102 protein-coding genes (1 of these 102 running past the window's edge) are annotated in these 112,919 nt (G+C 61.8%); 50 read left to right on the top strand and 52 right to left on the bottom strand.

Annotation, left to right across the window (positions count from 1 at the left end):
• Window positions 1-685: the beginning of a cyanophycin synthetase gene (locus ACFIQF_RS03815; protein WP_393940221.1), read on the bottom strand. The gene continues 1,496 nt to the left of window position 1, outside the view; the window shows 685 of its 2,181 coding nt (coding positions 1-685); it begins with the start codon at window positions 683-685; its stop codon lies off the left edge, out of view.
• Window positions 686-911: 226 nt separating this feature from the next.
• Here ACFIQF_RS03815 and ACFIQF_RS03810 point away from each other — a divergent pair, with 226 nt between their 5' ends.
• The 4 genes from ACFIQF_RS03810 to ACFIQF_RS03795 all read left to right on the top strand — a co-directional run bounded on the left by ACFIQF_RS03810 (window position 912) and on the right by ACFIQF_RS03795 (window position 6,593).
• Window positions 912-3,260, top strand: a complete 2,349-nt coding sequence (locus ACFIQF_RS03810) for a cyanophycin metabolism-associated ABC transporter (RefSeq protein WP_393940218.1) — start codon at window positions 912-914, stop codon at window positions 3,258-3,260.
• A 31-nt stretch (window positions 3,261-3,291) separates the two neighbouring features.
• The gene (locus tag ACFIQF_RS03805) at window positions 3,292-3,789 is read left to right on the top strand and encodes a cyanophycin metabolism-associated DUF1854 family protein (RefSeq protein WP_393940216.1); all 498 of its coding nucleotides are present in this window, start codon (window positions 3,292-3,294) and stop codon (window positions 3,787-3,789) included.
• Between the two features lie 139 nt (window positions 3,790-3,928).
• A complete protein-coding gene (locus tag ACFIQF_RS03800) occupies window positions 3,929-4,348 on the top strand; it encodes a hypothetical protein (RefSeq protein WP_393940213.1) in 420 nt (139 codons plus the stop codon).
• 133 nt (window positions 4,349-4,481) lie between these two features.
• On the top strand, window positions 4,482-6,593 hold the full coding sequence (locus tag ACFIQF_RS03795; protein WP_393940210.1) for a TonB-dependent receptor domain-containing protein: 2,112 nt from the start codon (window positions 4,482-4,484) through the stop codon (window positions 6,591-6,593).
• Window positions 6,594-6,898: 305 nt separating this feature from the next.
• On the opposite strand, the gene ACFIQF_RS03790 is transcribed toward ACFIQF_RS03795, so the two are convergent.
• Window positions 6,899-7,798: a 5'-nucleotidase gene (locus tag ACFIQF_RS03790; protein WP_393940207.1), complete on the bottom strand. Its 900-nt coding sequence runs from the start codon at window positions 7,796-7,798 to the stop codon at window positions 6,899-6,901.
• Between the two features lie 46 nt (window positions 7,799-7,844).
• On the bottom strand, window positions 7,845-8,567 hold the full coding sequence (locus tag ACFIQF_RS03785; protein ID WP_393940205.1) for a FadR/GntR family transcriptional regulator: 723 nt from the start codon (window positions 8,565-8,567) through the stop codon (window positions 7,845-7,847).
• A 212-nt stretch (window positions 8,568-8,779) separates the two neighbouring features.
• Here ACFIQF_RS03785 and uxuA point away from each other — a divergent pair, with 212 nt between their 5' ends.
• Window positions 8,780-9,844, top strand: a complete 1,065-nt coding sequence (uxuA, locus tag ACFIQF_RS03780) for a mannonate dehydratase (protein ID WP_393940203.1) — start codon at window positions 8,780-8,782, stop codon at window positions 9,842-9,844.
• Window positions 9,845-9,867: 23 nt separating this feature from the next.
• Complete coding sequence (locus tag ACFIQF_RS03775; RefSeq protein WP_393940201.1) at window positions 9,868-10,878, top strand: Bug family tripartite tricarboxylate transporter substrate binding protein; 1,011 nt, start codon at window positions 9,868-9,870, stop codon at window positions 10,876-10,878.
• 263 nt (window positions 10,879-11,141) lie between these two features.
• Here ACFIQF_RS03775 and gspF read toward each other — a convergent pair whose 3' ends face one another.
• From gspF to ACFIQF_RS03705, 14 genes are all read right to left on the bottom strand, one after another.
• Window positions 11,142-12,359: a type II secretion system inner membrane protein GspF gene (gene gspF / locus ACFIQF_RS03770; protein ID WP_393940198.1), complete on the bottom strand. Its 1,218-nt coding sequence runs from the start codon at window positions 12,357-12,359 to the stop codon at window positions 11,142-11,144.
• A 113-nt stretch (window positions 12,360-12,472) separates the two neighbouring features.
• Entirely contained in the window at window positions 12,473-13,057 is a 585-nt protein-coding gene (locus ACFIQF_RS03765) for a glutathione S-transferase family protein (protein WP_393940681.1), read from the bottom strand.
• Between the two features lie 163 nt (window positions 13,058-13,220).
• Window positions 13,221-13,910 carry a helix-turn-helix transcriptional regulator gene (locus tag ACFIQF_RS03760; protein ID WP_393940195.1) on the bottom strand — a complete coding sequence of 230 codons (690 nt, stop codon included), beginning with the start codon at window positions 13,908-13,910 and terminating at the stop codon, window positions 13,221-13,223.
• A 16-nt stretch (window positions 13,911-13,926) separates the two neighbouring features.
• Window positions 13,927-14,505 (bottom strand): hypothetical protein, encoded by a 579-nt coding sequence (locus ACFIQF_RS03755; protein ID WP_393940192.1) that lies wholly within the window; start codon window positions 14,503-14,505, stop codon window positions 13,927-13,929.
• A gap of 97 nt (window positions 14,506-14,602) precedes the next feature.
• The gene (locus tag ACFIQF_RS03750; RefSeq protein ID WP_393940190.1) at window positions 14,603-14,899 is read right to left on the bottom strand and encodes a hypothetical protein; all 297 of its coding nucleotides are present in this window, start codon (window positions 14,897-14,899) and stop codon (window positions 14,603-14,605) included.
• A gap of 137 nt (window positions 14,900-15,036) precedes the next feature.
• Window positions 15,037-16,050 (bottom strand): LLM class flavin-dependent oxidoreductase, encoded by a 1,014-nt coding sequence (locus ACFIQF_RS03745; protein WP_393940187.1) that lies wholly within the window; start codon window positions 16,048-16,050, stop codon window positions 15,037-15,039.
• Window positions 16,051-16,115: 65 nt separating this feature from the next.
• A complete protein-coding gene (locus ACFIQF_RS03740; protein ID WP_393940185.1) occupies window positions 16,116-17,303 on the bottom strand; it encodes an acetyl-CoA C-acyltransferase family protein in 1,188 nt (395 codons plus the stop codon).
• A gap of 30 nt (window positions 17,304-17,333) precedes the next feature.
• Complete coding sequence (locus tag ACFIQF_RS03735) at window positions 17,334-18,116, bottom strand: enoyl-CoA hydratase/isomerase family protein (protein ID WP_393940182.1); 783 nt, start codon at window positions 18,114-18,116, stop codon at window positions 17,334-17,336.
• 72 nt (window positions 18,117-18,188) lie between these two features.
• Window positions 18,189-20,006, bottom strand: coding sequence for an AMP-dependent synthetase/ligase (locus ACFIQF_RS03730; RefSeq protein ID WP_393940179.1), 1,818 nt, complete (start codon window positions 20,004-20,006; stop codon window positions 18,189-18,191).
• Entirely contained in the window at window positions 20,003-20,824 is an 822-nt protein-coding gene (locus ACFIQF_RS03725; RefSeq protein WP_393940176.1) for an ABC transporter ATP-binding protein, read from the bottom strand. Before ACFIQF_RS03725 ends, ACFIQF_RS03730 begins: the two co-directional genes overlap by 4 nt.
• Before the next feature lie 143 nt (window positions 20,825-20,967).
• Entirely contained in the window at window positions 20,968-22,155 is a 1,188-nt protein-coding gene (locus ACFIQF_RS03720; protein WP_393940174.1) for an ABC transporter substrate-binding protein, read from the bottom strand.
• 49 nt (window positions 22,156-22,204) lie between these two features.
• On the bottom strand, window positions 22,205-23,242 hold the full coding sequence (locus ACFIQF_RS03715; RefSeq protein ID WP_393940171.1) for a branched-chain amino acid ABC transporter permease: 1,038 nt from the start codon (window positions 23,240-23,242) through the stop codon (window positions 22,205-22,207).
• Between the two features lie 12 nt (window positions 23,243-23,254).
• Window positions 23,255-24,136, bottom strand: a complete 882-nt coding sequence (locus tag ACFIQF_RS03710; protein WP_393940169.1) for a branched-chain amino acid ABC transporter permease — start codon at window positions 24,134-24,136, stop codon at window positions 23,255-23,257.
• Window positions 24,133-25,008 carry an ABC transporter ATP-binding protein gene (locus tag ACFIQF_RS03705; RefSeq protein WP_393940166.1) on the bottom strand — a complete coding sequence of 292 codons (876 nt, stop codon included), beginning with the start codon at window positions 25,006-25,008 and terminating at the stop codon, window positions 24,133-24,135. The genes ACFIQF_RS03710 and ACFIQF_RS03705 overlap by 4 nt, the downstream gene beginning before the upstream one ends.
• 126 nt (window positions 25,009-25,134) lie before the next feature.
• Here ACFIQF_RS03705 and ACFIQF_RS03700 point away from each other — a divergent pair, with 126 nt between their 5' ends.
• The gene (locus ACFIQF_RS03700; protein ID WP_393940679.1) at window positions 25,135-25,920 is read left to right on the top strand and encodes a TetR/AcrR family transcriptional regulator; all 786 of its coding nucleotides are present in this window, start codon (window positions 25,135-25,137) and stop codon (window positions 25,918-25,920) included.
• 5 nt (window positions 25,921-25,925) lie between these two features.
• Here ACFIQF_RS03700 and ACFIQF_RS03695 read toward each other — a convergent pair whose 3' ends face one another.
• The 11 genes from ACFIQF_RS03695 to gspG form a co-directional block, all read right to left on the bottom strand.
• The gene (locus ACFIQF_RS03695) at window positions 25,926-26,210 is read right to left on the bottom strand and encodes a hypothetical protein (protein WP_393940163.1); all 285 of its coding nucleotides are present in this window, start codon (window positions 26,208-26,210) and stop codon (window positions 25,926-25,928) included.
• 931 nt (window positions 26,211-27,141) lie between these two features.
• Entirely contained in the window at window positions 27,142-28,503 is a 1,362-nt protein-coding gene (locus tag ACFIQF_RS03690) for a GspE/PulE family protein (RefSeq protein WP_393940160.1), read from the bottom strand.
• Window positions 28,504-28,507: 4 nt separating this feature from the next.
• The gene (gspD, locus tag ACFIQF_RS03685; protein ID WP_393940157.1) at window positions 28,508-30,808 is read right to left on the bottom strand and encodes a type II secretion system secretin GspD; all 2,301 of its coding nucleotides are present in this window, start codon (window positions 30,806-30,808) and stop codon (window positions 28,508-28,510) included.
• Between the two features lie 132 nt (window positions 30,809-30,940).
• On the bottom strand, window positions 30,941-31,744 hold the full coding sequence (gspN, locus tag ACFIQF_RS03680) for a type II secretion system protein N (RefSeq protein ID WP_393940154.1): 804 nt from the start codon (window positions 31,742-31,744) through the stop codon (window positions 30,941-30,943).
• 10 nt (window positions 31,745-31,754) lie between these two features.
• Window positions 31,755-32,297, bottom strand: coding sequence for a type II secretion system protein M (locus ACFIQF_RS03675; protein WP_393940151.1), 543 nt, complete (start codon window positions 32,295-32,297; stop codon window positions 31,755-31,757).
• Window positions 32,294-33,541, bottom strand: coding sequence for a type II secretion system protein GspL (gene gspL / locus ACFIQF_RS03670; protein ID WP_393940148.1), 1,248 nt, complete (start codon window positions 33,539-33,541; stop codon window positions 32,294-32,296). The genes ACFIQF_RS03675 and gspL overlap by 4 nt, the downstream gene beginning before the upstream one ends.
• 72 nt (window positions 33,542-33,613) lie before the next feature.
• Window positions 33,614-34,636: a type II secretion system minor pseudopilin GspK gene (gene gspK / locus ACFIQF_RS03665; RefSeq protein ID WP_393940145.1), complete on the bottom strand. Its 1,023-nt coding sequence runs from the start codon at window positions 34,634-34,636 to the stop codon at window positions 33,614-33,616.
• Entirely contained in the window at window positions 34,633-35,316 is a 684-nt protein-coding gene (locus tag ACFIQF_RS03660; RefSeq protein ID WP_393940142.1) for a prepilin-type N-terminal cleavage/methylation domain-containing protein, read from the bottom strand. Before ACFIQF_RS03660 ends, gspK begins: the two co-directional genes overlap by 4 nt.
• A 2-nt stretch (window positions 35,317-35,318) precedes the next feature.
• The gene (gspI, locus tag ACFIQF_RS03655; RefSeq protein WP_393940140.1) at window positions 35,319-35,702 is read right to left on the bottom strand and encodes a type II secretion system minor pseudopilin GspI; all 384 of its coding nucleotides are present in this window, start codon (window positions 35,700-35,702) and stop codon (window positions 35,319-35,321) included.
• Window positions 35,703-35,707: 5 nt separating this feature from the next.
• The gene (locus tag ACFIQF_RS03650; RefSeq protein ID WP_393940137.1) at window positions 35,708-36,157 is read right to left on the bottom strand and encodes a prepilin-type N-terminal cleavage/methylation domain-containing protein; all 450 of its coding nucleotides are present in this window, start codon (window positions 36,155-36,157) and stop codon (window positions 35,708-35,710) included.
• Between the two features lie 50 nt (window positions 36,158-36,207).
• Window positions 36,208-36,663: a type II secretion system major pseudopilin GspG gene (gspG, locus tag ACFIQF_RS03645; RefSeq protein WP_393940134.1), complete on the bottom strand. Its 456-nt coding sequence runs from the start codon at window positions 36,661-36,663 to the stop codon at window positions 36,208-36,210.
• Window positions 36,664-36,718: 55 nt separating this feature from the next.
• On the opposite strand from gspG, the gene ACFIQF_RS03640 reads away from it, so the two are divergent.
• Entirely contained in the window at window positions 36,719-37,321 is a 603-nt protein-coding gene (locus ACFIQF_RS03640; RefSeq protein WP_393940131.1) for a type II secretion system protein N, read from the top strand.
• A 19-nt stretch (window positions 37,322-37,340) separates the two neighbouring features.
• On the opposite strand, the gene ACFIQF_RS03635 is transcribed toward ACFIQF_RS03640, so the two are convergent.
• From ACFIQF_RS03635 to ilvA, 3 genes are all read right to left on the bottom strand, one after another.
• Window positions 37,341-37,916, bottom strand: coding sequence for a histidine phosphatase family protein (locus ACFIQF_RS03635; RefSeq protein WP_393940129.1), 576 nt, complete (start codon window positions 37,914-37,916; stop codon window positions 37,341-37,343).
• On the bottom strand, window positions 37,913-38,749 hold the full coding sequence (locus ACFIQF_RS03630) for an adenosylcobinamide-GDP ribazoletransferase (RefSeq protein ID WP_393940127.1): 837 nt from the start codon (window positions 38,747-38,749) through the stop codon (window positions 37,913-37,915). Before ACFIQF_RS03630 ends, ACFIQF_RS03635 begins: the two co-directional genes overlap by 4 nt.
• 83 nt (window positions 38,750-38,832) lie before the next feature.
• Complete coding sequence (ilvA, locus tag ACFIQF_RS03625) at window positions 38,833-40,407, bottom strand: threonine ammonia-lyase, biosynthetic (RefSeq protein WP_393940126.1); 1,575 nt, start codon at window positions 40,405-40,407, stop codon at window positions 38,833-38,835.
• Between the two features lie 464 nt (window positions 40,408-40,871).
• On the opposite strand from ilvA, the gene ACFIQF_RS03620 reads away from it, so the two are divergent.
• Window positions 40,872-41,321, top strand: a complete 450-nt coding sequence (locus ACFIQF_RS03620; protein ID WP_393940124.1) for an OsmC family protein — start codon at window positions 40,872-40,874, stop codon at window positions 41,319-41,321.
• 118 nt (window positions 41,322-41,439) lie between these two features.
• Here ACFIQF_RS03620 and coq7 read toward each other — a convergent pair whose 3' ends face one another.
• Window positions 41,440-42,060: a 2-polyprenyl-3-methyl-6-methoxy-1,4-benzoquinone monooxygenase gene (coq7, locus tag ACFIQF_RS03615; RefSeq protein ID WP_393940123.1), complete on the bottom strand. Its 621-nt coding sequence runs from the start codon at window positions 42,058-42,060 to the stop codon at window positions 41,440-41,442.
• A 322-nt stretch (window positions 42,061-42,382) separates the two neighbouring features.
• On the opposite strand from coq7, the gene ACFIQF_RS03610 reads away from it, so the two are divergent.
• Window positions 42,383-43,441: a porin gene (locus ACFIQF_RS03610; protein ID WP_393940122.1), complete on the top strand. Its 1,059-nt coding sequence runs from the start codon at window positions 42,383-42,385 to the stop codon at window positions 43,439-43,441.
• 152 nt (window positions 43,442-43,593) lie between these two features.
• Here the strand turns inward: ACFIQF_RS03610 and ACFIQF_RS03605 are convergent, their stop codons facing one another.
• Window positions 43,594-43,857, bottom strand: a complete 264-nt coding sequence (locus ACFIQF_RS03605) for a hypothetical protein (protein WP_393940120.1) — start codon at window positions 43,855-43,857, stop codon at window positions 43,594-43,596.
• An 88-nt stretch (window positions 43,858-43,945) separates the two neighbouring features.
• Here ACFIQF_RS03605 and ACFIQF_RS03600 point away from each other — a divergent pair, with 88 nt between their 5' ends.
• From ACFIQF_RS03600 to ACFIQF_RS03565, 8 genes are all read left to right on the top strand, one after another.
• Window positions 43,946-45,526, top strand: coding sequence for an ABC transporter substrate-binding protein (locus ACFIQF_RS03600; RefSeq protein WP_393940118.1), 1,581 nt, complete (start codon window positions 43,946-43,948; stop codon window positions 45,524-45,526).
• A 126-nt stretch (window positions 45,527-45,652) separates the two neighbouring features.
• Window positions 45,653-46,633, top strand: a complete 981-nt coding sequence (locus tag ACFIQF_RS03595) for an ABC transporter permease (RefSeq protein ID WP_393940117.1) — start codon at window positions 45,653-45,655, stop codon at window positions 46,631-46,633.
• Window position 46,634: 1 nt separating this feature from the next.
• Complete coding sequence (locus ACFIQF_RS03590; protein ID WP_393940115.1) at window positions 46,635-47,852, top strand: M20 aminoacylase family protein; 1,218 nt, start codon at window positions 46,635-46,637, stop codon at window positions 47,850-47,852.
• 67 nt (window positions 47,853-47,919) lie between these two features.
• Window positions 47,920-49,482: an ABC transporter substrate-binding protein gene (locus tag ACFIQF_RS03585; protein ID WP_393940113.1), complete on the top strand. Its 1,563-nt coding sequence runs from the start codon at window positions 47,920-47,922 to the stop codon at window positions 49,480-49,482.
• 64 nt (window positions 49,483-49,546) lie between these two features.
• The gene (locus ACFIQF_RS03580) at window positions 49,547-50,458 is read left to right on the top strand and encodes an ABC transporter permease (protein ID WP_393940112.1); all 912 of its coding nucleotides are present in this window, start codon (window positions 49,547-49,549) and stop codon (window positions 50,456-50,458) included.
• 35 nt (window positions 50,459-50,493) lie between these two features.
• Window positions 50,494-51,489, top strand: coding sequence for an ABC transporter ATP-binding protein (locus ACFIQF_RS03575; RefSeq protein ID WP_393940110.1), 996 nt, complete (start codon window positions 50,494-50,496; stop codon window positions 51,487-51,489).
• A 5-nt stretch (window positions 51,490-51,494) separates the two neighbouring features.
• Window positions 51,495-52,544 (top strand): ABC transporter ATP-binding protein, encoded by a 1,050-nt coding sequence (locus ACFIQF_RS03570; protein WP_393940678.1) that lies wholly within the window; start codon window positions 51,495-51,497, stop codon window positions 52,542-52,544.
• A gap of 189 nt (window positions 52,545-52,733) precedes the next feature.
• Window positions 52,734-54,635, top strand: coding sequence for a bifunctional metallophosphatase/5'-nucleotidase (locus tag ACFIQF_RS03565; RefSeq protein WP_393940108.1), 1,902 nt, complete (start codon window positions 52,734-52,736; stop codon window positions 54,633-54,635).
• A gap of 21 nt (window positions 54,636-54,656) precedes the next feature.
• Here ACFIQF_RS03565 and ACFIQF_RS03560 read toward each other — a convergent pair whose 3' ends face one another.
• Together ACFIQF_RS03560 and zwf are read right to left on the bottom strand one after the other, a co-directional pair.
• The gene (locus tag ACFIQF_RS03560; protein ID WP_393940107.1) at window positions 54,657-55,502 is read right to left on the bottom strand and encodes a MurR/RpiR family transcriptional regulator; all 846 of its coding nucleotides are present in this window, start codon (window positions 55,500-55,502) and stop codon (window positions 54,657-54,659) included.
• A gap of 2 nt (window positions 55,503-55,504) precedes the next feature.
• Complete coding sequence (gene zwf / locus ACFIQF_RS03555) at window positions 55,505-56,974, bottom strand: glucose-6-phosphate dehydrogenase (protein ID WP_393940105.1); 1,470 nt, start codon at window positions 56,972-56,974, stop codon at window positions 55,505-55,507.
• 166 nt (window positions 56,975-57,140) lie between these two features.
• Here zwf and ACFIQF_RS03550 point away from each other — a divergent pair, with 166 nt between their 5' ends.
• The 9 genes from ACFIQF_RS03550 (at window position 57,141) to ACFIQF_RS03510 (ending at window position 69,917) form a co-directional block, all read left to right on the top strand.
• Entirely contained in the window at window positions 57,141-58,151 is a 1,011-nt protein-coding gene (locus ACFIQF_RS03550) for an ABC transporter substrate-binding protein (protein ID WP_393940104.1), read from the top strand.
• A 57-nt stretch (window positions 58,152-58,208) separates the two neighbouring features.
• Entirely contained in the window at window positions 58,209-60,443 is a 2,235-nt protein-coding gene (locus ACFIQF_RS03545; protein ID WP_393940676.1) for an ABC transporter permease, read from the top strand.
• A 1-nt stretch (window position 60,444) separates the two neighbouring features.
• On the top strand, window positions 60,445-61,488 hold the full coding sequence (locus ACFIQF_RS03540) for an ABC transporter ATP-binding protein (protein ID WP_393940102.1): 1,044 nt from the start codon (window positions 60,445-60,447) through the stop codon (window positions 61,486-61,488).
• A gap of 56 nt (window positions 61,489-61,544) precedes the next feature.
• The gene (gene tal, locus ACFIQF_RS03535) at window positions 61,545-62,492 is read left to right on the top strand and encodes a transaldolase (RefSeq protein ID WP_393940101.1); all 948 of its coding nucleotides are present in this window, start codon (window positions 61,545-61,547) and stop codon (window positions 62,490-62,492) included.
• 55 nt (window positions 62,493-62,547) lie between these two features.
• Window positions 62,548-64,158, top strand: a complete 1,611-nt coding sequence (gene pgi / locus ACFIQF_RS03530) for a glucose-6-phosphate isomerase (RefSeq protein ID WP_393940099.1) — start codon at window positions 62,548-62,550, stop codon at window positions 64,156-64,158.
• A 259-nt stretch (window positions 64,159-64,417) separates the two neighbouring features.
• Complete coding sequence (locus tag ACFIQF_RS03525) at window positions 64,418-65,308, top strand: transporter substrate-binding domain-containing protein (protein ID WP_393940097.1); 891 nt, start codon at window positions 64,418-64,420, stop codon at window positions 65,306-65,308.
• Window positions 65,309-65,853: 545 nt separating this feature from the next.
• Window positions 65,854-67,236, top strand: a complete 1,383-nt coding sequence (hglS, locus tag ACFIQF_RS03520) for a 2-oxoadipate dioxygenase/decarboxylase HglS (RefSeq protein ID WP_393940095.1) — start codon at window positions 65,854-65,856, stop codon at window positions 67,234-67,236.
• 3 nt (window positions 67,237-67,239) lie between these two features.
• On the top strand, window positions 67,240-68,679 hold the full coding sequence (locus ACFIQF_RS03515; protein ID WP_393940093.1) for an FAD-binding oxidoreductase: 1,440 nt from the start codon (window positions 67,240-67,242) through the stop codon (window positions 68,677-68,679).
• Window positions 68,680-68,708: 29 nt separating this feature from the next.
• Complete coding sequence (locus tag ACFIQF_RS03510; RefSeq protein ID WP_393940091.1) at window positions 68,709-69,917, top strand: aminotransferase-like domain-containing protein; 1,209 nt, start codon at window positions 68,709-68,711, stop codon at window positions 69,915-69,917.
• Between the two features lie 175 nt (window positions 69,918-70,092).
• Here ACFIQF_RS03510 and ACFIQF_RS03505 read toward each other — a convergent pair whose 3' ends face one another.
• The 11 genes from ACFIQF_RS03505 to ACFIQF_RS03455 form a co-directional block, all read right to left on the bottom strand.
• Window positions 70,093-70,410: a hypothetical protein gene (locus tag ACFIQF_RS03505; protein WP_393940089.1), complete on the bottom strand. Its 318-nt coding sequence runs from the start codon at window positions 70,408-70,410 to the stop codon at window positions 70,093-70,095.
• A gap of 23 nt (window positions 70,411-70,433) precedes the next feature.
• On the bottom strand, window positions 70,434-71,606 hold the full coding sequence (locus ACFIQF_RS03500) for a hypothetical protein (protein ID WP_393940088.1): 1,173 nt from the start codon (window positions 71,604-71,606) through the stop codon (window positions 70,434-70,436).
• A gap of 250 nt (window positions 71,607-71,856) precedes the next feature.
• Window positions 71,857-73,500, bottom strand: a complete 1,644-nt coding sequence (gene groL / locus ACFIQF_RS03495) for a chaperonin GroEL (RefSeq protein ID WP_393940087.1) — start codon at window positions 73,498-73,500, stop codon at window positions 71,857-71,859.
• A 176-nt stretch (window positions 73,501-73,676) separates the two neighbouring features.
• Entirely contained in the window at window positions 73,677-73,967 is a 291-nt protein-coding gene (groES, locus tag ACFIQF_RS03490) for a co-chaperone GroES (protein ID WP_393940085.1), read from the bottom strand.
• A 266-nt stretch (window positions 73,968-74,233) separates the two neighbouring features.
• The gene (locus tag ACFIQF_RS03485; RefSeq protein ID WP_393940084.1) at window positions 74,234-74,917 is read right to left on the bottom strand and encodes a TetR family transcriptional regulator C-terminal domain-containing protein; all 684 of its coding nucleotides are present in this window, start codon (window positions 74,915-74,917) and stop codon (window positions 74,234-74,236) included.
• A 135-nt stretch (window positions 74,918-75,052) separates the two neighbouring features.
• Entirely contained in the window at window positions 75,053-75,541 is a 489-nt protein-coding gene (locus ACFIQF_RS03480; RefSeq protein WP_393940082.1) for a GNAT family N-acetyltransferase, read from the bottom strand.
• 57 nt (window positions 75,542-75,598) lie between these two features.
• A complete protein-coding gene (locus ACFIQF_RS03475) occupies window positions 75,599-76,594 on the bottom strand; it encodes a phytanoyl-CoA dioxygenase family protein (RefSeq protein ID WP_393940081.1) in 996 nt (331 codons plus the stop codon).
• Window positions 76,595-76,639: 45 nt separating this feature from the next.
• On the bottom strand, window positions 76,640-77,707 hold the full coding sequence (locus tag ACFIQF_RS03470) for a bifunctional nicotinamide-nucleotide adenylyltransferase/Nudix hydroxylase (protein WP_393940079.1): 1,068 nt from the start codon (window positions 77,705-77,707) through the stop codon (window positions 76,640-76,642).
• Between the two features lie 54 nt (window positions 77,708-77,761).
• Window positions 77,762-79,462 carry an NAD+ synthase gene (locus ACFIQF_RS03465; protein ID WP_393940077.1) on the bottom strand — a complete coding sequence of 567 codons (1,701 nt, stop codon included), beginning with the start codon at window positions 79,460-79,462 and terminating at the stop codon, window positions 77,762-77,764.
• A gap of 23 nt (window positions 79,463-79,485) precedes the next feature.
• Window positions 79,486-80,673 carry a nicotinate phosphoribosyltransferase gene (gene pncB / locus ACFIQF_RS03460; protein ID WP_393940075.1) on the bottom strand — a complete coding sequence of 396 codons (1,188 nt, stop codon included), beginning with the start codon at window positions 80,671-80,673 and terminating at the stop codon, window positions 79,486-79,488.
• A gap of 71 nt (window positions 80,674-80,744) precedes the next feature.
• The gene (locus ACFIQF_RS03455) at window positions 80,745-81,617 is read right to left on the bottom strand and encodes a cysteine hydrolase family protein (protein ID WP_393940074.1); all 873 of its coding nucleotides are present in this window, start codon (window positions 81,615-81,617) and stop codon (window positions 80,745-80,747) included.
• A gap of 123 nt (window positions 81,618-81,740) precedes the next feature.
• On the opposite strand from ACFIQF_RS03455, the gene ACFIQF_RS03450 reads away from it, so the two are divergent.
• On the top strand, window positions 81,741-82,424 hold the full coding sequence (locus tag ACFIQF_RS03450) for an NUDIX hydrolase (protein ID WP_393940072.1): 684 nt from the start codon (window positions 81,741-81,743) through the stop codon (window positions 82,422-82,424).
• 49 nt (window positions 82,425-82,473) lie between these two features.
• Here the strand turns inward: ACFIQF_RS03450 and metK are convergent, their stop codons facing one another.
• Entirely contained in the window at window positions 82,474-83,661 is a 1,188-nt protein-coding gene (gene metK / locus ACFIQF_RS03445) for a methionine adenosyltransferase (RefSeq protein ID WP_393940070.1), read from the bottom strand.
• 132 nt (window positions 83,662-83,793) lie between these two features.
• On the opposite strand from metK, the gene ACFIQF_RS03440 reads away from it, so the two are divergent.
• Together ACFIQF_RS03440 and ACFIQF_RS03435 are read left to right on the top strand one after the other, a co-directional pair.
• Window positions 83,794-84,654 (top strand): lysophospholipid acyltransferase family protein, encoded by an 861-nt coding sequence (locus tag ACFIQF_RS03440; protein WP_393940068.1) that lies wholly within the window; start codon window positions 83,794-83,796, stop codon window positions 84,652-84,654.
• Window positions 84,647-85,516, top strand: coding sequence for a lysophospholipid acyltransferase family protein (locus tag ACFIQF_RS03435; RefSeq protein WP_393940066.1), 870 nt, complete (start codon window positions 84,647-84,649; stop codon window positions 85,514-85,516). The genes ACFIQF_RS03440 and ACFIQF_RS03435 overlap by 8 nt, the downstream gene beginning before the upstream one ends.
• Window positions 85,517-85,648: 132 nt before the next feature.
• On the opposite strand, the gene yihA is transcribed toward ACFIQF_RS03435, so the two are convergent.
• Window positions 85,649-86,362, bottom strand: coding sequence for a ribosome biogenesis GTP-binding protein YihA/YsxC (yihA, locus tag ACFIQF_RS03430; protein WP_393940064.1), 714 nt, complete (start codon window positions 86,360-86,362; stop codon window positions 85,649-85,651).
• An 83-nt stretch (window positions 86,363-86,445) separates the two neighbouring features.
• Here yihA and ACFIQF_RS03425 point away from each other — a divergent pair, with 83 nt between their 5' ends.
• From ACFIQF_RS03425 to msrQ, 5 genes are all read left to right on the top strand, one after another.
• Window positions 86,446-87,078, top strand: a complete 633-nt coding sequence (locus ACFIQF_RS03425; RefSeq protein WP_393940062.1) for a c-type cytochrome — start codon at window positions 86,446-86,448, stop codon at window positions 87,076-87,078.
• Between the two features lie 193 nt (window positions 87,079-87,271).
• Window positions 87,272-89,392, top strand: coding sequence for a cytochrome c biogenesis protein ResB (locus tag ACFIQF_RS03420; RefSeq protein ID WP_393940060.1), 2,121 nt, complete (start codon window positions 87,272-87,274; stop codon window positions 89,390-89,392).
• Window positions 89,392-90,765, top strand: a complete 1,374-nt coding sequence (ccsB, locus tag ACFIQF_RS03415) for a c-type cytochrome biogenesis protein CcsB (RefSeq protein WP_393940059.1) — start codon at window positions 89,392-89,394, stop codon at window positions 90,763-90,765. Before ACFIQF_RS03420 ends, ccsB begins: the two co-directional genes overlap by 1 nt.
• A 119-nt stretch (window positions 90,766-90,884) precedes the next feature.
• On the top strand, window positions 90,885-91,868 hold the full coding sequence (gene msrP, locus ACFIQF_RS03410) for a protein-methionine-sulfoxide reductase catalytic subunit MsrP (protein ID WP_393940057.1): 984 nt from the start codon (window positions 90,885-90,887) through the stop codon (window positions 91,866-91,868).
• Between the two features lie 41 nt (window positions 91,869-91,909).
• The gene (msrQ, locus tag ACFIQF_RS03405) at window positions 91,910-92,554 is read left to right on the top strand and encodes a protein-methionine-sulfoxide reductase heme-binding subunit MsrQ (protein WP_393940055.1); all 645 of its coding nucleotides are present in this window, start codon (window positions 91,910-91,912) and stop codon (window positions 92,552-92,554) included.
• Here the strand turns inward: msrQ and ACFIQF_RS03400 are convergent.
• Both ACFIQF_RS03400 and lptM read right to left on the bottom strand, forming a co-directional pair.
• The gene (locus tag ACFIQF_RS03400) at window positions 92,544-93,350 is read right to left on the bottom strand and encodes an oxygen-binding di-iron domain-containing protein (protein ID WP_393940054.1); all 807 of its coding nucleotides are present in this window, start codon (window positions 93,348-93,350) and stop codon (window positions 92,544-92,546) included. The genes msrQ and ACFIQF_RS03400 overlap by 11 nt on opposite strands.
• Before the next feature lie 127 nt (window positions 93,351-93,477).
• The gene (gene lptM / locus ACFIQF_RS03395; protein WP_393940052.1) at window positions 93,478-93,690 is read right to left on the bottom strand and encodes an LPS translocon maturation chaperone LptM; all 213 of its coding nucleotides are present in this window, start codon (window positions 93,688-93,690) and stop codon (window positions 93,478-93,480) included.
• Window positions 93,691-93,702: 12 nt separating this feature from the next.
• Here lptM and cyaY point away from each other — a divergent pair, with 12 nt between their 5' ends.
• Complete coding sequence (gene cyaY / locus ACFIQF_RS03390) at window positions 93,703-94,032, top strand: iron donor protein CyaY (protein WP_393940051.1); 330 nt, start codon at window positions 93,703-93,705, stop codon at window positions 94,030-94,032.
• Between the two features lie 95 nt (window positions 94,033-94,127).
• Here cyaY and ACFIQF_RS03385 read toward each other — a convergent pair whose 3' ends face one another.
• A complete protein-coding gene (locus ACFIQF_RS03385; protein ID WP_393940674.1) occupies window positions 94,128-96,413 on the bottom strand; it encodes a penicillin-binding protein 1A in 2,286 nt (761 codons plus the stop codon).
• 360 nt (window positions 96,414-96,773) lie between these two features.
• On the opposite strand from ACFIQF_RS03385, the gene ACFIQF_RS03380 reads away from it, so the two are divergent.
• The 11 genes from ACFIQF_RS03380 to ACFIQF_RS03330 all read left to right on the top strand — a co-directional run bounded on the left by ACFIQF_RS03380 (window position 96,774) and on the right by ACFIQF_RS03330 (window position 108,284).
• On the top strand, window positions 96,774-97,853 hold the full coding sequence (locus ACFIQF_RS03380) for a pilus assembly protein PilM (protein WP_393940049.1): 1,080 nt from the start codon (window positions 96,774-96,776) through the stop codon (window positions 97,851-97,853).
• The gene (locus tag ACFIQF_RS03375; protein WP_393940048.1) at window positions 97,850-98,449 is read left to right on the top strand and encodes a PilN domain-containing protein; all 600 of its coding nucleotides are present in this window, start codon (window positions 97,850-97,852) and stop codon (window positions 98,447-98,449) included. Before ACFIQF_RS03380 ends, ACFIQF_RS03375 begins: the two co-directional genes overlap by 4 nt.
• 8 nt (window positions 98,450-98,457) lie before the next feature.
• The gene (locus ACFIQF_RS03370; RefSeq protein WP_393940046.1) at window positions 98,458-99,123 is read left to right on the top strand and encodes a type IV pilus inner membrane component PilO; all 666 of its coding nucleotides are present in this window, start codon (window positions 98,458-98,460) and stop codon (window positions 99,121-99,123) included.
• A gap of 9 nt (window positions 99,124-99,132) precedes the next feature.
• Window positions 99,133-99,678, top strand: coding sequence for a pilus assembly protein PilP (locus ACFIQF_RS03365; protein ID WP_393940044.1), 546 nt, complete (start codon window positions 99,133-99,135; stop codon window positions 99,676-99,678).
• The gene (locus ACFIQF_RS03360) at window positions 99,675-101,798 is read left to right on the top strand and encodes a type IV pilus secretin PilQ (RefSeq protein ID WP_393940042.1); all 2,124 of its coding nucleotides are present in this window, start codon (window positions 99,675-99,677) and stop codon (window positions 101,796-101,798) included. Before ACFIQF_RS03365 ends, ACFIQF_RS03360 begins: the two co-directional genes overlap by 4 nt.
• Before the next feature lie 13 nt (window positions 101,799-101,811).
• A complete protein-coding gene (locus ACFIQF_RS03355) occupies window positions 101,812-103,479 on the top strand; it encodes an Ig-like domain-containing protein (protein ID WP_393940040.1) in 1,668 nt (555 codons plus the stop codon).
• Window positions 103,480-103,569: 90 nt separating this feature from the next.
• Window positions 103,570-104,127: a shikimate kinase gene (locus ACFIQF_RS03350; RefSeq protein ID WP_393940038.1), complete on the top strand. Its 558-nt coding sequence runs from the start codon at window positions 103,570-103,572 to the stop codon at window positions 104,125-104,127.
• A gap of 46 nt (window positions 104,128-104,173) precedes the next feature.
• On the top strand, window positions 104,174-105,271 hold the full coding sequence (aroB, locus tag ACFIQF_RS03345) for a 3-dehydroquinate synthase (RefSeq protein ID WP_393940037.1): 1,098 nt from the start codon (window positions 104,174-104,176) through the stop codon (window positions 105,269-105,271).
• 26 nt (window positions 105,272-105,297) lie between these two features.
• The gene (locus tag ACFIQF_RS03340; protein ID WP_393940035.1) at window positions 105,298-106,497 is read left to right on the top strand and encodes a deoxyguanosinetriphosphate triphosphohydrolase; all 1,200 of its coding nucleotides are present in this window, start codon (window positions 105,298-105,300) and stop codon (window positions 106,495-106,497) included.
• Between the two features lie 243 nt (window positions 106,498-106,740).
• Window positions 106,741-107,367, top strand: coding sequence for a DUF1415 domain-containing protein (locus tag ACFIQF_RS03335; protein ID WP_393940034.1), 627 nt, complete (start codon window positions 106,741-106,743; stop codon window positions 107,365-107,367).
• Complete coding sequence (locus tag ACFIQF_RS03330) at window positions 107,367-108,284, top strand: class I SAM-dependent methyltransferase (RefSeq protein WP_393940033.1); 918 nt, start codon at window positions 107,367-107,369, stop codon at window positions 108,282-108,284. The genes ACFIQF_RS03335 and ACFIQF_RS03330 overlap by 1 nt, the downstream gene beginning before the upstream one ends.
• Before the next feature lie 66 nt (window positions 108,285-108,350).
• On the opposite strand, the gene ACFIQF_RS03325 is transcribed toward ACFIQF_RS03330, so the two are convergent.
• Window positions 108,351-108,977 carry a LysE family translocator gene (locus ACFIQF_RS03325; RefSeq protein ID WP_393940031.1) on the bottom strand — a complete coding sequence of 209 codons (627 nt, stop codon included), beginning with the start codon at window positions 108,975-108,977 and terminating at the stop codon, window positions 108,351-108,353.
• 96 nt (window positions 108,978-109,073) lie between these two features.
• On the opposite strand from ACFIQF_RS03325, the gene ACFIQF_RS03320 reads away from it, so the two are divergent.
• The 3 genes from ACFIQF_RS03320 to ACFIQF_RS03310 all read left to right on the top strand — a co-directional run.
• A complete protein-coding gene (locus tag ACFIQF_RS03320) occupies window positions 109,074-110,012 on the top strand; it encodes a LysR substrate-binding domain-containing protein (protein WP_393940029.1) in 939 nt (312 codons plus the stop codon).
• A 111-nt stretch (window positions 110,013-110,123) separates the two neighbouring features.
• Entirely contained in the window at window positions 110,124-112,148 is a 2,025-nt protein-coding gene (locus tag ACFIQF_RS03315; RefSeq protein ID WP_393940028.1) for a PhoX family protein, read from the top strand.
• Window positions 112,149-112,533: 385 nt separating this feature from the next.
• Window positions 112,534-112,919, top strand: a 386-nt coding sequence (locus tag ACFIQF_RS03310) for a helix-turn-helix domain-containing protein (RefSeq protein ID WP_393940027.1), incomplete at its 3' end; no start/stop codon positions are given.

Genomic DNA, 112,919 nt, shown 5'->3' with positions numbered 1-112,919 from the left:
TCAGCAGGCGCTTGGTGAAATCTTTGTCTTGGGCAATGCCTTCTGCAATGGCGCTGGTCTGGTCGGATTCGGCCGTCCAGATGCGGCGCTGCGCGGCGCCATAACCCAGTTGCACCAGGTTGCCGTCGTTCAGGCGGATATGGGGAATGCGGCGCTCGCTGGCGGCATCGACGATGCAGCCGGTCGAGGGGCCCAGGTAACGGTCGTTGATGGCCGTCTTGATGGCGTGGATGGCGGGCTTGAGCTCGAACGGCTCGTCATTGATGGCCGCCATCAGCAGTTGGTAGCCTTGCTCCAGCGCCACGCGGGCCACTGCCTCTTCGGGGCAGCGGAACACCATGCGGTAGACGCCGGGCTTGGAGATTTCGCGGGTTTGGCCAAATTCGGCTGGCATGCCGGCCAGGTTCAGCAGCTCGATGATCACGTGTTCCAGCACATGGCCCATCCAGGTACCGCCTTCGAGGCGCTGAATGAAACCGCCGCGCTCGCCGATGCCGCAGGTGTGCTCGACCAGATCGGGCAGCCAGCTCGTCAGGCGCTCGTTGAGGCCGGGAATCTTGTTGGACGGAAAGTCTTCCAGCTCTCCCAGATCCAGCCAGACCTCGAGCACCGGACGGTAGGTCCAGACGCTGGGGCCACGCAGAAAAGTTGTGCGCAAGAGTTGGATGTTGTTGAATTTCGCCATAGCAATCAGCGGATAAACATTGGTAACAATTCGAGACCGAATTGCCGTGTGATGGGGATGCATTGTGCGCCCAAATGGGCCGCACTGGTGGGCTGTCAGCCCATTTGCGGGGTCATGCGTTAGTAGGAGAATGCCGCGGGCTGTGCCACGCACCGTATCACCGCAATAATGGGCGGCTTATTCGAAAAATAGCCGCGACCGCCTTGTGCGGAGAAAACAACGCAATATGCAACACCAACAAAACGTGGACGCTTCAGCATTCTTTGCTGGCCCGCTGGGGGCCCAACTGCGAGCTCAGCTCAATGCACAAGAAAACGTCTTAGCCGTCGCTCCCGTTGACCTGCGCTCCGATTTGCGTTTTGGCAACGGCCTGGTCGCCCTGACCTCGGAGCGGGTATTGGCCCTGGATCCCGACTCGCAACAGTGGACTGAGTGGGTACTGACTTCTGATCTCAAGATTCGCTTTTACGACCATGGCGGCATAGGCAACCTGGAACTGCATGACAGCGCCCGCCGCCTGGGCCTGTGGCGCATGACCTTGTCGCACCAGGCCGCCGTGCTGGCGCTGGTGCAAAAGTTTGAACACCAGCACGAGCGCCTGCTGCGCGGCGAGGCTTACCAGCATGTGGAAGACGAGCGCGCGCACTGCCAGGTCTGCGGCTCGCTGCTGCCGCCCGACAGCGAAGAATGCCCGGCCTGCGCCCGGCAGAACAACGCGCCCACCTCCAGCTGGGTGCTGCTGCGCCTGTGGCGCTTTGCCGAACCTTACAAAATGCAATTGCTGTTGGGTTTTGTGCTGACCTTGCTCACCACGGCCGCGCAGCTGGTGGCGCCGTACCTGACGATCCCGCTGATGGACAAGATCCTGATTCCGTTCCAGAACGGCGAAAAGATCGACCGCGACTTGGTGCTGTTCTACCTGGGCGCGTTGCTGCTCTCGGCCCTGGTGGCCTGGGTGCTGGGCTGGGCGCGCACCTTTGTGCTGGCCCGCGTCTCCGAGCGCATTGGTGCCAACCTGCGCACCACCACCTACAACCACCTGCTCAAGCTGTCGCTCGATTTTTACGGCAGCAAGCGCACTGGCGATTTGATGGCCCGCATCGGTACCGAAACCGACCGCATCAACCTGTTTTTGTCGCTCAACGCGCTCGATTTTGCGACCGATGTGCTGATGATCCTGATGACCTCGGCCATCCTGTTCTCCATCAATCCCTGGCTGGCCCTGGTGACTTTGGTGCCGTTGCCCTTTATCGCCTGGATGATCCACACCGTGCGCGACAAGCTGCGCACCGGTTTTGAAAAGATCGACCGCGTCTGGTCCGAGGTGACCAATGTGCTGGCCGACACCATCCCCGGCATCCGCGTGGTCAAGGCCTTTGCGCAAGAGCAGCGCGAGGCTGACCGTTTTGCCGCTGCCAACCAGACCAACCTGGAAGCCAATGACCGCGTCAACAAAACCTGGTCGCTGTTCACGCCAACCGTCACGCTGCTGACCGAAATCGGCCTGCTGATTGTCTGGGGTTTTGGCATCTATCTGGTGGCCGGTGGCTCGATCACGGTCGGTGTGCTCACCGCCTTTATCGCCTACATCGGCCGCTTCTACACGCGCCTCGATTCGATGAGCCGCATTGTCTCGGTCACGCAAAAGGCGGCCGCTGGCGCCAAGCGCATTTTTGACATTCTGGACCACGTCAGCAACGTGCCCGACCCGGCCAACCCGGTCAAGATCGCCAAGGTGCAAGGCGCGATCACCATGGAAAACGTGGGCTTCCGCTACGGCAGCCGCACCGTCATCAAAGACCTGAACCTGCAGATCAAACCCGGCGAGATGATCGGCCTGGTCGGCCACAGCGGCTCGGGCAAGAGCACCCTGGTCAACCTGATCAGCCGCTTCTACGATGTGACTGATGGCTCGATCCAGCTCGACGGCGTGGACGTACGCCGCATCGCCGTGTCCGACTACCGCAGCAACATCGGCCTGGTGCTGCAAGAGCCGTTCCTGTTCTTCGGCACGATTGCCGAGAACATTGCCTACGGCAAGCCCGACGCCACGCGCGAAGAAATCGTGGCCGCTGCCCGTGCTGCCCACGCGCACGAATTCATTCTGCGCCTGCCGCATGGCTATGACTCGCTGGTGGGCGAGCGCGGCCAAGGCCTGTCGGGCGGCGAGCGCCAACGCATCTCGATCGCCCGTGCGCTGCTGATCGACCCGCGCATCCTGATTCTGGACGAAGCCACCTCGGCGGTGGACACCGAGACGGAAAAGGAAATCCAGCGCGCGCTGGACAACCTGGTGCAAGGCCGCACCACCATTGCCATTGCGCACCGGCTGTCGACCTTGCGCAAGGCCGACCGCCTGGTGGTGATGGACCGCGGCGAGATTGTCGAAGTGGGCCCGCACGACGAGCTGATGGCCAAGGAAGGCGCTTACTGGCGCCTGTACATGGCACAAGCGCGCCGCGCCGAAGAGGATGCCGAAGCCGCAGGCGTGGTAACTGCCCGCGCAGCCGGCGTGACTTACGACGTGCAAGCCATCCCCAAAACCAATGCAGATTCGCTGCACGACAACGCCTGACGGGCCACGCGCCGCAACTGAAAGCCCAACCATGAATTTGCCCAACTCCCCGGCTGCAGTGGATTTCTCGCAACCTCTGCCGCTGTCGCGCAACTCCTTTGGCCGCCTGGTACTGCAAAAGGACGGCAGCGGCCATGTCGTCAACCCGGTGCGCGCCTTCCCGCTGAGCGCACCGCTGCAAGGCGTATCGCTGATTGGCGAAGACGGCAAGGAAGCGCTGTGGATCAGCGACCTGAACGCGGTCGATGCCGCCGCCCGCCGCCTGCTCGACGAAGACCTGGCCGCACGCGAGTTCCAGCCGCTGATCGAGCGCATCGTCAGCGTCTCCACCTTCTCCGTGCCCAGCGTCTGGTCGCTGGAAACCGACCGTGGCGCCGTGAACATGACGCTGAAAGCCGAAGAAGACATTCGCAAGCTCAACGGCCGGCAAAACCTGTTGATCACCTCGGCCGACGGCGTGCACTACAAGCTGCCCGACACCACCAAGCTCGACAAAGCCTCGCGCAAGCTGCTGGAGCGTTTTCTCTAAGCGCTGCTGCAAAACCGCTCTCACCGCAATCCAAGGCCTGCACTGCAGGCCTTGTTCGTTTCTGCCAGCGGTGGCGAGGCGGCCCGAGATTTTGGGTAATAATGCAACGCTGTTGCGTTATTCTTGTTGCGCTTTGCCCATGCAAATTTTGACTCGCTTGTGGTTCACCGTGGTTCGCAAGAGCCAGGGCGGCTTGCGCGCGGGCGTGGCGCGTTGGCTGCTGGTGCTGTGCGCTTTGCAGGCGGCCATGGCCTTGCTGGGGCAAATGCACCAGATTGCGCACGCGCCGGTGCCGCTGGCAGTGCTGGCCAGCACTGCCGCCACCAACAGCGACAACGACATCGAAAAAGCCGCCTCCAACGACAGCTGGTACGGTGCCCATACGGCTGGCGACTGCCAGCTGTTTCAGCATCACGCCCTGGGCTGGGGCGGGATTTTGCTCTGCAGCGTTTTGCTGGCTTGCAGCTACGCGCCGTTGCGCAATGCACGGCTGGGCTCCGTGCTGCTGCGGCAAAGCCCGGCGCTGTTTTTTGCCCGCGGCCCACCGGCCACCCTGTAGCACTTTCTTCGAGCGTTGCTGCTGCTTGCTGAGCAAGCGCTGGCAACGTATTGCATGGTTTCGATGAAAGCTGCACGCACGGCCTCGCCTGGCTCTTGGGGTACGGCGGCGCGTGCGCAGCTGCAGGGTATTTATGTCTCTCCACTTTTCCTTTTCCGGCGCACAGCAGCGCCAGGCGCTGGCCGCTGCAGTGGCTGCGGCGCTGTCTCTTCTCTCGGCTTCGGGCGTGCGCGCCCAGGCTCCGGCTAACACCGCAACCGAGGCGGAAACTGAGCAGGAATCCAACGAGCCCACCTTGGGCCAGGTCACGGTGCAAGCCGATGGTCTGGCGCGCACCATAGACGCGCTGAGCCAGCCCGTCACCGTGCTCGAAGGCGATGCTTTGCTGCAGCAGCGCAGCGCCACCTTGGGCGAAACCTTGGCCCGGCAACCGGGCATCCAGTCCAGCCACTTTGGCGCGGGCGCGAGCCGGCCCATCATCCGTGGCATGGATGGCGCGCGCGTCAAAGTGCTCAGCGACGGCGCGGTGATCCAGGACGCCTCCACCATCAGCCCCGACCACGCGGTGGTGAGCGAGCCCATGCTGGCGCAGCAGATCGAGGTGCTGCGCGGCCCTTCGGCGCTGATCTATGGCGCGGGCGCCATCGGCGGTGTGGTGAACGTGCTGGACAACAAAATTCCCACCCGCGTGCCCGACAAAGGCTACGAAGGCCAGGTCGAGCTGCGAGCCGGATCGGGGGCACGCGAGAGCGCGGGCGCTGTCTCGCTCACCGGCGGCTCCGGCCCCTTTGCCCTGCATGTGGAAGGCGTGGCGCGCAACGCTGGCGATTACGGCGTGGGTAGCGGCTGGGGTTTGGGCGACAAAGTGGAGGGCAGCCGTGCGCGCAATGGCGGCGGCAGCGTGGGCCTGTCGTGGATTGGCGAGCAAGGCTATGTTGGCCTGGCTTACACGCGCAACCAGGCGCGCTATGGCTTGCCCGGCCACAGCCACAGCTACGAAGGCTGCCATCTGCACGGCTTGCACTTGCATTGCGGCGGCCACGACGATCACGAGGGCCACGACCACGGCGATGAACACGATGAGCACGGCGTGCCCGTGGTGGCCATGCGCAGCGAGCGCTACGACCTGCGTTCGGAATGGCGGCAACCGATGGCCGGTGTGGATGCCATCCGCGTGCGCGGCGGCGTCACCCGCTACAGCCACGACGAGATCGAGGGCGAAGCAGTCTCCACCACCTTCAAAAACCGCGCCCACGATTTGCGCGTAGATGTGCTGCACACGCCCATAGCTGGTTGGAGCGGCGTGCTGGGCGCAGAGAGCTCGCAGCGCCGCTTCAGCGCCGTGGGCGAAGAAGCCTATGTGCAACCCACGCGCACGCAAAGCCAGGGCCTGTTCTTGCTGGAGGAAAAGCGCTTTGGCAACTTTGGCGTGGAAGCCGCAGCGCGCCACGATTGGCAAAGCGTGTACGCGCACGACGATGCGCTGGTGCGCAAGCACCGTGGCAACTCGCTCTCGCTGGGCGGCAGCTGGCGTTTTGCGTCCGGTTATCGCTTGAGTGCGCACGTCACTTCGGCTGCTCGTTTGCCTAGCGCCGAGGAGTTGTACGCGCGCGGCCTGCACATGGCCACGGCAACCTACGAGCTGGGCAATGCCGATCTGCGCAAGGAGAGATCACGCAATATTGACATCGGCCTGGCGCGCACCGCGGGCGACACGACCTTCTCCGTCAACCTGTACCGCAACCGTATCAGCAACTACATTTACGGCCGCACTTTGGACGAGCACGATGGCTTGCAGCTGCTGCAATACGCGCAGCAAGATGCGACGTTTACCGGCTTGGAAGGGCAGGTGGAGCAGCGCATCAACGCTACCTGGACGGCGGGCATCAGCGGCGATCTGGTGCACGCCAAACTGAACGACGGCAGCAAGGTGCCGCGCCTGGCACCGGCCCGCATCGGCTTGCGTTTGGCAGGCCGCTGGGAGCATTGGCGCACCGAGGCGAGCTGGCAACTGGTCAAGCGCCAGAACCGGGTGGCCGAGTACGAAAGCGCCACCCCGGGTTACGGCATGCTGAACTGGCGCCTGAGCTACCACCAGCGCGCCAGCGACGGCACACCTTGGCAGATCTATTTGAAGGTGGACAACCTGACGAACCAGCTCGCCTTCGCGCACACCTCGTTCATCAAAGACGCGGCGCCCTTGCGCGGCCGGGCGGTGACGCTGGGCGTGGTGAAACAGTTCTGACAGCTCTCAGAACGTGTTTACGATCTCCTCGCGCCGCGACAGCGGCTTTGCGAGACAACGGGCTTCTTGCAAATTCTGCCTGTGCACTGCTCACGGGCCTCTCTTACAGCCGTGCTTGTGCATCGCAAAGCCACTGTCCACAAGGGTTGCACCGAAATCGGCCGATTTCACAGCGCTGCGCCTTGAATGCACATGGGTGCATTCTGCGACCCATCACAGCGAACTCGGACTCGATTGCGGCACAACGCGACTGCGTAGAGATCGTAAACACGTTCTGAAGGCTGCCTGCGCAGGCGCTTGCCGGGTCAGCTGTTGGCAATACCGCTGCTCACATGGCCGGCCGGCACATGTTGGGCAGCGCTGTTGACGTGGCCGGTCTGGTCGTCAAAGAAAAAGTCGGGCTCGAACTCGCGCAGAAATTCGCCCTTGGCGAGGCCGCCCAAAAACATGGCTTCGTCCACGCCGATGTTCCAATCCATCAAGGTGCGGATGGCGCGCTCGTGCGCGGGTGCGCTGCGTGCGGTGACCAGCGCGGTGCGGATGCGCATCTGGCTTTGCGTGTCTTTCTGCAGGCGGTGCAGCGCGGCGAGCAGCGGCTTGAAGGGGCCGTCGGGCAGCGGGTGCGTGGCGTTCTCGGTTTCGTGGCGCTGGAAAGCATCCAGCCCTTCGTTTTGGTAAACGCGCTCGGCCTCGTCGGAGAAAAGCACGGCATCGCCGTCGAAAGCAATGCGCACCTCGTGCGGATTGCTGTCTTGCGCTTGTACCGATTCTGTCAGCACGCGCGCAGCCGGAAAACCCAGCTGCAGCGCTTGCTGCACATCGACCGCATTGGCCGACAAAAACAGGTGCGCGCCTAGCGGCTTCAAATAGCTGAACGGGTTGCGCCCTTGCGTGAACACGCCACGCTGAATGGAATCGAGCCCATGCGCCTTGCATGAGCGAAACACGCGCATGCCGCTGACCGGGTCGTTGCGCGAGAGCAGTACCACTTCCACTTTCTGTTCGCTATCTGTGTTGAAGGCCAGCAGCTTGCGCACCAGCGAAAAAGCTACGCCCGGAGGTGCCGGCACTTCGAGCCGCTGCAGTTGCAGATCGACATAGGCACGGTCGTTGCCCTGCTCGAAGATGCGGTTCTCTTCTTCAAAATCAAAAAGCGCACGCGAGGAGATCGCGACCACCAGTTTGTCGTTGAGCGTGACGGGCATGGAGTGTCCTTGAAGATGGCCTATTGTGCGCGAGGCCTGCAGCGCCTCAGCGCCAGGCCTGGCTGAATTCCTGGATGACACGCCCCAGGTGTTGCTGCATGGCTGCACGGGCGCCATCGCTGTCCCGCTCCGAGATGGCGGCAAAGATGGCCTGGTGGTCTTGCAGGCTGGTCTCGCGCAGAGCTTGCGAATGGAAGTGCTGCTCGATCTTGTCCCAGCGTGGGTCGCTGCGGGCGTTGTCCCACATGGCTTGCACCATGTGCTGCAACACGCGGTTGCCAGCGGCCTCGGCAATCGCCAGGTGGAACTGGCGGTCGGCCTCGTCATACGGGCCTTTGTCGGCCAGGTGGCTGCGCATGGCGGCCAGCGCTTCAAACAGACGGTCCAAGTCGCCGTCGCGGCGTTCGCGGGCGGCGAGGCCGGCGATTTCTGATTCGATCAGCGCGCGGGCGCGCAAGGTCTCGATCGGGCCGGGGCCAGCCGGAATCTCAAACCCGTGAGCCGCCTGCTGGCCCGGTGCCAGCACATAAATGCCCGAGCCCACTTTGACCTCGACCAGGCCCTGCACTTCGAGCGCAATGATGGCTTCGCGCACGGCGGTGCGGCTGACGCCGAACATGTCGGCCAGCGTGCGCTCGGACGGCAGGCGCGCATCGGCAGCGCCGTCACCGTGGCTCAGCTCGATGATTTTGCGGGCCAGATCCTGGTAGGAGCGCTCGCTGGTGGCGCGCGACGGGTCGTCCGCAGGCGCGGCGGGCTTGGAGGGCATAGGGCTTCACTCGGGCAAGAAACGGAGGCCGGTGGCCACAAGTGGTCGACCAGCACTGGGACTCTAGTCTATCCCGTACACAGTGCACTCAGAGTCAAGTTCGGTGCATTCTGGTAAACCACTATCTAAAATGGTCTATCCATTTTATATTATTGGTCTAACCAGATTGTGGCCAGGTTGTGGTGCCTGCGGGCGCAGAGAAAGGTGGGTTCATGAAAATGTCGTTTCGCTGGTTCGGTCGCACCGATCCGGTTCCGTTGGCGTTCATTCGGCAGATACCGGGCATGACGCATATCGTCTCGGCCGTGTACGACGAGCCGGTGGGGGAGGTCTGGCCGGTGGCCAAGATCGTCGAGCTGCAGCAGCAGATTGAGGCGGCAGGCCTGGCCTTTGAAGTGGTGGAATCGGTGCCGGTGCACGAGGACATCAAGCTGGGCAAGCCCAGCCGTGACCGCCTGATTGCCAATTACCAGCAGACCTTGCGCAACTTGGCCAGCGTGGGTGTGAAGGTGGTCTGCTACAACTTCATGCCGGTGTTCGACTGGACGCGCACCGAGCTGGCCAAGCAGCTCGACGACGGCTCCACCTGCCTGGCCTTCGACACGCAAAAAGTGGCCGCCATCGATGCCGAACAAGGCATTTCGCTGCCCGGCTGGGACAGCAGCTACCGCCGCGAAGAGCTGCAGGCCTTGCTGCAGGATTACCGCAGCGTGGATGCCGAGCGCTTGTGGCAGCACCTGGAGTATTTTTTGCAAGCGGTGATCCCGGTGGCCGAGGAATGCGGCATCAAGATGGCCATCCACCCGGACGACCCGCCGCGCCCGATTTTTGGCCTGCCGCGCATTGTCAAAGACCGCGACGATCTGGCCCGCATTCTGGACGCGGTGGACAGCCCGGCCAATGGCCTGACGCTGTGCTCGGGCTCGCTGGGCGCGGGGCCGCAAAACAATGTCGAGGCGCTGGTGCGCGAGTTCGGTGGTCGGGGGCGCATCCATTTTGCGCATATCCGCAACGTCAAGGTCTCGGCGGATGGCGATTTTGAAGAAACCGCCCACCTCTCGTCCTGCGGTTCACTCGATGTGGCAGCGATTGTCAAGGCCTATCACGATGTGGGTTTTGACGGATATGTGCGCCCCGACCATGGCCGCATGATCTGGGGCGAGACCGGCAAACCTGGCTACGGGCTCTACGACCGGGCTCTGGGCGCGGTCTACATCAACGGTTTGTGGGAGGCGGTAGGCAAGTTCGCCGAGCCGGCCACTACCAGCAGCAGCTGATTTCAACCCAAGGAGACACGAGAATGCAGAACAAAACCATTGCATCGATGGGACGCCGCCAGCTGACGCTGGGTCTGGCGGCCATGGGCCTGGCCAGCCTGGCAGGCCCGGCCATGGCGCAGGCCGCCTGGCCCAGCAAGCCGGTGACCTTGCTGGTGGGTTTTCCGCCCGGCGGGCAAACCGACTTTGCCGCGCGCGTGATCAGCAACAGCCTGGCCGCCTCGCTGGGCCAGGGCGTGGTGATCGAGAACAAGGCTGGCGTGAACGGCAACCTGGGCTCGGTGGACATCATGCGCAGCGCGCCCGATGGCTACCGCCTGCTGGTCGGTAATGGCTCGATGACGGTCACGCCCCACGTCTTCCCGACGATTGGCATCGTGGACCCGACCAAGTTCGTGCCCATCGGCATCTTGCTGCAATCGCCGCTGGTGCTGGTGGTGCCCACTTCGTCGCCGGTCAAGAACTTCGAGCAGTTTGTGGCCATGGTCAAAGAGCGCGCCAAATCGGGCAAGACGGTGGACTACGCCACGCCCGGCGCCGGCTCGCTGGTGCACGTGACCACCGAGCTGATGCGCGAGCGCATCGGCAGCCCGGCGATGAACCAGGTGCCCTACAAAGGCAGCGGCCCGGCCGTGATCGACCTGATGGCCGGCCGCGTGGAGGCCATGTTCGATGCGACTTCGGTGTTCGATCCCTACATCAAATCCGGCAAAGTGCGCCCGATTCTGGTGACCAGCAGCACGCGCGCCGCTTCGCTGCCCGATGTGCCCACGCCTGCCGAAGTGGGCTTGAAGGATTTTGAGATCATCTCCTTCATCGGCATGTACGGCCCGCCGGGCACGCCGGCCGAGGTGGTCAAGAAGATGAACGCCAGCATCAACGCCGTGCTCAAGGAGCCGGCTGTGATCAAGAGCTTCCAGGAGCGCGGCGATCAGCCGGGCGGTGGCACGCCAGAGCAGCTCAATGCGATGACGCGCGCGCAGTACAAGCTGTGGGGCGAAGTGGTCAAAGCGAACAAAATCACCGCTGAATAGGCGGTACTCAATGGTTCACCAGGGATTTCCGCAGGAGCGCTAGTGCAGTGTCAAAGCGTGCTGCAGCGCTTGTGTCGGGAGTTTTCGTTTGGGGATGGCGATATGAACCCGTATGCTTTGTTGCTGGGCCTTGCCGTACACATGTACTGTCTGCGCCCCAGACGCCTAGCCTACGGGTCCATCTCACCATTGTGGTGAGTGATTCCAGCGCCCGCTCCACTGCGGAGTCATGCTGCTCGAATACCGAGGGATGGCTTGCAGCGCTACCTGACAAACTGGTTGAGCTGAATGATCGGCATCAGCACCGCCATGACGATGATGCCGACGACGATGCCCATGCCGACGATGAGCAGCGGCTCCAAGATCGTGGCCAGGCGCATGGAGCGGCGTTTGACTTCGCCAGCCAGCTGGTTGGCCACGCGCTGGAGCATTTGCGGCAGCTCGCCGGTCTGCTCGCCCAGGCGCGCAAACATCGACAGCAGCGCCGGGTAGCGCTTTTTCTGCGCCAGGGCCGATGCGAGCGGCGCGCCTTCGCGCACCATGTCGAGCGCGTCCAAAGCGTCTTGGCGCATGGCCTGGTTGCTCACGGTTTCGGCGGCGGCTTGCAGGGCTTTCAAAATGGGCACGCCGGCATTGCTGAGCATGGCCAGGGTGGAGGCAAAACGCGCAGCGTTGTAGTTGCGCGAGAGCTTGCCGATCACAGGCAGTTGCAGCCAGCCCGCGTCAAAGCGGCGGCGGAAATCTGCCTGGCGCAGCGACAGGCGCAGCATCACCATGCCCACCACAGCCACTGCTGCAGCCAGCCACCACCAGTGGCGGATGAGCGCGCTGAAACCCAGCATCACGCGGGTGAGCAGCGGCAGCGCATGCTTGGTGCCGGCAAACACCTCGGCCACCTGTGGCACCACGTAGCTCATCAGCACCATCACCACCACAAAGGCAAAGCAGGTGACGATGGCCGGGTAGAGCGCGGCGCCGATCAGGCTGTTTTTGAGCTGCTCGCGCTCTTCCAGATCGTCGGCCAGGCGTTCGAGCACGCGGTCGAGGTGGCCGCTGTGTTCGCCCGCATCGATGACGGCGCGGTAGATGTGCGAAAAATCCTTGGGGTAGAGCGCCAGCGCCTTGGCGAAGGTGGAGCCGCCATTGACCTCGGCGCGCAGACTGGCCACCATTTGGCGCTGTGGCTCGTTGTCGATTTCTTCCATCAGCGCGGTCAGTGCGCGCTCCAGCGGCAGGCCGGAGCTGATGAGCCCGGCGAGCTGGCGCGTCCACACCGCGAGCCCGGCGGTGTTGAAGACGGTGCGGCGGCTGCGCGCTGCGCCCGGCTTGCTGTCGTCGCCATCGGCCACCGGCTCTACCGCCAGCGGCACCATGGCCTGGGCGCGCAACTGGTTGCGCGCGGCCTTGGCGCTGTCGGCCTCGATCATGCCCTTGCGGGTCTGGCCCTGGGCGTCTAGAACTTCGTAGGAAAAAGCAGGCATTGGCGGCTGGTTGGAACAAGGTGGCGCAGCGGCCACCGCCGGCTATTGTGCCTGATCCTGGTGGCATGGCTGTGGCAGCGCCGCCAGCAGCCCGATCACCAGCAGCCCGCGCTTCAGGCGCCTGCGCTGGCGTGGCTTTCTTCCATCGGGCCGTCCAGCGTGTCGCCGCGCTGCGAGGCCGGGCGCTGCAGCAGCGGCAGGGCATAGGCTTCAAATGCTGGCAACTTGGGCATGGTGCCGCTCATCATGCTCCAGCCGATATAGCTGGCCAGGTAGAGGTCGGCGGCCGTGAAGTGGTTGCCGCAGACATAGCGTTTGCCGCTGACGGCCAGCTCCAGCGTGCGCACCACATCGTCAAAACGGCCAAAACCAGCGGTCAGCGCTTGCTGGGTGGTTTGCTGCGCGAGCCAGCCTTCTTCTTTGGCGGTAGAGACCGCTTCTACCGGACCGGCGACAAAGAACAGCCAGCGGTAGTAGCTGCCACGCTCGGGGCTGCCCACGGGCGGTGCCAAACGCTTTTCGGGATACAGATCGGCCAGGTAAGCCAGGATGGCAGCCGTTTCGGTGATGACGGTCTCGCCGTGTTGCAGCGCTGGCACCTTGCCCATGGGGTTGATGGCCAGATAGGCGGGCGCTTTCATCGTGGTGCCGAATTCGAGCTGCTCGGTGTCGTACTGGGCGCCGCATTCTTCGAGCATCCAGCGCACGATGCGGGCGCGTGATTGCGGGTGGAAGAAAAAGCGCAGCGGCGATGGGCTGGAAGCAGATACGGATGCGTTCACGGTGTTCTCCTGTTAGTCATGGCGAAAAGGCCATGCAGGCACTGTAGAAAGCCGGGGTGACAGTTTTTGTCAGCAGTGTTCAGTCCAGCGAATAGCCGGTCTCGGCCAGCCAACGGGTGATGAGTTGCTGGCGCGTGTCGGGGTAGCGCAGGCCCAGGTCTTGCAGGTCTTGTACGCGGTCGGCGCGGAAATGGCGAAAGCCCTGGCGCAGCTCGCACCAGGCCGAGAGCACACGCGCCCGCTCGAAGTAGGCCATGGCAAATGGCCAGACAGTGCGCTGCGTCAACTGGCCGTGCTGGTCTTCGTAGTGCAGCACCACTTTGTGCTCGGCGCGGATGGCGCGGCGCAAAGCGGCCTGCCAGGTTTCTGGCTGCGGCGGGCCTTCGTGCGAAGGCACCAGCAGGCCGCTGGTATCGACCGCAATGCGCAGCTCCAGCGGCAAGGCGGTACAGATGCGCTCCATCGCGGCCTGGGCAGCGCTGGCCAGCTGCGGGTCGGCCTGGCGGCTGGCCCATTGCGCGCCCAGCAGCAGGGCTTCCAGCTCGTCGGCGTTGAACATCAGCGGTGGCAGCAAAAAGCCCGGCCGCATCTCGAAGCCGAGGCCGGGGTCGCCCAGAATGTCGGCACCTTGGCCGCGCAAGGTGGCAATGTCGCGGTAGAGCGTGCGCAGGCTGATGCCCAGGTCTTGGGCGAGCTGCGGGCCCGTTTGCGGCTGGCGCGCGCGGCGCAGCGTGTCGAGCAATTGCAGCAGTCGGGCGGAGCGGCTCATGGCGGAATGCCGCGGCTCAGCTTTGCGGCGGCGTGCGGTTGCCCCAGTCGGTGTAGAAAACGCCGTCCGTGCCTTTGCGGATATAGGCGTAGGCCGGGCCGCTGTGCGTGTCGCCATGGGCTTGGGCCTTGTCGGGGATGCGCCAGTAATACACCGTGCCATCGGGCTCGGGGAAGCTGCCCATGTACTGCAGGTCTTGCGCCTGCACGGCATTGGCGTCTTTGAGCGATTGGCCCAGCTCCATGCGCACATAGCGCGGCATGCTGCGCTCTTGCTCATCGCTCAAACCGGTTTGGCCCAGCCAGGGGGCTTCTTCGCGCACCAGGGCTTCTGCCTGCAGTTGCTCTTGCTTGGTGCGGTACTCACGCCGGAACTCGGGCGTTTGCATGTGCTTGGCCAGCTCCGGGTCTTCGTTGCGTGCCGCCTGGGCCGGCGCAGCGCTGAGCGGTTTTTCCGCTGGCGCTGCTGCAGAAGGCGCTGGCTCGGGTGCCTGGCTTTGCGCGGGCGGGTCTTCTGGCGGCTGCTGGATGCAGGCCGCCAGCAGCGCGGCAGTGGCCAGCGCTGCGCTCAAGGGGAGTCGGTGAAGGGCAGACATGGCGCAAGCATAGCCTGCCTGCGCCAAGCCAAACTGTGCTTTAGGTGAAAAGCTGTGCGAATTCCGGGCCCTGCCATGCCGCCATGGGGGCACTGGCTCAGACCGGGCAGGCCATGTCGGTATGGATGCCCTGCAGCTCGGCCTTGCTGCGTGCGCGCAGTTCGCGCTCGAACTGGATGATCTTGGCGTTGGGCGTGCTGCGGCACAGCAGCATCATCACCTTGGCCGGGTTGAGGCGCAGCACCTCGTTGACGGCCGGCGTGGCCAGCTCAGATTTCAGCTCGCCCACCTGGTAGGAGTTGGGCGCAATCCGCACCTCCACCGTATGGGTAGCCGCGCAGCCCAGCAGGGCGCAAGCCGCAGCTGTCGTCAGCGCAGCGCTGGCAATTCGCATCTTGACCTCCGGGTTGGTGGAAAAGGTCTTTATAACTGCCTTCAGCCGTTGCTGTACAGGCCCGGACGGGCGAATTGAAACAGCCCGTAGTTCCAACGGGCTGCATGGGTGGCGCGAATCCGCGTGGTCGCCGGCGCTTATTGGCCCCGCAAACCCATGGCATGCGCGGCGATTTCGAGCGAGCGCAGGCGCAGGTCGCCGTCGTAGATGTCGCTGACCAGCATCAGCTCGTCGGCGCCGGTGGAGTCGGCCAGCTGTTGCATGCGCTGCTGCACGCGCTCGGGGCCGCCGATGGAGGCGACGGCGAGGAAGCCTTCAATCGCTTGTTGCTCGGCCTCGTTCAGGCTGTCCATGAAGCCTTCGACCGGGCGGGGCAGCAGGCCGCGCTGGCCGGTGAGGATGCCGAGCACGCGCTGGTAGGTGCTGCTGGCCAGGTATTGCGCTTCGGCATCGCTGGGCGCGGCGATCACTGGTGCGCCGACGATGACGTAGGGCTTGCTCAGCACGGCGGAGGGCTTGAACAGATCGCGGTAAATCTGCACGGCCTGGTGCAGCATGCGCGGCGCGAAGTGCGAGGCAAAGGCATAAGGCAGGCCCAGATGCGCGGCCAGCTGGGCCGAGAACAGACTGCTGCCCAGCAGCCAGATGGGCACATTGGTGCCGGCGCCGGGTGTGGCCACCAGTTTTTGGCCAGGTTGTGCGGGTGCCAGCAGGCGCTGCAGCTCCATCACGTCGCGCGGAAAATCTTCTTCGGTCTCGACGCGGTCGCGGCGCAGCGCACGCATGGTCATGCCATCGGTGCCGGGCGCGCGGCCCAGACCCAGGTCGATACGGCCGGGGTAGAGCTCGGCTAGGGTGCCGAAGGCTTCGGCCACCACCAGCGGCGCGTGGTTGGGCAGCATGATGCCGCCCGAGCCGACACGGATATTTTGCGTGGCGCCGGCAATATGGCCTATCAGCACAGCCGTGGACGAGCTGGCAATGCCGGGCATGTTGTGGTGCTCGGCCAGCCAGTAGCGCGTAAAGCCCAGCGCTTCCACATGCTGCGCGGTGCGCACTGCCAGTTGCAAAGCCTGGGCAACCGTGCCGCCTTCGCGCACGGCTACCAGGTCCAACATCGAGAGGGCGGGTTTTTTGCTTGTCTCAGTCATGCAGCAGATTCTTGCCTAGGCAAATATCCTTTGCAGACTGTGGGCATCCGGCCGCTTGACCGGCGTCAAACGCGCTCGAAAATCGCCGCAATGCCTTGGCCGCCGCCAATGCACATGGTCACCAGCGCGTAGCGGCCGCCCGTGCGGTGCAGTTCGTAAATGGCCTTGGTGGTGATGATGGCGCCGGTCGCGCCTACCGGGTGGCCCAGCGAGATGCCCGAGCCGTTGGGGTTGACCTTGGCCGGGTCCATGCCCAGCTCCTGGATCACCGCGCAGGCTTGCGCGGCAAAGGCCTCGTTGGCCTCGATCACGTCAATATCAGCCAGGCGCAAGCCGGTGCGTTGCAGCACCTTTTGCGTGGCTGGCACCGGGCCGATGCCCATGTAGGCCGGCTCCACGCCCGCATGCGCCCAGCCCACCAGGCGGGCCAGCGGTTTGACGCCCAGTGCTGCCACGCGGTCACCCGCCACCAAGGTAATGGCGGCTGCGCCATCGTTGATACCCGAGGCATTGCCTGCGGTGACAGTGCCGCCTTCTTTTTTGAAGGCGGGCTTCATTGCGGCCAGCACTTCGGCGGTGGTGTTGCCGCGTACATGTTCGTCGGTGGCGAAAACGGTGGTGCCTTTGCGCGTTTCGATATGCACGGGCACGATCTGTTCGTTGAAGCGGCCTGCCGCAATGGCAGCGGCAGCGCGCTGCTGGCTAGTGGCGGCCAGTTCGTCTTGCATGGCGCGGCTGATGCGGTAGCGCTCGGCCACGTTTTCGGCGGTGATGCCCATGTGCATTTTCTGCCAGGGATCGTGCAGGATGCCGAGCATGTAGTCGATGCTTTTGGCATCGCCCATGCGCTGGCCCCAGCGGGCGGCCTGGTCGAAGTAAGGGCCACGGCTCATGGCTTCGGAGCCGCCGGCCACGGCCACATCGCAGTCGCCATAGCCAATGGCCTGCGCGGCCGAGACGATGGCTTGCAGGCCCGAGCCGCAGAGGCGGTTGACGTTCATCGCCGGGGTTTCGATGGGGCAGCCTGCGTCGATGGCGGCCACGCGCGCCAGATAGGCGTCTTTGGTGTCGGTGGGGATGACGTTGCCCATAACCACATGGCCTACCGCATCGGGCGCAATGCCGGCGCGCTCGATCGCGGCTTTGGTGACGATGGTGGCCAACTGGCTGTTGGGCACGTCTTTGAGGCTGCCGCCAAAGGTGCCGATGGCCGTGCGGGCGCAGCTGGTGACAAAGATTTCGCGGTGCGACATGGGGTTCTCCAAAAGATGGGTAGAGCGGGTTCAGCGGCCAACAAACTGCGGCTGGCGTTTGGCGAAAAAGGCGTCAATGCCTTCGCGCAGATCCTGGGTTTGCGCGCAGTGCAAAAAGGCCGAGCCTTCGGCGAGCAGTTGCGCCGACAGATCGCGGTCAAAGCTGCTGCGCATCAGGCGCCGCATTTGCGCATAGGCTTGGGTGGGGCCATTGGCCAGGCGCTGGGCCAACGCAGCGGTGGCGGCGGGCAGTTCTGCCGCCGGCAAGACCTGGTTGACGAGGCCCAGGCGCAGTGCTTCGTCAGCATCAAAATTGTTGCCGAGCATGGCTATTTCCAAAGCGCGGCGCATGCCTACTTGGCGCGGCAAAGCCCACGATGCACCAATGTCGCAGCTGGCGCCGATGTTGATGTACGCCAGGTTCATGCGCGTGCCTTGCGCGGCCAGAACAAAGTCGCACAACATCATGAGCGACAAGCCGGCACCGGCCACCGCACCATGCACTTGCGCCACGATGGGCGCGTGCAACTGGTTCATCAAGGTGGCGGCCTCGATCAGCGGGCCGAGCAAATCCTTGGCGCCTTGCGTGGGGTTGGCTTGCAGCGTAGCCAGGTCGCCGCCCGCCACAAAGGCTTTGCCCGCGCCTTTGAGCACCAGGGCGCGCAGGCTTTTGTCGGCGCTCAGCTCGCGCATGGCCGCCACAAAGGCCTGGGCCAGTGCGGCGTCGAGCGCATTGAAAGCCTCGGGCCGGTTGAACTGCAGCGTGGCGATGGCGCCTTCGCGCTCCAGCAGCAAAGGGGATGTGTTGGACATGTTGGTTCTCCCATGGGTAGCCGCTGGCGCGGCTCAGCGCTGCGCCAGCTGCAGGCTTTTCAAACGGCAAACCTATTGGTAGAGCGCCTCGATCTCTTGCGCATAGGTTTTGTAGATGCTGGCGCGGCGCACCTTCATGGTGGCGGTGACTTCGCCGTCGTCGTGGTCTAGCTCTTTGCTGAGCAGGTGGAATTTGCGAATCTGCGAGACCTGCGCCAGGCGGCTGTTGCCCTGGCTGATTTCGGCGTCGATCAGGCTGCGCACCTGCGGCGTCTCGACCAGCGAGCGAAAATGCGTGAAAGGTATGCGCTGCGCCTCAGCCCACTTGCCAACGGTGTCGTAATCGATCTGCACCAGCGCGCCCACGAACTTGCGGCCTTCGGCCACGATGATGCATTCCTTGATGTAGGGGCTGCCCTTCATCGTGTTCTCGATCTCGGACGGTGTCAGGTTCTTGCCGCCGGCGGTGATCATGATGTCTTTGAGCCGGTCGACGATCTTGAGCTGGCCTTGCACTTCGCGCACCACATCGCCGGTGTGCAACCAGCCGTTCTGGATGGTTTGCGCCGTGGCTTCGGCGTTTTTGTAGTAGCCGGCGAAGACCATGTCGCCTTGGATCTGCAGCTCGCCATTGCCGTCTTCGTCGGTATGGCCCAGGCGGTATTGCACGCCTTGCGTTACCGGGCCAACGGTGCCGACCACCACGTGGTCGAGCTTGTGGCCGGTGATCATGCCGGTAGATTCGGTCAGGCCGTAGACCTCGACCAGGGGCACGCCCAGCACGCGGAAATAGCGCACCACATCGGGCGGTATGGGCGCGGCGCCGGTGAGTGCCACGTGCACTTCGCGCAGGCCGATAAAGTTTTGCAGAGCGCGGAACACCAGCCAGTAACTGGCCGCAAAGCGCAGCTTGTCGCCCAGCGTCCAGCTGGCACGCGGCTTTTCGGCCAGCGGTGCGCAAGCGGCATAGGCTTTGTCGTAGAGCTTGCGGCGCAGGCTGCCGGTTTCCATCATCTTGATGGTGATGGCGGCATGCAGTTTTTCCCAGATGCGCGGCACGCCCAAAAACATGCTGGGCGCTACCTCGCGCAGGTCTTCCTGCACGGTGCGGATCGATTCGCCAAAGTTCACCTGCGAGCCCAGGTAGATGGGGCAGAAGGTGGTGAGCATCTGCTCGGCCACGTGGCACAGCGGCAGGTAAGACAAATGCGTGGTGGCCGCGTTCAGCTCCAGCCGCTCGATGATGCCGGGCGCCACGCCGCGCATATTGCGCCACGAGATCATCGCGCCCTTGGGCTTGCCGGTGGAGCCCGAGGTGTAGATCATCAGCCCGATGTCGTCCAGCGTCTGCGCGGTCAGCGCCTGCTCAATGAGCTGCTGCTGGCGGTTGGCGGCGCCGAGTTTTTCCACCTCGGCAAAGCTGGTGATCAGGGCGCGCACCTCGGGCGCAAAGCTGCGCAGGCCCTTGGTTTCCATGACGATGATCTTGCGCAGGCGCGGCAGCTGCGCGCGTGCTTCGAGCACCTTGTCGGTTTGCTCCTGGTCTTCGCAGACCATGATTTCGATGTCGGCATGCTCGACCACATAGGCCACCTCGGCCGTCGGGCTGGTGGGGTAGACGCCCACGGTGATGGCGCCGATGAGCCCGGCGCCCATCTGTGCCAGCACCCATTCAATGCGGTTCTCGGCAATCACGCCCACATGGCCGCGGCTGGTCAAACCCAGTGCTGCCAGGCCCAGGCCGAAGTGGCAGGCGCGCTCGTGGTATTGCGCCCAGGTGATGGGCTTCCAGATGCCGAAATCTTTTTGCCGTATGGCCACCCGCGTGGCATCGGTGTGCGCGCGGGCGCGCAGCATCTGCGGCAGGGTGAGTTCAGGAAGTGTGCTCATGACAACCAGCGCTTGCGACGCTTGTAATGCTTGATCTCTTTGAAGCTTTTGGCCTCACCGCCGCCGCCCATGCCGAGGTAGAACTCGCGCACATCCGGGTCGTTGGCCAGGCGCGTGGCGCTGCCGTCGATCACGATCTTGCCGTTCTCCATGATGTAGCCGCTGTGCGCCACGGCCAGGGCCACGGTGGCGTTCTGCTCGACCAGCAGCATGCTGGTGCCGCGCTCGGCGTTGATGCGGGCGATGATGCCGAAGATGTCTTCGGTGAGTTTGGGGCTGAGGCCGAGCGAGGGCTCGTCCAGCAAGATCAGCTCGGGCTGCGCGATCAGGGCGCGGCCAATGGCGAGCATCTGCTGCTCGCCGCCGGAGAGGTAGCCGGCCAGGCCTTTGCGGCGCTCGTGCAGGCGCGGAAAGTAGTTGTAGACCAGGTCGAAATCGGGCTTGCTGGCATTGCTGCGGCCGGTGAGTGCGTAGGTGGAGGCGACCAGGTTTTCTTCGACCGTCAGGTCTTCAAATACGCGCCGCCCTTCCATCACATGCGACAGGCCCTGGCGCACCAGTTGCTGGGGCGCGGCACCGGCCGTGTCTTGGCCGTTGAAGCGCACGCTGCCCGATTCCAGCTCGCCGTTCTCCAGCGCCAAGAGGCCGGACACGGCTTTGAGCGTGGTGCTTTTGCCCGCGCCATTGCTGCCGAGCAGGGCCACGATCTGGCCGCGCGGCACGGCCAGCGACAGGCCGCGCAAGGCTTGCACGACCTTGTTGTAGATGACCTCGATGTTGTTCACCTCAAGGACGTTCGATGTGGCGTTTTGATTCATGTTCACGGTTCATCTAAAGCACTGCTGAAGCCCATTGCGAAGCCACGAGTACGCAAGACAATTCCCTCACCGCTGCCCTCTCCCGCAAGCGGGGGAGGGTGAAAGAAAGCCATCGCCCAAGGTGCAACGGCTCAACGGGCTGATCACAGTTTTATCCAGTCAGAGGCGGCCACCATCTTCTGCGTCTTCATGTCGGCCTGGTAGACGCGGCCCACCGGGATGGAGTTGCCGCTGATGGTGATGGGCACGCCGATCAGGCCGCCGGTGTCGAAGTCCTTGAGGCTGTTGAGCGCAGCTTTCAGGTTGGGTCCGCTCAAGGGCTTGCCGGCATCGAGGCAGCGCTTGGCCGATTCCAAAAAGAGCATGGCGGCCAGAAAGCCCTGGATGTAGGCGGTGCTCTGGTAGTCGCTGCGCATGCTGCGGATTTTCTCCAGCATGGGCGCTTTCTCGGTGTCGTAGTAGTAGCGGAACGGCATCACGCCCATGAAGCCGTCGGCAGCCTCGCCCATCTTCATGACGGTGGAGCTGTCCATGGTCCAGAACGTGCCCATCCATTTGCTCTTCATGCCTTGCTGCTTGCCCTGGTTGATGAACTCGGGGATGGGCGCGAGGATGTAGCCGTGGAAGATGGTGTAGTCGGGCGCAGCGCGGCGCAGCTTGATGACTTCGGTCGACACATCCACGCTGCCAGCTGGCGTCATGATCTTGATGGGCACCGACAGGCCCAGCTGCTTGGCAGCGGCCTCGCTTTTCTCGATGGGATCGCGGCCGAACTCGGAATCGGAGTAGACGAAGGCCACCTTGGCACCGGGCTTTTCTTTGGCAATGTGCTTGAGCAGAATGCCGAACATCTCGGTGTAATCCGGGCCCACCAGAAACTGGTTGGGGAATTTCTTCGGGTCGTTCAGCTCGGAGGCGAAGGAGGCGCCGGCCATCAGGATCTGGCCGTTGCGATCGAGCTCGGGGTTGATGGTTTTGGCAAAGCCGGTGCTGTCGCCGTAGTAGAGGTTGATCTTGTTCTGGCTGGTGAGCTTTTTGAAGGTGGCCACCGAGACGTCAACCTTGTAGCCCGTGTCCTCGGGCACATACTTGACCTTGCGGCCTTTGATGCCGCCCGCGTCGTTGATGATCTTGACGTAATCCTGCATGCCGGCGTTGATGCCCACGCCGGCAAAGGCGAACACGCCGGTCATCGGGATGGAGCCGCCGATGACGATTTCTTCATTGCTTTGCGCCAGCACGCTGAACGGTTGCGTCAGCGCAGCGGCGCCAGCGGCGGCCGCGCCCAGCATGAGCTTGCGGCGTTGGGGCGAAATGTTTTGAGCTTTCATGCTTGTCTCCTTGGGTCTTGTTGCAGTGGGAAAAGGTGGCCGAAGAAACTCAGTTGCGGAAGGGCCACAGGTGGAAGAACCGGCGCACGCGGCGCCACATTTCTGCGAGCCCCAGCGGCTCGAACACCAGAAAAGCGATGATCAGCCCGCCGAAGATGATCAGGCGCACGGGCGAGAGAAAGACGGTGAGCTCGGCGCCGCCGGGCAGCAGATCGACCACCAGCTTGAGCAGCTCGGGCACCATGGTCATGAACACCGCGCCCAGAATGCCGCCGAGGATGGAGCCCATGCCGCCGACGATGATGGCCGCCAGAAAGAAGATCGACATGGTGAGCGGAAAGCTCTCGGGCGTGACAACACGGAAGAAGTAGGCCCACAGGCCTCCCGCCACGCCGGCATAAAACGACGACAGGCCGAACGACAGCAGCTTGTAGCGCAAGAGCGGAATGCCCAGCACTTCGGCAGAAATATCGCGGTCGCGGATGGCGATGAAGGCCCGGCCGATGCGGGTGCGGAACAGGTTGGCCGCGCCCAGCAGCATCAGCAGCATGACGGGCACGATCAGCCAGTACAGGCGGAACGAGGTGTCCAGATCCAGCCCAAAGAAACGCGCTGGCTGCATGGAGATGCCGGCCGTGCCGCCCGTGAGTTTGAGGTTGGCAAACAGAAAGTGCGCGATGAAGGAAGCGGCAATCGTGGCAATCGCCAAATACAGGCCTTTGACGCGCAGCGATGGAATGCCGACGATGATGCCGCCCACCATGGCCACCACGCCGCCCACCACCAGGTTCAGCGCAAACGGTGTGCCCCAGCGGGTTTGCATGATGGCTACGGTGTATGCGCCCAGGCCCATGAAAGCCGCTTGGCCCATGCTGACCAGGCCGGTGTAGCCGGTGAGGATGTTGAGGCCGGTGGCACTGGCCACATTGATGGCGACCAGGCAGGCCAGGTAGAGCCAGTAATCGCTGGCCATAAACGGGAAGAGCACCAGCAGCGCGGCCGCAATGCCCAGCCAGATTTTTTGTGTGCGCGAATCGAACAGCGCCGCGTCCGCCACATAGCTTTCCTTGAGGGTTCCAATACGCATGGTGTTCAGCCCTTACAGACGTTCGATCTCGTGCGTGCCAAACAGGCCATAGGGCCGGATCATCAGGATCACGACCAGCACGACAAAGGTGGCCAGCAGCTTGTACTCGCCGCCCAGGTAGGCACCGGCCAGGGCTTCGACCAGGCCGATGATCAGGCCGCCGATCAGTGCGCCGAGCACGCTGTCGAGCCCGCCCACAATCACCACCACCAGCACCGACAGGCCGAACACGCCCATGCTCGACGAGATGCCGCCGATGGAGCCGACGATGATGCCGGAGATGGCCGCCAGCATGGCAGATACCACCCAGGCCAGCGAGAAGACGCGCGGCACATTGATGCCGACCGAGTAGGCGGCGGCCTGGTCGCTGGCGGTGGCGCGCAGGGCCACGCCGCCGCGCCAGAAACGGAAGATCAGCAGCACGGCTGCAATGAACACGGCTGCAATCACTGCGCCCCAGAAAACCTTGGGCGCTAGGAAAGCCTCGCCGATCATGATGGGCTCGGTGGGCATGAACTCGGGCAGGCGGCGCTGGTCGGCCGTCCAGATCATCTCGACCAGGCCGATCAGCACCGACGACAGGCCGACCGTGACCATGAACACCGAGATCGGTGGCTCGCCCAGCAGCGGGCGGATCATGGTGCGCTCGATCACCGCGCCCAGCAGACCGCAGGCCAGCACCGCCGCCGGAATGGCCAGCCACAAAGGCATGGCCCACATGGCGGCAAAGGTGAAGAACAGGTAGCCGCCGGCCATGAGCATTTCGCCAATGGCAATGTTCACCACCCGCGTGGCTTTGTAGACCATGACAAAGGCCAGCGCGGCCAGCGCGTACAAGCCGCCGCTGGCCAGGCCCGTGAGGCTGATTTCAAACAGATAGGCCCAATCCATCATGCGGCTCCTGCGCTGGCGGGCGCCTGGCTGGTTTGCGCAGCAGCTTGCAGTTTGCGGCGCAGCTCGCCTACATCTCCCGAGCCGAGGTAGGCGCGGCCCACTTCCGGATCGGCCTGCACCACGGCAGGCGTGCCCTGGGCGATGACCTGGCCGAAGTTGAGCACCACCACGTGGTCGCTCAAATCCATGACCATGCCCATGTCGTGCTCGACCATCAGCACCGTCACGCCCCATTCGGCGCGCACGTCGAGGATGAAGCGCGCCATGTCTTCGGTCTCTTCGCGGTTCATGCCGGCGACGGGTTCGTCGAGCATCAGAATCTGCGGCTGCATGGCCAGAGCTCGCGCCATTTCCACGCGCTTTTGCAGCCCGTAAGAGAGCGCGGCTACGGGCGCGTGGCGGATGTGGTCGATCTCGAGAAAATCGATGATGCGCTCTTCAATGTCGCGGCGCAGCTCGGCTTCTTCCTTGCGGGCGCGGCCTAGGTAGAACAGTGCATCGAACACATTGGTTTTGAGGTGCGCGTGGCGGCCGAGCTTGATGTTGTCGAGCACCGTCATGCCGCGAAACAGCGCAATGTTCTGAAAGCTGCGGCCCAGGCCCAGCTTGGCGCGCTGCGGTGCGGGAATGCGCGTGATGTCCTGCCCCTGGAAGCGGATGCTGCCGCTGGTGGGGCGGTAAAAACCCGAGATGGTGTTGAACAGCGAGGTTTTGCCCGCGCCATTGGGGCCGATGACGGCCGTGATCGAGCCCGGCTGCACGCCAAAGCCCACGCCGGACAGCGCCTTGACGCCGCCAAAGGCGAGCGTGACGCCATCCACCTGCAACAAAGGAGGCGGCGCGCTGGCGCCGCCCGGGTGCGTTGTCTCCATCGGTTTCCTCTACGGGTATGCTCGGAACGCGGGGTGATCTACTTTTGCGTAGACTCTTTACTCGTGAGTAGATTTTGAAGATGATGGATGGATACGGCATCGGTACTTTCCCCTGCCGACGAGGAGATGGCGATGGCAGCAACCGGGGCTACAACTGACAAACAAGCGCGCAAAGCGCCCGTGCGGCGCAAAGCCGTTGCCGCGCCTGCGCCCGCCCGCGAATCGCCCTGGCCGGCAGCTGCCAGCCGCGAAGAACAGCGCGAAGCCAAGCGCCAGGCGGTGCTGACCACGGCGGCGCAGCTGTTCAATGAGCGCGGCTTTCAGGCGACCTCGCTTGACGATATTGCGGCGCGCCTGAACGTGAGCAAGCCGACGCTGTACTACTACGTCAAAAACAAGGACGAGATCTTGCTGGAATGCGTGCGCCAGGGCCTGCACATGACGCTGGACGGCATTGAGGCATCGCGCCAGGCGGGCGGCAATGCGCTGGACCAGTTGCAGGCCTGCATGCGGGTGTACGCCAGCATCGTGATCCAGCCGTTTGGCACCTGCCTGATTCGCGTGGGCGACGAGCAAGTGCCCGCTGAGAGCCGCAAGGAACTGCGGCGCATGAAATCGGCCATCGACCAAGAGTTTCGCAAACTCGTGGCGCTGGGCATGGAGCAAGGCCTGCTGCGCCCCTGCGACCCGAAGATGGCCGCCTTTGTGATTGCCGGCGCGCTCAGCTGGCTGGGCCGCTGGTACCAGGAAGGAGGCGAGTACACCGCCGACGAGGTGATTGACCAGTGCATCGACCAGTTGCTGGCCGGCGTGTTGTTGCCCGCGCCTGCCGCAGTTGCAGCACCTGCCAGGCGGGTTGCGGCGCGTAAGACTGCTGCTGCGCCGCGCCAAGCATCCTCAAAAAAAGCCTGATGCAGTCAGCGGCGGCGAGCAATCTCGCGCGCGCAGACAATCGCCATCAGAATGCCCCACAGCAGCACCATCAACGCTGTCGCCAGGTACTGCTCGCCTTTCTGCATGGCCACCCACGAGCCCGCCAGCGCCGCTAATGCAACCACGCGCATGACACGGCGCAACTGGGTAGGTTGCAGCCGTTCTTTGAGCTGCCACAACACGCCCAGCGACACCACGGCCAGCGCAGTAAAGAGCAGAAAAAGCGAGCCGCCGTAGGGCGCGGCAAATTGGGTGAGCGATTCAATCATGGGCGGGATTGTCGCAAAGCGGCGGTGGGCGCTTTGTGGGGGAAATACGGGAATTGGGGTTTTGGCCTGCCTGGCGGCAGGGGTGAGTGCGTGGTGAGCATTCGTGGCCACTGCGGAGAGGTCTGCGCTTTGCGCAGATTTGGTAGGCAGTTTTCTAACTGTCTTTCGTGGGCATTGCATGCAGCTGCTGGCCGGGGTGGTGGTGGATGTGTAGTGGTGCGCGCCCGTTTTCTCTGCGAAGACGTCTGCGCTTCGCGCAGATGCCGGGATGTGCGCCCGGCGGCGCAGTCACTTTCATTGCGCCGCCAATGAAAGTAACCAAAGCAAGGCGGCCCCTGCTGCCTGCGTCCCTTTGAATTTCGCTTTGGCGAAATTCAAGAGGGCAACCTGCGAGTGCTCGGGCGTGGCCTGCACCGTGAAACTCACTGCGAGCCAAAGGCTCTCCGTTCAAACAGACACGGTGAGTCAGAGCACGAAGCAGTTGCACTCTGCGGTGCAACTGCCAGCCCACGCCCTGTGCTCCTCGGCGCATGCAAAAGGGGTGGGGGCGGGATAGCTTCTTGGATGAACGGGTGTCGTTAACGATGGCTGGTAGTTTCAGCTCCCTCCTGCGGGAGAAGGGGTAAAACCGCGCAGCTCTAGCAGGCTGTTGGCTGTTCCTCCACCCCTTCGAGCGCAGGTTGCCGCGAAAGATTCGCTTTGCGAAGCTTTCGGGGACGCTGGATGTAGGGCACGTTTCTTTGCCTTCTTTCTTCTGGGCCGGCACACCGGACGTGCAGCAAGAAAGAAGGTCGCCCGCCGGGGCGAAATCCCGGCATCTGCGCAAAGCGCAGAAGTCCCGAGCAAAGGGCGCAAAAGCTCGCCACTACGCACCCGAAGCATCAAGCGCAGCACGCGACAACGTGCCCGAAGCGGCACGCCACCGCTTCCCTCAATCGCGTGTAACCCGCATCACCTCTTCCGCGCTGGTCACACCTTCGCGGACCAGTCGCTCGCCGTCCTCGCGCATCAAATGCATGCCGGCTGCCAGCGCGGTGTTGCGGATCTCCGCTTCTGGCGCTTGGGCGTGGATTTGGGCGCGGATGGATTCGTCCACCACCAGCAGCTCGAAGATGCCGGTGCGGCCGCGGTAGCCGCTGGGTTCGCTGTCGTCGAGGCGGCGTACCAGGCGCTGGGCTAGCACGCCGAGCAGCGACGATGACAGCAGGAAGGGCTCTACGCCCATGTCGGTGAGGCGGGTGATGGCGCTGGTGGCGTCGTTGGTGTGCAGGGTGGCGAGCACCAGGTGGCCGGTGAGCGAGGCCTGGATGGCGATTTGCGCGGTTTCGAAATCGCGGATTTCGCCGATCATGATGATGTCCGGGTCTTGGCGCAGGATGGCGCGCAAGGCCTTGGCGAAGCTCAGGTCGATCTTGGGGTTGACCTGGGTTTGGCCGATGCCGGGCAGCTCGTACTCGATCGGGTCCTCCACCGTCATGATGTTGCCCTGGCTGGCGTCGAGCTGGCTCAGCGCCGCGTACAAGGTGGTGGTTTTGCCCGAGCCGGTGGGGCCGGTGACCAGCACGATGCCATGTGGCTGCGCAATCAGGTTTTCGAAGCGGCGCAGGGTTTCGCCTTGCATGCCGACCGAGGCCAGGCTGAGCTTGGATTCGCTCTTGTCGAGCAGGCGCAGCACGGCGCGCTCGCCGTGGGCGCTAGGCAAGGTGGAGACACGCACGTCGATGGCGCGGGTGCCCAGGCGCAGGCTGATGCGGCCGTCTTGCGGCAGGCGCTTTTCCGAGATGTCGAGGTCGGCCATGATCTTCAGGCGCGAGATCAGGGCGGCGTGCAGGGCGCGGTGCGGTTGCACCACTTCGCGCAGCGTGCCGTCAATACGGAAACGCACGCTGGAGTGGCGCTCGTACGGCTCGATGTGGATGTCTGAAGCACCGTCGCGTGCGGCCTGCGTGAGCAAGGCGTTGAGCATGCGGATGATGGGCGCATCGCCGGCCGATTCCAGCAGGTCTTCCACTGCCGGCAGCTCTTGCATCATGCGCGAGAGGTCGGTGCCTTCTTCTACCTCGCTGATCACGGTGGCGGCGTTCGACTCGTTGTGCGAGTAGGCGGCGCTGATGCGCTGGGCCAGTTCGGCATCGGGAAGTTGCGCCAGGTGCTGCACCGGGTATTTGCGCAGCACTTCGGACAGCGCGGCGCTGTTGGGTTGCAGGCCGTGCCACAGCAGGTGCTGGCCGGCGTCTTCTTCCAGCAGCAGCTGGCTGCTGCGGGCGAATGCGTAAGGGAGCGGGTGGCGCATGGTGTCAGGGCTCGAAGCGCATGCCACGCGGCGTGACGGTCAGCGGCATGGATTCGACCACGGGCAGCTCCGAGTAGCCCAGGGGCACGCCCGAGGTTTGCTGCTGCGCGGGCGTGAGGATCGCCGACTCGTTGATCGGCACCATGGTGCTTTGCTCGGGCTGGTTGGTCATCTGGATGCCGCGGATCAGGTCGTAGCGGTCCAGGCTGACCTGGCGCGTGGTGTCGGCGTCGCGCATGACGACTGGGCGCAGAAACACCATCAGGTTGGTCTTTTTACGCGTGCGGCTGTCGCTGCGGAAGAGCGCGCCGATGCCGGGCAGATCGCCCAGATAGGGGATTTTCTGCACCGAGCCGGAGTACTGGTCTTGCAGCAGACCGCCAATGACGATGATGGCGCCGTCGTCCACCAGCACCGTCGATTCGATGGCGCGCTTGGTGGTGGAGGGGCCGTTGTTGTCCTTGGCGGTGTCCTGGATGATGTTCGAGGTTTCCTGGTAGATGGTGAGCTTGACCGTGCCGTTGGCATTGATCTGCGGGCGCACGCGCAGCGTCAGGCCCACGTCTTTGCGCTCCACCGTGGTGAAGGGGTTGGCCGTGCTGGTGTTGCTGCTGGTGGCGTAGGAGCCGGTGACGAAGGGGCGGTTTTCGCCCACCAGAATCTGCGCTTCCTGGTTGTCCAGGGTCAGCAGGTTGGGGGTGGCCAGAATGTTGCCGTCGGCATTGGCGTGCAGCAGGTTGGCCAGCGCTCCCAGCACATAGTCACCATTGTGTTTGAAGGCCAGGCCCAGGTTCATGCCCGGGCTGGGCAAGGTGCTGGAGCTGTAGTTGCCAGCGGCGATGCCGGCCGCCATGTTGAACAGGTTGGTGCCGCCAACGGTGAAGTTGTTGCCGATGACGCCAACCACGCTGCCGTTCTGGCCCAGCAGGCTTTGCCACTGCACGCCAAACTGGGCGGCCTTCTCGGCGCTGACTTCGACGATCAGGCCTTCGACCAGCACCTGGGCGCGGCGGCTGTCGAGCTGGTCGATGACGGCGCGGATCTGGCGGTACAGCGGCTCGGGCGCGGTGATGATGAGCGAGTTGGTGGGCACGTCGGCCTGGATGATGCCGCCGGTGGCGCTGCCGGTCTCAGGCGAGCTGCTGAGGCCGCTGCCGGTGTTCAGGCGCGCGCCCGAGCCCAGCGAGCCGTTGCTGCTGGAGCTGGTGCCCAGGCTGCCGCTGGTGCTGCCACCGATGGTGGTGCCGCGGTTGTTGTTGCTGAGCCCGCCGCTGCTTGAGAGGTTGGTGGCGGGGCTGACGCCGCCGCCCGCATCTTGCCCGGCCGACAGCGCGGCGCGCAAGGTGGTGGCCAAAGCCGTGGCATCGGCATTGCGCAGGTAGACCACGTGGATGTTGCCGGTGCCCGATTCGTCGCCACGGCTCGGGGTATCAAGGCGGCGGATAAAGGCCTTGGCCTGCTCCAGGCGCGCCGGGTTCGAGGCGCGCAACAACACGCTGTTGGTGCGGCTGTCGGCCAAGATGGTGGTGCGGTACGAGCTGTCCGTCTGCGCCTGCGGCTGGCCGGCGCTGCCGGTGCTGCCCAGGGTGACGCCGCCTTCCACCAGGCGCTGCAGCATGGGCACGATTTCGCTGGCAATGGCGTGGCGCAGCGGCACGATTTCCACGTCGCTGGCGGTAGACACATCCATCGACGCGATGATGCGCGAGAGCCGCTGCAGGTTGTCCGCGTAGTCGGTGATGATGAGCGCGTTGCTGCCGGGGTTGACGTTGATGGTGTTGTTGGGGCTGATCAGCGGGCGCAGCACGGGCACCAGGTTGTTGGCGCTTTCGTAGTTGAGCTTGAAGATCTGCGTCACGATCTGGCCGCCGCCGGGCGTTTGGCCACCAGCGCCACCCTGGGTGATGCGCACGGTGCCGCTTTGCAGCTTGGCATCGGCCTCGGGCACCACTTTGTACAGACCGGCGGCTTCCACCACGGTATAGCCTTGCAGGCGCAGCGCGGCCAGAAACTGTTCAAACGCAGCTGCCGGCGAGACGGCTCGGTCGGTGACCAGGTTCATCGTGCCTTTGACCCGCGGGTCTACCACCACGCTTTTGCCGGTGATAGTGGCCATGGTGCGCGCGATGGATTCAATGTCGGCGTTGGCAAAGTTCAGTGTGACGGGCTCGCCCGGGCGCACGCTGGCCGTGGCGGCGTTGATCTGGGTCTGGGCCTGAAGACTGCTGCCGTTTCCCATCAACAGGATGCTGGCTGCCAAGGTGTGCAGCGCAAATCGAAAGCTGTGCTGTTTGAGATTTTTCATAGATTCAGTCATTCATGTCGCAGCGCAAAAACTGGCGCACACCAACCGCGAAACAGCCCCTGCAGCGTCTGGCTGCGGGGCGGTCTTCCCTCTCTGGGTGGCGCAAAGCGAAGCATGGCGGATTGCATTGGTTTAGCCCACGGAGAGCAGCACGCGCTTGCCGCTGCGCTGCCCAATCATAGTCAATAGATTGGCGAGGGCCGCTTCGCGCCCCTCGGCCGCCCAGGCCTCGCCCTGAAAGCGCAGGCGCTGGCCCACCCACTGGCCCTGGCCTTGCAGTTGCAGGGCGCCGTCGAGCGTGGACAGTTGCAGCGATGTCATGTCGCCACCTTCGATGCGCACCCGGTAGCTGCCCAGCGGCTGGAGGGTGGACAGGCGCGAGGTGACGGCCATCACGTCCAGATCGGCGCTGCCGCCCACTTGCAGGCGCCCGGCGTTCAAGGCCAGCGACAGGTTCTGGGTTTTGAGCAGCAACTGGCCTTGGGGCTGGATGGTGTTCCACGGCGTGCCCAGGCCGGTCAACAAAGCGGCCGGCCATTGGCTTTGGTGGGTGGCCAGGGTGATGGTGGCGCCGCCCCAGCGCGGTTGGATGCGGATGGGCAGCGGCTGCGCCATGCAGCAATCGGCGTTCCAGCGCATGGCCAAAGCGGTCAGGCCCGGGCGCATTTGCCAGCTGACGCGGCCGGGCAGCGCCATCTGGTCGCGGCTGGCGTTGCCGCCGGTCAGCACCCATTGGGCCGAGCCGTTCCACACCGTGCCACGCGGCTCGCGCAATTGCAGCTGGCCCTGGGTGGCCCAGGCCAGGCCATTGGCCAACCAGTACGCAGGCGCGTAGCCCACCAAGGCTGTTGCGCCGCCGATGCACGCGCCAGCCAGCGCCCAGCGCCAAGGCGCACGCGCCTTGTTGTTGTGGGGGGTGGGGCGGAGCCAGGCCATGCTTGCGTGCCTACTGCGCTGGCAATTGCAGCACGATGCTGCCCGACCAGGTGGGCGCAGCAGGCGCTGCCGGGTTGTTGCGGTTCAGGCGCAGCTCGGTGGGAATGGCGTGCGCATTGGCGCGCACTTGCGCCAGCCAACGCTGTGTGGCCACTGCTGGGGCGTTGTTGAGCGTGATGGTGACGCGGTCGCCCACCACCGCCAGTTTGGCGCTGGGGCCGACTTGCTGGTTGAGTGAGCTTTCCAGTTGCTGGCGCGATTGGCTCGCCGTCAAGGTGGTAGCGGTTTGCAGCTGGCGGGCCTCGGCCTGCAGCGCCTGCATGCGGGCCAGTTCGGTATCCAGGCGTGTGTGTTCAGCCGGCGCGCTGCGCCAGGTTTGCAAAACTGGCGCCAGGGCCAGCCACCAGAGCAAGGCCAGCAGCACTACGGCAGCGGCCAGGCTGATGCCACGGCGCTCGCGGGTGTCCAGCGCTTGCCAGCGTTGGCGCAAGGCGGTGGTGGCGGCATTGCTGGAGCTGTGGTTGGCGTTGGTGCGCGACGGGTTTTTCTTCATGGCTGTCCCTCGGAGCGAACCACCCATTGGTCGTTTTGCATGTCGGCGCGCAGGCCCAGGGTTTGCAGCTTCTGGCGGAAGGCGTCAAAACCGTCGCTGGGCAAACCGCGCAAGCGCAGCTCTTTGTTGCTGTATTCGATGTGGCTGGGCACGCTGCCAGGCACCAGGCTGGCCAGCGCCTGGCCGCTGGCGGCCAGCAGTGGTTCGGCATCGCTCTGGGTGAGCCCGCCCGAGGCCTGGCGCAGGTTGGCTACTTCGCGGGCCATTTGCACCGGCGCATCTACCACCACTTGTACCTTTGGGAAGGTGGTAGTGAGCGTGTTGCGCACCAGCGCGGCCTTGGCCTGCAGTTGCTGGCGCTCTTGCCAGGCCCAGATGTTGGCGCCCAGCAAAGCAATCAGCAGCAGGGCGGCAACGCCCCAGCGCGCCGGTTTCCAGGCGGGCGCGTACAGCACGCCGTTGAGGCCGCTGCCCAGGCGGCGCTGCAGGCGGTTGCGGCCGCTGTTGGCGAATTCGAGCTGGGCCAGATCCCAATCGCTGCGGGCAGCGTCCAGCATGGTCTGGGCCAGTGGGTACAGGCGCATGGGGCGCTGTAGCAGTTGTTCGGCGGTGCTGACCACGGCCGGTTCGGCGTGGATAACAGTGTCGGGCCCCAGCTCGGGCAACAGCGGCACGGCGTCGCGCGAGAGCGGCAGCACCAGCACGGCGCTTTCGTGATTGGCGGCACCGTACACCACGGCTTGTGGCCATTCCGGGCTGCCGGTGATGAGGAGCTGCGCGCCATCGGGCGAGGCCTCGCCCGGTGCATGGCTGGGCACCACACGGCTGACGGCGCGGCCGGCGGCTTCCAGCACTTGCAGATGTTCTTGCAACCAGGCGCGTGGGCAGCAGGCCACCCAGAGGGCTTCGCCGTGGCTGGCATCGGGTTGCAAGGCAAAGTGCAGCTGGGCCGGGTCGTCCAGCAGGCGCTCTTCCAGCAGGCCTTCGAGCACGGCACGCAAGCGGGGCGAGCTTGGGCCCACGCCTTGCGGCAGGCTGGCGCGTTGCCAGGACAGCATGGCGGCGGGCACCACGGCCACCACTTCGCCTGTGCGCCCCGGTTGCGGCAACAGGTCGACGCTGGTGCTGCCTTGCTGGCTGATGGCTTCGCCGTCGGGCGACAAGGCATAGCTGTAGCTGGGCGCCGAGCCGGCTCCCCCGTCCAGGCCCTGGGCCAGCGGCAGTGAAATCAGTAAGGTACTCATGAGCGTGTTGTGCGCTGCATTGTAGAGGGCTGGCGTTGGGCTGCTGGTAATCGGACGGTCATATCGCGGGCTTCATGGGCTGGTCGGGCTGCTGGCGGCGTCGCCCATCACCGTGGCGGGCATGGCCGCGCCGCGCTCTCGCAGCACCGTAAAGTGCTTGTAGCCTTGGCGATAGACCAGCGATTTCTCTTGCACCACCAGATTGTCGAAGCGCAAGCGCACCCAGACTTCAAAGTAGTTGGTGTTGATGCTGAGCAATTTTTGGGCGTTGTTGATGGACACGTTGTCGGGGTACAGCTTGGTCAGTTGCCCTAGGTCCTCGAAAGCCCGGTTCTGCCGCCGCTGCACGATCTCTTGCGCGGTGGCGAAGTCGATACCGTCAATGGCCGCCCAGATCACCGTGGCAGAAGCCGTGTTGATGTTCACCCGGCTTTCCTTTGTAGGCAGCAGCGTGACATAAGGCTCCAGCGCCGCCAGCGTAGCGGGCGACAGACCCCACCAGGCCAGCTCTTTGTAGGTGCGCGGCTGCAAGGGCGCGTTGTTGCCGCCTTTGCCGTCGCCGCGCATCGAAGCCAGTGCTTGCTGGCGCAGCAAGGTCAGCTCGGCACCGGGCAGGCCCAGGCGCTCGAACAGGCGCTCGAACTGCCGCACCGCTGTGGGATCGAGGCTGTCAGGGCGGGCCAGGTTGCGGATATTGAGCCGAGCTTGCGCATCAACAATTGCACCCGACAAAAAAGCCTGAGCGGCGTCGATGCTGGAGTCATCGACATTGCTCTGGTTGTTGGTGGCTTGCAAGAACGTGCTCAGGCGCGCTTCGGCCAGTGGCACCGACCAGGGCTCGGCGAGCGAATCCACGCCGCCGTTGCGGGCGTCCTGGCGCAGCACCTGGCGCGAAAAATCCAGGCCGCTGAGCAGCAGCCAGGCCGCTTGCACGCGGGTACGTTCAGCATCTTCCACTTCGAGATTGCGCCATTGCTGCCACACCGCACTGGCGGCAATGGTGGCCACCAGCGTGACGGTGAGCATGGCGGCCAGCAAGGCAGCGCCGCGCTGAACACGACGTGGCCAGTGCCAACGGCGGCTGGCGCGCATCATGATTTATTGCCCCCCAGAATGGGGTTGACCCAGTCGCTGGTGATGGTGCCCGAGAGCGCGCCCGGCGCTGGCAGCTCCAGGCTCAGGCGCACGCCATCGGGCACAACCACCGAGGTGGGAGTGTTCACGTCGTTAGGCGTAGTGCTGGTGCTGCTGGACAGCGGGTTGCTCCAGCTGTTGCCGCGGAAGTAGAGCAGCTGCCAGTTGCGCACGGGCATCAGCACCGTGGGCTGCGAGGCGTCGGCATTGCCGCTGAGCGTGCTGTTGGTGACGGTGTGGTGTGCGGTTTGCCAGGCTTGCTGCCACTCTTGCCGGGTGCGTGCAGGCGGCGATTGCCAGCGCACCCAGTAGTTGCGGCCTTGTACGTTGCGCACCGTCCAGCTGACGACGCGCAGGCCTTGCTCCTGGATGTCGCTGCTGCGGCGGGTGATGCGCAGCACGCGGCCGTCCCATTCAATCGGCGTGGTTTGCGCCACCAGCTCAATCGCGTTCAGATCCGTGTTCCACTGCGCCAGCGCGGCCTGGGCCACCATGACTTCTTCGCTGTAGCTGCGCGCTTGCTCTTGCGCGCGCACCATGCCGTCTATGCCGCGCCAGCTGGCCACCGTCATCACCGCCAGAATCGCAACCGCGATCAGCAGCTCAATGAGCGTAAAGCCTTGGGAAGCGTTGCGGCGCATGCTCAGTACCGCCCAACGATGGTGGTCACGCGCAGCAGTGGCGTGTTGCCGTCAAACACATGCGCGTCGATACGGCGGAAATCCGGGTTGGGCGTGGGGAACACGCCCACACTCACATCAAAGCGGCGGCCTGCTTGCTCGCAAGGCACGCTGGTGGTGCCCAGGCCGGGCAACTGCTGCGACAGGCGGGCGGCGGCCAACTGGTTTTCGGCGCACAACTGCGCCAGCATCACATCGCTTTGGCGGCCGGCAGTTTGCGTGAGGGCGTTCATGGCCTTGCCGCCAGCCAGCAATGCAATGGCCACAATGGCCAGCGCCACCAGCACCTCGATCAAGGTAAAGCCGCTGGCGAACCAGCGCGGCGACAGGGGCGGCTGCTTGCTCATGGGCATCAAGGCGCCTGCACGGCAAAGGGGCGCACGCCGTCGGTCGCCACGGCCACGGCAGTGGCATTGCGGCCGGGATAGCTGATGATGATGGTTTGCGGGCCTATCAACGGCTCGGGGCCGAGCACGATATCACCGCTGGTGCGCAAGGCCACCGGCGCTTGCAGCCAGTTGGCGCGGCGGGTGCCGCCTTGCAGACCTTCGACCAAGAAACCATTGCCGTCGGCGCGCCAGCGTGCGGGCTGGCCACTGGCGCGGGATTGGGCGCGCGCGGCTTCCAGCTGCGCAGCCAGGCGCTGGCCTTCGCGCTGCAACTGGTCTTGGCTGTTGTCGCCAATGGCGAACACCACGCCTGCGCTCACCAGCGCCATCAGCGCAATGACGACGAGCAACTCCACCAGCGTAAAACCGTGCAGGCTTTGCCGAGGTGAGGTTGGGCGTAAAAAAGGAGTCATCTAAAGCGCAGGCGCCGCGCAGTCCCTGCGCAAAGCAGCCTGCCGGTCTATCACTGCCAGCTGCCGATATCGGCGTTGTTGCCTTCGCCGCCCGATTGGCCGTCGGCACCAAAGCTCATCACATCCACTTCGCCGCGCACGCCGGGGTTCAGGTACTGGTAGGAGTGGCCCCAGGGGTCGTTGGGCAGCTTTTCCAGATAGGGCTTCCAGTTCATGGGCTGCGGGCCGCTGGTGGGGCGGTTGATCAGCGCGGCCAGGCCTTGCTCGGCGGTGGGGTAGCGCTGGTTGTCGAGGCGGTAGCGCTTCAAGGCGCCCATGATGTTGGTGACGTCGGTGCGCGCTGCTGTCACGCGCGCCTCATCTGCCGCGCCAATGACGTTGGGCACGATCAGCGCCGCCAGCACGCCGATGATGACCAGAACCACCATCAGCTCGATCAGGGTAAAGCCGCGTTGGACGCTGGCTTGGGCGCGGCGCACAGCCGGCAGCAGGCGATTGGAAAACATGGTGCTCTCTGGGCAAAGTTTCGGAAGTGACATCTGCGTGCATCATAATCTGCGAATGGTGACACTCACGCGCAACCCCTGGTCTCCTCGGCTCGCTGCCGGCCTTTTATGGGCCGGCGCTGCGGCATTGGCCGTGTTCTGGGGGCTCAAATTGTCGGCCCCGCGCCAAGTGACTGCTGTGCCGCAGGCCGGTGGCAGCAACCAGGTGCAAGCCGATGGCGCAGCCATGGCACGCCTGTTTGGTGTGCAAGACAACGCGCCCGTTACGGCAACCGTGGCGCCCACGCGCTGGCGTCTGCTGGGCGTGATGGCGGGCAAAGACAGCGGTGGCGGCGCAGCCGTGATCGCGGTGGACGACCAGCCGGCCAAGGTTTTCCGCGTGGGCAGCACCGTGATCGACAACCTGGTGCTGCAAGCGCTGAACGGCGACAGCCCGCGCGCAGTAAGCCTGGGCTACATCACCGACGGCCCGGCCATCGTCTCGCTGGAGCTGCCGCCCGTTCGCGCTATTGCCGCTGCCAGCACGGCGGCACCAGCCGTCTTGACGCCTAATCCGGGCGTGGTGCCTGCGCCGCCTCCGCCAGGGCCGGCTCCCGTGCCACCGCCTGCCGTGGGCGCGCCGAACATGGACCACAGCACCGGCGTATTGCGCGATTGAGCGTAGCTTGGGTCGGCCGTCAGCGCAGCGGCAGCCGCAACCATTCTCCGTAAGCAAGTTTCACCGAAGGCCAGTCTTTGGCACTGGGCTCGCGCTCGCCACGCGTGACCAGCCAGTGCGCGCACTGCACCACGCCGGCATGGGTTATCCACAGCACGGGGCGGCCTGTTGCTGCGGCCTGGGTTTGCGCGGCTGCCAACGCGGTTTGTACGCGGCCCATCATCTGCGCCAGCGACTCGCCGCCGCCGGGCGCGTAGTGCCAGAAGTCTGCCGTCCAGGCATCGATTTCGCTGCGCGCAATATCGTCCCAGCGCAGGCCTTCCCAGGCACCAAAATCCATTTCTGCCAGGGCTGGCTCGACATGGGTCGTCAGTTCAGGAGCAAGTGCTTGCAGGGCAAGCGCCAGTTGCTCACATCTTTGTAGCGGTGAGTGCCACAGAGTCAACGGATCAGGCAGTTCCGCTTGCCAAGCCGCCAGCAGTTGTTTCGCCGCCTCGGCGGAGGCCTTGTCGTCGGCCGCCATATCGCTGCGGCCATAGCAAGTGCCCGCTGCCACCAAAGGCTGGGCGTGGCGCTGCAGCCAGAGGGCGCTCATCCCAGCACCTTGGCGAGCCAGGCGCCCAGCGGCCCCAGCGATAGCGCAGCGCCCAGGTAAAAAGCAATCTCGCTGACTTGCTCGATGGCGCCCAGACCGTCGCCGGTAAAGCCTTGCAGGCGGCGCTGCAGCCACTGGCGCATCCACAACGCTACTGCGGCGCTCAGCACCAGCGCTGGCAGCAGCATGGCCCAGCCTTGCCAGCAGGCGAGCAAAGCGACAGCGGGCAAGGCCCAGATGCAGCACGCCACCAGGCCTTGGCGGCTGATGAATTCGGCCAGCGGCTTGCTTTTGGATTTGGCGGTGTCGCCCACATGCGGCAGGCTGCGCACCACAAACATGGGCCAGAGCCGGGCGATGACATGGGCGCCGATGAGCGCCGTCAGCGCCAGCTGCAGATGGTGGCTGGCCAGCAAGGCGATCAAGGCCACTTTGCTGAGCACGGCCAGCACCATGGCCATGGCACCGTAGGCGCCGATGCGCGAGTCTTTCATGATGTCGAGCGCGCGCTCGCGCTCGTAGCTGCCGCCCAGGCCGTCGATCACATCGGTCAGTCCGTCTTCGTGAAAGCAGCCGGTGAGCAATACGGTTGCCAGGGTGCTGAAGATGGCGGCCACCAGCGGTGTGTAGGCGTTGCCGGCTGGTAGCAGCAGGTAAACGGCGGCCAGCACGCCCGCGCCTACCAGGCCCACGATCCAGCCCACGCCGGGGAAATGCCCGGCGCTGGCACGCAGCATTTGCGGGCTGTAGCCAACCCATTCGGCCAGGCGGCCGGTGACGGGGATGCGGGTGAAAAACTGCACGGCCAGCAAAAAGTGGCGGATGGCTTGCATGTTGTGGTTGCCTGGCTGCGGAAAAAAGAAACTGCCAGCGCCGGATGGTGCAGCGCTGGCAGCTATTTTGACTCTACCTCGTTTCAGCGGCTCGCTTGCAGGAACAGTCGGTAGGCGGGGTTTTGGGTTTCTTCCACCCAGGGATAGCCCAGGTTGTTCAAAAATTTCTCGAAGGCCTTGGAGTCTTCCTTGGGCACTTGCATGCCCACCAGAATGCGGCCGTAGTCGGCGCCCTGGTTGCGGTAGTGGAAGAGCGAGATGTTCCAGTTGGGCGCCATGAGGCTGAGAAACTTGAACAGCGCGCCTGGCCGCTCGGGGAAGATGAAGCGCAGCAGGCGCTCGTCTTGCGCCAGCGCCGAGTGGCCGCCCACCATGTGGCGCACGTGCTCTTTGGCGAGCTCGTCAAAGGTCAGATCCAGCGCCTCAAAGCCGTTCTTCTGGAAGTTCTTGGCGATTTTTTCCGACTCGCCCTTGCTGTTGGTGGAGATGCCGACAAACACATGGGCGCGGCGGTCGTCGCTGATGCGGTAGTTGAACTCGGTCACGCTGCGGGCGCCGCCGGGCAGGTTGCCAATCACCTCGCAAAAGCGCTTGAAGCTGCCGCGTTCTTCGGGGATGGTGACGGCGAACAGCGCCTCTTTTTCCTCGCCCACATCGGCGCGCTCGGCCACAAAGCGCAGGCGGTCGAAGTTCATGTTGGCGCCGCTCAGAATGGCGGCGTAGGTTTCGCCCTTGGTCTTGTGCTTGGCCACGTACTGCTTGATGGCGGCCACGGCCATGGCGCCAGACGGTTCGACCACCGAGCGGGTGTCGACAAAGATGTCTTTGATGGCGGCGCAGACGGCATCGGTGTCGACGGTGATGTATTCGTCCACCAGGTGCGAGGCCACGCGGAAAGTCTCTTCGCCCACCAGCTTGACGGCCGTGCCATCGGCAAACAGGCCGACATCGGCCAGCGTCACGCGTTTTCCTTCGCGGGCCGATTGCACCATGGCGTCCGAATCGTTCATCTGCACGCCGATGACCTTGATCTCGGGCCGCACCGCTTTGATGTAGTTGGCTACGCCGGCGATCAGGCCGCCGCCGCCAATGGGCACGAACACAGCGTTGAGCTGGGCCGAGCCGATCTTTTGCACCTGACGCATGATCTCCATGGCGATCGTGCCCTGGCCGGCGATCACGTCGGGATCGTCAAACGGGTGGACAAAGGTCAGCCCTTGCTCTTTTTGCAGCTTGATGGCGTGCTCATAAGCGTCGGAATAGCTCTCGCCCGCCAGCACGGCTTCGCCACCCATGCCCTTGACCGCATCGACCTTGATCTGCGGTGTGGTGGCAGGCATCACGATCACGGCGCGCACACCCAGGCGGCTGGCCGACAGTGCCACGCCTTGCGCATGGTTGCCTGCCGAGGCGCAAATCACGCCGGCCTTGAGCTGCTCGGGCGCCAGGTTCGCCATCTTGTTGTAGGCCCCGCGCAGCTTGAAGCTGAACACCGGCTGCTGGTCTTCGCGCTTGAGCAGCACCTTGTTGTGCAGGCGGCGGCTCAGGCTCTTGGCGGGGTCCAGATCGGATTCGACGGCCACGTCGTAGACGCGCGCGGTCAGGATTTTCTTCAGGTAATCAGCCGGCGTCAGCGCGGCAGCAGTCTTGGAAGGCATAGGGAATGCACGGCTAGGGTAGGGCGACAACAAAGGCAGCGCAGACGGGTGGCGCCAGACTGATGCGCCAGCGACAAGGCATTGCTTGTGGCTGCCAGACAGGCGCCAGCGGGCATCAGGGAATCTACGGGTATCGAAGCACTATAACCGCTGGCGCAAGCGGCCCGGCGCTGGCGCCGCAATGGGCGAGTGCGCGGATAGAAAAAAAGCCCCTGATGTGAATCAGGGGCTTGAAACCACCATTGAGAGGTGGAGGAGACAACTGGCATGCTACATTCGCAAACCCTTGCGGGGCAGAGGCTGCGAAGAGCAGATGAGCCAAGTATAGCGATGTTTCTGTTGCGATGCAGCAAAATAGAGTGCGCAACCAATATTTTTTACAATCGCGCCCATAGCCGGCACCAACTGGCGCTGGTACAGGGGAATCTGCCACACTACGGGCAGTTGTTTTTTGGAGAATTGCAATGGAATGCACGGTGACATGGACGGGCGCGAGCGGTGCCCGCTCGGGAATGGGTTTTGTCGCAGAAACCGGCAGCGGCCACGTGGTGGCCATGGACGGCGCGCCCGATGCCAACAACCCCGCCAACGGCGGCCAGAACCTGGCGGCACGCCCCATGGAACTGTTGCTGGCGGGCACGGGCGGCTGCACGGCTTATGACGTGGTGCTGATCCTGAAGCGCGGCCGCCATGATGTGAAAAACTGTACCGTGGCCTTGAAGGCCGAGCGTGCCGAGACCGAGCCCAAGGTGTTCACCAAGATCCACATGCAGTTCACCGTCACCGGCAAAGGCATTCCGCCTGCCGCTGTAGAGCGCGCCATTGCCATGAGCCACGAAAAGTACTGCTCGGCCAGCATCATGCTGGGCAAAACGGCTGAAATCACGACCGGTTTTGACCTGGTAGAGGCTTGATGGTGGCGCGGCGCTGAGCCGCTCAGTACACGCCGCAGGCCGAGCTGAGGCCCAAGAAAAAACCGCCGGGTGCTGTCGCCGGGCGGTTTTTTTGATGGCGTGGTGCGTGCGGTTGCTCCTAAATATAGTGCGCCGTGGTCGTCATCACCTTGGCGGCCACCTTCATCAGTGCTTTGGCCGGTGGCGGCACGGGAATGGCGCCGGCATCGATAGCGGCCTGGGCGTGGCGCTCTTCATCGTCTTTCATTTGTGCCACTACGGCCAGCGATGGTGCGTCGTGCTGCGGCAGCCTCTCCAAGTGCGACTGCAAATGGGCGGACACCTGGTTTTCCGTTTCTTCGACAAAACCCAGGCTGGCGCGGTCGCTCACCTTGGCAGCCACCGTGCCGATCAGGAAAGCACCGGCAAACCACAGCGGATTGAGCAGGCTGGTGCGATCGCCCAGGGCTTGCAGACGCTGGTGCGTCCAGGCCAGGTGGTCCATTTCTTCTTGCGCCGCTACCAGCAAGTGCTCGCGCAGCTGCTCGTTCTTGGTCACCATGGCCTGGGCGGTGTACAGCGCCTGGGCGCAAACCTCGCCGACATGGTTGACACGCATGTACGCAGCCGAGAGCTTTCTCTCGGCAGCGCTGAGCTCGGCCTCTTCAATGCCGGTGGCTGGCGAAGGCGTTGCCGCGCGCGGTGTGGCAAATAAGGTACGCAGTGCCGTGTCTGCGGCGCACAGGAGTCGATCTTGCATAGCTGCCTATGGTAACCACTAGAATAGGGCCGCCCAGGCGACAGGCGTATTGCTCTTGCAAGGCCTTGTTTTTGGGCAAATATTTTTCCGAAAAGCAACGGCCGCTGACATTCGTTAAACGTTGCACACAAGCAACGATTTACGCGGATTAGGCCTCCATGTGGGGGAATTTGTTTGCGCAACCGCCTGCGGTCTGTTGAAATAGCCATAACTTCCACACTAGGAGGTTGGCGCGGGAGCAGGTAGAAGTTGTGCAGATCCGTGAGGCTGACATCAACCCCCCCGTACCAGCGCCGTCTGTTAAACCTTGGAGTAACTCGCAATGAAAAAATCTCTTGTTGCCTTGGCAGTGCTGGCCGCTTCCGGCGCCGCAATGGCTCAATCTTCCGTGACCCTGTTCGGTATCGTTGACGCTGGCGTGACCTACGCTAAGACCAGCGGTGGCGAAAGCAACTACGGTGTGTCGAATTCCGGTAACGCCACCAGCCGTCTGGGCTTCCGCGGCGTGGAAGATCTGGGTGGTGGTCTGAAGGCTGGTTTCTGGCTGGAAGGCGCTATTCAGAACGACGAAGGCACCGGTGCTGGTGGTGGCGCTTCGGGCCCTGGCTTCGAATTCAAGCGTCGTTCGACCCTGTCGCTGATGGGCAACTTCGGTGAAGTCCGTCTGGGTCGCGAACTGACCGCTGCTTACTCCACCGTGAGCGCATACGACGTGTTCGGCCAAGTTGGTATCGGCCAAAACCACAGCTTCGGCAAGATCGGTGATCCTATCCGTACGTCGAACATGGTTTCGTACTACACCCCCGCTCTGTCCGGCTTCAAGCTGGGCGTGAACTACGGTTTCGGCGAACAAGCTGGCGACAGCTCGGCTAAGCGCTACATCGGCGTGGCAGCTGGCTACGAAAACGGCCCTCTGAGCGTTGGCATCGGCTACGACCAGCAGAACGATCCTTCGTTCAAGCTGTACGGTGTTGACTACGCTGTGGACAAGACCAAGAGCCTGGGCCTGGGTGCTTCGTACAACTTCGGCGCATTCAAGCTGGCTGGTTTGATCCGCCAAGTGCAAGCTGAACAAGCTGGCCAAAAGTCCAAGCTGCAATCGGCTAGCCTGGGTGCTACGATGGCTGTTGGCGCCGCTGGCGAAGCCCGTCTGGCTTACAACTACTACGACTACAAGGACATCGACGGCAAGGCTCACCAGCTGTCGCTGGGCTACGTGCACAACCTGAGCAAGCGCACTGCTCTGTACGGCACCTACGCTTTCCTGAAGAACCAAAAGAACGAATCGGTTAGCCTGAGCACCGGCGGTCTGGCTATCGACCCAGCTCGCGCTGGCAAGAACCAAAACGCTGTGACCGTTGGTATCCGTCACGCTTTCTAATTGAGGGCTGGGTCTCCCAGCTTTCCACTTAGAAAAACAAAGCCCGTCGCAAGACGGGCTTTTTTCATGCGCCATGGGGCTTGCTCCATGGCGCTTGTCGTTTGGGTGGACGCGGAAAGCGGCAGCTCGCCAAGGCATGTACGCCTTGTGTCTCAGGTCATGTTGGAGGTCTTTTCTGGAAAGCAGTTCTTGGGCTGTTTCTGCCAAGAATGTGCAAAATAAAAGCCTGAATAGTCGACTTGAGAGACAGTTTTTGTCGCTTTGTCAGGTTTTTTCGCAACTTTTATCGCGGAAAAATAGAAGTTCTCGCGCGCATTAAAAATTTTGTCAGTAAGTGCTATCGCTGCTGGTCGCGCCAGCAAATGCTTTGCAATATCTGCTTGCGTTGTCGCCTCGTTGTAGCAGAAATTGTGCACAGCCAGCGGCTCGTGCCCTTGGGGGAAGCACCATGAAGCCGTTGGAGGCCTTGCGGCATAGTGAAGGACTTATTTTTTGCGAGGACTTATGAAACAGCCTTCTCTTGCTCTGGTTGCAATAGCGGTAGCCGCCGCGATGACAGCTGGCGTGGCCCAGGCCAAGCCCTTCAAGTGGGCCAGCCAGGCCGACGTGGCCAGCTGGGATATCCATGCCCAAAACAATGGCCTGCACAACGCCATTCACCCCTACGTCTACGAAACCCTGGTGACCTATAACAGTAAAAATTTCCAGGTAGAGCCTTTGCTGGCCACGGCGTGGAAAGAGGTGACGCCCAAACAGATGCGCTTCAACCTGCGCCAGGGCGTCAAGTTCCAGGACGGTTCGGCATTCACGGCCGATGACGCGGTGTTCTCCATCACCCGCGCCATGGCCAAAACCTCGAACTACGGCCCCTTTGTGCAGGGCATCGAAAAAGTGGTGAAGGTGGATGATGCCACCATCGATATCTTCATGATCGACCCGAACCCCGTGCTGCTGCGCCAGCTCACCGAGCTGCGCATGATGAGCAAGGCCTGGGCCGAGAAGAACAAGTCCACCGAGCCGATGGACATCAAGAAAACCGACGAGAACTTTGCCCACCGCAATGCCATGGGCACCGGGCCTTTCATTCTCGAATCGTGGCAGCCTGATGTGCGCATGGTGCTTAAGAAGAACCCGAACTGGTGGGGCAGCATGCCCGGCAACGTGACGGACATCACCTATACGCCGATCAAATCGGCCGCCACGCGCATGGCAGCACTGCTGTCGGGCGAAGTGGACATGGTGCTGGACCCCACGCCGCAAGACTTGAACCGCTTGCGTGCCAGCCCGAACCTGAAGATTCTGGAAGGCTTGGAAAACCGCACCATTTTCTTTGGCATGGACCAGTTCCGCGACGAGCTGCCAGGCTCCAGCGTCAAGGGCAAGAACCCGCTCAAAGACCAGAAGGTGCGCCAGGCGCTGTACCAGGCCATCGATATCAACGCCATCACCAAGACCATTTTGCGCGACCTGGGCAAGCCCACCGGTACGCTGGTGGCGCCACAGGTGAACGGCTGGACGCAAACGGTGGGCAAGCGCCTGCCTTACGACCAGGAAGCCTCGAAGAAGCTGCTGGCCGAAGCCGGTTACCCCAATGGTTTTGAGGTGGATTTCGCCTGCCCCAACAACCGCTATATCAGCGACGAAGCCATCTGCCAGGCGGTGACGGCCATGTGGGCCAAGGTGGGTATCAAGGCCAAGCTGCGCACGCTGCCCATGGCCACCTATTTCCCGATGATCCAGCGCTACGAAGCCAGCATCTACATGCTGGGCTGGGGCGTGCCCACCTTTGATGCGCTCTACAGCCTGCAATCGCTGGTGCGCACCGTGGGCAAGGGCGGTGACGGCAACTACAACGTGGGCCGCTACAGCAACGAGCGCATGGACTACCTGGTCGACCGCGTGAAGACCGAGACCGACCAGCCTGTGCGCACCCGCATGCTGACCGAGGCGCTGCAGCTGTCGAACGACACGTTCTCGCACCTGCCGCTGTACGACCAGGTCATTCCCTGGGCGATGAAGAAAAACATCGACATGGTGCACCGTGCGGACAACCGCGTGGACATCAAACTGGTGACGATCAACTAATAAGAAAAACAACGTTGGTCTTTGGCCCACAACCATCTACCATGGTTGTGGGCTATCAAAAGGATAGCTGGTAGCGCGGGTGCTGCAGCCAAGCAGCGGCAGTGCCGGCAACGATGAGAGTCAGCCATGTTTGCATTCATATTGCGCCGATTGATCCAGGCGGTGATCGTGATGGTCGCCGTGGCGTTCATTTCCTTCATGCTGTTCCAGTACGTGGGCGACCCGGTCACCTTCATGCTGGGCCAGGACGCTACGGCCGAGCAGATCGCCGAGCTGCGCAAGGCCCTGGGCCTGGACCAGCCATTTTTTGTGCAGTTCTGGCACTTTCTGATCAATGCCGCGCAGGGCGAGTTCGGTATCAGTCTGCGCCAAGGCGCCAAGGTGTCGTCGCTGATTGCGGAGCGCTTCCCGGCCACCTTTGAGCTGGCCATGGTGGCGGCCGCATTGGCACTGATTCTGGGCGTTCCCATGGGTGTGTATGCAGCGCTCAAGCGCGGCAGCTTCATGAGCCAGATGTTCATGACCTTGTCGCTGCTCGGCGTGTCGCTGCCCACCTTCCTGATCGGCATCTTGCTGATCCTCATCTTCTCGGTACACCTGGGCTGGTTCCCGAGCTTTGGCCGTGGCACGACCACGCAACTGGGCTTTTGGAGTACCGGCCTGCTCAGCGCCAAGGGCTGGCACCATATCGTGCTGCCGGCCATTACCCTGGCCATCTTCCAGCTCACACTGATCATGCGTCTGGTGCGCGCCGAAATGCTCGAAGTGCTGCGCACCGACTACATCAAATTCGCCAAGGCCCGAGGCCTGAGCAACCGCACCATTTACTTCGGCCACGCGCTCAAGAACACCCTGGTGCCGGTGATGACCATTACTGGCCTGCAGCTCGGCGGCCTGATCGCTTTCGCCATCATCACCGAGACCGTGTTCCAGTGGCCGGGCATGGGCCTGCTGTTCATCCAGGCGGTCACCTTTGCCGATATTCCAGTGATGGCCGCTTACCTGTGCCTGATTGCGCTGATCTTTGTGGTGATCAACCTGGTGGTTGACCTGCTGTATTTCGTGGTCGATCCGCGCCTGCGTGTCGAAAAGTCGGGAGGCCACTGAGATGCAGCGCCTGCCTTATAACGCCAGCTCGCGCGCCTTCTCGCACCTGGCGCAAATTCACCCGGAGTTAACGGCCTTCCGCCGTGATCTGCATGCCAACCCCGAGCTGGGTTTTGAAGAAAAGTACACCGGCGCGCGCGTGGTCGAGGCCCTGCGTCTGTGCGGTGTGGACGAAATCCACCAAGGCATTGGCAAGACCGGCGTGGTCGGCATTGTCCGTGGCAAGCAAAGCGCCAGTGGCCGCATGATCGGTTTGCGTGCCGACATGGATGCGCTGCCCATCACCGAGCAAGGCAATTGCAGCTGGAAATCCGGCAAGCAAGGGCTGATGCACGCCTGCGGCCACGACGGCCACACCGCCATGCTCGTGGGCGCAGCCCGCTACCTGGCGGAAACGCGCAACTTCGACGGCACCGCCGTGCTGATTTTTCAGCCCGGTGAAGAAGGCTACGCCGGCGCCCGCGAGATGATTCAGGACGGTTTGTTCGACCAGTTCCCCGTGCAGTCGGTCTACGCCATGCACAACTGGCCGGCCATGCGCCAGGGCACGATCGGCATCAACCCTGGCGCCATGATGGCAGCGGCCGACCGCATCCAAATCAACGTTGCCGGCAAAGGCGGCCACGGCGCCCACCCTTACCAAACCAACGATGTGGTGCTGGCTTCGGCGCATTTGATCACTGCCATCCAAAGCATTGTTTCGCGCAATGTGCGCGCCATCGATGCGGCGGTCATCAGCATTTGCGCGGTGCAATCGGGCGATCTGGGCGCTTTCAGCGTCACGCCCGGCTCGGCCACTTTGGTGGGCACGGTGCGCACCTTCAACCCCGATATCCAGAACCTGGTCGAGCGCCGCTTGAACGAGTTGTGCCAGGCCGTGGGTTTGGCTTTTGGCGTGACCGCGCAGCTGCAGTACGAGCGCAGCTACCCCGCCACCATCAACACCGCAGACGAAGCCTTGTTTGCCGGCGATGTGGCTGCCAGCCTGGTGGGCGAAACCCAGGTAGTGCGCAACATGGACCCGAGCATGGGCGCGGAGGATTTCTCCTTCATGCTGCAGCACAAACCCGGCGCCTACCTGCGGCTGGGTCAGGCGGTCAGCGACGACATCATTCCATTGCACAACAACCGCTACGACTTCAATGACGACGTGCTGCCGCTGGGCGCGGCGCTGCATGCCGGCATCATCGAACAGGGGATGCCGCTGGCAGCGGCCTGATGCTTGTCCAACGAGCCGGCGCTTGCGTGCTGGCACCATTCCAAAGGGGTAGACGATGAAAAAAGCAATGCACAAGACTTTGGTAGCCGCGCTGCTGGCGGCGGGCTGTATGGCTGCCAGCGCGCAGGCCGTGCGCATTGGCGCGCAGGGAGATGCTCTGTCGATGGACCCGCATTCGTTCAATGAAACCGTGCAATTGAGCGTGACGGGCAACGTCTACGAACCGCTGGCTGGCCGCAACAAAGACCTGAGCCTGCGCCCGATGCTGGCCACCAAGTGGGAGCAGACCTCGCCCACCGTCTGGCGCTTCACCTTGCGCCAGGGCGTGCAGTTCCACGATGGCACGCCTTTCACCGCAGACGACGTGGTGTTCACCATGATGCGCACGCAGTTGGAAGGCTCGGACATGAAGAGCTACACCAACGCGATCAAAGAGACGCGCAAGGTCGATGATTTCACGGTCGACATCGAGACGAAAGAGCCCGCGCCGATCCTGCCGAGCATGATCTCGCAGGTCTACATCATGAGCAAGAAGTGGACCGAGGCCAACAACGCCGTCAACCCGGTCGATCGCCGCAAAGGCGTGGAGAACACCGCTTCGTTCAAGAGCAACGGCACCGGCCCATACCGGGTGCGCGAGCGCCAGCCCAGCGTGCGCACGGTCTTCGGCCGCAGCGGCAATTACTGGGACAAGATCGAAGGCAATGTGCAAGAGGTGGTCTACACCCCGATTGCCAACGATGCCACCCGCGTAGCAGCGCTGCTCTCGGGCCAGGTCGATGTGATCGACCCGGTGCCTGTGCAAGATCTGGACCGCATCAACAACAGCGGCAGCACCCGCGTGGTGACCGGCCCTGAGCTGCGCGCCATCTTCCTGGGCATGGATCAAAAGCGCGACGAGCTGCTGAACTCCACCGTCAAGGGCAAGAACCCGTTCAAGGACAAGCGCGTGCGCCAGGCCTTCTACCAGGCCATCGATATCGAGGGCGTGCACAAGCAGGTGATGCGTGGCTCGTCCTACAACCTGGCCACCCTGATTGGCAAGGGCGTCAATGGGTTTGACCCCGACATCAAGCGCCTGCCCTACGACCCGGCCGCCGCCCAGAAGCTGCTTGCCGAAGCGGGCTACCCCGATGGCTTCGGGCTGACCATGAACTGCTCGAACGACCGCTACATCAACGACAGCCGTATCTGCCAGGCCGTGGCCGCCAACCTGTCCAAGATCGGTATCAAGGTACAGCTGCAGGCCGAAACCAAGGGCACCTATTTCCCGCGCATCATGCGCCACGAAACGGCGTTCTACATTCTGGGCTGGACGCCGTCCACCTATGACGCGCACAACCCGCTGCTGGCGCTGATGAATTGCAACGACGGCAAGGGCGCTGGTGCGTTCAACTACGGCAACTACTGCAATCCCAAGGTGGATGCGCTCACGCGCCAGGTGCAGTCGGAAACCGATGTGGCCAAGCGCACGGCGCAAATCCACGAAGCGCTCAAGATCGTGGCAGACGATGTGGGCTACTTGCCGCTGCACCAGCAGTTCATGAACTGGGGTGTGAGCAAGAACGTGGAGCTGGTGCAGATGGCCGACGGCTTCATGCCCTTCAAGTGGATGACTGTGAAAAAGTAAACCGTGGTGATGCAGGCGCCACCGGCGATCCTGGCGGCGCCTGCCAGACAGAAGAGAGATGACGATGACGAACCGACTCAAACGCTGGCTCGACAGCGATGTAGGCTACAGCTTCCGCACTTCGCCGACCGCAATCGTGGCATTCATCATTGCTGCAATTTGCGTGTTCTGCGCCGTGTTTGCCAACTGGGTGGCACCGCACAACCCCTTTGATCTGACGACGCTGGAGCTCAGCGACGCGCGCATTCCGCCGGTCTGGAGCGAAGAGGGAAGTTGGAAATACATTCTGGGCACTGACGACCAGGGCCGCGACATTCTCTCGGCACTGATGTATGGCGCGCGCATCTCGCTCATCGTCGGTCTGGCTTCGGTGGCTTTGTCGGTGATCGTGGGCGTGGGCCTGGGTTTGCTGGCCGGCTTCAAGGGCGGTTGGATCGATTCGGTGCTCATGCGCCTGTGCGATGTGATGCTGTCTTTCCCAGCCATTCTGGTGGCGCTGCTGATTGCCGGCGTGGGCCGGGCGCTGTTTCCCAATGCCAATGAATCGCTGGCCTTTGGCGTGCTGATCATCTCGATCTCGCTGACCGGCTGGGTGCAATACGCACGTACGGTGCGCGGCTCCACCATGGTCGAGCGCAACAAGGAATACGTGCAGGCGGCCCGCGTAACGGGTGTCTCGCCGCTGCGCATCATGTTCAAGCATGTGCTGCCCAACGTGCTGGGGCCGGTCATGGTGCTGGCCACCATTCAGGTGGCTACGGCCATCATCACTGAGGCCACGCTGTCGTTCCTGGGCGTGGGCGCGCCGCCCACCTCGCCTTCGCTGGGCACGCTGATCCGCGTGGGCAACGATTACCTGTTCTCCGGCGAGTGGTGGATCACCATTTTCCCTGGCCTGATGCTGGTGCTGATTGCGCTGTCGGTCAACCTGCTCGGTGACTGGCTGCGCGATGCGCTCAACCCGCGCCTGCGCTGATGCGCGGCGCCCAAGACGAAGAAGGACGAACCACGATGTCGTTGTTGGAAGTAAAGAATCTGGTGGTCGAGTTCCCCAATCGCCATGGCGTGTTGCGGGCGCTGGACCAGATATCGTTCTCGATTGCGCCGGGCGAGATCCTGGGCGTGGTCGGTGAATCGGGCGCGGGCAAATCGCTCACCGGTGCCTCGATCATCGGCCTGCTGGAGCCGCCAGGCCATGTGGCCTCGGGCGAGATCGTGCTCGAAGGCGAGCGCATCGACAACCTGCCGCCCGAGAAAATGCGCCATATCCGCGGCCGCCGCATCGGTGCGATTTTTCAAGACCCGCTCACCTCGCTGAACCCGCTCTACACCGTGGGCCGCCAGCTGATCGAAACCATTCAGACGCACCTGAAGCTGTCGGACAAAGAGGCACGCCAGCGCGCCATCGACCTGCTCAAGGACACCGGTATTCCCGCGGCTGAAGAGCGTGTGGATCATTACCCGCACCAGTTCTCCGGCGGCATGCGCCAGCGCGTGGTGATTGCGCTGGCCCTGGCGGCCGAGCCCAAGCTGATCGTGGCCGACGAGCCCACGACGGCGCTCGACGTATCCATCCAGGCGCAGATCATCAGCTTGCTGAAAAACATTTGCCGCACGCGTGGCGCAGCGGTGATGCTGATCACCCACGACATGGGCGTGATCGCTGAAACCTGCGACCGCGTAGCTGTGATGTACGCCGGCCGCATTGCGGAGATTGGCCCGGTGCACGAAGTTATCAACCACCCGGCGCACCCTTACACGCGCGGCCTGATGGCGTCCATCCCCGATATGGACGACGACCGCGAACGCCTGAACCAGATCGACGGCGCCATGCCGCGCCTCAACGCCATCCCCAAGGGCTGCGCCTTCAACCCGCGCTGCACCCAGGTGTTTGGCCGCTGCCAGGAAGAGCGCCCTGATCTGATGCCCGCTGGTGCCACCCGGGCGGCTTGCTGGTTGCACGCCGCCGATTACCAGCCCGAGACCGTGACTGAGGACGCAGTATGAGCGACATGGCAAGCGTAGAAGCAAAACGCGCAGCAGCAGGTAACGAGCGTGCGCCCCTGGTGCAGGCCCGCGATCTGGCCAAAACTTTCGATGTCTCCGCCCCTTGGCTCAACCGCGTGTTGGAGCGCAAACCGCGCAGCCTGTTGCGTGCGGTTGATGGCGTCAGCTTTGATATTGAAAAAGGCAAGACGCTGGCGCTGGTGGGTGAATCCGGCTGCGGCAAAAGCACGGTGGCCCGTTTGCTGGTGGGCTTGTACGGCCCCACGCGCGGCACCTTTACCTTTGATGGGCAAGACGCGCATGCCGCCTTCAAAGACCCGAACGCCCGCGCCATGCGCCGCCGCGTGCAGATGATTTTTCAAGACCCGTATGCCAGCCTGAACCCGCGCTGGTCGGTGGAGCAGATCATCGGCGAGCCGCTCAAGGAGCACGGTCTGATCACCAACACCGAACAGCTCAAGGCCCGCGTGGCTGAGCTGCTGGTGCAAGTGGGCCTGGCGCCGATGGACATGCTCAAGTACCCGCACCAGTTCTCGGGCGGGCAGCGCCAGCGCATCTCGATTGCGCGCGCATTGGCTACCGAGCCGGAGTTTCTGGTTTGCGACGAACCCACCTCGGCGCTCGACGTATCGGTGCAGGCGCAGGTGCTCAACATCATGAAGGACCTGCAGAAAAAGCGCAGCCTGACTTACCTCTTCATCTCGCACAACCTGGCCGTGGTGCGCCACGTGAGCGACCAGGTCGGCGTCATGTACCTGGGCCGTCTGGTGGAGCTGGCCGACAAGCAGACCTTGTTCGCCAGCCCGCGCCACCCCTACACGCGCATGCTGCTCGATGCCATCCCCAAGATGCACGACACCGGCAAGGCGCGCACGCCCGTGCAAGGCGAAGTGCCCAACCCCTTGAACCCGCCTACCGGCTGCGCCTTCAACCCGCGCTGCCCGCTGGCCAACGACCGCTGCCGCAGCGAGCGCCCGCAGCTGATCGACGACAACGGCACCAAGGTGGCCTGCCACGCGGTGGAGGAAAAGCGCATTCCGATCACCGCGATCTGAGCCTTCTTCTCCCGCTTCTCAAAAGCCCAGGCAGCACTGCAGCCTGGGCTTTTTTGCATTGGCTTCATGCCAAGCGGTGCGCTCGAAATGCATATCTCGCACGCTTGCCATGCATCTGCAACGCGCCCTTCATCAGCATGTCATGCGCTGGCCCAAGCATTGAGAGCATTGCTTTGCAGGGAGTAAAAGATGACAGCTTGGAGAATGCGGCCGGTACTGCGTGGACTTTTGTGCAGCGTGGCTGCGGCGGCCTTGGCGGCTTGTGGCGGTGGCTCGGATGGCGACAGCAAAAAGTCGGACAGTTTGACGATTCTGCACATCAACGACCACCACTCCACCTTGGCCAGCAAAACGACCACGTTGCAACTGCCTGTGGATGGCAAGACCACGGCAGTCACCGTGGACGCCGCTGGTTTTCCGCGCGTCACAGCCGCCATTGAGGAGTTGGCCGCGCGATCGGACAGCGTGCTCAAACTGCATGCGGGCGACGCGATCACCGGCACCTTGTATTTCAACCGCGCTGGCGCCGATGGCGAGGCTGACATGGCCATGATGAGCACCGTCTGCTTTGACGCCTACACCTTGGGCAACCACGAGTTCGACAAAGGCGACACCGGCCTCAACGGCATTCTGGAGCGCTTGCGTACCGGCGGCTGCAACACACCCGTGCTCAGCGCCAATGTGCAGTTTGGTGCCAGCTCGGCGCTCAACCCCAGCCGCACCAGCAACTTGGTCAAGCCCTCGGTGGTGCTGGAGCGCGGTGGCCACAAGGTGGGCATCATCGGCCTGACCATTGCGCAAAAAACCAAGGCCTCGTCCAGCCCCGACAAAGACACTTTGTTCGAGGACGAAGCCAGCGCCGCGCAGCGCGAAATTGACAAGCTGCAAGCCCAGGGCGTGCAGCGCATCGTGCTGCTCAGCCACATTGGTTACGACTACGACAAGCAGCTGGCCGCCAAACTGCGGGGCGTGGACGTGATTGTGGGCGGCGATTCGCACACCTTGCTGGGGCCCGATACCCTCAAAACCCTGGGCGTTGGCACGCCCGGCGGCGCTTACCCCACGCGCACGGCCGACAAAGACGGCAAGCCCGTCTGCGTGGTGCAAGCCTGGGAATATTCGCAAGTGGTGGGCGAGCTCAAGCTCCGATTCGACCAGAACGGCGTGCTCACCGAATGCCAGGGCACGCCCCATGTGCTGATTGGCGACCAGTTCAAAATTGCCGGCCAGGAGGCCACGGCTGCGCAACGCAGCGCCATTGTCAGCAGCATCAACAGCAGTGGCTTTTTGCGCATGACCACGCCGTCGGCCAAAGCGCAGGCCGTGCTCAAGCCTTTCAGCGACAAAGTGGCGGGTTTCAATGCGACCAAGGTGGCCATTGCGCCCCAGGAGCTGTGCTCGCGCCGTGTTCCCGGCGGTGAAGGCACTATCGACTACAGCCGCTCCAGCGCGGCCTGCAATGCAGAAGGCAGCGTGAGCTTGCGCGGCGGTGATATTCAGCAGCTGGTGGCTGAGGCCTATTTGCAAGTGGCCAAGCGCAGCTACGGCGGCGCCGACATATCGCTGCAAAGCGGTGGCGGCGTGCGCGTGCCGCTGAAGGCTGAAGTGACTGCGGCCAACGCCATTCAGGTGCTGCCCTTTGGCAATATGCTCTTCCGCTTGAGCGTGACGGGTGCGGAGGTCAAAGCCATGCTCGAAGACGGGCTGGAAGCCGTGTACGGCAGCGGTGGCTCTACTGGCCCTTATCCCTACACTGGCGGCCTGCGTTTTGATGTGAATGCAGCCGCTGCTTTTGGCAGCCGTGTCTCGGGCCTGGAGGTGCGCGATGCCAGCAGCGGCCAGTGGGGCCCGCTCGACAGCGACAAAACCTACCGCTTGTTTGTGCTGAGCTTCAACGCCAATGGCGGCGACGGCTACAAGACCTTGGCCGCCGTGCCCGCAGCGCGTCGGCTGGATATTGGCGTGCTCGATGCTGATGTGTTCTTCAACTTCATCGAAGCCCAGCCCAAGGATGCGGCCAGCGGCCTGCCTTTGCTGCAGCGCCTGCCGACCGATCTGTACAGCACCAAGAGCTTTGTGGGCGGGCGTTGAAGCGGCGCAGTGCCGCCGCCATCAGGTATAGCGCTTGGCGCGCAGGTTGTCTTTCATCTGCTGCAGAACCGGCTGCAGCGGCTCGCCAATGCGCAGTGCTACGCCGGTGGCAAGCACGTCGATGATCAGCAGATGCAGCAGGCGCGAGACCATGGGGCTGTAGCGGTCGTAGCCTTCGGGGTGGTCGGCAGCCAGGTGGATATCGGCCGCGCGTGCCAGCGGCGAGCCGCTGGCGGTGATGGCGATGGTGGTGGCACCGTTACGCTTGGCGATCTCGGTCGCATCCATCAGATCGCGCGTGCGGCCCGAGTTGGAGATGACGATGGCGCAGTCGCCCTGGCCCAGCATGGTGGCGCTCATCACCTGCATGTGGCCGTCGCTGGTGGCCAGGCTGGTGACGCCCAGGCGGAAGAACTTGTGCTGCCCGTCCTGCGCCACGATGCCGGAGTTGCCCACCCCATAGAACTCGATGCGCTTGCCCGCCTGCCAGGTGGCCACAATGGCGCAGGCGGCGGCCTCCAGCGCCGAGGTGCTGGCGGCGTTGCGGTAAGCCAGAAAGGCGGCCACCGAGTTGTCTACCACCTTCACCAGTACATCGCTGGTTTTGTCGTCGGCATCCACGCTGCGGTGGATAAAGGGCACACCCTCGCTCACGCTGCCGGCGAGTTTGAGCTTGAAGTCGGCCAGCCCGTCGTAACCCATGCTGCGGCAAAAGCGCACCACGGTCGGTTTGCTGACGTGGGCCCGCTCGGCCAGCTCGCGCACCGGCAGCGAGGCGAAGGCGCGCGGGTCGGCCAGCACGAGGCGCGCCACGCGCTGCTCGGCCGGTGCCAGCGAGGGCAGCGATGCAGTAATGCGGTCCAACATGCTCAATACTCTTCCATCCAAAAGTGGCCATCTCGGGCCACCAAAGCGCTGGCTGCGCCCGGGCCCCAGCTGCCGGCGGCGTAGGGGCGTGGGCCTTCGCCATTGGCGTTGGCTTGCTGCCAGTTGTCCAAGATCGGTTCCACCCATTGCCAGGCGGCTTCTTGCTCGTCGGCGCGCACAAATAGGTTCAGGCGGCCGGCAATCACGTCGAGCAGCAAGCGCTCGTAGGCGCCCACGCGCTCGCTGCCAAAGCGCTGGTCAAAATCCAGGTCGAGCGCTGCGGGCGAGAGCGTGGTCATGCCGCTGGCGTCGTTCTGGCTTTGCGCGGCGGCCATGAGCTGCAGCGTCAGCCCATCCTTGGGTTGCAGGTGGATCACCAGGCGGTTGGCTGCGCCCATGGGGGTGCGGTAAATCGCGTGCGGAACCTGGCGGAAGTGCACGACGATGGACGCATCGCGCCCGGCCAGGCGTTTGCCGGTGCGGATGAAAAACGGCACGCCCGCCCAGCGCCAGTTGCTGATTTCGGTGCGCAGCGCCACAAAGGTTTCTGTCTGGCTGTGGGGCGACACGCCGGGCTCCTGGCGGTAGCCGGGCACGGGCTGGCCGCCAATCTGGCCGGCCGCATACTGGCCGCGAACCACGTCGCGGCTCAGGCTCTCGGGCGTCCAGCGTTTGAGCGATTGCAAGACCTTGAGCTTCTCGTTGCGGATCGCATCTGCATCGGCGCTGATAGGCGGCTCCATGCCAATGGCGCACAGCAGTTGCAAGGCGTGGTTTTGCACCATGTCGCGCAGCGCGCCGGTGGTGTCGTAGAACTCGCCGCGCTTTTCCACGCCCAGTTGCTCGGACATCGAGATTTCGATGCTGGCAATGTTCTCGCGCCGCCACAGCGGCTCGAAAATGGTATTGCCAAAGCGCAGCGCCAACAGGTTTTGTACCGAAGGTTTGCCCAGGTAGTGGTCGATACGGAAGATCTGCTCTTCGCGGAACACCTGGCGCACCGCCTGGTTGATGGCGATGTTGGATGGCAGATCGTGGCCCAGCGGCTTCTCCAGCACCACGCGGGTGCGCGGCGTGGCCAGGCCGCTGGCGCCGAGCTGCTCGACCACGGTGGTGAACAGCGAAGGCGCGGTAGCCAGGTACATCACCACCGTATCGGCCTGGCGCTGCGCCAGCAGTTCAGCCAAGGCGGCATAGTCGCCGGGGTGCGACAAATCCATGCGCAGGTAGTGCAGGTGCTCGGCAAACTGCGCGTACTCGCCGTTGTGCGGGCGCTTGTCGGCTTCTACCTCGGCCAGGCGCGTGGCGATCAGTGCGCGGTATTCGTCCTCCGTCATCTCGCTGCGGCCCACGCCGATGATGCGGCCGCCCGCCGGCAGGCTGCCGTGGCGGAAAGACTGGAACAGCGCGGGCAGCAGTTTGCGCCAGGCGAGATCGCCGGTGCCGCCAAACAAAACCAGGTCAAAGCTCATGAAACTTCCTGAACATTCATGCAGTGGATAATGTAACTTGGTTTCATGACCTAGGGGAAGCCCGTAAGCATCGGCGGGCATTCGTGTCCTTTTTGTGTCAAATTGCTGACGATAATTGCTGCTGGCAATACATATCCAAACAACGAGATACCAACAAGGAGAAGCTATGCAACGCTGGATGCTGGGAGGCGCTTTGGCCGTCGCTGCGCTGAGCGCACAGGCACAAGGCCAGGTCAACGTGATCTGTTCCGTGCAGGCCGAATGGTGCAACACCATGGCCACGGTCTACACCAAGACCACGGGCACCAAGGTCAACATCACGCAAAAGGGCTCGGGCGAGGCATTGGCGCAATTGAACGCCGAAAAAGCCAACCCCAAGACCGACCTGTGGTTTGGCGGTACGGGCGACACCCACCTGCAGGCCGCAGAAATGGGCTTGACGCTGGAATACCAATCGCCGCTGCTCAAAGAGCTGCACCCTTGGGCGGTGCAGCAGGCCAAAGATTCGAAGTACCGCACCGTTGGCGTGTACCTGGGCCCGCTGGGCTTCGGCTTCAACAAAGAGCTGCTGGCCAAGAAGAAGGTGGCAGCGCCTGCGTCTTGGGCCGATCTGATCAAGCCTGAGTACAAGGGCGAAGTGCAGATGGCCAACCCGGCCAGCAGCGGCACCGCCTATACCGTGATCGCCACGCTGGTGCAGATCATGGGCGAGGACAAGGCCTTTGATTACCTGCGCGCGCTCAACAAGAACATCTCCAACTACACGCGCTCGGGCACTGCGCCTGTCAAAGCGGTGGCGCGGGGCGAGACCATGGTGTCGATCAGCTTTGTGCACGACGTGACGACCGAGGCCGTGCACGGCTTCCCGGTCGATGCGAACACGCCGTCCGAAGGCACGGGCGCCGAGATCGGCTCGATGAGTATCGTCAAGCACGGCCCGAACACGGCCAACGCCAAGAAATTCTACGAATGGGCGCTGACGCCGGGCGGCCAGCAGTTTGGTCTGGCGGCCAAGCAGTACCAGCTGCCCAGCAACAAGAACGTGCCCAAGGACCCGCGCGTGGTCGATCCGGCCAAGATGAAGCTGATCAACTACGACTACGCCAAGTACGGTGCCAGCGCCGAGCGCCGCCGCCTGATCTCGAAGTGGGAAAAAGAAGTTCAGGACGCCAAGTAACACCCGGCTTTAGCGCCCGCCTGCCGGGCGGAGACAGCAATGAATGCAGTTGCAAACATGCCGGCGCCCGCGTCGGCACAGCGCCCTGCACACCAGGCCCAGGGCGCTAACCACGCGCTCTGGGCCTGGGTGTTGATCGGGCTGGCAGCCTATCTGGTGCTGCCTTGGTACGCCATCCAGGACGCCAATGGGCTCACACAGATCGGCGCCGTTTTCAGCGATGAGCAGGCCGGCAACGGCCTGATGCAAGCGCTGCAATGGGGCCGTGCCTGGCTGTGGGGCGGCGTGGCCGGCTTGCTGGTGGCTGCCGTGGCTGCCGCCATGCCAGCGGGCAAAAAGCAGGGCGCGGTTTTGCTGTTGGGCGGTGCTATCGGCCTGCTGGTTTTGCTGGGCAGCGGTTTTGTGATTGGCGCGCGCGGCTGGTCGTACGAATGGCTGAACCAAAGCTTTGGCGAGCTGGAGGTGCGGCAATTCGGCTTTGGCTGGGGCGCGTTTGTAGCGCTCACCAGCCTGATGGTGTTGTTCGCTTTTGGCCTGGCGCGGCGCGGCTACTTCAAAGGCGATCTGTTTGTGGCCGCTGCCGTGGTGGGCTGCGGCAGCTTGCTGGCGCTGTTCATCGTCTACCCGGTGGCCAAGGCGCTGAGCGGCGCGTTCTTTACCGAAGATGACCAGTTTCTGTGGAACGCCATCATCGGCCGCGTTTTCAACGAGCGCAATTTCGGCCTGGCTTGCCTTACCGATGGCAAGCGCTGCGGCGTGGCCTGGAACACCTTGTTCATCGGCTTGCTGACAGCCGCGAGCACCACCTTTTTGGGCACACTGATGGCGTTGATGGCCGAGCGCTCGGGCCAGCGCGGCAGCAAGGCGTTGAACGTGCTGGCACTGCTGCCCATCATCACGCCGCCGTTTGTGGTAGGCCTGGGTTTGATCTTGCTGTTTGGCCGCGCCGGCATCGTCAACGAGCTGCTCGAGTCGTGGTTTGGCATTGAGCCCACGCGCTGGTTCTACGGCTGGTTTGGCGTGTGGGTGTCGCAGACTTTTGCTTTCACGCCGATTGCCTTCATGATCATGCGCAGCGTGGTGCAGGGCGTGGCGCCGAGCATGGAAGAGGCGGCACAGACCTTGCGCGCCAGCCCGACGCAGACGTTCTGGACGATCACGCTGCCGCTGCTCAAGCCCGGCCTGGCGAATGCGTTCTTGGTGGGTTTTATCGAAAGCATGGCCGATTTCGGCAACCCGATTGTGGTGGGTGGCCAGTTCTCGGTGCTGTCGACCGAAATCTTCTTCTCTATTGTCGGCGCGCAGTACGACCAGGGTCGCGCCGCATCGCTGGCCTGGATTCTGATGGTGTTTGCGCTGGCCGTTTTCGTGCTGCAGCGCAAGCTGCTGGGCAGCAAGAGCTACACCACGGTTTCGGGCAAGGGTGATGCCGGCATTGCCTTGCCGCTGCCGCCCAACATCAAGCGCCTGGTGTACGGCATTGCGCTGCCGTGGATGCTGTTCACGCTGGTGGTTTATCTGTTTGCTTTTGCCGGCGGCTTTGTGCAGACCTGGGGGCGCGATTACACGCCTACCCTGAACCATTTCCGCTCGGCCTTCAGCCTGGAATGGGGCGAGTTTGGCCTGGTCTGGGCGGGCACGGCCTGGAACTCGTTCTTCACCACCATCAAGCTGGCGGCCATCTCCGCACCGATGACGGCGACGGTGGGCCTGCTGATTGCGTGGCTGCTGGCGCGTACCGAGTTCAAGGGCCAGGGCGCTTTCGAGTTCTCGGCGTTGCTGGCTTTTGCCATCCCCGGCACGGTGCTGGGCGTGAGCTACATCCTGGCTTTCAACGTGCCGCCGTTTGAGCTGACGGGCACCTCGCTCATCATCATTCTGTGCTTCATGTTCCGCAATCTGCCGGTGGGTGTGCGCGCGGGCACGGCGGCTTTCAAGCAGCTCGACAAATCGCTGGACGAGGCTTCGCTGATGCTGCGCGCCGGCAGCGTGCAGACCTTGCGCCATGTGGTGCTGCCGCTGCTCAAGCCGGCCCTGGTCACGGCCCTGGTCTACAGCTTTGTGCGGGCGATTACCACGGTGAGCGCGGTGATCTTTTTGGTGACCGCCGAGAACGAGCTGGCCACCACCTACATCATCGGCCGCGTCGGCAACGGCGATTACGGCATTGCGCTGGCGTATTGCACGGTGCTGATCGTGCTGATGTCGCTGGTGACGGCGGCGATCCAATGGTTGGTGGGCGAGCGGTCGCTGGGCCGGCGCAAGGCCAAGGCTGCGCAGGGAGTGCATTGATATGGACGGAATTGTTTTTCAGGATATTTGCAAGCGCTACGGCAGCGGTGCCAACGCGCCCATGGCCGTGCAAGGCATCAGCTTCGAGGTGCCCAAGGGCACGCTGACGACCATCCTCGGCCCGTCGGGCTGCGGCAAAACCACCACCTTGCGCATGATCGCCGGGCTGGAGTCGCCCACCAGCGGTCGCATTTTCATCGACGGCCAGGACGTCACCACGCTCGGCCCAGCGCAGCGCAATGTGAGCATGATGTTCCAGAGCTATGCGCTGTTTCCGCACATGACGGTGCTGGAGAACGTGCAATACGGCTTGCGCATGTCGGGCGTGCCCAAGGAAGAAGGCAAGCGCCGCGCTGTCGAGGCGTTGCGCAATGTGGGTCTGGATCGCTTTGACGAGCGCCTGCCAAGCGAGCTCTCGGGCGGCCAGCAGCAGCGCGTGGCCTTGGCGCGGGCTTTGGTGTTGGAGCCAGCGGTGCTGCTGTTCGACGAGCCCTTGTCGAACCTGGACGCGCGCCTGCGCCGCGAAATGCGCGAAGAAATCCGCAGCCTGCAGCAGCGCCTGAAACTGACCGTGGCCTACGTGACGCACGACCAGAGCGAGGCCTTGGCGGTGAGCGACCAGATCATCGTGATGGACGTGGGCCGCATTGCCCAGCGCGGCACGCCGCAAGATCTGTATGAGGCGCCGCAGTCGGAGTTTGTGGCCGGCTTCATGGGCGAGGCCATGCTTTTCCCTGGCGTGGCGGGGGCCGATGGCCGCGTCAGCCTGGGGCCGCTCAGCATCACGCCGCGCCAGGCAGTGGCCGCTGGCCCGGTCAAAGTGGCGGTGCGGCCCGAAGCCTGGCAAATTGGTGCTTCTGGCGAGGGCATTGCCGCCACCTTGGCCAAGCGCTCTTACCTGGGCAGCGGCTACGAATACAGCTTTGACACGGCCTTGGGGGCGATCTTTGTGGTCTCGCCCGAATTGGCGCAGGTGCTGCCGATCGGCGCGCAAGTTGGGTTAAGCTTGGGCCGGCACGGCGTGTCCGTCGTGCCCAGCAAGTGACCAGATCGCAGCCGCGTGGGTGCATGCACCGGCGCGCAGATTGACAGAGAACGACCATGAACCAACTCGATGCACTCAAAGCGCTGACCACTGTGGTGGCAGACACCGGCGATTTCCACCAACTGGCGCAGTTCAAGCCGCAGGATGCGACGACCAACCCGTCGCTGATCCTCAAGGCGGTGCAAAAGCCCGAGTACGCGCCCTTGCTGGCCGAGACGGTGCAGAAGTTCCGTGGCCGTCCGCTGGACGAGATCATGGACCGCCTGCTGGTGCGTTTTGGCCGCGAGATTCTGGCCATCATCCCTGGTCGCGTGTCGACCGAAGTGGATGCGCGCCTGTCGTTTGACACCAATGCCACGGTCACCCGAGCACAGCGCATCATCGAGCTCTACCAGGCCGAAGGCGTGCATGTGGACCGCGTGCTGATCAAGATTGCCTCCACCTGGGAAGGTATCCAGGCGGCCAGGCGGCTGGAGCAGCAAGGCATCCACACCAACCTGACCTTGCTGTTCGCGCAGTGCCAGGCCATTGCCTGTGGCCAGGCCAAGGTGCAGCTGATCTCGCCTTTTGTCGGCCGTATTTACGACTGGTACAAAAAGCAGGCCGGCGCCAACTGGGACGAAGCTGCCATGGCCGGTGTCAACGACCCGGGCGTGCAATCGGTCAAGGCCATTTACCAGTACTACAAGCACTTCGGCATCGCCACCGAAGTGATGGGCGCGAGCTTCCGCAATATCGGCCAGGTGATTGCGCTGGCCGGCTGCGATTTGCTCACCATTTCTCCGGATCTGCTGGCGCAACTGGCAGCGGCCGACGCGCCGGTCGCGCAGGCTTTGTCGGCCGATGCGGCCAAGGCCATGGCGCTGGAGCCGGTGCAGTACGACGAAGCCAGCTTCCGCTTTGCCCTGAACGAAGACGCCATGGCCACCGAAAAGCTGGCCGAAGGCATTCGCGCCTTTGTGGCCGACGCCATCAAGCTCGACAAGCTGTTGCAATCTGCTTGAAATTGGCCGTCGTGCCGGTCTGAGAGGGCTGGCTGCGGCTTTACACTCTGCGGCTATGAATCCAGAATTTGCGATGCAGCGCAAGCGCTGCGACCAGACCGGCGCGTGGCAACAATTACAAGCGTATTTTGATGGGCCTGGTCGGCAGCTGGACGTGCGGGTGGCGTTTGAGCAAGACCCTGATCGGCTGGCGCGCTGGAGCCAGCGTGCTCCACATCTGTTTGCCGATTTGTCCAAGAATCTGGTTGATGAACGCAGCCAGCAATTGCTGTTGCAGCTGGCGCGCGAGTGCGACCTGGAAAGCCTGCGCGACGCCATGTTTGCTGGCGCGCCCATCAACCAGTCGGAAAACCGGGCGGTCATGCACTGGCTTTTGCGCCAGCCTGCTGATGGCCTGGATAGCTGGCTGCCCCAAAGCCCAGCGCCGGTGCGCGAGGCCCTGCAAGAGGTGCATGCCAGCCTCCAGCAGATGCTGGCACTGGCCGAGCAGGTGCGCGCCAACCCGCAGATCACCGACATTGTGAACATCGGCATTGGCGGCTCCGACCTAGGGCCGGCGATGGTGGTGAACGCGCTGGAAGACTGGCGCATTGCAGGCAAGCGTTTCCACTTTGTCTCGAACGTCGACGGCCACGAGTTGGGCCATGTGCTGGCGCAGATCAAGCCCGAGTCGAGCCTGTTTCTGGTGGCCTCCAAATCCTTCACCACGCTGGAGACCATGGTCAATGCGCATTCGGCGCGCGACTGGTTTCTGGCCCAAGGTGGCAGCGAAGACCGGGCCGCGCCTTTGTCGATTGCCCAGCATTTCTGGGCGCTCACCACCAACACCGAAGCGGCAGCCAAGTTCGGCATCGATACGACCTTGGGCTTTTGGGATTGGGTGGGCGGCCGCTACTCGCTGTGGTCGGTGATCGGCTTGCCTATTGCCATTGCTGTGGGCGCCGACAACTTCCGCGCTCTGCTGCAGGGCGCGCACGAGATGGACGAGCACTTCAAAACCGCACCGCTGGAGGCCAATCTGCCGGTGCGCATGGGCTTGCTCGATGTCTGGTACCGCAACTTTTACCGATTCGATTCGCGCTGCGTAGCGCCTTACAGCCATGGCCTGCGCCGCTTGTCGGCCTATCTGCAGCAGCTGGAGATGGAGAGCAACGGCAAAGGCATGGATGTGCACAACCAGGTTTTGCCGTATTCCACCTCGCCGGTGGTCTGGGGCGAGCCGGGTACCAATGGCCAGCACGCTTTCTTCCAGATGATCCACCAGGGTCGCGACGTGATTCCGGTGGAATTCATTGCCGCGCGCGACGGTGGCAAAACCCTGACCAGCCACCAGAACAACCTGGTGGTCAACGCCATTGCGCAAGCCCAGGCCTTGCTGGTGGGGCGCACGCAAGAGAGCGGCCCCAAGTATTGCCCCGGTAATCGCCCCAGCACTTTCTTGTTGATGGACAAACTCACGCCCACTTCGCTGGGCGCTTTGATTGCGCTGTACGAACACCGCGTGTTCGTCAGCGGTGCGCTCTGGGGTATCAACAGCTTTGACCAGTGGGGAGTGGAGCTGGGCAAGCAGCTGGCCAAGGATTTGTTTGCGCGCCGCACCAGCAATGACTGGGAAGGCGTGGATCCTTCCACCCAGGCGCTGGTGAACAAGCTGGCACCAGGTTGACAGCAGGCGCTTGACGCCGCAGTGCAGCATGGTGTTTCCAATTCAGCAACACATGCTTCCGAATCCGCGTTAGGGCTTTGGCCCAGTCTCTGGAATACTCAGCGCTTTGCTGCGCCAACGCAAACCGGCCCAGGCCGGTTTTGTTTATGGCGTTTGTCTGGATAGCCGGGGTGCAGCAGCACCAGCACACTGACAAGGCTGGGGTGGCCAGGCGGCCTGCCGGGCCATGGCTTTCGATTTTTCCAAGGAGATTCCAACAATGAAGTTCAGCATCAAGATGGTGGTGGCTGCGGTGGCCGTGTTTGCTGGTGGTGCCGCCATGGCGCAGAGCACCTTCGACAAGATCAACAGCAGCGGCAAGGTGGTGATGGGCGTGCGCGAAAGCTCGGCCCCGATGGCCTACGCGATCGGCTCGAACCAGAGCTTTGGCGGCTACCACGTGGAGCTGTGCGAGCGCGTGCTCAAAGAAATCGTGCCCAAGGCCAAGATCGAGTACATGGCGCTGACCGCGCAAAACACCATGCCGCTGGTGCAGAACGGCACGGTCGACATTGGCTGCGGCCCCACCACCAACAACCTGACGCGCCAAAAGCAGGTGGCATTTGCCGTGACCACCTATGTGAGCCAGGTGCGGGCTGCGGTCAAGGCTGATTCGCCGATCACCAGCATCAAGCAACTCGATGGCAAGAACATCGCTGCCTCGGCAGGGACCACGGCCGTGCAGTTGCTGCGCAAGTTTGGCAAGGACAACAACGTCACGCTGAACACCACCTTGGGCAAGGACCATTTCGAGAGCTTCATGCTGCTGGAGTCGGGCCGCGCCGAAGCCTTTGTGCTGGACGACAACCTGCTGGCCGGCGTGATCGCCAACTCGGCCAACCCCAAGGGTTACAAGATTGTGGGTGAGGTGCTGGGCTCGGAGCCGATTGCCATTCTGTTCCGCAACGAAGACCCGGCTTTCAAGAAAGCAGTCGATGACAGCTTGGTCAAGCTGATGAAATCGGGCGAGCTGGCCAAGGTGTACGACAAGTGGTTCATGCAGCCGATTCCACCGAAGGGCCAGGCGCTGAATCTGCCGATGAGCGATACGCTCAAGAAGCTGATCCAAGAGCCCAACGATAAGCCGTTGGAAGCCTACGCAGACCAGTAAGCACTACTCGGAAGAAACCCAACCCAGCTTCGGCTGGGTTTTTTTATTGATTCTGCAGGGGCTCAAGTGTGGTGACGAGGCTTTCTGCAGTGCTTGTGTTGAGAGTCTTCGTTTTGAGGTGGTGGCAGAGGCGCTTATGCTTTGTTGCGATGGGGCCGGCCATCCGGGGCTGGCCGTACCCAGGTACTGTCTGCGCCATCGGCGTCGCGCCGGATGGCCGGCCCCCTAAGCGCCTCTGCCACCATTGTGGTGAACGATTTCAGCGCCCGCTTCGCTGCAAACTGATGCTGCTCGAATACCGGCAAGGGCAAGGCCCCGTCTTTCCTGGTGATCCGAAAAGATCGTTTTTGATGCTTGTGGGGCACGCAATGCAGCAAGCCGGGCTTGAAGTCTGGTTGTGCGTATTTGGAACAAGTTGCCGCGCTATTGGCGTTTGACCTGGCGCAAGGGCGCTTCTAGCATGGCGGGCAGTTGCTGGGGATGGTGGCAGGCAGAGCGCTTGCGCCAGCCGGCTTGTGTTTTTTGCTATTGATTTGCTAACTGCCATGACTGCTTTTGTGCACCCCGATGAGATCCGCTCGCGCTTTTCCCGCGCCATGTCCGACATGTACCGCCAGGAGGTGCCGCAGTACGGCAGCCTGATCGATCTGGTGGCACAGGTGAACGCCCAGGTGCTGCAAGAGCAACCCGCGCTGGAGCGCGCCATGGAGCAGGCCGACGAGTTGGCGCGCCTGGATGTGGAGCGCCACGGCGCCATCCGCGTTGGCACCAAGCAAGAGCTGTCCACCTTGCGCCGCCTGTTTGCAGTGATGGGCATGGAGGCTGTGGGTTACTACGATTTGTCCGTGGCCGGCGTGCCTGTGCATTCCACTGCATTCCGTCCTGTGGCCGGCAGCTCACTCAACCGCAACCCCTTCCGCGTGTTCACTTCGCTGCTGCGCCTGGAGCTGATTGCCGATGCAGCACTGCGCGAGCAAGCCGCTGCCATTTTGGCCAAGCGCAATATCTTCACGCCCCGCGTACTGACGCTGATCGCGCAGTGCGAAGCCGCTGGCGGCCTGAGCGATGCCGAGGCCAATGAGTTCGTTGGCGAGGCGCTGGAAACCTTCCGCTGGCACAGCGAAGCTACGGTCGATGCTGCGACCTACGACCAACTGCACAAGGCGCACCGTTTGGTGGCCGACGTGGTGTGCTTCAAAGGCCCGCACATCAACCACCTGACGCCCCGCACGCTGGACATCGATGCCGCGCAGGCCGGCATGCCGCAGCACGGCATGGATGCCAAGGATGTGGTCGAAGGCCCACCGCGCCGCGACTGCCCGATTCTGTTGCGCCAGACCAGCTTCAAGGCCTTGCAGGAAAAGATCGATTTCCCCGGTGGCTCGGCCGACGACCACGGCACGCACACCGCACGCTTTGGCGAGATTGAGCAGCGCGGCGTGGCGCTCACGCGCAAAGGCCGTGCGCTGTACGACGAGCTGCTGGCCCAAGTGCGCAGCATGGGCAATGCCGGCAGCGCAGGTGCCAACTACCAGGACCGCTTGCAGACCGCTTTTGTCGCATTCCCTGATACGCACCAGGCTATGCGCCAGCAAGGCCTAGCCTTCTACCGCTATGTGCTGCAAAACGCTGATACTGAAGCGGCTGCTGATACCGACATCGAAACCCTGATCGCCGAAGGCGTGGTGCGCGCCGAGCCCATCGTTTACGAAGACTTTTTGCCGGTCAGCGCTGCGGGCATCTTCCAATCCAATCTGGGTGGCGAAGAGCAAAAGCACTACCAGGCCAACCAGGCGCAGCAGGCTTTCGAGGCTGATCTGGGTGCCAAGGTGCACGACGAGATTGCGCTTTACCAGGCGCTGCAAGACGAGTCGCTGCGTGCCGTGCGCGCTGCGCTGGCGGCCAATACCGAAGAAAGCGTGGCCTGAACCATGAGCACCACCACGGTAGACAACAGCGCTTTGCTGGCCGATCTGCACGCCATTGTGGGCGCAGTCGGTGTGCTGCAAGGCGCGGACATGGCGGCCTACGAAGAAGGGGCGCGCTACGGCCAAGGCCATGCGCGCCTGGTGGTGCGGCCGGCCACTGTGGAGCAGTTGCAGGCCGTGGTGCGCTTGTGCGCAGCGCAGCGCATCCCTTTGCTGCCGCAAGGTGCCAACACCGGCATGGTGGGCGCTAGCACGCCTGACCTGAGCGGCACGCAAATCGTGCTGAGTCTGTCGCGCCTGCGTTCGACTTGCGAGGTCGATGTGGCCAACCGCAGCGTGGTGGTAGATGCCGGCCTGACGCTGCAAGAGCTCAATGAAAAGCTGGAGCCGCACGGGCTCTGGTTCCCGATCGATCTGGGCGCGAATCCTTCGATCGGCGGCATGATCGCCACCAACACCGGCGGCACGCGCCTGATCCGCTACGGCGATGTGCGTGCCAACCTGATGGCGCTGCAAGCCGTACTGCTGGACCCGCCGGGTGAGGTGGTCGAGCTCGGCCGCGCGCTGCGCAAAAACAATACCGGTGTGGATTGGAAGCAGTTGTTCGTGGGTGGTTCAGGCGCTGGCGCCATCGTCACACAGGCCACGATCCAGGTGCATGCGCGCCCCACACAACGTGCTACGGCTTTGGTGGTGCCGGCTTCGGACGAAGCGGTAATGCAACTCTTGCAAGCCATGGAGCGTGATCTGGGCGACTGGCTGGCCGCGTTTGAAGGCATCTCCGGCAACGCCATGCAAGCGGCTATCGACCATGTGCCCAATCTGCGCAACCCGTTTGTGCCCGAGGCAGCGCCAGAGTTTGCCATTCTGATCGAACTGGAGGCGAATGCCGCCACCAAGTACAGCAACCTGGATTTGCAAGAGGCGCTCAACAGCTTTTTGGAAGACCAGTTTGAATCGACCATCGTCAACGCGGCGCTGGGCAACGCCGAAGAGCTTTGGCACCTGCGCCACAGCATCAGCGAAGGCGCTCGCGCGTTGGGTAAACCGATTGCGTTCGACGTCTCGGTGCCGCGCTCGCGCATCATGGAATTCTGCCGCCGCGGGCGCGAGCTGGTCGCCAGCGACTACCCCTTTTTGACGGTGGTGGATTTTGGCCATATCGCCGACGGCGGCGTGCACTTCAACGTCATCTGGCGCAAAGACGCGGCTGAGCCTTACGATCCGGCCGTGGTGCAGCGCCTGCGCGATGCCATCTACGGCATGGTGGTGCAGGATTTTGCTGGCAGCTACAGCGCCGAGCACGGCGTAGGCCCGCACAACATCGCCTACTACCAACGTTTTACGCCAGCGCTGCTGCAGCAATGGGCCGATGGCTGGCGTGAGCGCCTTGATCCTCAGCGCCTGTGCGGCACGGTGGATCTGGGCACGCCCAAGGCTTGAGTCACAACAGGCAACCACGAGACAAAACCATGTCCTTTTTCCGCTTCACGCCCGCCTTTGCCAACCCGCAGGGCTCGCCGATCCGCGAGCTCTTCCCCTACCTCAGCCGACCCGGCATGATCTCGCTGGCTGGCGGCTATCCGTCGCCCAGCCTGTTTGACCAGGAAGGCTTGGCCGCTGCGGCCGCCCAAGCCATGGCGAGCGGCGCCAGCGCCTTGCAATACGGCGCTACCGAAGGCTCACCCGCTCTGCGTGAGCAATTGGCTGCGCAATGCCAGGCGCGCGGCATCCGTTGCTCGGCGAGCGATATTCTGGTGACGACCGGATCGCAGCAAGGCTTTGATCTGCTGCTGCGCGTTTTGGTGCAGCCGGGCGATGCCGTGTGCGTGGAAACGCCGGCTTACCCCGCCACCATTGCCGCACTGCGCCAAGCCGGTGCACGCATTCTGAGCACACCGGTGGACGAGCACGGCTTGAACGTGGAAGCGCTGCAAGTGCTGCTCGAAGAGCTGCCTGCGCAAGAGCGCCCGCGCCTCCTGTACACCGTGCCCAATTTCTCCAACCCCTGTGGCACGTTGCTCACCGCTGAGCGCCGCGCCAAACTGGTTCAGCTGGCACTGCAATACGGTTTTGTCGTGGTGGAAGACGATCCCTATGGCGAGCTGGCTTTTACCGACGAGCGTCCCGCGCCTGTCTATGCCGCTGCCCAGCAGCAAGTGGGCGAAGGCGAGAACCCGGTGGTCTACCTCTCCAGCCTGTCCAAAACCGTAGCCCCAGGTTTGCGCGTGGGTTGGATGCTGGCCGATGCCGCTGTGCTGCGCCGCTGCACCGTGGCCAAGCAAACCAACGATCTGTGCACCTCGCCGCTGGCCCAGGCCGTGGCCGCTGCCTATCTGCAATCAGGCCGCTATAGCACGGCAGTTGCCAAAGCCTGTGCCGAATACCAGCGCCGCATGCAGGCGCTGACCAGCGGCATGAAAGCGCGCTTTGGCGATCTGGTGCAGTTTGTGCAACCGGCGGGCGGCATGTTCGTGTGGCTGACTTTTGACAAACGTATCGATCCGCAAAAGCTCTTCGATGCCTCCGTCGCTGCCAACGTGCTGTTTGTGCCCGGCAAGGCTTTCTATGCCGATAATGCAGACCTGCATTCGATGCGCCTGTCTTTTGCCGCGCCCGATGTGGTGCAGATTGAGCAGGCGGTAGAGCGCTTGGCGCAGGCCTTTGAGCAGGCGCGCTGAGGACCTTCGTCGATACGATAAAGCCCGCAGAGCCAACGCCTGCGGGCTTTCTTCCGCTTGCTTGCATGCGCAGGCGACAGCGCTGCAGTTGCCTCTCTCAGCATGGCATTGCTTTTTGGGCAGTTGATGAAAGAGACTGCTGGGACGCTCGATGAGCGCGTTCGTAGCTCATGCATTAAAAGCAATTCAAAGCAAAACTGCTCGGAGCCGGAGGCTTCATTGCTAAAGGTGAGGCGGTAAGCAGGTGCACGCGGTAGACGTTGGATCTATTGGGATTCTGGTTTTGCTTTTCTTTGCCTTCAAACACCAGGCTGCTCGTGCCAGCGTCCCATTGCATGGTTTGGCGGGTATAGGGGTTACGCAGTTCTGCGGGGGACTGATCCAGCCACCCCGGCATGGACGCTGGCGAGATGCCTTCGACCAAGGCCTGCCGCTGTAAGAGCACCAAGCGGCGGTAGCCTTCGATATCGTTCACGCGCTGCATGAATGCCAAATAGTGGGCTGTTCCTATGGCGCTCAGACATCGACCCATTTGGTTGCGCAAGGGGAGCATCGGGTACTGGCAAGCTGTGTCGTCGGGTTTGTGCTCATGTACTTGCTGAAGGCCGATTCCTGTTCATGCGAAGGCAAGTCGCCAATGCGTTGAATGTCTCCCATACGTTTGACCGCATGGTTGATGGTTTCATTGGGTAGAAAGCCAACACCCGTGATGCGGTCCATGGCTCGTTCCCCCCATGGTGGGGCGTCATCCCACGGCGATGAGAACAGACCGCTGCTTTTGCTATCACGGATGCTGTAGTAGATGCTGGATATGAAGTGCTTTTCACCTTCTAGAGCAGAGTGCAGAGTCGGCGGTGATGGTGCCAGCAAGGCATCGATTTGTTGGGTGACGGATGCCGGAGTCTGTGGGCCGATTCGGTCGGCCGCATTGCTGAGCCAACGCAGCTCTTGGTAATGCATGGCCAAGGCAATCATGCTGGTTACCAGGTTGTTGGAGCTTTCTGCCAAGCGTTGGCGCAACACAGATATTTGCGTAACGGTGGCAGCAGCCTTCTCTGGCTGGCCATCCAGCCATTGCAAGGTGGCTAAGGCCAGACTCAACTCTTGGGTACGCATCAGCCAGGCATAGCGAGGCAGGTCGGCATAGAGATAAAAGGGCAAGGGATTGTTGAATTGCTTTGCCTGAGCTGCCGCATTAGCGCGTTGCAGCAATGGTCGGTAGTGCGTGATCTGCGCCTCGAAGCTGGCACGCTTTTGTTGGTACCAGGAAAAGCAGTCGCCTTCGCCGGGCGGACAACGTAAGGCGGTTGGCAGGATATCGGATCCACCTTTGGCGCCATCGATGGTTGGTGGCATTCCTTCGGTTGTATTGGGGTTGGCTTGCACCCAGGCGTGGCGTTCTATCTCACGTGTCAGGCGTTGACGCCCCAGCGCAATGGCCGGTGCGACAGCATCCTCCTCGTCTGCTGTAAAAGGCGCATCGAGTCCGGAGATGATGAGAAAACCGTTGTCTTGCAGTTGTTCTTCCGTCGGTGGCGTGTACTGCAGCGCACGCTTTGTGTCTTCACTCAAAGGAGCATCGTTCCAATTAGCTATTACCAACCACGCGTAGAAACCGAGCGCCAACAGAACAAAAAAGCCCAACAAATAGCCCAGAGCTTTGAGCAAGCGGCGCAGAACAGTCTTCATGGATGTGTGGCAGGGAAGATTGGATGATGATGCTTCTTCCAATCTATCATGCAGCTCTGAAAGTGCTGCTTTAAGCGCAACCCAGCTGTTGACGTTTGTCTGGTGTGTGTAAAACAGTCAAATTTGATAGCGCTCATGCATAAAGCGTAGACATGAAAAAACCCGGCCACCAAAAGGTGCCGGGTTTTGTTTCTCAAACCCTGGTGCAAAGCGCCAAGGTTTGAAGCGTGCGCTAGCGCAGCAGTGGCAATTACATGCCCATGCCGCCCATGCCACCCATGCCGCCCATGTCGGGCATGGCAGGAGCTGCGTCAGCCTTGGGGGCTTCAGCGATCATGCACTCGGTGGTCAGCAGCAGCGAAGCAACCGAAGCGGCGTTTTGCAGAGCGGTACGGGTGACCTTGGTGGGGTCCAGGATACCCATTTCCAGCATGTCGCCGTAGCTGTCGTTGGCAGCGTTGAAGCCGAAGTTGCCGTTGCCCTTGAGCACAGCGTCCACCACCACCGATGGCTCGCCACCGGCGTTGGCCACGATTTCGCGCAGAGGAGCTTCGATGGCCTTCAGCACCAGCTTCACGCCAGCGTCTTGCTCGGCATTGCCAGTAGCCAGGGCGCCCACAGCTTGCTTGGCGCGCAGCAGAGCCACGCCACCACCAGCCACGATGCCTTCTTCCACAGCAGCGCGGGTAGCGTGCAGGGCGTCTTCCACGCGGGCCTTCTTTTCCTTCATTTCGACTTCGGTGGCAGCGCCCACCTTGATCACGGCAACACCGCCGGCCAGCTTGGCCACGCGCTCTTGCAGCTTCTCGCGGTCGTAGTCGGAAGTGGCTTCTTCGATCTGGGCACGGATTTGCTTGACGCGGGCTTCGATTTCAGCAGCTTGGCCAGCACCGTCGATGATGGTGGTGTTTTCCTTGCCGATTTCGACGCGTTGGGCTTGGCCCAGGTCTTCCAGGGTCACCTTTTCCAGCGACAGGCCGACTTCTTCAGCGATGACCTTGCCACCGGTCAGGATGGCGATGTCTTCCAGCATGGCCTTGCGACGGTCGCCGAAGCCAGGAGCCTTGACAGCCACCACCTTCAGGATGCCGCGGATGGTGTTGACCACCAGGGTTGCCAGGGCTTCGCCTTCGACGTCTTCTGCAATGATCAGCAGAGGACGGCCTGCCTTGGCCACAGCTTCCAGCGTGGGCAGCAGGTCACGGATGTTGCTGATCTTCTTGTCGAACAGCAGCACGAAGGGGTTGTCCAAGATAGCGGCTTGCTTTTCTGGGTTGTTGATGAAGTAGGGCGACAGGTAGCCACGGTCGAACTGCATGCCTTCGACGACGTCGAGTTCGTTGTCCAGCGACTTGCCTTCTTCAACGGTGATCACGCCTTCCTTGCCGACCTTGTCCATCGCGTCAGCAATGATCTTGCCCACGGATTCGTCGGAGTTGGCGGAGATCGAACCGACTTGGGCGATTTCCTTGGAGGTGGTGGTGGCCTTGGATTGCTTCTTCAGCTCTTCCACCAGGGCGGCGACAGCCTTGTCGATGCCGCGCTTCAGGTCCATGGGGTTCAGGCCGGCGGCCACGTACTTGGAGCCTTCGCGCACGATGGCTTGGGCCAGCACGGTAGCGGTGGTGGTGCCGTCACCGGCGATGTCGTTGGTCTTGGAGGCCACTTCCTTCACGAGCTGGGCGCCCATGTTTTGCAGCTTGTCCTTGAGTTCCACTTCCTTGGCCACGGACACGCCGTCCTTGGTCACGGTAGGGGCGCCGAACGAGCGCTCCAGCACCACGTTACGGCCCTTGGGGCCCAGGGTGACCTTGACTGCGTTAGCCAGAATGTTCACGCCTTCCACCATGCGGGCACGTGCTTCACCGCCGAATACTACGTCTTTTGCTGCCATGTTTGGCTCCTAAATTTGAGATCAATCGGGCTGCTTGGCGCGCTGTTTAAATAAACCAGATCAGCGCAAGCAGCTATGAAAATATGGGTAACTGAGAGGGCTTGTGTCTTGGCCCGGCACCTGAGGGATCAGGGGCTGTCAGGCCGGTGACGAGCAAGCAAATCGCACGCGGCGAATTACTTTTCCACCACGGCGAACAGGTCTTCTTCCTTCATCACCAGCAGTTCGTCGCCGTCGATCTTGACGGTCTGGCCGGAGTACTTGCCGAACAGCACGCGATCGCCCACCTTGACGCTCATGGCAATACGATCGCCGTCGTCGTCTTGCTTGCCGGGGCCCACGGCCACGACTTCGCCTTGGTCAGGCTTTTCGGCAGCGTTGTCAGGAATATAGATGCCCGAAGCGGTCTTGGTTTCGTTTTCCAGGCGCTTCACGATCACGCGATCGTTCAGGGGACGCAGGTTCATAACAACTCCTTAATAGCAATACCAGGTTTTGATGAGGAAAGGCCCAGGCCAGAAGGCCGGACCTTGAGTGCAAAAACGTTCAGGGAAGAGAAATTAGCACTCTCGCCCTTCGAGTGCTAATAATAAGGTCATTTGCTGACAGTTCAAGGGCAGGGGCTGGAAAAATCCCTCGGATTCGGTCGTGCGCAGGACAGGTGGCACGACAAATAGCGTTCAGGCCCTTGTTTATCAAGACTTTATTGCAATGGGCGCAGGTCTTTGCAGGCTCAGGTGCCGAGGTCGATTTTCAGTGTGGCCGAGAGCATGGCCACCAGCAAAGCTTCGGCCTGGGCGTAGTCGACCGCATCCAACTGGGGCTTGCCCAGCAGCAAGGCAAACTGGGTGTGCTGGTCGACATAGCCTTGCGACAGCGCCCAGATGCTGAACATCAGCTGGGTGAAGTTGAGCTTGGCGATCAGGCCTTGCTCGGCCCAATGCTCAAACGCGGCCACATTGGTGGCCAGCATGGGCGCGATGCGCTCGCGCACCGCCTGGCTGGCATAGGGCGCGCCAGCAATCATCTCTTTGGTGAACAACTGGCTGGCAAAGCGGCGGGTCTGGGCAAAGGCGAATTTGGCGCGGATGTATTCGCGGATCTGTTGCTTGGGGTCGCCGTCTCGCGACAGCTCGGTCATGTGCGCCAACCAGTCGTTGAGCAGCGACTCCAGCACGGCCTGGTAAAGGGCTTCTTTGCTGGGGTAGTAGTACAGCAGGTTGTGGCGGCTGAAGCCGGAGGCTGCGCCAATCGCTTCCAGCGAGGCGCCTTCAAACCCATCGCGGGCAAATATTTCTTCTGCGCAGGCCAGGATGTGGTTTTGTTTGCGCAAGCGTGCCGCAGAGGGTCCGCGCAGCAAATGGTAGCCGCTGGGAGTGTCGGTGAAAGTTGCGCTGGAAGAAGATACGCGAGACATGGCAAAGCACAGGCAGGTACAGCGCCACTGGGGGCCGCGGGCGCCACCCCATTATTGTGAGGCCAGTTGCTGCGGGGATTGCGCAAAAACAGCGCACAACTGCGCTGTCAAATACTGCTGTAACGGCGCCCGGGTTCAGGCTTGGGGCTCGGCCAGGGCGGCCAGCGCATCGCCCGTCATGCGGTAGCGGATCCATTCGCTCTGCGGCTTGGCGCCCAGGCTGTCGTAGAACTGGATGGACGGCGTGTTCCAGTCGAGCACGCTCCATTCGAAGCGGCCGCAGTCCTTGTCGAGCGCAATGCGCGCCAGCCGGCGCAGCAAGGCCTTGCCGGCCCCGCTGCCGCGATGGGCCGGGTCGACATACAGGTCTTCCAGGTACAGGCCGTTGCGGCCTTGCCAAGTGGAGTAATTGAAAAAGTAGACCGCAAAGCCGACGGCCTGGCCGTCTTTCTCGCAAATCAGCACATGCGCGGTGGCACCTTCGCTGAACATGGTCTTGTGCACATGGGCCGGCGTGGAAAGCACCTGGTCCTCGGCGTGCTCATAAATCGCCAGATCGCGCACAAAACGCAAAATGGTGTCGGTGTCGCCGATGTTGGCGGGGCGGATGCTGAGTTCGTGCATAGCTATAAGGCGTAAAAAAGGCAGCTGACGCTGCCTGTTGGTATAAGCGGAAATGGCTCAATCGTAGTACATGGAGGCGGTAAAGCAACCTGGTTGGACTTCTTGGCGCTTGCGTTGGTGTGGCAGGCGATATTTGAAGTAATTGGGCGTGCTTGAGGCAGGAGAGAAGTGTGTGACCAGACTGCGGCGCGTGAGCGTTTCGTCCGTAATTTGGCTGCCGCCGTGCGCGAGGTCGGCACTCCAGATCAGTACATCGCCTTTTTTGGGGAGGAAGCTCTCGAGCTCAATGCCTTGCTCCTTGGCTCGCTGCACCAGCGAGTCGAGTTGGCCGAGGTGCTCTTCGTGCTTGTCTCGTTCGTGGTTGTAGTGTTTGTACTTGCCGCTATAGAGCCAGTCTTTGAAACTGTGGTGGCTGCCTGGATAGTAGATCAGCTCACCCGAGCCAGCCTTGACATCTTCCAGTGCGAGCCAGGAGGCGCACAGTTGCAGCGGCTTCTCGGACACCACATAAGCGGTGTCCTGATGAACGGCCTGGGTTGATCCGCGCTCGAAATGAAGGCCTTGGAAAGCCCAGATGTCTTCTTCGAATACCGTGCGCAGGAACTGCTGTGACGCGGCGTTGAAGATCATTGGGTGTGCACTGGGAAGGTGGTGGTAGGTGTCGAGAATCTTCGACAATGGCGCGCCCATGTTGGCCCCGTCCAGGCCCACAATGCCCTTGTCTTCAGGGCCGTAGACCGGCACGCTGACCTTCAGCGGGCTGGTGCCCGATTGCATGTGGCGGTCCAGGTCCGCCAGGTAGGCGTCGATCAGCTCGTGCGAGACAGCCTGTGGCAAGATCACGTAGCCGTCGCGAATGAACTTCTCCAACTGCGGGCGAATGGCTGCAATCTTGGGATCAGCCGCAGCCTTGCGCTCAAGCACTGCCATCGCATCTTTGCGGTCGGTCCACAAGCCGCCAAATTGGCTGTAGAACTCGGCACCTTGCTCATCACGTGCCAGCCCTTTGGGCACCGCTGTGCCGCCCAGGAGCGATCTCAGAAAATTCTTCATGCTGCTTCTCTTGTCTCTCAAAATGGCTTTGATGCAGGGATGTTATCAGCTCACTGGCGAGAGTACCTTCTGCAAAATCTGGAAATGGTCCTCGAAAAACTCGGCTTCACGGCCGCGGATGGCGTCGATGCTGAGCCAGAAAGCCTCGGCGGCGTCGTCGTCGGCGCGCACGGCAGGTTTTGATTTTTGAGCCAAGTCAAAGTAGTGCACGTGGGTGATGGTGCGACCGCGCTGGCTGCGGTCGGGGTGATCGAACACGGTGACCGATTGCAGCGCAGCTCGCAAAGCGGGTTCTTCGAGTGCGCAGTGGGTTTCCTCCTGCAGCTCGCGCAGGCACGATTGCCAGAGCGTGTCGCGCGGCTCCAGAAAGCCGCCGGGCAGTGCCAGCAAGCCTTTGCCGGGCGCGTGGCCGCGGCGGATCACCAGCACATCCTGCCCACAGCGCACCAGTGCATCGACGGTGACGAACACAGGCGGGTAGGGCGCGCTCGCCCACGAAGCCTTGTATTTGCGAAGCATTTGCCATTCTGTCTGCAGCTCGGCGTACGCGGGTGATTGGCTGAAGCGCTGTAAAAACTCCAGCGTGCTGGGCGGCAGCATGTCGGCCAGCGTGCTGAAGCCGGCGGCTTTTTCTGCATCGCTGGCGCCAAAGAAAGCATCACGGATGGGCGTGGCGTCGATACTGTTCTGGCGAGGCAGGCTGACCAGTTGCCAGCCCGGGAACTGCGCCAAGTAGCTGCTGCTGGCGTCTTTGAAGTGGCCGACCAGGCCGATGCGCGCACCGGGCCAGCTGTGGCTAGTGACGGCTTCGGTCACCGCCGTTACCCAGCGGGGCTCGTCGTAGTAATCGCGGATGGGCACAAACTCCACACGAGCTGCGTCTTGCGCGGGGAGCGCCGCGGCAAACATGCGCGCGCGTTCTTGCCACCTGAACGGGTTTTTCGGGCTGCGCGCCTGCAAGGCCGAACCGAGTACCACCACCACTTTGCTGGCGCGAGCCAGCGCTTGCTGCAGCAAGGCCAGATGCCCCAGGTGAGGCGGCTGAAAGCGCCCGATCAGAACGGCGATGTCAAAAGAGGGTGAGGCGTTGGCCGGAGTGGTTGAATCGGTCATGCAAAGCTTTTGCCGCAGGCGGGGTGCTGGGTATGGGTGGATCGGTGAGGCCGATTATGGGTAATAAGCGGCTATTGGCATCTGGCGCCCGGTGCCAAAGGCGCGCGGACGCAGGCGCAAGATGGGCGCAGCCTGGCGGCGTTTGTACTCGCTGCGGTGGATCAGGCGCTGCACTTTGGCGACCATGGCGCGGCCGGTTTCGGTGGTTTGCAGCTGGCCGACAAAGGCGCAGGCGGCGGTGTATTCCTGGGTGGACAGGCGCTGGCCTTCGATCAGGATTTTCAGAATCTCGTCGAGCATGGCGTACGGCGGCAGGCTGTCTTCGTCTTTCTGGCCCGGGGCCAGCTCGGCCGAGGGCGGCTTGTCGATGATGGCTTGCGGAATGATCTCGCGGCCCGCGCTGGCGTTGATGTGGCGCGAGAGCTCGAACACTTCGGTTTTGTACAGATCGCCAATCAGGCCCAGGCCGCCATTGGTGTCGCCATACAAGGTGCAGTAGCCCACCGAGATTTCGGATTTGTTGCCCGTGGTCAGCAGCAGGTGGCCGAAGGCGTTGCTGTATTCCATCAGGATGGTGCCGCGAATGCGGGCCTGCAGGTTCTCCAGCGGCAGGCCTTGCAGCGGCGCGGCAAAGCTGTTTTCGAACTGTGCGCTGTAGCCTTGTACCAGCTCGGCAATCGGGTGGGTCTTGAGTGCAATGCCGAGGTTGCGGCACAGCGCCACTGAATCGTCCACCGAACCGCTGGAGGAGTAGCGCGAGGGCATGGTGATGCCGACCACATTCTCCGGGCCGAGCGCCTCGGTGGCCAAGGCCAGCGTCAGGGCCGAATCGATACCGCCGGAGCTGCCCACCACCACCTGGCGAAAGCCGCAGCGCCGCGCATAGTCGCGCAGCCCGAGGATGATTTGCTGGCGGTAAAACTCCATCGTGGGCAGGCCTTGTGCGCTGGGGCGCGGCGCGGTCTGGCCGTCGCCCAGAGTGAACTGGCCATTGTCAAAACCCAGGGTGCAAGTGGCTTCGGTAAAGCGCGGCGCTTCCCACACAATGCCTTCGCCTGGCTGCACGGCAAACGAGGCACCGTCGAAAACGATCTGGTCCTGGCCGCCAACCTGGTTGACGTAGAGAATGGGCAGGCCGTGGCGCGTGGCCGCTTCGCTGAAGATCTGGTGGCGCTGTTCGCGCTTGCCCAGGTGGCTGGGACTGGCGTTGATGCTCACCACCACATCGGGCGCAGCGTCGGCCATGCGCTCGAAAGGGTTGGTGGCGTAGTCGGCGCCGCTGTCGTTCCAGCCGTCTTCGCAGATCAGAAAGCCCACTTGCATCTGGCCGATGCGCAGCACTTTGGCGGCATCGCGGCCGGGCTCGAAGTGGCGGCGCTCGTCAAAAATGTTGTAGGTGGGCAGCAATTGCTTGTCGTACTGCAGGCGCACGGCGCCGTCTTGCAAGACCAGCAGGCTGTTGTGCAGCGGTTTGCCTGGGCCTTGGTGGCGTGTAGGCGCACCCACTACCCAGTACAGCTGTGGCAGCTTTTTCGTCTCTTGCTGCAGGCGAGCAATGCCGGCATCGACCCGGGCCAGAAACTCAGGCTCGTCGAGCATGTCGCCCGGGTAGTAGGCGGTCAGCGACAGCTCGGGAAAGACTACCAGTTGCGCGCCGTCTGCCTGCGCACGCTGTGCAGCACGCAGCATTTGCGCGATGTTGCCGTCGATATCGCCGACCATCAGGTCCAGCTGAGCCAGTGTGATTTTGAGCATCGCCACTCCTTGCGCTGCCGCGCTTAGTTTTTGACGTGGAAGACTTGCTTGAGATAGGCGAGGTAGGTCTCGTCGTCGCACAAGGTTTTACCGGGGCTGTCGCTGAGCTTGGCCACGGGCTGGCCGTTGGCGTGGGTGAGCTTCATCACGATGTTCAGCTGTTTGAGCCCCATGTCGTTGGCCAGCTGGGTGCCTATACCAAAGCCGCACTGAATGCGGTCGGCAAAGTGCTGGTAGAGCGCCAAGGCGGCATCCAGCGTCAAGCCGTCGGAAAAAACCAGGCGCTTGGAGTTGGCGTTGATGCGCAGCTTGGCGTAATGCGCCAGCGCCTTTTCGCCCCAGGCGTACGGGTCGCCCGAGTCGTGGCGCAGGCCGTCAAACAGTTTGGCAAAGTACATGTCGAAATCTGCCAGGAAGGCATCCATGCCGACGGTGTCGGTCAGTGCGATGCCGAGGTCGCCGCGGTACTCTTGCACCCAGTCTTCGAGCGCGGCGATTTGGAAATCGCGCAAGCGCACGCCGTGGGCCTGGTAGCTTTGCAGGTATTCGTGCGCCATGGTGCCAATGGGTACCAGGTTCATATCGCGTGCCAGCAGCACGTTCGAGGTGCCTTTGAACCACTGCGCGGTCTGGCTGGCAAAGGCTTGCACCACCTCGCGCTGCCAAGGGCCGGAGAAGCGCCGGCGCACGCCAAAATCGAACAACTCAAACGGGTGGCGGTGCTTGGCCTCTTGCGCCAGCTCTTGCAGACGCACAATTTTGGCAGCCAGGCGCTTGCGCCCTTCGGCCAGAGCGCTGGCCTGGTCAAAGCGGCGGAAGTACAGCTCGTTGACGATGGAGAGCACAAAAATCTCAAAGCCCATCACATGCACTTGCGGCCCGTTGGCCACGATGTGCAGGCTCTCGCCATCAGCCCGGATGTCGATGAAATCGCGCTGGAACTGGAAGATGCGCAAAAAGTCGATGAAGTCGCTTTTCATGAAGCGCAGGCTGGCCAGGTAGTCGAGCTCGTCTTTCTTGAACTTGAGCTCGCACAGCGCATCGACCTCGGCGCATACCTCGGGCAATAGCTCAACCAGCGGGAACTCGGGCGTCGAGCGGCAGACAAAGCGGTAGGTGGACTGGGTTTGCGGGTGGCGGTGCAGCATGGCCTGCCACATCGTGAACTTGTACAAATCGGTGTCGAGCAGGCTGGTGATGATGGGCTGCATACCGCGTCTTTCTCAGTCAAAAAAGGAGAGCTGCCAGGGCTGGTTGGCCGTGTGCTGGCGCACTTGTCTGCTTATAAATGGAAGCTTGCGCTGGTTTCGCAGCGTACACCGATGGCGCGCATTTGCTGCAAAAAGGTTTCTTGTGCAGCCTCGAAACCGGCGACCGGGCTCATGCAATCGGTGAGCAGCACCAGGCGTGAATAGTCGCTGCTGCCCCAGAACTGGGCGAAATTTTGCACGATGTGTTCGGTGGTAGCGCGTACACAGTGGCTGCTGGCCTCACCCGCAATCACCAAGGTGTCGGTTTGGGCCAGGCGCTGGAGCAAGGTGGTGTTCAGACCGGTTTCCGGGTCTTGGGCATCGGGCACTTCGGCGCGGATGGCGCTGTAGTGCTCGGTCCACGGGTTCATGCCTTTGAAGATATGGTGGGCTGCGCGCAATTGGCTCTCTTCCCACTGACGGTAAGCCTTGAGCACAGCGGCGTGCACGCCATGCCCCCAGCTGCCAATCTCGCAGTGCATGGGCCAGACCATGAGCGTGTAGCTGCCCTGGGCTTCCAGCTGGTCGAGGTAAGCCAGGGTGCGCTCTCGCTCGGCGGCATTGCGCGGGGCAAAGTCGCCAGCGCGTACCTGGGCGGCAGTGATCTGGGTGAATGGCGTGACGGCTGAACCGTTGCGCTGCTGCCAGAAGGCTGGGTGGGCAATGTCATAGCTCTGGTGCGAATCCAGTGTCACCGTGATCTGGCTCAGGCTGGCGCTATGGGCCTCGATCCAGGCCGACAGGCGCAGCATGTCATGGTGGGCGCCGGCCACGGGCAACACGGGAGCCTGCACGGCATCAGGGTGCTCGGCGGGCTTGGAATACGCAGGCAGCCAATTGTCCGGCAGGTCGCAAAAATCGTTTTGCGGGTCGATGATGAGTAGCTGGGTGCTGGGTTTGCTCATGATTGTCACCTTCCATGTATGCTGCGATGTCTCCAGTTTAAAACACTTAAAACAGTTTTGCAACTAAGTAATCAAAGGATGATGTGAAATAATCGTTGAAAAGATGATTGATTTGGTAAAAAAATGAATCAAACCACTGAATCCAGAGAAGCGGTACAGGTCAGCGTGGATGTGGTGCTGCTCACGCTGGTCGAGCAGCAACTGCATGCCGTGCTGCTCAAACGTGCAGCCGCGCCATTTGCGGGTGTCTGGGCCTTGCCGGGTGGCTATATCCATGCCGATGAGGATAGCGACGCCCAGGCCAGCGCCGCGCGTGTGCTCAGAACCAAGGTAGGCATAGAGGGGGCTTATCTGGAGCAGCTTGCCACCTTCAGCGGCCCAGCACGCGACCCGCGAGGCTGGTCGGTGGCCATCGCCTATTGCGCGCTGCTGCCGGTGCAGAATCTGCCGCCAGACCGGGCGGATATCAGCGTGGTGCCCGTCTCGGCTCTGCCGCAGCTGCCGTTCGACCACCGCGATATCGTGGATGCTGCGTTGGCGCGCGTTCGCAGCAAAAGCCTGTATTCTTCGCTGCCCGTGCATCTGTGCGGCGAGACCTTCACGCTGCCGCAGCTGCAGCAGGTCTATGAAAACATTCTGGGCGAGCCGCTGAACAAGGTGAGTTTTCGCCGCAAGATGGACGAGATGGACTGGCTCGAAGCCGTCGCCGGCGCCATGCAAAGCGGCGGGGCGCACCGCCCGGCCCAGCTCTACCGCGTGAAACCCGCTTTTCGGCAGGAGCTGGCGCTGAGCCCAAGGGGTTTGTGAACAAAAAAGCCGCCTCAGTGGAGGCGGCTTTGTCTTGAGCGGAGCTGAATTACTTCAGACCAGCTGCTGTGCGTAGCTCAGCAGCTTTATCGGTGCGCTCCCAAGTGAACTCGGGTTCTTCGCGGCCGAAGTGGCCGTAGGCGGCGGTCTTGCTGTAGATGGGGCGCAGCAGGTCCAGCATCTGGATGATGCCCTTGGGGCGCAGGTCAAAGTGCGCGGCCACCAGTTTGGCGATTTCTGCATCGGGGATCACGCCGGTGCCTTCGGTGTAGACGGTGATGTTCATCGGGCGTGCCACGCCAATCGCGTAAGCCACCTGCACTTGGCACTGGCGTGCCAAGCCGGCGGCGACCACGTTCTTGGCTACGTAGCGGGCAGCGTAAGCGGCCGAGCGGTCTACCTTCGTTGGGTCTTTGCCCGAGAAAGCGCCACCGCCGTGGGGGCAGGCACCGCCGTAGGTGTCCACAATGATCTTGCGACCGGTCAGGCCGCAGTCGCCTTGCGGGCCACCCACCACAAAGCGGCCGGTGGGGTTGATCAGGTACTTGGTGTCCTGCAGCCACTCTTTGGGCAGCACGGGCTTGATGATCTCTTCAATGATGGCTTCGGTGAACGAGGCCTTCATCTTGGTGGCAGTTTCCGACTGGTCGGGGCTGTGCTGGGTGGACAGCACCACGGTGTCAATGCTGTGGGGCTTGCCATCGACATAACGCATGGTCACCTGGCTCTTGGCGTCAGGGCGCAGGAAAGGCAGGCGGCCGTCTTTGCGCAGCTGGGCCTGGCGCTCGACCAGACGGTGTGCGTAGTAGATGGGCGCAGGCATCAGCTCCGGCGTCTCGTCGCAGGCGTAACCGAACATCAGGCCCTGGTCGCCAGCGCCGGTGTTCAGCTCGTCGTCGCTGGCCTTGTCCACGCCTTGGGCGATGTCCTGGCTTTGCTTGTCGTAAGCCACGAGCACGGCGCAGCCCTTGTAGTCGATGCCGTAATCGGTGTTGTCGTAGCCAATGCGCTTGATGGTGTCGCGGGCGACCTGGATGTAGTCGACATTCGCGCCCGTGGTGATTTCACCGGCCAATACCACCAGACCGGTGTTGGTCAGGGTTTCGGCAGCCACGCGGCTGTGCGGGTCTTGGGTGAAAATAGCGTCCAGAATCGCGTCGGAGATCTGGTCTGCCACCTTGTCAGGATGGCCTTCAGATACCGATTCCGAGGTGAACAGAAAATCGCTGTTTGCCATAAATGAAAAAACTCCTTCAGTACTTGGGCAATTGCGTTGCCCGAGCCTGGAGGAGCCTGGCGAACGCTTTAGCAGTTTTGTTTTACCGTCGCCCTGCAAGTTGCTCTTTAACTCAGCGACCGCCTGATTGTAATGCCTTTCCTCTTTCGACTCTTTGCTGCGTTGCCGTTGTGGCTTTTGCATGGCCTGGGCGCAGGCCTGGGTTGGCTCACCTATGCCGCCTCACCCACCTACCGCAAGCGCTTTCAGGCCAATGCCCGGCAGGCGGGCTACCGTTTTGCCGAGGTAAAGAAGGCCGTCGGCCATGCCGGGCGCATGGTGGCCGAGGTGCCTCGGCTGTGGTTTGGCGCGCCTTTGCCCTGTGATATCCATGGCGAGCAGGTGATCGAGCAGGCCCTGGCAGCGGGCAAAGGGATTGTGTTTTTGACGCCACATATGGGCTGCTTCGAGCTGTCGGCGCAATATATGGCGCGGCGCTGGGGCGTGGTGCACGGGCCGATTACCGTTTTGTACCGGCCGGCGCGCCAAGCCTGGCTGGCCAAGCTGATGGAGACGGCACGCGCCCGCCCTGGTTTGGAATCTGCGCCCACCACCATGGCTGGCGTGCGCCAGATGATCAAGGCGCTGCGCCAGGGCAACAGCGTGGGCCTGCTGCCCGATCAGGTTCCGCCCGAGGGGCAGGGCCTGTGGACGCCGTTTTTTGGCAAACCCGCTTATTCCATGACCTTAGCAGCCAAATTGGCCCAGCAAGCCGGCGCGGCTGTTATATTGGCGCGCTGCGTGCGCAGGCCCTGGGGTCAGGGCTTTGATTTGCATGTGCGTGGTCTGACGGCGCCATTGCTGCCCGAGCTGGAAGCGGCGGTGCTGCAGATCAACCAGGAAATGGAGCGTTTGATTCGCGAGAGCCCGGAGCAGTACCTTTGGGGCTACGCGCGCTACAAGCAGCCCCGTGTCACCCCTGCGCTGCCAGCAGAAAGCAAGAAAAATGGGTAAGTTGTTTATTGGCTGGATGTGGCTTATGTCGCATCTGCCATTGCCGCTATTGCGCGCCATCGGTTGGTTGATGGGGCGCATTTTGTTTTATCTGGTGTCATCTCGTCGCAAAATTGCTTTGCGCAACCTGGAGCTTTGCTTCCCGGAGGAGAGCCAGGCGCAGCGCCGCAGTTGGGCGAAAGAGAGCTTTGTGGTTTTCTGCCAGACTTGGCTGGACCGCAGCTGGCTGTGGTTTGCGCCGCAGAAGACGGTGGAAAAGCGCACCCGCATGACCGGCGCTCTGCAAGAGCTGGAGGGCGATCAGTCCACCATCATCTTTGCGCCGCACTTCTACAGCATGGATGCGGGTGGCACCGCGCTCACCATTTACTGCAGCCGGCCTTTCACATCGATTTTCTCGACCCAACCGAATGCCGAAGTCGATGCCTGGATTCGCCAAGGCCGCCAGCGCTTTGGCGATGTACGCATGCTCAACCGCGACGATGGCGTCAAACCCATCATCGCCAGCCTGCGCAAAGACCATGGTTTGCTGTATTTGCTCTCAGATATGGACTTTGGCCCCCAAGATTCGCTCTTCGTGCCGTATTTTGGCCAGGTGGCGGCCACCATACCTTCGCTCTCGCGCTTTGCCCGGCTGGGCAAGGCCAAGGTGATCGGCATGTACACCAAGCTCACGCCGCAGGGCTACGAGGTGACGATTTCGCCGGCTTGGCAGAACTTCCCGACCGACGATGTCGAGGCCGACACCACGCGCCAGAACCGGGAGCTGGAAGCGCAGATCCGCACCATGGTGCCGCAGTACTACTGGGTGCACAAACGCTTCAAGACCCGGCCCGAGGGCCAACCATCGGTTTACCAATAAAAATAGCTTCCAGAGCTTAGTGAATTAGCGCTGGAAGCTATATATTTAATAGCGTCTAAATTGCTGCAGTGCAGCGAATTGTTGTAGCGACGCAACCGCCGTTGTCGCCAACCGTACAGTTGGGCGGCGGGCTTATTGGCCGGCCGCGGGAGCAGCTGCATCGGGTGCAGGCAAGCCCTCGGGGTGGGACCATTGCCACAGCAGCTGGGCCACCTTGTCGACGTTCTGTTTTTTCAGGGCGCTGAACATCATCACTTCACCACCGCCGGCATTCAGCTTGGTGATCGACAAGATCTTGGCTTGCTCGGCGCGTGTCAATTTATCAGCTTTTGTCAGCAGAACCAGGAACTTGAGGCCTTGTTCGACGCGCGGGCGAATAATGTCAAGCAGAGCTTCGTCCAGCTCGGTCAGACCCAGGCGCGGGTCGCACAGCAGCACAATGCCCGTCAGGCTGGGGCGGCTGACGAGGTAGTTCACCATCACTTGCTGCCAGCGCTGCTTGTCCTCACGCGAGACAGCGGCATAGCCGTAGCCAGGCAAATCGGCCAGCACCGCATCGGTCACGCCTTTTTTGCCCAGCGCAAACAGGTTGATGTGCTGGGTGCGGCCGGGCTTTTTGGAAGCGAACGCCAACTGGTTTTGCTGCGTCAAGGTGTTGATCGACGTGGATTTGCCGGCATTGGAGCGGCCGACAAAGGCGAACTCGGGCACATCGACGGCCGGCAATTGGTGCAGCTGTGCAGCCGTGGTCAGGAAGCGGGCGGTGTGCATCCACCCCAAGGCAGCCTTGCCATCGATGCTTGGCGTGTCTGCAACGGCTGGGGGGGTACTAGGTGTTGTCGTCATGTGCATTCGAGTTGATCTAAGGCATCATTGTAGAATCTGGCCGACTCGGCCTCATACCCATAAACCAGACAAAGTTCCACGATATGAAGTTGATCGCTCCTTTGTTGACGTCTGCAGTGCTGGCTTTTTCGTCTTTTTCTGCGTTGGCCGCCTCCGAGGCTGCGCCCAAGGTGGTCAAGCCCGATCTGGCCAAAGGGGAAGCCAGTTACACAGCAGTTTGTGCCGCTTGTCACAACGCCGACGGCAATGCGTCGATTGCGATCAACCCCAAGCTGGCGCAGCAGCACCCCGAGTATTTGCTCAAGCAGCTGCAAGAGTTCAAGACTGGCAAACGCAAGGAAGCGGTGATGCAAGGCATGGTGGCCTCGCTCAGCGATGCCGATATGCGCAATATCTCATACTGGTTGGCCACCAAGCCGGCCAAGCTGGGCTTTGCCAAGGATAAGGATGCCGTGGCACTGGGCGAGCGCATTTATCGCGGCGGCATTCCAGACCGGCAGATCGCTGCTTGCGCGGGCTGCCACAGCCCGAATGGCGTGGGGATTCCGGCGCAATACCCGCGCTTGGCGGGGCAGAATGCCGATTACGTGGCCAAAACCATGCATGATTTCCGTGATGGCAAGCGCAACAACAGCATCCAGATGACGGGCGTGGCCGCCAAAATGAACGACAAAGAGATCAAGGCCGTGTCAGATTACATCGCCGGCCTGCGCTGAAGCTGGCCCGGCGCAGCGTGCGAGCCGCTTCGCCCTTGTGCTGTGGGTGGATTCCGCTGTGGCGGGTGATCACTTGCGCTGCAAGGGCTAAGATGGCAGGCCATGCCGGGAAGCTTGGCTGACCCAAGAGGGGCGGACTGTTTGCACAAGAACAGTTCGCCTTTTGCTTTGTACCGATAGTGTTTTGATACCCATGTCTGATTCCTCCCCCGCAGCCACGCCGCCGCCTCGCAGCCGTCTGGACCGACGCGCGCTGTGGGAGCTTTTGTCGTCGATGCGCTTTGCCATCGCCTTGCTGACGGTGATCTGTATTGCCTCTGTCATCGGCACGGTGCTGCGCCAGCATGAGCCGGCGGCCAACTACGTCAACCAGTTCGGCTCGTTCTGGGCGCAGCTGTTTTTGGCAATCAAGCTCAATGCGGTCTACAGTGCCTGGTGGTTTTTGCTGATTCTGGCTTTTCTGGTGACCAGCACCAGTTTGTGCATTGCCAAACATGCACCCAAATACCTGGCTGATTTGCGCAATTACAAAGAGAACGTGCGCGCTGCCAGCTTGCAGGCATTTCACCACAAGGCCGAAGCGCATTTGGCCGAAACCGCCGCCCAGGCCGCGCAACGGGTGGGTGAGCAGTTGGCGCGCAGCGGCTGGAAAGTTCGCCTGCAAGAGCGTGGCGACGGCTGGATGGTGGCTGCCAAAGCCGGTGCGGCGCACAAAATTGGCTATCTGGCAGCGCACAGTGCCATTGTATTGATTTGCCTGGGCGGCTTGCTGGACGGTGATTTGATCGTGCGTGCCCAGATGCTGCTGGGCGGCAAAACCCCGTATACCGGAGGCGGCATGATTGCCGATGTGCCGGCGCAGCACCGCCTGTCGCTGAGCAACCCCACCTTCCGCGGCAACCTGATGGTGGCCGAAGGCTCGAAATCGGGCACAACGGTGCTCAACCAGTCAGACGGCATCTTGCTGCAGGAGCTGCCTTTCACGGTGGAGCTGAAGAAATTTATCGTTGAGTACTACTCCACGGGCATGCCCAAGCTGTTCGCCAGCGAGGTGGTGCTGCATGACCGCGAGACCGGCGAGGCGCTGGAAAAGCGCATCGAGGTGAACCACCCGGCCAGCTACAAAGGCATCGAAATCTACCAGTCGAGCTTTGACGACGGTGGCTCGCACTTGCAGCTGCGTGCCGTGCCGCTGGCTGCCGGCGCCAAGAGCTTCGAGATTGAAGGCCAGGTGGGCGGCTCTACCACCATCAACACCGGCGAAGGCAAGCCGCCGCTGCAAATGGAGTTCACCGGCCTGCGCACCATCAACGTCGAGAACATGGGCAACGCCGATGGCCCCACCGATGTACGCAAGGTGGATCTGAAATCCACGCTCGACAACCACCTGGGCGCCGGCAATAAGGTGCTCACGCCCAAAGAGCTTCGCAATGTGGGCCCGAGTGTCAGCTACAAGCTGCGCGATGCCTCGGGCCAGGCGCGTGAATTCAACAATTACATGGTGCCGGTCGACACCGGCGACGGCGTGCCCGTGTACCTGTGGGGCGTGCGCGATACCTTGGCCGATCAGTTCCGCTACCTGCGCGTGCCGGCCGACGAGAACAGCAGCTGGCGCGGCTTTCTGCGCCTGAAATCGGCGCTGCAGGACCCGGCGCAGCGCGAAAAGGCGGTGAGCCAGTACGTGACGGCCTCGGTCGGCACCGATCGCCCGGATTTGCGCGAGCAACTGCATGCTTCCGCCTTGAAGGCGCTGACCATCTTTGCTGGCGGCAACAACGAGCGAGGCGAGCACGTTGCCGGCCTACAGGCGATATCGGACTTCATGGAGCAGAATGTGCCAGAAGCCGAGCGCCCCAAGGCCAGCGAAGTGCTGGTGCGCATACTCAATGGCGTGCTGTTCGAGCTGATGCAACAAGCCCGTGCGGCAGAAGGTTTGGCCGCGCTGCCGCCCGACGAGAAAACGCAAAAATTCATGACGCAGGCTGTGCTGTCGCTGAGCGATGTGCAGCTTTACCCTGAGCCCGTGGTGTTTGAACTGACGGGTTTTGAGCAAGTGCAGGCCAGCGTCTTCCAGGTTGCCAAGGCGCCAGGCAAGACGGTGGTGTACCTGGGTTGTCTATTCCTGATTCTGGGCGTGTTTGCCATGTTGTATGTGCGCGACCGCCGCGTCTGGGTCTGGCTGGCGCCGCGGGCCGATGGTGGCAGCGATGCGCGCATGGCCCTGTCCACCAACCGCAAGACGCTGGACGTGGACCGCGAGTTTGAGGGGCTGAGTGAGAAACTGTTGGGCGTAAAGCCTGTTGGAGGCCATTGATGAATACCGCAAGCAATACGGCATCCGCTGTACCGGCGGGCAACGTGGTGCAAACCGTGCAACTGAGCGAAGGCTATTTCAGCAAACGCTCGCCGCTGGACTGGCTGTTTGCGCTGGCCTTGGTCGTAGGCGGCGCTTTTGCCTTGTACCTGTACGGTCACCACATGGATGTATATGAGAAAAGCATCCTCGTGCTCAGCGTGCCGTTCTTTGTCTGGTTGGGCTGGTTCTGGCGGCCGCTGCAGCTGTTGATGGTGGTGGTGACGGCGCTGTCGTTGCTGGCCATCGGCCTGTACCGGGTGGATGGCGCCGGGCAGATAGCGCGCTCCGAGACGGTGTTCGGGCTCAAGTACTTTCTCTCCAGCCAGTCGGCCATCTTGTGGATGAGCGTTTTGTTCTTCATGAGCACGCTGTTTTACTGGGTGGGCTTGCTCTCCAAGGGCGAAGGGTCAGCGCTGTCGGTGATAGGCACGCGCCTGGCCTGGCTGGCCGTCACCATGGCCTTGGTCGGCACCATGGCGCGCTGGTACGAGAGCTATCTGATGGGGCCGGATATCGGCCACATCCCCGTCAGCAACCTGTACGAAGTGTTCGTGCTGTTCGCCTGGATGACGGCGCTGTTCTACCTGTATTTCGAGCAGCACTACCAAACCCGTTCACTGGGCGCGTTTGTGATGCTCGTGGTGAGCGCTGCCGTGGGCTTTTTGCTGTGGTACACGGTGGTGCGCCAGGCGCATGAGATCCAGCCTTTGGTGCCGGCGCTCAAGAGCTGGTGGATGAAGCTGCATGTGCCCGCCAACTTTGTCGGCTACGGCACCTTTGCGCTGGCGGCCATGGTGGCGCTGGCGTACCTGCTGAAATCGGCTGCACAACGTGCGCTGTGGCTGGGACTGATTCTTGTGCCTGTAGTGGTACTGATCCTGCCTTTGCTGGGCTTTCGCTTGTTTGGCAACCCGGATTTTTTCCCGGCCATCGACAAGACGCTGCGCATGGCGATTCCGTTGGAGATTTTCTTTGCCGTCATGATTGGTGCCCGCGCCTGGATCAACCGCGCCACGCCCAAGCTCGAGGTGATGGACGACCTGATGTACAAGGCCATTGCCGTGGGCTTTGCCTTCTTCACCATCGCCACGGTGCTGGGCGCCTTGTGGGCGGCTGAAGCCTGGGGCGGCTACTGGAGCTGGGACCCGAAGGAAACCTGGGCACTGATCGTCTGGCTCAACTACGCGGCCTGGTTGCACATGCGCCTGGTCAAGGGCTTGCGCGGCACGGTGTCGGCCTGGTGGGCGCTGGTTGGCTTGGTAGTGACAACTTTCGCGTTCTTGGGCGTGAACATGTTCCTCTCGGGCTTGCACAGCTACGGCACGCTGTAAGCCAATGTCGCCGCTTTAGAAAACTCCCGTGCGCGGGAGTTTTTTCATGGGCGCAGCGCATATGCTGGGAATTTTGTATTCTGGGCACACTCCAACGGGCCTGCAGGAAGGACCACAGCATGCTGATACGCAACGACCACACCGGATTCATTCACCCGCGCAGCAGCGAGATCACGCCCGAGGCAGCGTATTGGGGGCGGCGCCAATGGCTGCAAATGGCGGCGGCCAGCGGCTTCTTGGCTTCGGCTGGTGGCGCGCTGGCTCAGAGCAAAAATGCGGTGGCTGGCCTCGCGCCTCTGGAAGCAAGCAAGTCCACCGTGCCGGGCGCGGTGACCATGGAAACGCTGACGCCGTATACGGATGCGCGCAGCTACAACAACTATTACGAATTCGGGCTGGAAAAAGACGATCCAATGCGCAATGCGCCGAGCCTGAAAACGCGGCCCTGGACGCTGCGGGTAGAAGGCCTGGTGAACAAGCCCAAAACTTTCGACATCGAGCAACTGCTCAAGCTCAGCGCCCAGGAAGAGCGCATTTACCGCTTGCGCTGTGTGGAAGGCTGGTCGATGGTGATTCCCTGGATCGGCTATTCGCTCGCCAAATTGCTGGCCCAGGTTGAACCACAAGGCAGCGCCAAATATGTGGAGTTCGTGACCTTGGCCGATGACAAGCAAATGCCTGGCCTGAAAAGCCGGGTGCTCGACTGGCCCTACACCGAAGGCTTGCGTCTCGACGAGGCCATGCACCCGCTCACGCTGCTGGCCTTCGGCATGTATGGCAACGAGCTGCCCAAGCAAAACGGCGCGCCGCTGCGCCTGGTGGTGCCGTGGAAATACGGCTTCAAAAGCGCCAAGAGTATCGTCACTATCCGCCTGACCGAGAAAGAGCCGGGCACAGCCTGGAACAAGGCGGCACGCAACGAATACGGCTTTTACTCCAACGTGAACCCCAGCGTGCCGCACCCGCGCTGGAGCCAGGAAACCGAACGCCGCATTGGCGAAGGCGGCCTGTTTGCCAAGCGGCATAAAACCTTGTTGTTCAACGGTTACGAAGCGCAGGTCGGCCAGCTGTATGCCGGCATGGATTTGAAGAAAAACTTTTAAAGCAACAACCGCAGCGTGTGCTGCGTTAGCGTCTACAACCCATGCAAACCACCATTGGCAAAAAGCTGCTGCGCCTGGCCTTGCACCTGCTGTGCTGCGCGCCTGCCGCTTGGCTTTTTTATCTGGCCGCCAGCGATGGGCTGGGGGCCAATCCTGCAGAGGCTTTGTTGCGCTCGCTGGGTGAATGGGCTTTGCGCTTTCTGTGCTTGGCGCTAGCCATTACGCCACTGCGGCAGTGGCTCCATTGGCCGCAACTGGCGGCATACCGGCGCATGCTGGGGCTTTACACCTTCTTCTACGCGAGCCTGCATTGGCTGGCGTATCTGGTTTTCGACATGGGGTTGGATTGGGTGGCCATTGTGGCGGATCTGCCCAAGCGCCCCTTCATCCTGGTAGGCAGTTTGGCCTGGCTACTTTTGCTGGCCCTGGCTGTTACTTCGGTGCCGGCATTGCTACGGCGCATGGGCGGTAAGCGCTGGCAGCAGTTGCACCGCAGCGTGTATGCGGTGGCGGTCTTGGCGGTGCTGCACTTTTTCTGGATGCGAACCGGAAAACAGCAGTTTGGCGAGGTCTGGCTGTACGGCGGTATCTTGGCGGCATTGCTGCTGGCGCGTGTGCTGTGGACAAGGCGCCGCAAGCGGGTAGAAGCAGTGCGGCGACCCGGGCAAACTGCGCCTAAGCCTTGACGGGCAGAGGCGAGATTGGCGTTTGCGGCAGGCTGTAGCTCTGGTTGTCCATCAGGTCGATACCACACATCAGGTGATCGAGCCAGTCGAAAAACTGCGCAATCGCCTTGCCCATGATGGGCGCGCCATGCTGCGGCACGATCAGCGAAATATCGAGCTGGCGCGCCATGGCCACCCACAGGCGCAGCACTTTGTTGGACACCATGTAGCGGCGATGGAAGCCTTCCATGAGAGGGATATGCGGCGCCAGATCGGTGACGGGCTTGCGGGCGAGATAGCCATCGGTGAGCGAGACACCCAGGTCGCCGGTAAAGAGAATGCGGCTGATCGGATCGTAGAAGTGGAAATTGCCTTCTGCATGCATGAAGTGCGCAGGCAAGATGTGCAATTGGCTTTGGCCCAGCGGCAAAATGCCCCCGGCATCTTGCACGCCGATGACGCGGTTCTCGGTTTTGCCCACCTTGGTGAAGTGCGGCACAAAACGCTCCCACACACGGGAGATGACCAGCGATGCCTTGGTGGAGGTGAGCCAGCGGTCGAGCGAGGCGATGATGTCCGGATCCGCGTGTGAGGCGATCAGGTACGAGAGCTTGTGGGGCGCGAAGTGGCGCACCATGCCCATGTACAGCTCGTTGAAGGCCAGGTTACCGCCCGGGTCGATGATGGCGCCGGTGCCATGGTCGACGATCAGGAACTGGTTGGCTTGCACGGCCTGCGCGTCCTCCTCGACGAGGTCGGTGAACATCAGACAGGCGTGCTGATCGTCGCGGTACAGCTCCACGGGTTCCAAAGCCATCTCTTCTACCAATTAGTTAGCAACACGCGACTGTAACTGCGTGTGAATGGCGGAGGCTTGATGTAACTCAAGCAGAGGGCTAATGAGCCTGGGCGACTTGCCAAGCTTTGCTGGTGAGCATTTGCTGCTACTGTTTTTGCTCTGGGCGAGCAGGGGCTGGCTGCATGACGAGTTCTGGCGTATCCGTGCGCGGGTCCAGCGTTTGGGGTAAGGTGGCGCGATTGGCCGCTGCCGGGTCCTGGGGCAGGTAGAGCGGGCCTTTTTGGCCGCAGGCCACCAAGACTGCCGCACCGCTGGCAAGGACAATCGTCCTGCATACAATTTGAGAAATACTCCGCATAGAACTATTGTAATGACCGAACTTGAATACCTGGACACGGCCGAGGAGCTGCTGCTGGCGGTGGAGCAAAGCTGCGACCGCATCAACGATGAGACCGAAGCCGATATCGACGCCCAGCGTGTGGGTGGTATGGTAACGCTCACTTTCGCTAACCGCAGCCAGATCATTATCAATCTGCAGCCGCCTTTGCACGAGGTGTGGATGGCCGCCAAATCGGGCGGTTACCACTACAAGTTCGATGGACAGAACTGGCGCGACACCAAAACCGGCAATGATTTTTATGCCGACCTGAGTCGCGATGCCAGCGCGCAAGCGGGCATGGCATTGGTCTTCCGGGTGTAAACAAGTGCCGCTCCAGGCTCGGTCTGGAGAGGCCTGAAGCAAAGAGCCCCGCAGTGCAGACTGCGGGGCTCTTTGTTTTGAGGTTTGGGGCGGACTCAGTCGCGGAACAGATCCAAGATCTTGTTGCGCTCTTCGGCATTGGGTGCCGGCACGGGAGAGGTGGCGCCAGGGATGGGGGTGTCCAGGCCCAGGTTGGGGGCGCTGCGAGCGTATTCCTCGTAATACCACTCGCCGCCCATGTTCACCAGGCCGCCTGGCGGCGTCATCTGCGCCACAGGTACGCCCTTGAGTGCGTGCTGCATGTAGCTGATCCAGATGGGCAGGCTCAGGCCGCCGCCAAACTCGCGTGCGCCCAGGCTGCGTGGGTTGTCGTAACCCATCCACACCACGGCTGCATTGGTGGGCTGGAAGCCGGCAAACCAGGCGTCGACCGAATCGTTGGTGGTACCGGTTTTGCCGTAGATATCGGGGCGCTTGAGCTGGGCTTGCGCCTTGGCGGCGGTGCCGTAGCGCGCCACATCTTGCAGCAGCGAATCCATCACAAAGGCATTGCGTGCATCGACGGCACGTGGCAAGTCTTCCACTGCAGGCGGCGTAAATTCGGACAGCACGTTGCCCCGGTGGTCGGTGATCTTCGCGATCAAATACGGGTTCACGCGGTGGCCGCCGTTGGCAAACACCGAATAGCCTGCGGCCATCTGCATGGGCGTTACGGCACCGGCGCCCAAGGCCATGGGCAGGTAGGGCGGGTGTTTTTCGGCATCAAAGCCGAACTTGGTCACCCATTCCTGGGCCTTCTTCGGGCCTACCGACTGCATGACGCGGATCGTTACCAGATTCTTCGAGCGGGCCAGGGCCTGGCGCATGGTCATCGGGCCATCAAAGCGGCCGTCGGAGTTTTTGGGCTCCCAGGGCTGCTGGCCGCCCGAGCCGGGGAAGGACAGCGGAGCGTCGTTGATCACGGTGGCCGGGCTGAAGCCTTTTTCCAGCGCGGCCGAGTAGATAAAGGGCTTGAAGCTGGAGCCCGGCTGGCGCCAAGCCTGGGTGACGTGGTTGAACTTGTTCTTGTCGAAATCAAAACCACCCACCAATGCTTTGAGAGCGCCGGTGCGCGGGTCCAGCGAAACAAAGGCGCCTTCCACTTCGGGCAGCTGGGTCAGCTCCCAGGTCTTTTTGCTGGTTTCCATGATCCGTACCACGGCGCCGGGGCGCAGCTTGATGTTGGGCGGTGCTTTGTCGCTCAAGCCCGATTGAACAGGTTTGAGGCCGTCGCCAGTGATGTCGATCGGGTCGCCATCGGCACGTATCACCACCACCTTGCGGGGCGATGCCTCCAGCACCACGGCGGCGAGCACATTGCCGTTGTCGGGGTGCTGGGCCAGCACTTCGTCAATCGCATCATCGCGTTCCTGGCCGGTCTTGGGTAGGTTGATGAACTTCTCGGGGCCACGGTAGTGCTGGCGCTTTTCGTAATCCATGATGCCTTTGCGCAAGGCTTCGTAGGCGACCTCCTGATCGCTGGCGATCAGCGTCGTGTACACGTTCAGGCCTCGGGTATAGGCCTCGTTGCCATACTGCGCAAAGATCAGTTGGCGTGCCATTTCTGCCACGTATTCGGCGTGGACTTTGCTGTCTGCAGAGCTGGGACGAATGCGTGGTTTTTCCGCGTCGATGCGCCCTTGGTCCGCTTGCGCCTTGGTGATAAAGCCGTTTTCCTCCATGCGATCGATGATGTAGAGCTGGCGAATCTTGGCGCGCTTTGGGTTGCTGACCGGGTTATAGGCCGAGGGCGCTTTGGGCAGGCCCGCCAGCATGGCGGCTTCTGCCACCGTCACGTCCTTCAGTGGTTTGCCAAAGTAGGTTTCGGCTGCGGCAGAGAAACCATAGGCGCGGTTGCCCAGGTAGATCTGGTTCATGTAGATTTCCAGAATCTGGTTTTTGCTCAGCGTGTGCTCGAGCTTGAGCGTCAGCAAGATTTCATAGATCTTGCGGGTATAGGTTTTTTCGGAAGACAGGTAGACATTGCGCGCTACCTGCATGGTGATGGTGGAGGCGCCTTGGGCTTTTTCGCGCCCCAGGTTTGCGAGCAAGGCGCGCGCCAGGCCTTTGTAGTCGACGCCGTTGTGCTCAAAAAAACGGGTGTCTTCGATAGCCAACACCGCATTCACCATCAGCTGCGGAATCTCTTTGATGGGCGTCAAATTTCGACGCTCTTCACCAAATTCGCCCAGCAAGGCCCCTTCTGACGAGTAGACTCGCATGGGCAGTTTCGGCTTGTAGTCGGCCAGCTCGGAAACATCGGGCAAATTCGGGTAGGCCATGGCCAGGCCCACGCCGACGACCACCACTGCTGCAATCGCAAATGCAATCAGCAGGGCCATCAGGCCAGCAAAAAACTTGAAAATCTTCTTGCCCAGGCTGGAGGGCTTGGGCTGTGGCTTTTCTGGGGTTCTGCGTGAGAGCGGTGCGTCTGGATTCATTGGGACAGACAGTCTGTGAAGGCTTGCATAAGCCGAGAATGCTATCACGCGGACCATGGCTGCGCTTACGGGAGGGGGCGCAGTTTAGACAGGGCGAAATGTCATGCAAAGATCAATGAATGCCTTGTATCGTATTGTTTTGACAACGAATTGAAGCGCAGATCACGTCGTGCTTTGCCGCACGGCTATCTTGCTGATAGCATCCATAGAGGGTGTTAAGTTTTGTAGCTCAATATAGAGCAAATAAGGGAGGAGCCCATCTTGGTCTCAATGGGATCTTTGTTCCGACGCCAGCCACCAAGCCTGTTGGGCATTGATGTGAGCGCGTCGAGCATCAAGTTGGTAGAGCTGGGGAGGACGGGCGGCGGTCAATATGTGGTTGAGCGCTGTGCCCAAGAACTTCTGGAGCCTGGCTGGGTGACCGAGTCAGGCATTGAGCGTTTTGACGAGGTGGCCGATTCGTTGCGTCGCTTGGTCAAAAAAAGTGGTACACGCACCAAGCAAGCTGCTTTGGCGCTGCCACTGTCTGCGGTCATTCAAAAGAAGATCGTGCTGCCGTCGGGCCTGTCCGAGCTGGAAATGGAGTTCCAGGTCGAATCCGAAGCCAATCAGTACATTCCTTTTTCGCTCGATGAGGTGAATCTGGATTTCTGCGTGATTGGCCCCTCGGCCAATTCGGTAGGCGATGTGGATGTGCTTATCGCTGCGGCCCGCAAGGAAACCGTGCAAGACCGCCAAGGTCTGGCAGAAGCGGCTGGTCTCAAGCCTGCAGTGCTGGAGATTGAATCCAATGCGACTGCCTTGGCTGCGCGGCGCTTGATCTCCAACATGCCGAGCAAAGGCAAAGATGCCTTTATCGCCATTTTTGAAATTGGCGGCAATGCCTCGTTCCTGCAGATTATCTACAACAACGAGGTGATCTATGAGCGTGACCAATCTTTCAACGGTGGCCAGCTCACGCAAATGATCATGCGCCAATACGGCTTTTCGCAAGAAGAGGCCGAGCAGAAAAAACGCAACAACGATTTGCCGACGGATTACAAAGCCATCGTGCTCAAGCCTTTTGTCGAAAGCGTGGGGCAGGAAATCAACCGTGCCTTGCAGTTTTTCTTTACCAGCACTCCTCACAACCGCATTGACCACATCTTGCTCGCTGGCGGCTCGGCCGTGATCAGCGGCTTGGCCGATGAGGTGATTGATGCCACCGGTTTTGCTACCTCGGTGGCCAATCCATTTGAAGACATGGTGATGGAAGCGGTGGTGCGTTCGCGCAGCAAAAGCAAGGATTTCTCCACCTATCTGACCGCCTGTGGTCTGGCCTTGCGGAGGTATGCAGAATGATCTTGATCAACCTGCTTCCCCACCGCGAGCTTGCGCGCAAGAAACGCAAAGAGAGCTTTCAGGTCTCCATGCTGGCGGCGGCCATGGCAGGCGCTGCCATTTGTGGCGCCATCTATTTGTATTACCAGTACCGGATAGACCAGCAAGAACAACGCAATACGACGTTGACCAACGAGATCAAGGCGCTGGATGCAAAAATTGCTGACGTTGCGAAGATCGACGCAGAAATTGAAGCACTGAAGGCCCGTCAGAAAGCGGTGGAAGACCTGCAGTCAGACCGTAATCTGCCCGTGCACCTGCTCAACGAGCTGGTGGTGCAGCTGCCCGATGGCGTGTATGTCGAAAGCCTCAAGCAGCAAGACCAGACGGTGCAAATCCAGGGTATCGCGCAGTCCAATGAGCGGGTGTCCGAGTTGCTCAACAGTCTGGCCACCAAAACGCCATGGTTGTCCAAGCCAGAGCTGGTGGAAGTGGTGGGAACCACCACCCAGATCAATGCTAAGGAGAAAAAGCGCGTATCGAGCTTTAACCTTCGGTTCCGCTTGGTGCGTTCCAGCGAAATGGAACCTGCCGCTGCTGGCGAGAAAAAGAAATAGGAACTGGTATGGCATCGAAAAAAAATATCCAGTTGGGAGAGGGTTTCAATAGCCTGCAAAGGCAGTTCCAAAATCTGGACCCCAAAGATCCGTCGCTGTGGCCTGCTGCACCACGGTGGATGTTGCTGCTGGTTATCGCTGCGGCGGTTGCTGCGCTGGGCTGGTTCCTGTACCTGAACAGCTTTGACGAGGAGTTGACTACCTCGCAAAACAAAGAGCTACAGCTCAAAGAGGACTACAAAACCCGCTTGCGCAAGGCGGTGAACTTGGAGCCGCTGCGCAAACAGCGCGAGCAAGTGCAGCAGTACGTGACGCAGTTGGAAAAGCAGTTGCCGAGCAAGGCTGAAATGGCTGCGTTGCTGTCTGATATCAACCAGGCGGGTATTGGTCGGAGTCTGCAATTTGACCTGTTCAAACCGGGGCAGACGGTGGTCAAGGATTACTACGCCGAGTTGCCTATTTCGCTCAAGGTCAACGGCAAGTACCACGACATTGGTTTTTTTGCGGCAGATATCGCCAATCTGTCCCGGATTGTGACACTCAACAATATGAGCCTTTCGCCGGCCAGCAAGGAAAGCCCCACCTTGGTGCTAGACGCAACCGCAAGAACCTTCCGCTATCTGGATCCGCAAGAGCTGAAAGAGCAGGCGGATGCCAAAGCCAAAAAGAAATAAGGGAGGGGTATGAGAAATATAGTCAAAATTATTGCTTGTACCTTGGTCGCCATGTCCTTGTCCGCCTGTGAAGATGAAGGCGACAACCTCAACCAGTGGATGCAGGAGCAGCAGGCGGCAGCAAGACCCTCGGTCAAGCCTATCAGCCCGCCCAAAGAATTTGTGCCGCAGGCCTATGTCACTGCATCTACGCTGGATCCCTTCAGCAAGGAGCGTTTGGCAGCAGTGCTGGGTGGCAGCAGCACTGCACCCGCAACATTCTCGGATGCACTGGTCGCCAAGGAACGCCTGCGGCGCAAAGAGCAGCTGGAGTCTTTCCCCTTGGATAGTATTTCCATGGTGGGATTTTTGAAAAAAGGCAGTGCCAATGTTGCTCTGATCAAGGTCGATGGATTGATCTACCAAGTCAGCCAGGGGATGTACATGGGGCAGAACTACGGCAAGATCAAAAATATCAACGAGAGCTCAATCACTATGCGTGAAATTGTTCAAGATGGTGTGGGTGAGTGGGTAGAGAGAGATGCAGTGCTAGAGCTGCAGGAGGCCAAAAAATGAAAAAATTCACTCTTTTGATTCCTTTGGCGGCTTGTTTGCTGCCGGCGCTGGCCATGGCGCAAGGCAAAATCAACAAGGTGTCGACGCTGGTGCGCGATGGCATGGAGCTGGTGAAAATCGAGACGGAGGGGGCTCCACTCGTACTGCCTGAAACCTTCAGCATCCAGTCTCCCGCCCGGGTGGTTTTGGATCTGCCAGGCTTCAAGAGCGCACTGCCCAACAATCGCATGGAGCTGAACCAGGGCAACCTGCGCTCGGTCAATGTGGTCGAGACTGACACCAAGGCGCGTTTGGTGCTGAACCTCAAGGAAAGCACCACCTACAAGACCGAAGTCAGTGGCCAGGATTTGTTGATCGCGATTCAACCGGCTGTCAAGCCAGTCGCCGTCAATCAACAAGACCAGCAGTTTGCTGCGGATGGCAATGCCTATTCGCAGCCCTTGTCGGATGTGGATTTCCGCCGTGGCAGTGATGGTGCAGGCCGGTTGATCATTGCTCTGCCTAATAACAAGGTGGGTGTGAACATCACCAAGCGCTCGGATGGGCTGACGCTGGAATTGCAGCACACGACCTTGCCTGAGGGCTTGCGTCGCAAACTGGATGTGGGTGACTTTGGCACCCCGGTGCGCTTGATCTCTTCTCGGCAAGCGGGGGGAACCAGTTTCGTCGATTTGAGCAATACCGGTGAATGGGAGCATTCCGCCTACCAAAGCGACAACCAGTTTGTGGTGGAAGTGCGTCAGCGCAAATCTGATCCTAACAAGCTGGGCTCGGGCGGCAGCTTTACTGGTGAAAAGCTGTCTTTGAGCTTCCAAAATATTGAAGTGCGCTCCTTGCTGCAGGTGATTGCAGATTTCACCAACTTCAATATCGTCACCTCGGACACGGTGAATGGTTCTTTGACGCTGCGCCTGAAAGATGTGCCTTGGGACCAGGCGCTGCAAATCATTCTGGATTCCAAAGGTCTGGGCATGCGCAAGGCGGGGACGGTGCTGTGGATTGCACCCAAGGATGAGATTGATGAGCGTATCCAGAAGGATTTTGATGCTGTTGCCAAGCTGGAAGAAAAAATGCCGGTGCAAACCCAGGCTTTCCAGCTGAACTACGCCAAGGCAACCGAATTGCTCAAGCAAATCACTACCGTCCCCAGTAATTCGGGTGGTGGTGGTGGCAATAATATGCAGAACCGGTTTCTGACCCCTCGTGGTTCGGCGATGGCAGAACCACGGACCAACCAATTGTTTGTGACCGATATTCCGCAAAAACTGGAAGAGTTCCGCCGCCTGTTGGTGACATTGGATGTGCCTGTGCGGCAGGTGTTGATTGAAGCCCGAATTGTGGAAGCCAGCGATACATTCGGACGCTCACTGGGTGTTCGCTTGGGCGGTGGTGATTTGCGTGCAGTCAAAGGCGGAGATGGCGGCTATTCGATTGGTGGCGGTAACAGAGTTGGATTTGGAACCAGCTACAGCAATGCGGTGGGGACCACAGGTTTGGGGGGCTCCGTGGATGTAGGAGGGAATTTTGTCAACCTACCAGCTGCGAGCTTGGGCTCCGGCCTTAATAATGGCACCTTCGCGCTGTCGATCTTCAACTCTGCGGCCAACCGTTTTCTGTCTTTGGAGTTGTCGGCGCTGGAAGCGGATGGCAAGGGTAAAGTGGTTTCCAGCCCAAGGCTCATCACAGCAGACCAGACTAAAGCGTTGATTGAACAGGGTACTGAAATACCGTACCAAAACTCCGCGCAAAATGGTGCTACCACGGTTGAGTTCAAGAAGGCTGTGCTCAAGCTGGAGGTGACGCCGCAAATCACTCCAGAGGGCAACATCATCATGGATTTGGATATCGCCAAAGATTCCAAAGGAGAAGAAACCACTGGTGGCCCGGCGATTGATACCAAGCATGTCAAGACCCAAGTGCTGGTGGAGAATGGTGGAACCGTGGTGATTGGTGGTATTTTTGAGCTGATTGAAAGTGAAAATATTAATAAAATCCCTTTGCTTGGGGATATTCCAGTGATGGGTAACTTGTTCAAGAATAAAAAGAGAACTTCAGAGAAGAAAGAGATGTTGGTCTTCATTACCCCAAAAATGATTTCTGATCGTGGTGAATTGCGTTAATTGAGGTGGGCTTATGAATATTTTTAAATCGTTGGCATTGGTGCTGCCATTGGCCTTGGTGGCCTGCGGTGGCGGTGGTGGAGATCCTGGAACCCCACCAGGCGGGACGACAGATCCTAAAACCGGCACCGTTTCGGTTCAGCTATACAACGGAGGTGGTACCAAGGAGACGAGCACCAGTACTATTTCAGCATCTGACGTGTCTGGGCATGTCAAAGCTACAGTGGCTGACGCTTCGGGCAAGCCCGTCAGCGGCGCCATTGTGAAGTTCGCCGAAAATGGTGCAGGCTTGCTGACTTTTAGCCCCGCATCGGGTACCGCGCTGACTGACAGCAAGGGCTTGGCAGAAATTGATGTTAAAGCTACGTCGTTGACCGGAACTGGTGCTACTCAGATCACGGCGGCTGCAAATATTCCCCAGAAGACGGGAGATCCAGTCACCGTGACTGGGACGCATAACATCGCAGTGACAAATGCAGTTACGGAAGATCCGCAAAAGGCAGCAGCCGCTATTAACTTTACAGCAGTGGATCCTGCTGACAAGTCGATTGTGGTGGCCGGCGCTGGTGGCAATGGTCGCTCAGAAACGGCACTTCTAACCTTCACCGTGGTTGATTCGTCGGGTGTGCCAATTAAAGGGGTGGTCGTGGATTTCTCGGTGGTACCTGCAGACAGTGTCACCTTGAATACGTCTACTGGCAGTACGAACTCTTCAGGCCAGGTTCTTGCATCCGTAAACTCCAAGGCACAACCGACCTCGGTGATTGTGAAGGCAACTGTCAATGGCCGAGCCATCAGCACACAGTCTGATACGTTGACAGTGACTACGGATATTGCAACTCAGCGTGGCTTCGACTTGTCTGCTAGCAAGTACAACTTGGATTACGACCTTTCTGGTGACACATCCCAGGTCACGGTTCGGGTGGTGGATAGAAATGGCAATCCTGTTGCCGACGGTGTTCCTGTGGTTGCCGTGACTCAGTATGGCAGCGTAGGTAGCTCCGGCCGTGGTGGTTGTACCACCGCCAACGGTGGTTGCACGATCGACTACAAGGTGCAAAACCCACGCCCAGCAGATGGGGTCGAAGTGCCTATCGTGTTCTCCACGCAGACTGGTCAAGGCGATAAGATTTCTGGCTCGCTGACATTGTGGGTCACTTCAGTGGCTAAGGCGAATTTCTATTCTGCAACTACAGGACAAGTAATTGTCTCGTCGTTGGCACCCACCATTACCAATCCCAAGACCTGCCAGCTTTCTACGACACGGGTGTTTATCGGTACAGAAAAAGGTTTTGCTCTGCCTGCAGGTACCACGATCACTCCACGTTCGAATACGCAGTTGGCTTCTCCAAGCATTGTGTATGGCTCGCCTACGCTGGATCGAGCATCGACCCGCACCGTTCTGGATATCAGCGGTACCCGTGAAGAAGGCAGCGCTGCCGATGATGTATGGATTTTTATTATCAAGTCACCCAACGGTACTGTGAAGGAAGTGACCATGAGCGTTAAGCTGCCAGCCTGTATCAAGGACACTGGAACTGGAACTGGAACTGGAACTGGAACTGGAACTGGAACTGGAACTGGAACTGGAACTGGAACTGGAACTGGAACTGGAACTGGAACTGGAACTGGAACCGGCACCGGCACCGGCACTGGTGGTGCCACGGTCGGCCCCAACTGATAGTAAACACACCAGCAATGGCACCTTCGGGTGCCATTTTTTATGCCAGGGCCGCAAGTGGAGCGTTGGCAGTTCAGGTACGATGCGCGCATGACTCGTGCTATCACCTTTATCGGCCTGCCTGGCTCCGGCAAATCCACCATTGGGCGCCAGCTTGCCCGGCACTGGGGGCTGGAGTTTGTCGATTCGGACCAGGTGCTCGAGAGCCGGCTGGGTTGCAGCATCAAGGACTTTTTTGCCAGCCAGGGTGAGGTGGCTTTTCGCGATGCCGAGGCGCAGGTGCTGGCTGAGCTGGCGCAAAGCGACAAGATCGGCATTTTGTCCACAGGCGGCGGTGCAGTGCTGCGGCCAGAGAACCGTGCCGTCTTGCACGCCAACACCACGGTTTTTTATTTGCAATCCAGCCCCGAAGACATTGCCCGCCGTTTGCGCAACGATACCAACCGCCCCTTGCTGCAGGGCGACGATCCGCTCAAGCGCCTGAAAGATCTGCTGGCGGTGCGCGCGCCCTTGTATGAAGAGACGGCGCACTACATCATCGACACCGTGCGCTGCTCTACCGCGCAGGTAGTGCGCAAGGTCACCATGCAGGCCGAATTGGCGGGTGTTGTGCCGCTGCCAGCCGGTGCGGCGCCATCCGCGTCATAATCAAAAGCTGGCAACGCCTTTGTTGCCGTCTTTTGCATTAGCCACTGTGACCGAAACTGTTCATATCGATCTGGGTGATCGCTCTTACCCCATTGTGATTTCTGGCGGCGCGATGGCGCATGCCGAGACTTTTGCTGTCTGCCCCAAGGCTTCGCTGGCGCTGATTGTCAGCAACGTCACCGTGGCGCCCTTGTATGCAGAACGCCTGAAAGCCCAACTGCTGCAGCGCTATGCGCGCGTGGAAGTGCTGCAACTGCCTGATGGCGAAGAGCACAAGAACTGGCAGACCCTGCAGTCTGTTTTTGACACGCTGCTGAAAAACGGCGCTGACCGCAAAACCGTGCTGTTTGCGCTGGGCGGCGGTGTTGTGGGCGATATAACGGGTTTTTCCGCCGCTTGCTATATGCGCGGCGTGCCGTTTGTGCAGGTGCCTACCACTTTGCTGTCGCAAGTTGATTCGTCGGTGGGCGGTAAAACCGGCATCAACCACCCGCTGGGCAAAAACATGATTGGTGCTTTCTACCAGCCGCAGCTGGTGGTGTGCGACCTGGACACGCTCGATACCCTGCCGGTGCGTGAGCTCAGCGCCGGTCTGGCCGAGGTGATCAAGTACGGTCCCATCGCCGATATGGATTTTCTCGCCTGGCTGGAGAGCAATATCGACGCCCTGATGGCACGCGACAAAAAAGCCCTGGCCTTTGCGGTGCGGCGCAGCTGCGAGATCAAGGCCGATGTGGTATCCAAAGACGAGAAAGAGGCCGATCTGCGCGCCATTCTCAACTTCGGCCACACCTTCGGCCACGCGATCGAGGCGGGCATGGGTTACGGCGTCTGGCTGCATGGCGAAGGCGTGGCCGCCGGCATGGTGATGGCGGCTGAGCTCTCGTTGCGTCTGGGCTTGGTGGAGAGCGCTTTTGTGCAGCGCTTGCGCCAGCTGATTGAGCGTGCTGGTCTGCCCGTGCGCGGCGCGGTGATCGACCAGCAAGACAACGCTGGCCGCTATCTGGAGCTGATGCGCCACGACAAAAAATCGCAGGCGGGCGCCATCCGTTTTGTGCTGATCGATGGCCCAGGCAAAGCCATTGTGCGCGAGGCTCCCGATGCCATGGTGCGCGAAGTGATCGACGCTTGCTGCGCCGGTTGATCTGACAGGCAGCAAAGGGCGAGGGCATGGCGACAAGCGATCAAATCCCCGTCTGGACCGAAGCCGGTCTTGCGCCCTATGCCTGCTTTTCGCACCAAAGCAAGGGCCGTATCCATGCGCAAGATGCGGCGCCTACGCGCAGCGAGTTTCAGCGGGACCGTGACCGCATCGTGCACTCGTCAGCGTTTCGTCGCCTGGTCTACAAGACCCAGGTATTTCTGAACCACGAAGGCGACCTTTTTCGCACGCGGCTCACGCATTCGATCGAGGTGGCACAGCTCGGCCGCTCCATCGCCCGGGCCTTGCGCATCAACGAAGACCTGACTGAAGCCATCTGCCTGGCGCACGATCTAGGACACACCCCGTTCGGCCATGCCGGGCAAGATGCGCTCAATGCCTGCATGCAGGATTACGGCGGCTTTGAGCACAATCTGCAAAGCCTGCGCGTGGTGGACTATCTGGAAGAGCGCTACCCCGGTTACAGTGGCCTGAACCTGTGTTTTGAAACGCGCGAAGGCATTTTGAAGCACTGCTCCGCAGCCAACGCCCGCAAGCTGGAAGCGCGCGAGCCCGGTGGCGTAGGCCAGCGTTTTTTGCTCGGCCAGCAGCCGGCGCTGGAAGCGCAATTGGCAAACCTGGCCGACGAGATCACCTACAACGCGCACGATGTGGATGACGGCGTGCGCTCGGGCCTGATAAGCGTTGAGCAGCTGATGGAGATCCCCCTGTTTGCCCGCTATGCGCAAGAGGCCTTGCAGGAATATCCGCAGCTGCAAGCCGCAGACTGGCAGCGGCGCTGGTTGTACGAGGCGATCCGGCGCATGCTCAGTGAGCAGGTTTACGATGTGATTCGCCACACCAACACTGCCTTGCAAGCTGCCCAGCCTGCCGATGCCAATGCGGTGCGTGCCTTGCCGCCGCTGGTCGGTTTCAGCGAAGCCATGCGCCAAGACTCGGCCTTGCTCAAGCGATTTTTGTTCAAAAACCTGTACCGCCACCCGCAAGTCGTCGACACCACGGGCCGCGCCAAAGTGGTGGTGCGCGAGCTGTTTGCGATTTACCTGGAGCGCCCTGCCGAGATGAAGCCGCGCTTTGCCGAGCGAGCGCAAGATTTGGCGTTGGCGGCGCGTGCGCGCGTAGTGGCGGATTTTATTGCCGGCATGACTGACCGCTACGCTGTGCGCCAGCACGAGCGCCTCACTGGCCAGCAATTGCTGCCGCAGTAAGCACTGCCCTGCAAAGCTACGTCCCTGGCGCCAGGAGCGGATTGCTGCAGCACAAAAGCCGAGAAAGCCCCAGTGGCTACAATAGCCCCGGTTCGTCGTCTGCATTTGGCTTGAAGCGCATGCAGCATCGACACCGGAAGGCCGCCGGGGCAAAGCCCCAGGGCTGCCCAGGCCGCCCACTGGCCTGCCGACTGCCGCAAGTGCAGCTCACTTGCCCCACGATGACCCAGCTGGAAACCCGCCATGACTAATGTTCACGCTACGCCTGCGCATGACGATGCTATGCCCGAGATAGCGATTGCCGATACCGTCAACTGGCTTGAAAAAGCCGTGATCGGCCTGAACCTGTGCCCGTTTGCCAAGGGCGTGCATGTCAAAGGCCAGATCCACTATGTGGTGAGCGAGGCCGAAGACGCCGAAGGCGTGCTGCACGATCTGCACCGCGAACTGGAAGCGCTGGCTGAGGCCAACCCCGACAAGCGCGACACCACGCTCTTGATCCTGCCTTATGCGCTGCACGATTTTCTGGATTTTAACGATTTCCTGGAAGTGGCCGACAGCCTGATCGACGAGCTGGAGCTCGGCGGTATTTTGCAAGTGGCCTCGTTCCACCCTCTGTTCCAGTTCGAGGGCACGACGGTGGATGACGTGACCAACTGCACCAACCGCTCGCCATACCCTACCTTGCACCTGCTGCGCGAAGACAGCATTGACAAGGCGGTCGAGGCCTTTCCCGAGGCCGAATCGATTTACGAAAAAAACATGGAAACGCTCGAGCAGATCGGCCTGGAAGGCTGGCTTGATCTGGGCGTTGGGCCGCGCTGCCCTTTCCCGCACAAGGGCGAGGCCGTGGACAAGAAAGCTGATTGATGAAGAAGCATACTGCGCAGCGCGAAGCCGCCACGGGCGCCAAAAAGGCTGCCGCCACCGATATCGCGCAACAGCTGGAACTCAAGCCCGGCCAATCGCTGGAGCTGCTCAAGGCGCTGCACATCCTCACGCGCGATGGCAAGCTCAACCAGGATTCGCGCCGCAAGCTCAAGCAGGTTTACCACCTCTACCAGTTCATCGAACCGCTGCTGAGCGAGCTGTCGCAAAACGAACATGCGGTGACGTTGGCCGACCATGGTGCGGGCAAATCCTACCTCGGCTTTATCCTGTACGACCTGTTCTTCAAGCAACTGGGCCGGGGCCGTATCTACGGCATCGAAACGCGCGCACCGCTGGTCGAGGCATCGCAAAAGCTGGCGGCCGATCTGGCTTTTGAACGCATGGCGTTTCTGAACATGTCGGTGGCCGATTCCACGCATGCCGATGCCATGCCCGAGCGCTTTGACATCGTCACCGCGCTGCATGCCTGCGACACCGCAACCGACGACGCAATTGCCTTCGGCCTGGAGAAAAAAGCCCAGGCCATGGTGCTGGTGCCTTGCTGCCAGGCCGAAGTGGCAGCCTGCCTGCGCCAGAGCAAGGCGCTGTCGCTCTCGCGCACGCCGCTGGCCGAGCTGTGGCGCCACCCCATCCATACGCGCGAGATGGGCAGCCAGATCACCAATGTGCTGCGCTGCCTCTACCTCGAAAGCCAGGGCTACCAGGTCACCGTCACCGAGCTGGTGGGCTGGGAACACAGCATGAAGAACGAGCTGATTCTGGCGCGCTACACCGGCCAGAAAAAGCGCAGCGCCGCCGAGCGCCTGCAGCAGTTGCTGGCCGAGTTTGGCCTGGACCAGTCTTTGCAGCACCGCTATCCGCTCTTGCCCGCTGCGCCAGAAGCCGCCAAAGCCTGAGCGTTCATCTACCGAAATCCAAAGCTGCTGGTGCTTTAGCCATAAGCACCAGCAGCTTTTTTTATCTCAGCGTGCCAAGGCCAGAGCGGCGCCCATGGCCATCAGTATGGCTCCTATTCCTCGGTTCACCCATTGTGCTTTTTGCAGCACGCGGTTGCGGATCGCGGGCGCTGCCAGCACACAGGCCACCAGGCTGAACCACAGGCCGTGTGCTACCGAGATGAACAAGCCATACGCGGCAGATGTCCACAAGCTGGCGCCAGGCTGCACCACCTGCGAGAAGACGCTCACCACGAACAAGGTGGTTTTGGGGTTGAGGGCGTTGGTGAAAAAGCCGGTGCGCAGCGCGGCCCATGCGCTCATGGTTTGCTGCTGTGGCGCAGGCTGGTTCAATGCTGCGTCGTTGGTGTTTGGCAGTGCGGGGCTGCGCAGCGTTTGCCAGCCAATCCACACCAGGTAGGCTGCGCCCGCCAGTTTGAATGCCGTGAACCAACCCGCAGAATGCTGCAGCAACCAGGCCACGCCGAGCACGCTGTAGCACACATGCACTTGCACGCCCAGTGCTATGCCCCAGGCCACCCAGACGCCAGCGCTGCGGCCGTAAAGCAGGCTGCAGCGCGTCACCATCGCAAAGTCCGGCCCTGGGCTGATCACTGCGAGCACGGTGATGCTGATAACCGCCAACCATTCCATATGCATTCCTAGCTGTCATTGAATGCAGGGATTGTGTTGGCTGTAGATTCAAAAGAAAATGGATTTCTTCTCTCCTAAATCAATGAGAAAAAGTCAATGAATATGGACCGTCTGCCGCCGCTCAAAAGCCTGCAAGTGTTCGAGGCCGTTGCTCGCACTGGGTCGGTGGTGCGTGCGGCGGATGCACTGCATGTCACCCAAGGCGCGGTCAGCAAGCAACTGCGTTTGTTGGAGGCAGAACTGGGCGTGGCATTGTTTGAGCGGCGCAACCGGGGCGTCTACTTGACGGCGGCTGGCGCCGAGCTGCAGCACGCTTGCGCACAAGCTTTGCAGACGCTCGCTCAAGGCGTGCAGGCGGTGCGCAGCAAGGCCGAGGCTGGCCCGCTGGTGTTGTCGTGTGAGCCCACCTTGGCCATGCATTGGCTGATTCCGCGTTTGGCATTGTTTCAGGCAGCGCACCCGCAGTTGCGGCTGCATTTGGTGGCCGCCGGTGGTGCGGTGGATTTTGTGCGTGACCGGGTGGACTTGGCCATCCGCCGTAACGACATCGCTTTGCAACCCGATTGGCAGGTGCACGCCTTGGCTGCCGAGTTCATGGGGCCGGTCGCCGCCCCGGCCTTGGCCGGCCACCTTGTTCAGCTCGCCAGTGCGCGCAAGCGCTCTGCCGTGGTTTTGACGGCCTTGCATAGCCACAGCCGTCCCAGTGCTTGGCCGCAGTGGCTGGCGCTGCAACCTCGGGCACACAAGGCTGGCCTGGCTGCCATGCCAGCCATGTGGCTGGAGCATTTTTATCTGTGCTTGCAGGCAGCGCTCAGTGGTTTGGGCGTGGCCATGGCGTCGGTTTACATGGCGGATGCCGCTGTGCAAGCCGGTGCTTTGCAAGCGCCGCAAGGCTGGCTGGCGGATGGCTCGCAGTACCTGTTGATTCAGGCTGGCTCGCAGCACCAAGCCGCCGCCTTGCTGGTGGCCGATTGGCTGCGCGAGCAGATGCAGCAGACGCTGGCGCAGCACGGTTTGCTCGGGCCGGTGGTGTAGCCGGGTCGCCGTGTCTTGGGTTTGTCACACGCTGTTCATGGCCTTGTCATGCGGGTTTCCTAGACTGAGCGCACCCCACTATCTAGCTACTCAGCGAGGAGAGACACGCCCATGAGCAAGTCCATTTCCGACAAGGTTGTACGCAACACCGCCAACAACCCCACTTTCAGTGCCATTCTCGAAGCGAATCTGTCACGCCGCACGGTGATGCGCGGCAGCCTGGGCTCGGCTCTGGCCATGTTTGCCGGCGTCAGCATGTCTGCCTGCGGCGGCGGTGGCGACGACAACGATCTGAAGCTGGGCTTCGCCTCGTTGCCCACCTCGATGACCGACGCCTGCGTGGTGCCTGCGGGCTACGTGGCCTCGGTGCTCGGTGCTTGGGGCACGCCGCTCAACGACCAGGCTGCGCCCTGGAGCAAAGACGGCAACAACAGCTCCAACGATCTGCTGCACTCCACCGGCATGCACCACGACGGCATGCACTTCTTCCCGCTCAACGGCAGCTCCAGCGAAGGCCTGCTGGTGGTTAACCACGAGTACATCGACGAGAAGGCGCTGCACCCCGCCGGCCCCACCAGCGTGGGCGGCAAGCGCCCGGCCGAAGAAGTGCGCAAGGAGATCAATGCCCACGGCGTGGCCGTGATGCATATCCGCAAGCAAGGCGGCAAGTGGGAGATCGTCAAGAACTCCAAGTACAACCGCCGCTTCACCTCCGCCACGCCGATGAATCTGTCCGGCCCCGTGGGCAAGACGGATTGGGTGAAAACACCTTTCTCCACCGATGGCTCGCAAGTGCGCGGCACCAACAACAACTGCGGCAACGGCACCACGCCCTGGGGCACCTACATCACGGCCGAAGAGAACTGGGCCGCATGCTTTGTCAACACCGGCGAAGTGAATGCGGCGCAAAAGCGCGTCGGCGTGGCCACCAAGACCGGCCGCTACCAGTGGGAAACCGCTGCGGGCGACAGCAGCGAGAAGAATGGCGAGTTTGCTCGTTTCAATATCACCGCCACCGGTGCCAGCGCGCTCAACGACTGGCGCAACGAGGTGAACGGTTTTGGCTACCTGGTCGAGATCGATCCTTACGACCCGAGCAGCATTGCCACCAAGCGCACCGCCATGGGCCGTTTTGCGCACGAAGGCGCGGCTTACGGCAATCCGGTGGCGGGCAAGCCGCTGGCTTTCTACTGCGGTGACGATTCGCGCTTTGAATACGTCTACCGCTTTGTCTCCGAAGCCAACTGGGACCCCAAGGATGCAACGCGCAGCGACCGCATTGCCGTGGGCAACAAGTACCTCGACAAAGGCACGCTGTATGTGGCGCGCTTCAATGCGGACGGCAAGGGCGAATGGCTGGCGCTGGTGCCCGGCACCAAGGGAAAGGACGGCAAGACGCTGGGCGAAGCCTTTGGCAGCATTGACGCCATCTTGATCAACACGCGCGGCGCTGCCGACTTTGTTGGCGCCACACCCATGGACCGCCCCGAGTGGACCGCCGTGCACCCCAGCAATGGCGACGTGTATGTGACCCTGACCAACAACACCAGCCGCAACGCCGATAAGGGCACCAACCCGGCCAATCCACGCCTGAACAACGTCAACGGCCACATCGTGCGCTGGCACGACGACACCGGCGCCAACACCTTCCGCTGGGACATCTTTGTCTTCGGCTCGGACGCTGGCGCAGCGGCTGATACCAACCGCTCGGGCCTGACCGCCAGCAACCAGCTGGCCAGCCCCGATGGCCTGGCTTTCGACGATCGCGGCATTCTGTGGATCCAGACCGACAACGGCATCGACGGTGGTCGCAACAATGCCGTGGCCAAGGCCACCAACGACCAGATGCTGGCCGTCATTCCGGGCGCCCTCAAAGACGCCAAGGGCACCGGCCCCGCCATCAATGCCTCCAACCAGGCGGAGCTGCGCCGTTTCTTCGTCGGCCCGAACGAGGCCGAGATTACCGGTTTCGCTTTCACGCCCGACCACACCACGATCTTCTTGAACATCCAGCACCCGGTGAACTGGCCTGCTTACGACAGCAGCGATGCGACCAAGGCGCCGAGCGGGACGGTGCGGCCGCGTTCCTCGACGGTGGTGATTCAGCGTGCCGACGGTGGGCCCGTCGGCGTGTAAGTGACGCTTTAGCTTTAGCAGCTTTTTGCGGAATTGCGGGAGCGCGAGCCTGGTGGCTTGTAGTCTCCCGCAAGGTGTTTTTCTAACTGGCGTTAGTGGCAATGTTCGCAGCGGCTGGGTGGGGTTTGTTGCGGACGCGTAGCGGTGAGCGTCTGTGTCCGTTGCTGGGAACTCTGCGCTTCGCGCAGATGCCGGGATTTCGCCCCGGCGGGCGACCTCCCTTTTTGCTGCACGGCAAAAAGCGAGGGGAAAAAACGTGCCCGGTATGACTCACACTCATAGGTAACACATTAGTTCAAGGACATAGGTAACAGCTCCACGTCTTGGAAACTGCCTTCAGGCAGCACCCAAGGAGCCCCCTATGCCATGGAAGGAATGCGTACCAATGGACGAGAAACTCCTGTTCATCGCCGACCACCTGCGTGCAACGTGCTCGCTCAGCGAGCTGTGCGAGCGCTACGGCATCAGCCGCAAGACAGGCTACAAATGGATTGCCCGCTACCGCCAGCTCGGCACAGATGGCCTGCAAGACCAAAGCCGCAAGCCCTTGCACAACCGCTTTGCCATCAGCTACGCGCAGCGCCAGGCCATCATCGAGCTGCGCACCACTACGCCCGGCCAGCCTGGCCCTAAAAAGCTGATGGCCATGCTCGAGCAGCGCTGGGGTGCAGGGCACACGCCCAGCAAAACCACCATCTACAACATCCTCAAAGCCGCAGGCCTCATCCAGGGCCAGCGCAGACGCAGGCGCGTCCACCCCACCGAGCAACC

It is taken from the genome of Comamonas trifloxystrobinivorans, from assembly GCF_043359985.1.
In the GTDB taxonomy this organism is placed as follows: Bacteria; Pseudomonadota; Gammaproteobacteria; order Burkholderiales; family Burkholderiaceae_C; genus Comamonas; species Comamonas trifloxystrobinivorans.
The sequence above is the reverse complement of the archived record's forward strand: the minus strand, read 5'-3'. Positions and strand labels throughout refer to the sequence as shown.

Excerpts from the sequence above, each read along its gene's own strand:
- ACFIQF_RS03810 (WP_393940218.1), top strand. The coding sequence starts at position 912 with ATGCAACACCAACAAAACGTGGACGCTTCAGCATTCTTTGCTGGCCCG.
- ACFIQF_RS03805 (WP_393940216.1), top strand. The coding sequence starts at position 3,292 with ATGAATTTGCCCAACTCCCCGGCTGCAGTGGATTTCTCGCAACCTCTG.
- ACFIQF_RS03800 (WP_393940213.1), top strand. The coding sequence starts at position 3,929 with ATGCAAATTTTGACTCGCTTGTGGTTCACCGTGGTTCGCAAGAGCCAG.
- ACFIQF_RS03795 (WP_393940210.1), top strand. The coding sequence starts at position 4,482 with ATGTCTCTCCACTTTTCCTTTTCCGGCGCACAGCAGCGCCAGGCGCTG.
- ACFIQF_RS03790 (WP_393940207.1), bottom strand. The coding sequence starts at position 7,798 with ATGCCCGTCACGCTCAACGACAAACTGGTGGTCGCGATCTCCTCGCGT.
- ACFIQF_RS03785 (WP_393940205.1), bottom strand. The coding sequence starts at position 8,567 with ATGCCCTCCAAGCCCGCCGCGCCTGCGGACGACCCGTCGCGCGCCACC.
- uxuA (WP_393940203.1), top strand. The coding sequence starts at position 8,780 with ATGAAAATGTCGTTTCGCTGGTTCGGTCGCACCGATCCGGTTCCGTTG.
- ACFIQF_RS03775 (WP_393940201.1), top strand. The coding sequence starts at position 9,868 with ATGCAGAACAAAACCATTGCATCGATGGGACGCCGCCAGCTGACGCTG.
- gspF (WP_393940198.1), bottom strand. The coding sequence starts at position 12,359 with ATGCCTGCTTTTTCCTACGAAGTTCTAGACGCCCAGGGCCAGACCCGC.
- ACFIQF_RS03765 (WP_393940681.1), bottom strand. The coding sequence starts at position 13,057 with ATGCTCGAAGAATGCGGCGCCCAGTACGACACCGAGCAGCTCGAATTC.
- ACFIQF_RS03760 (WP_393940195.1), bottom strand. The coding sequence starts at position 13,910 with ATGAGCCGCTCCGCCCGACTGCTGCAATTGCTCGACACGCTGCGCCGC.
- ACFIQF_RS03755 (WP_393940192.1), bottom strand. The coding sequence starts at position 14,505 with ATGTCTGCCCTTCACCGACTCCCCTTGAGCGCAGCGCTGGCCACTGCC.
- ACFIQF_RS03750 (WP_393940190.1), bottom strand. The coding sequence starts at position 14,899 with ATGCGAATTGCCAGCGCTGCGCTGACGACAGCTGCGGCTTGCGCCCTG.
- ACFIQF_RS03745 (WP_393940187.1), bottom strand. The coding sequence starts at position 16,050 with ATGACTGAGACAAGCAAAAAACCCGCCCTCTCGATGTTGGACCTGGTA.
- ACFIQF_RS03740 (WP_393940185.1), bottom strand. The coding sequence starts at position 17,303 with ATGTCGCACCGCGAAATCTTTGTCACCAGCTGCGCCCGCACGGCCATC.
- ACFIQF_RS03735 (WP_393940182.1), bottom strand. The coding sequence starts at position 18,116 with ATGTCCAACACATCCCCTTTGCTGCTGGAGCGCGAAGGCGCCATCGCC.
- ACFIQF_RS03730 (WP_393940179.1), bottom strand. The coding sequence starts at position 20,006 with ATGAGCACACTTCCTGAACTCACCCTGCCGCAGATGCTGCGCGCCCGC.
- ACFIQF_RS03725 (WP_393940176.1), bottom strand. The coding sequence starts at position 20,824 with ATGAATCAAAACGCCACATCGAACGTCCTTGAGGTGAACAACATCGAG.
- ACFIQF_RS03720 (WP_393940174.1), bottom strand. The coding sequence starts at position 22,155 with ATGAAAGCTCAAAACATTTCGCCCCAACGCCGCAAGCTCATGCTGGGC.
- ACFIQF_RS03715 (WP_393940171.1), bottom strand. The coding sequence starts at position 23,242 with ATGCGTATTGGAACCCTCAAGGAAAGCTATGTGGCGGACGCGGCGCTG.
- ACFIQF_RS03710 (WP_393940169.1), bottom strand. The coding sequence starts at position 24,136 with ATGATGGATTGGGCCTATCTGTTTGAAATCAGCCTCACGGGCCTGGCC.
- ACFIQF_RS03705 (WP_393940166.1), bottom strand. The coding sequence starts at position 25,008 with ATGGAGACAACGCACCCGGGCGGCGCCAGCGCGCCGCCTCCTTTGTTG.
- ACFIQF_RS03700 (WP_393940679.1), top strand. The coding sequence starts at position 25,135 with ATGGCGATGGCAGCAACCGGGGCTACAACTGACAAACAAGCGCGCAAA.
- ACFIQF_RS03695 (WP_393940163.1), bottom strand. The coding sequence starts at position 26,210 with ATGATTGAATCGCTCACCCAATTTGCCGCGCCCTACGGCGGCTCGCTT.
- ACFIQF_RS03690 (WP_393940160.1), bottom strand. The coding sequence starts at position 28,503 with ATGCGCCACCCGCTCCCTTACGCATTCGCCCGCAGCAGCCAGCTGCTG.
- gspD (WP_393940157.1), bottom strand. The coding sequence starts at position 30,808 with ATGAAAAATCTCAAACAGCACAGCTTTCGATTTGCGCTGCACACCTTG.
- gspN (WP_393940154.1), bottom strand. The coding sequence starts at position 31,744 with ATGGCCTGGCTCCGCCCCACCCCCCACAACAACAAGGCGCGTGCGCCT.
- ACFIQF_RS03675 (WP_393940151.1), bottom strand. The coding sequence starts at position 32,297 with ATGAAGAAAAACCCGTCGCGCACCAACGCCAACCACAGCTCCAGCAAT.
- gspL (WP_393940148.1), bottom strand. The coding sequence starts at position 33,541 with ATGAGTACCTTACTGATTTCACTGCCGCTGGCCCAGGGCCTGGACGGG.
- gspK (WP_393940145.1), bottom strand. The coding sequence starts at position 34,636 with ATGATGCGCGCCAGCCGCCGTTGGCACTGGCCACGTCGTGTTCAGCGC.
- ACFIQF_RS03660 (WP_393940142.1), bottom strand. The coding sequence starts at position 35,316 with ATGCGCCGCAACGCTTCCCAAGGCTTTACGCTCATTGAGCTGCTGATC.
- gspI (WP_393940140.1), bottom strand. The coding sequence starts at position 35,702 with ATGAGCAAGCAGCCGCCCCTGTCGCCGCGCTGGTTCGCCAGCGGCTTT.
- ACFIQF_RS03650 (WP_393940137.1), bottom strand. The coding sequence starts at position 36,157 with ATGACTCCTTTTTTACGCCCAACCTCACCTCGGCAAAGCCTGCACGGT.
- gspG (WP_393940134.1), bottom strand. The coding sequence starts at position 36,663 with ATGTTTTCCAATCGCCTGCTGCCGGCTGTGCGCCGCGCCCAAGCCAGC.
- ACFIQF_RS03640 (WP_393940131.1), top strand. The coding sequence starts at position 36,719 with ATGGTGACACTCACGCGCAACCCCTGGTCTCCTCGGCTCGCTGCCGGC.
- ACFIQF_RS03635 (WP_393940129.1), bottom strand. The coding sequence starts at position 37,916 with ATGAGCGCCCTCTGGCTGCAGCGCCACGCCCAGCCTTTGGTGGCAGCG.
- ACFIQF_RS03630 (WP_393940127.1), bottom strand. The coding sequence starts at position 38,749 with ATGCAAGCCATCCGCCACTTTTTGCTGGCCGTGCAGTTTTTCACCCGC.
- ilvA (WP_393940126.1), bottom strand. The coding sequence starts at position 40,407 with ATGCCTTCCAAGACTGCTGCCGCGCTGACGCCGGCTGATTACCTGAAG.
- ACFIQF_RS03620 (WP_393940124.1), top strand. The coding sequence starts at position 40,872 with ATGGAATGCACGGTGACATGGACGGGCGCGAGCGGTGCCCGCTCGGGA.
- coq7 (WP_393940123.1), bottom strand. The coding sequence starts at position 42,060 with ATGCAAGATCGACTCCTGTGCGCCGCAGACACGGCACTGCGTACCTTA.
- ACFIQF_RS03610 (WP_393940122.1), top strand. The coding sequence starts at position 42,383 with ATGAAAAAATCTCTTGTTGCCTTGGCAGTGCTGGCCGCTTCCGGCGCC.
- ACFIQF_RS03600 (WP_393940118.1), top strand. The coding sequence starts at position 43,946 with ATGAAACAGCCTTCTCTTGCTCTGGTTGCAATAGCGGTAGCCGCCGCG.
- ACFIQF_RS03595 (WP_393940117.1), top strand. The coding sequence starts at position 45,653 with ATGTTTGCATTCATATTGCGCCGATTGATCCAGGCGGTGATCGTGATG.
- ACFIQF_RS03590 (WP_393940115.1), top strand. The coding sequence starts at position 46,635 with ATGCAGCGCCTGCCTTATAACGCCAGCTCGCGCGCCTTCTCGCACCTG.
- ACFIQF_RS03585 (WP_393940113.1), top strand. The coding sequence starts at position 47,920 with ATGCACAAGACTTTGGTAGCCGCGCTGCTGGCGGCGGGCTGTATGGCT.
- ACFIQF_RS03580 (WP_393940112.1), top strand. The coding sequence starts at position 49,547 with ATGACGAACCGACTCAAACGCTGGCTCGACAGCGATGTAGGCTACAGC.
- ACFIQF_RS03575 (WP_393940110.1), top strand. The coding sequence starts at position 50,494 with ATGTCGTTGTTGGAAGTAAAGAATCTGGTGGTCGAGTTCCCCAATCGC.
- ACFIQF_RS03570 (WP_393940678.1), top strand. The coding sequence starts at position 51,495 with ATGGCAAGCGTAGAAGCAAAACGCGCAGCAGCAGGTAACGAGCGTGCG.
- ACFIQF_RS03565 (WP_393940108.1), top strand. The coding sequence starts at position 52,734 with ATGACAGCTTGGAGAATGCGGCCGGTACTGCGTGGACTTTTGTGCAGC.
- ACFIQF_RS03560 (WP_393940107.1), bottom strand. The coding sequence starts at position 55,502 with ATGTTGGACCGCATTACTGCATCGCTGCCCTCGCTGGCACCGGCCGAG.
- zwf (WP_393940105.1), bottom strand. The coding sequence starts at position 56,974 with ATGAGCTTTGACCTGGTTTTGTTTGGCGGCACCGGCGATCTCGCCTGG.
- ACFIQF_RS03550 (WP_393940104.1), top strand. The coding sequence starts at position 57,141 with ATGCAACGCTGGATGCTGGGAGGCGCTTTGGCCGTCGCTGCGCTGAGC.
- ACFIQF_RS03545 (WP_393940676.1), top strand. The coding sequence starts at position 58,209 with ATGCCGGCGCCCGCGTCGGCACAGCGCCCTGCACACCAGGCCCAGGGC.
- ACFIQF_RS03540 (WP_393940102.1), top strand. The coding sequence starts at position 60,445 with ATGGACGGAATTGTTTTTCAGGATATTTGCAAGCGCTACGGCAGCGGT.
- tal (WP_393940101.1), top strand. The coding sequence starts at position 61,545 with ATGAACCAACTCGATGCACTCAAAGCGCTGACCACTGTGGTGGCAGAC.
- pgi (WP_393940099.1), top strand. The coding sequence starts at position 62,548 with ATGAATCCAGAATTTGCGATGCAGCGCAAGCGCTGCGACCAGACCGGC.
- ACFIQF_RS03525 (WP_393940097.1), top strand. The coding sequence starts at position 64,418 with ATGAAGTTCAGCATCAAGATGGTGGTGGCTGCGGTGGCCGTGTTTGCT.
- hglS (WP_393940095.1), top strand. The coding sequence starts at position 65,854 with ATGACTGCTTTTGTGCACCCCGATGAGATCCGCTCGCGCTTTTCCCGC.
- ACFIQF_RS03515 (WP_393940093.1), top strand. The coding sequence starts at position 67,240 with ATGAGCACCACCACGGTAGACAACAGCGCTTTGCTGGCCGATCTGCAC.
- ACFIQF_RS03510 (WP_393940091.1), top strand. The coding sequence starts at position 68,709 with ATGTCCTTTTTCCGCTTCACGCCCGCCTTTGCCAACCCGCAGGGCTCG.
- ACFIQF_RS03500 (WP_393940088.1), bottom strand. The coding sequence starts at position 71,606 with ATGAAGACTGTTCTGCGCCGCTTGCTCAAAGCTCTGGGCTATTTGTTG.
- groL (WP_393940087.1), bottom strand. The coding sequence starts at position 73,500 with ATGGCAGCAAAAGACGTAGTATTCGGCGGTGAAGCACGTGCCCGCATG.
- groES (WP_393940085.1), bottom strand. The coding sequence starts at position 73,967 with ATGAACCTGCGTCCCCTGAACGATCGCGTGATCGTGAAGCGCCTGGAA.
- ACFIQF_RS03485 (WP_393940084.1), bottom strand. The coding sequence starts at position 74,917 with ATGTCTCGCGTATCTTCTTCCAGCGCAACTTTCACCGACACTCCCAGC.
- ACFIQF_RS03480 (WP_393940082.1), bottom strand. The coding sequence starts at position 75,541 with ATGCACGAACTCAGCATCCGCCCCGCCAACATCGGCGACACCGACACC.
- ACFIQF_RS03475 (WP_393940081.1), bottom strand. The coding sequence starts at position 76,594 with ATGAAGAATTTTCTGAGATCGCTCCTGGGCGGCACAGCGGTGCCCAAA.
- ACFIQF_RS03470 (WP_393940079.1), bottom strand. The coding sequence starts at position 77,707 with ATGACCGATTCAACCACTCCGGCCAACGCCTCACCCTCTTTTGACATC.
- ACFIQF_RS03465 (WP_393940077.1), bottom strand. The coding sequence starts at position 79,462 with ATGCTCAAAATCACACTGGCTCAGCTGGACCTGATGGTCGGCGATATC.
- pncB (WP_393940075.1), bottom strand. The coding sequence starts at position 80,673 with ATGCAGCCCATCATCACCAGCCTGCTCGACACCGATTTGTACAAGTTC.
- ACFIQF_RS03455 (WP_393940074.1), bottom strand. The coding sequence starts at position 81,617 with ATGAGCAAACCCAGCACCCAGCTACTCATCATCGACCCGCAAAACGAT.
- ACFIQF_RS03450 (WP_393940072.1), top strand. The coding sequence starts at position 81,741 with ATGAATCAAACCACTGAATCCAGAGAAGCGGTACAGGTCAGCGTGGAT.
- metK (WP_393940070.1), bottom strand. The coding sequence starts at position 83,661 with ATGGCAAACAGCGATTTTCTGTTCACCTCGGAATCGGTATCTGAAGGC.
- ACFIQF_RS03440 (WP_393940068.1), top strand. The coding sequence starts at position 83,794 with ATGCCTTTCCTCTTTCGACTCTTTGCTGCGTTGCCGTTGTGGCTTTTG.
- ACFIQF_RS03435 (WP_393940066.1), top strand. The coding sequence starts at position 84,647 with ATGGGTAAGTTGTTTATTGGCTGGATGTGGCTTATGTCGCATCTGCCA.
- yihA (WP_393940064.1), bottom strand. The coding sequence starts at position 86,362 with ATGACGACAACACCTAGTACCCCCCCAGCCGTTGCAGACACGCCAAGC.
- ACFIQF_RS03425 (WP_393940062.1), top strand. The coding sequence starts at position 86,446 with ATGAAGTTGATCGCTCCTTTGTTGACGTCTGCAGTGCTGGCTTTTTCG.
- ACFIQF_RS03420 (WP_393940060.1), top strand. The coding sequence starts at position 87,272 with ATGTCTGATTCCTCCCCCGCAGCCACGCCGCCGCCTCGCAGCCGTCTG.
- ccsB (WP_393940059.1), top strand. The coding sequence starts at position 89,392 with ATGAATACCGCAAGCAATACGGCATCCGCTGTACCGGCGGGCAACGTG.
- msrP (WP_393940057.1), top strand. The coding sequence starts at position 90,885 with ATGCTGATACGCAACGACCACACCGGATTCATTCACCCGCGCAGCAGC.
- msrQ (WP_393940055.1), top strand. The coding sequence starts at position 91,910 with ATGCAAACCACCATTGGCAAAAAGCTGCTGCGCCTGGCCTTGCACCTG.
- ACFIQF_RS03400 (WP_393940054.1), bottom strand. The coding sequence starts at position 93,350 with ATGGCTTTGGAACCCGTGGAGCTGTACCGCGACGATCAGCACGCCTGT.
- lptM (WP_393940052.1), bottom strand. The coding sequence starts at position 93,690 with ATGCGGAGTATTTCTCAAATTGTATGCAGGACGATTGTCCTTGCCAGC.
- cyaY (WP_393940051.1), top strand. The coding sequence starts at position 93,703 with ATGACCGAACTTGAATACCTGGACACGGCCGAGGAGCTGCTGCTGGCG.
- ACFIQF_RS03385 (WP_393940674.1), bottom strand. The coding sequence starts at position 96,413 with ATGGCCCTGCTGATTGCATTTGCGATTGCAGCAGTGGTGGTCGTCGGC.
- ACFIQF_RS03375 (WP_393940048.1), top strand. The coding sequence starts at position 97,850 with ATGATCTTGATCAACCTGCTTCCCCACCGCGAGCTTGCGCGCAAGAAA.
- ACFIQF_RS03370 (WP_393940046.1), top strand. The coding sequence starts at position 98,458 with ATGGCATCGAAAAAAAATATCCAGTTGGGAGAGGGTTTCAATAGCCTG.
- ACFIQF_RS03365 (WP_393940044.1), top strand. The coding sequence starts at position 99,133 with ATGAGAAATATAGTCAAAATTATTGCTTGTACCTTGGTCGCCATGTCC.
- ACFIQF_RS03360 (WP_393940042.1), top strand. The coding sequence starts at position 99,675 with ATGAAAAAATTCACTCTTTTGATTCCTTTGGCGGCTTGTTTGCTGCCG.
- ACFIQF_RS03355 (WP_393940040.1), top strand. The coding sequence starts at position 101,812 with ATGAATATTTTTAAATCGTTGGCATTGGTGCTGCCATTGGCCTTGGTG.
- ACFIQF_RS03350 (WP_393940038.1), top strand. The coding sequence starts at position 103,570 with ATGACTCGTGCTATCACCTTTATCGGCCTGCCTGGCTCCGGCAAATCC.
- ACFIQF_RS03340 (WP_393940035.1), top strand. The coding sequence starts at position 105,298 with ATGGCGACAAGCGATCAAATCCCCGTCTGGACCGAAGCCGGTCTTGCG.
- ACFIQF_RS03335 (WP_393940034.1), top strand. The coding sequence starts at position 106,741 with ATGACTAATGTTCACGCTACGCCTGCGCATGACGATGCTATGCCCGAG.
- ACFIQF_RS03330 (WP_393940033.1), top strand. The coding sequence starts at position 107,367 with ATGAAGAAGCATACTGCGCAGCGCGAAGCCGCCACGGGCGCCAAAAAG.
- ACFIQF_RS03325 (WP_393940031.1), bottom strand. The coding sequence starts at position 108,977 with ATGGAATGGTTGGCGGTTATCAGCATCACCGTGCTCGCAGTGATCAGC.
- ACFIQF_RS03320 (WP_393940029.1), top strand. The coding sequence starts at position 109,074 with ATGAATATGGACCGTCTGCCGCCGCTCAAAAGCCTGCAAGTGTTCGAG.
- ACFIQF_RS03315 (WP_393940028.1), top strand. The coding sequence starts at position 110,124 with ATGAGCAAGTCCATTTCCGACAAGGTTGTACGCAACACCGCCAACAAC.